Source organism: Bradyrhizobium sp. MI1.7, assembly GCF_055811795.1.
Window position 1 is genome coordinate 1 of sequence record NZ_JBVVPO010000030.1, and the last position, 91,649, is coordinate 91,649.

Annotated in this window: 92 protein-coding genes, 1 tRNA gene and 1 pseudogene; 54 read left to right on the forward strand and 40 right to left on the reverse strand. The window is 62.4% G+C overall.

The annotated features are described in order from the left end of the window. Nucleotides 1–228: 228 nt before the first annotated feature. The gene (locus tag AC0L3X_RS25010; protein ID WP_063981169.1) at nucleotides 229–1,161 is read right to left on the reverse strand and encodes a DMT family transporter; all 933 of its coding nucleotides are present in this window, start codon (nucleotides 1,159–1,161) and stop codon (nucleotides 229–231) included. Between the two features lie 366 nt (nucleotides 1,162–1,527). Here AC0L3X_RS25010 and AC0L3X_RS25015 point away from each other — a divergent pair, with 366 nt between their 5' ends. Together AC0L3X_RS25015 and AC0L3X_RS25020 are read left to right on the forward strand one after the other, a co-directional pair. Next, nucleotides 1,528–2,820, forward strand: a complete 1,293-nt coding sequence (locus AC0L3X_RS25015; protein ID WP_063981170.1) for an adenylosuccinate synthase — start codon at nucleotides 1,528–1,530, stop codon at nucleotides 2,818–2,820. Nucleotides 2,821–2,856: 36 nt separating this feature from the next. After that, a complete protein-coding gene (locus AC0L3X_RS25020; protein WP_283017549.1) occupies nucleotides 2,857–4,482 on the forward strand; it encodes a hypothetical protein in 1,626 nt (541 codons plus the stop codon). 186 nt (nucleotides 4,483–4,668) lie between these two features. On the opposite strand, the gene AC0L3X_RS25025 is transcribed toward AC0L3X_RS25020, so the two are convergent. The 3 genes from AC0L3X_RS25025 to AC0L3X_RS25035 all read right to left on the reverse strand — a co-directional run bounded on the left by AC0L3X_RS25025 (nucleotide 4,669) and on the right by AC0L3X_RS25035 (nucleotide 5,675). Next, on the reverse strand, nucleotides 4,669–4,935 hold the full coding sequence (locus AC0L3X_RS25025) for a hypothetical protein (protein WP_028151045.1): 267 nt from the start codon (nucleotides 4,933–4,935) through the stop codon (nucleotides 4,669–4,671). Between the two features lie 256 nt (nucleotides 4,936–5,191). After that, nucleotides 5,192–5,413, reverse strand: a complete 222-nt coding sequence (locus AC0L3X_RS25030) for a hypothetical protein (RefSeq protein WP_063981172.1) — start codon at nucleotides 5,411–5,413, stop codon at nucleotides 5,192–5,194. A 37-nt stretch (nucleotides 5,414–5,450) separates the two neighbouring features. Then, nucleotides 5,451–5,675, reverse strand: a complete 225-nt coding sequence (locus AC0L3X_RS25035) for a cysteine rich repeat-containing protein (protein ID WP_371498100.1) — start codon at nucleotides 5,673–5,675, stop codon at nucleotides 5,451–5,453. 170 nt (nucleotides 5,676–5,845) lie between these two features. Here AC0L3X_RS25035 and AC0L3X_RS25040 point away from each other — a divergent pair, with 170 nt between their 5' ends. After that, nucleotides 5,846–6,265, forward strand: coding sequence for a DUF5413 family protein (locus AC0L3X_RS25040; RefSeq protein WP_063981174.1), 420 nt, complete (start codon nucleotides 5,846–5,848; stop codon nucleotides 6,263–6,265). Nucleotides 6,266–6,332: 67 nt separating this feature from the next. Then, nucleotides 6,333–6,875, forward strand: coding sequence for a DUF4112 domain-containing protein (locus AC0L3X_RS25045; protein WP_084794968.1), 543 nt, complete (start codon nucleotides 6,333–6,335; stop codon nucleotides 6,873–6,875). A 132-nt stretch (nucleotides 6,876–7,007) separates the two neighbouring features. Here the strand turns inward: AC0L3X_RS25045 and AC0L3X_RS25050 are convergent, their stop codons facing one another. The 4 genes from AC0L3X_RS25050 to msrA all read right to left on the reverse strand — a co-directional run bounded on the left by AC0L3X_RS25050 (nucleotide 7,008) and on the right by msrA (nucleotide 8,957). Next, complete coding sequence (locus tag AC0L3X_RS25050) at nucleotides 7,008–7,301, reverse strand: hypothetical protein (RefSeq protein WP_063981175.1); 294 nt, start codon at nucleotides 7,299–7,301, stop codon at nucleotides 7,008–7,010. A 214-nt stretch (nucleotides 7,302–7,515) separates the two neighbouring features. Beyond that, a complete protein-coding gene (locus AC0L3X_RS25055) occupies nucleotides 7,516–7,680 on the reverse strand; it encodes a DUF3309 family protein (RefSeq protein ID WP_014492503.1) in 165 nt (54 codons plus the stop codon). Nucleotides 7,681–7,787: 107 nt separating this feature from the next. Further along, on the reverse strand, nucleotides 7,788–8,207 hold the full coding sequence (gene msrB, locus AC0L3X_RS25060; RefSeq protein ID WP_063981176.1) for a peptide-methionine (R)-S-oxide reductase MsrB: 420 nt from the start codon (nucleotides 8,205–8,207) through the stop codon (nucleotides 7,788–7,790). A gap of 45 nt (nucleotides 8,208–8,252) precedes the next feature. Beyond that, nucleotides 8,253–8,957 carry a peptide-methionine (S)-S-oxide reductase MsrA gene (gene msrA / locus AC0L3X_RS25065; RefSeq protein WP_063981177.1) on the reverse strand — a complete coding sequence of 235 codons (705 nt, stop codon included), beginning with the start codon at nucleotides 8,955–8,957 and terminating at the stop codon, nucleotides 8,253–8,255. 244 nt (nucleotides 8,958–9,201) lie between these two features. On the opposite strand from msrA, the gene AC0L3X_RS25070 reads away from it, so the two are divergent. Then, nucleotides 9,202–10,887 carry a caspase family protein gene (locus AC0L3X_RS25070; RefSeq protein ID WP_063981178.1) on the forward strand — a complete coding sequence of 562 codons (1,686 nt, stop codon included), beginning with the start codon at nucleotides 9,202–9,204 and terminating at the stop codon, nucleotides 10,885–10,887. A 239-nt stretch (nucleotides 10,888–11,126) separates the two neighbouring features. Here the strand turns inward: AC0L3X_RS25070 and AC0L3X_RS25075 are convergent, their stop codons facing one another. The 6 genes from AC0L3X_RS25075 to napE all read right to left on the reverse strand — a co-directional run bounded on the left by AC0L3X_RS25075 (nucleotide 11,127) and on the right by napE (nucleotide 16,506). Then, on the reverse strand, nucleotides 11,127–12,242 hold the full coding sequence (locus AC0L3X_RS25075) for an ATP-dependent DNA helicase (RefSeq protein ID WP_063981179.1): 1,116 nt from the start codon (nucleotides 12,240–12,242) through the stop codon (nucleotides 11,127–11,129). Nucleotides 12,243–12,331: 89 nt separating this feature from the next. Beyond that, entirely contained in the window at nucleotides 12,332–12,985 is a 654-nt protein-coding gene (locus AC0L3X_RS25080) for a NapC/NirT family cytochrome c (RefSeq protein WP_063981180.1), read from the reverse strand. Further along, complete coding sequence (locus tag AC0L3X_RS25085; RefSeq protein ID WP_028151035.1) at nucleotides 12,982–13,452, reverse strand: nitrate reductase cytochrome c-type subunit; 471 nt, start codon at nucleotides 13,450–13,452, stop codon at nucleotides 12,982–12,984. The genes AC0L3X_RS25080 and AC0L3X_RS25085 overlap by 4 nt, the downstream gene beginning before the upstream one ends. Next, nucleotides 13,449–15,962, reverse strand: a complete 2,514-nt coding sequence (gene napA, locus AC0L3X_RS25090; protein ID WP_063981181.1) for a nitrate reductase catalytic subunit NapA — start codon at nucleotides 15,960–15,962, stop codon at nucleotides 13,449–13,451. Before napA ends, AC0L3X_RS25085 begins: the two co-directional genes overlap by 4 nt. 17 nt (nucleotides 15,963–15,979) lie before the next feature. Further along, entirely contained in the window at nucleotides 15,980–16,294 is a 315-nt protein-coding gene (locus tag AC0L3X_RS25095; RefSeq protein WP_063981182.1) for a chaperone NapD, read from the reverse strand. A gap of 26 nt (nucleotides 16,295–16,320) precedes the next feature. Continuing rightward, complete coding sequence (gene napE, locus AC0L3X_RS25100; RefSeq protein WP_027532529.1) at nucleotides 16,321–16,506, reverse strand: periplasmic nitrate reductase, NapE protein; 186 nt, start codon at nucleotides 16,504–16,506, stop codon at nucleotides 16,321–16,323. 329 nt (nucleotides 16,507–16,835) lie between these two features. Here napE and AC0L3X_RS25105 point away from each other — a divergent pair, with 329 nt between their 5' ends. The 19 genes from AC0L3X_RS25105 (at nucleotide 16,836) to AC0L3X_RS25195 (ending at nucleotide 35,610) form a co-directional block, all read left to right on the forward strand. Beyond that, nucleotides 16,836–17,699, forward strand: coding sequence for a transglutaminase family protein (locus tag AC0L3X_RS25105; protein WP_063981184.1), 864 nt, complete (start codon nucleotides 16,836–16,838; stop codon nucleotides 17,697–17,699). Between the two features lie 121 nt (nucleotides 17,700–17,820). Further along, nucleotides 17,821–18,069: a hypothetical protein gene (locus AC0L3X_RS25110; RefSeq protein ID WP_063981185.1), complete on the forward strand. Its 249-nt coding sequence runs from the start codon at nucleotides 17,821–17,823 to the stop codon at nucleotides 18,067–18,069. Nucleotides 18,070–18,138: 69 nt separating this feature from the next. Further along, entirely contained in the window at nucleotides 18,139–18,801 is a 663-nt protein-coding gene (locus tag AC0L3X_RS25115; protein ID WP_283017546.1) for an SLC13 family permease, read from the forward strand. 165 nt (nucleotides 18,802–18,966) lie between these two features. Continuing rightward, on the forward strand, nucleotides 18,967–20,106 hold the full coding sequence (locus AC0L3X_RS25120; protein WP_187387925.1) for an AraC family transcriptional regulator: 1,140 nt from the start codon (nucleotides 18,967–18,969) through the stop codon (nucleotides 20,104–20,106). A gap of 86 nt (nucleotides 20,107–20,192) precedes the next feature. Next, complete coding sequence (locus AC0L3X_RS25125; protein ID WP_063986100.1) at nucleotides 20,193–21,440, forward strand: acyltransferase family protein; 1,248 nt, start codon at nucleotides 20,193–20,195, stop codon at nucleotides 21,438–21,440. A gap of 105 nt (nucleotides 21,441–21,545) precedes the next feature. Beyond that, the gene (locus tag AC0L3X_RS25130) at nucleotides 21,546–22,751 is read left to right on the forward strand and encodes an LLM class flavin-dependent oxidoreductase (RefSeq protein WP_063981188.1); all 1,206 of its coding nucleotides are present in this window, start codon (nucleotides 21,546–21,548) and stop codon (nucleotides 22,749–22,751) included. Nucleotides 22,752–23,020: 269 nt separating this feature from the next. Further along, a complete protein-coding gene (locus AC0L3X_RS25135) occupies nucleotides 23,021–23,809 on the forward strand; it encodes a helix-turn-helix transcriptional regulator (RefSeq protein WP_063981189.1) in 789 nt (262 codons plus the stop codon). Between the two features lie 332 nt (nucleotides 23,810–24,141). Beyond that, entirely contained in the window at nucleotides 24,142–24,882 is a 741-nt protein-coding gene (locus AC0L3X_RS25140; RefSeq protein ID WP_354265722.1) for a dienelactone hydrolase family protein, read from the forward strand. 346 nt (nucleotides 24,883–25,228) lie between these two features. Then, the gene (locus AC0L3X_RS25145; RefSeq protein ID WP_063981191.1) at nucleotides 25,229–26,104 is read left to right on the forward strand and encodes a L,D-transpeptidase; all 876 of its coding nucleotides are present in this window, start codon (nucleotides 25,229–25,231) and stop codon (nucleotides 26,102–26,104) included. A 337-nt stretch (nucleotides 26,105–26,441) separates the two neighbouring features. Beyond that, nucleotides 26,442–27,680, forward strand: a complete 1,239-nt coding sequence (locus tag AC0L3X_RS25150) for a hypothetical protein (RefSeq protein ID WP_063981192.1) — start codon at nucleotides 26,442–26,444, stop codon at nucleotides 27,678–27,680. A 220-nt stretch (nucleotides 27,681–27,900) separates the two neighbouring features. Continuing rightward, complete coding sequence (locus AC0L3X_RS25155; protein WP_063981193.1) at nucleotides 27,901–29,067, forward strand: cytochrome P450; 1,167 nt, start codon at nucleotides 27,901–27,903, stop codon at nucleotides 29,065–29,067. An 81-nt stretch (nucleotides 29,068–29,148) separates the two neighbouring features. Further along, a complete protein-coding gene (locus AC0L3X_RS25160; protein WP_283017543.1) occupies nucleotides 29,149–29,592 on the forward strand; it encodes a hypothetical protein in 444 nt (147 codons plus the stop codon). A gap of 377 nt (nucleotides 29,593–29,969) precedes the next feature. Next, nucleotides 29,970–30,920, forward strand: coding sequence for a sulfonate ABC transporter substrate-binding protein (locus tag AC0L3X_RS25165; protein WP_063981194.1), 951 nt, complete (start codon nucleotides 29,970–29,972; stop codon nucleotides 30,918–30,920). A gap of 38 nt (nucleotides 30,921–30,958) precedes the next feature. Next, complete coding sequence (locus AC0L3X_RS25170) at nucleotides 30,959–31,921, forward strand: sulfonate ABC transporter substrate-binding protein (RefSeq protein ID WP_063981195.1); 963 nt, start codon at nucleotides 30,959–30,961, stop codon at nucleotides 31,919–31,921. An 8-nt stretch (nucleotides 31,922–31,929) separates the two neighbouring features. Further along, nucleotides 31,930–33,096, forward strand: a complete 1,167-nt coding sequence (gene ssuD / locus AC0L3X_RS25175; RefSeq protein WP_063986101.1) for an FMNH2-dependent alkanesulfonate monooxygenase — start codon at nucleotides 31,930–31,932, stop codon at nucleotides 33,094–33,096. Continuing rightward, nucleotides 33,093–33,899: an aliphatic sulfonate ABC transporter permease SsuC gene (gene ssuC / locus AC0L3X_RS25180; RefSeq protein WP_063981196.1), complete on the forward strand. Its 807-nt coding sequence runs from the start codon at nucleotides 33,093–33,095 to the stop codon at nucleotides 33,897–33,899. Before ssuD ends, ssuC begins: the two co-directional genes overlap by 4 nt. A gap of 7 nt (nucleotides 33,900–33,906) precedes the next feature. Then, complete coding sequence (locus AC0L3X_RS25185; RefSeq protein ID WP_063981197.1) at nucleotides 33,907–34,743, forward strand: ATP-binding cassette domain-containing protein; 837 nt, start codon at nucleotides 33,907–33,909, stop codon at nucleotides 34,741–34,743. Between the two features lie 32 nt (nucleotides 34,744–34,775). Then, a complete protein-coding gene (locus AC0L3X_RS25190; protein WP_063981198.1) occupies nucleotides 34,776–35,357 on the forward strand; it encodes a flavin reductase family protein in 582 nt (193 codons plus the stop codon). A gap of 97 nt (nucleotides 35,358–35,454) precedes the next feature. After that, nucleotides 35,455–35,610, forward strand: coding sequence for a hypothetical protein (locus AC0L3X_RS25195; protein ID WP_028160973.1), 156 nt, complete (start codon nucleotides 35,455–35,457; stop codon nucleotides 35,608–35,610). A 169-nt stretch (nucleotides 35,611–35,779) separates the two neighbouring features. Here AC0L3X_RS25195 and AC0L3X_RS25200 read toward each other — a convergent pair whose 3' ends face one another. From AC0L3X_RS25200 to AC0L3X_RS25240, 9 genes are all read right to left on the reverse strand, one after another. Continuing rightward, complete coding sequence (locus AC0L3X_RS25200) at nucleotides 35,780–36,928, reverse strand: M20 family metallopeptidase (protein WP_063981199.1); 1,149 nt, start codon at nucleotides 36,926–36,928, stop codon at nucleotides 35,780–35,782. Between the two features lie 381 nt (nucleotides 36,929–37,309). Then, nucleotides 37,310–38,695: a sigma-54-dependent transcriptional regulator FlbD gene (gene flbD / locus AC0L3X_RS25205; RefSeq protein ID WP_028153246.1), complete on the reverse strand. Its 1,386-nt coding sequence runs from the start codon at nucleotides 38,693–38,695 to the stop codon at nucleotides 37,310–37,312. A 51-nt stretch (nucleotides 38,696–38,746) separates the two neighbouring features. Then, nucleotides 38,747–39,097 carry a flagellar motor switch protein FliN gene (fliN, locus tag AC0L3X_RS25210; RefSeq protein WP_018318401.1) on the reverse strand — a complete coding sequence of 117 codons (351 nt, stop codon included), beginning with the start codon at nucleotides 39,095–39,097 and terminating at the stop codon, nucleotides 38,747–38,749. 3 nt (nucleotides 39,098–39,100) lie between these two features. Next, entirely contained in the window at nucleotides 39,101–39,724 is a 624-nt protein-coding gene (locus AC0L3X_RS25215; protein WP_063981200.1) for a FliH/SctL family protein, read from the reverse strand. Continuing rightward, on the reverse strand, nucleotides 39,724–40,815 hold the full coding sequence (gene fliG, locus AC0L3X_RS25220; protein ID WP_028153248.1) for a flagellar motor switch protein FliG: 1,092 nt from the start codon (nucleotides 40,813–40,815) through the stop codon (nucleotides 39,724–39,726). The genes AC0L3X_RS25215 and fliG overlap by 1 nt, the downstream gene beginning before the upstream one ends. 17 nt (nucleotides 40,816–40,832) lie before the next feature. Next, nucleotides 40,833–42,443, reverse strand: coding sequence for a flagellar basal-body MS-ring/collar protein FliF (fliF, locus tag AC0L3X_RS25225; RefSeq protein WP_166080900.1), 1,611 nt, complete (start codon nucleotides 42,441–42,443; stop codon nucleotides 40,833–40,835). 188 nt (nucleotides 42,444–42,631) lie between these two features. Next, nucleotides 42,632–42,907, reverse strand: a complete 276-nt coding sequence (sciP, locus tag AC0L3X_RS25230; protein ID WP_002714638.1) for a CtrA inhibitor SciP — start codon at nucleotides 42,905–42,907, stop codon at nucleotides 42,632–42,634. Between the two features lie 372 nt (nucleotides 42,908–43,279). Further along, entirely contained in the window at nucleotides 43,280–43,987 is a 708-nt protein-coding gene (locus AC0L3X_RS25235; RefSeq protein ID WP_063981202.1) for a flagellar hook assembly protein FlgD, read from the reverse strand. Nucleotides 43,988–44,000: 13 nt separating this feature from the next. Further along, entirely contained in the window at nucleotides 44,001–45,563 is a 1,563-nt protein-coding gene (locus AC0L3X_RS25240; RefSeq protein ID WP_063981203.1) for a flagellar hook-length control protein FliK, read from the reverse strand. A 357-nt stretch (nucleotides 45,564–45,920) separates the two neighbouring features. Here AC0L3X_RS25240 and mnmA point away from each other — a divergent pair, with 357 nt between their 5' ends. The 5 genes from mnmA to AC0L3X_RS25265 all read left to right on the forward strand — a co-directional run bounded on the left by mnmA (nucleotide 45,921) and on the right by AC0L3X_RS25265 (nucleotide 49,192). After that, nucleotides 45,921–47,102, forward strand: coding sequence for a tRNA 2-thiouridine(34) synthase MnmA (gene mnmA, locus AC0L3X_RS25245; protein ID WP_354132284.1), 1,182 nt, complete (start codon nucleotides 45,921–45,923; stop codon nucleotides 47,100–47,102). 21 nt (nucleotides 47,103–47,123) lie between these two features. Further along, entirely contained in the window at nucleotides 47,124–47,762 is a 639-nt protein-coding gene (locus AC0L3X_RS25250; protein ID WP_063981205.1) for a class I SAM-dependent methyltransferase, read from the forward strand. A 187-nt stretch (nucleotides 47,763–47,949) separates the two neighbouring features. Then, nucleotides 47,950–48,315 (forward strand): hypothetical protein, encoded by a 366-nt coding sequence (locus tag AC0L3X_RS25255; protein ID WP_063981206.1) that lies wholly within the window; start codon nucleotides 47,950–47,952, stop codon nucleotides 48,313–48,315. Between the two features lie 244 nt (nucleotides 48,316–48,559). After that, nucleotides 48,560–48,636: transfer RNA gene (locus tag AC0L3X_RS25260), tRNA-Met, on the forward strand. Between the two features lie 238 nt (nucleotides 48,637–48,874). After that, nucleotides 48,875–49,192, forward strand: a complete 318-nt coding sequence (locus AC0L3X_RS25265; RefSeq protein ID WP_063981207.1) for a hypothetical protein — start codon at nucleotides 48,875–48,877, stop codon at nucleotides 49,190–49,192. A gap of 222 nt (nucleotides 49,193–49,414) precedes the next feature. Here the strand turns inward: AC0L3X_RS25265 and AC0L3X_RS25270 are convergent, their stop codons facing one another. After that, nucleotides 49,415–51,217: a flavin-containing monooxygenase gene (locus AC0L3X_RS25270; protein WP_283017542.1), complete on the reverse strand. Its 1,803-nt coding sequence runs from the start codon at nucleotides 51,215–51,217 to the stop codon at nucleotides 49,415–49,417. 374 nt (nucleotides 51,218–51,591) lie between these two features. On the opposite strand from AC0L3X_RS25270, the gene AC0L3X_RS25275 reads away from it, so the two are divergent. Continuing rightward, complete coding sequence (locus tag AC0L3X_RS25275) at nucleotides 51,592–51,969, forward strand: hypothetical protein (protein WP_063981209.1); 378 nt, start codon at nucleotides 51,592–51,594, stop codon at nucleotides 51,967–51,969. 551 nt (nucleotides 51,970–52,520) lie between these two features. Here AC0L3X_RS25275 and AC0L3X_RS25280 read toward each other — a convergent pair. Beyond that, the gene (locus tag AC0L3X_RS25280; RefSeq protein WP_084794970.1) at nucleotides 52,521–52,808 is read right to left on the reverse strand and encodes a PilZ domain-containing protein; all 288 of its coding nucleotides are present in this window, start codon (nucleotides 52,806–52,808) and stop codon (nucleotides 52,521–52,523) included. 191 nt (nucleotides 52,809–52,999) lie between these two features. On the opposite strand from AC0L3X_RS25280, the gene AC0L3X_RS25285 reads away from it, so the two are divergent. Beyond that, a complete protein-coding gene (locus AC0L3X_RS25285) occupies nucleotides 53,000–53,215 on the forward strand; it encodes a hypothetical protein (protein ID WP_063981210.1) in 216 nt (71 codons plus the stop codon). A gap of 701 nt (nucleotides 53,216–53,916) precedes the next feature. On the opposite strand, the gene AC0L3X_RS25290 is transcribed toward AC0L3X_RS25285, so the two are convergent. After that, nucleotides 53,917–54,339 (reverse strand): hypothetical protein, encoded by a 423-nt coding sequence (locus tag AC0L3X_RS25290; protein WP_084795334.1) that lies wholly within the window; start codon nucleotides 54,337–54,339, stop codon nucleotides 53,917–53,919. Between the two features lie 780 nt (nucleotides 54,340–55,119). Here AC0L3X_RS25290 and AC0L3X_RS25295 point away from each other — a divergent pair. Continuing rightward, nucleotides 55,120–57,690, forward strand: coding sequence for an ATP-binding protein (locus tag AC0L3X_RS25295; RefSeq protein ID WP_283017541.1), 2,571 nt, complete (start codon nucleotides 55,120–55,122; stop codon nucleotides 57,688–57,690). Here AC0L3X_RS25295 and AC0L3X_RS25300 read toward each other — a convergent pair. After that, nucleotides 57,687–57,863, reverse strand: a complete 177-nt coding sequence (locus AC0L3X_RS25300; protein ID WP_354096131.1) for a hypothetical protein — start codon at nucleotides 57,861–57,863, stop codon at nucleotides 57,687–57,689. The genes AC0L3X_RS25295 and AC0L3X_RS25300 overlap by 4 nt on opposite strands. Nucleotides 57,864–58,112: 249 nt before the next feature. Here AC0L3X_RS25300 and AC0L3X_RS25305 point away from each other — a divergent pair, with 249 nt between their 5' ends. The 14 genes from AC0L3X_RS25305 (at nucleotide 58,113) to AC0L3X_RS25370 (ending at nucleotide 69,495) form a co-directional block, all read left to right on the forward strand. Then, on the forward strand, nucleotides 58,113–59,459 hold the full coding sequence (locus AC0L3X_RS25305; protein WP_063981213.1) for an ABC transporter substrate-binding protein: 1,347 nt from the start codon (nucleotides 58,113–58,115) through the stop codon (nucleotides 59,457–59,459). A 103-nt stretch (nucleotides 59,460–59,562) separates the two neighbouring features. Then, nucleotides 59,563–60,522: a carbohydrate ABC transporter permease gene (locus AC0L3X_RS25310; protein ID WP_014492573.1), complete on the forward strand. Its 960-nt coding sequence runs from the start codon at nucleotides 59,563–59,565 to the stop codon at nucleotides 60,520–60,522. Continuing rightward, nucleotides 60,519–61,472, forward strand: coding sequence for a carbohydrate ABC transporter permease (locus AC0L3X_RS25315; RefSeq protein WP_028150087.1), 954 nt, complete (start codon nucleotides 60,519–60,521; stop codon nucleotides 61,470–61,472). Before AC0L3X_RS25310 ends, AC0L3X_RS25315 begins: the two co-directional genes overlap by 4 nt. Next, nucleotides 61,469–61,681, forward strand: a complete 213-nt coding sequence (locus AC0L3X_RS25320) for a hypothetical protein (protein WP_063981214.1) — start codon at nucleotides 61,469–61,471, stop codon at nucleotides 61,679–61,681. The genes AC0L3X_RS25315 and AC0L3X_RS25320 overlap by 4 nt, the downstream gene beginning before the upstream one ends. Before the next feature lie 6 nt (nucleotides 61,682–61,687). Continuing rightward, complete coding sequence (locus AC0L3X_RS25325) at nucleotides 61,688–62,785, forward strand: ABC transporter ATP-binding protein (protein ID WP_063981215.1); 1,098 nt, start codon at nucleotides 61,688–61,690, stop codon at nucleotides 62,783–62,785. After that, nucleotides 62,778–63,785: an ABC transporter ATP-binding protein gene (locus tag AC0L3X_RS25330; RefSeq protein ID WP_063981216.1), complete on the forward strand. Its 1,008-nt coding sequence runs from the start codon at nucleotides 62,778–62,780 to the stop codon at nucleotides 63,783–63,785. The genes AC0L3X_RS25325 and AC0L3X_RS25330 overlap by 8 nt, the downstream gene beginning before the upstream one ends. After that, complete coding sequence (gene dhaL / locus AC0L3X_RS25335) at nucleotides 63,782–64,396, forward strand: dihydroxyacetone kinase subunit DhaL (protein ID WP_063981217.1); 615 nt, start codon at nucleotides 63,782–63,784, stop codon at nucleotides 64,394–64,396. The genes AC0L3X_RS25330 and dhaL overlap by 4 nt, the downstream gene beginning before the upstream one ends. Then, nucleotides 64,393–64,794, forward strand: coding sequence for a dihydroxyacetone kinase phosphoryl donor subunit DhaM (gene dhaM / locus AC0L3X_RS25340; protein ID WP_028150082.1), 402 nt, complete (start codon nucleotides 64,393–64,395; stop codon nucleotides 64,792–64,794). Before dhaL ends, dhaM begins: the two co-directional genes overlap by 4 nt. Beyond that, on the forward strand, nucleotides 64,787–65,101 hold the full coding sequence (locus AC0L3X_RS25345) for an HPr family phosphocarrier protein (protein WP_063981218.1): 315 nt from the start codon (nucleotides 64,787–64,789) through the stop codon (nucleotides 65,099–65,101). The genes dhaM and AC0L3X_RS25345 overlap by 8 nt, the downstream gene beginning before the upstream one ends. Before the next feature lie 5 nt (nucleotides 65,102–65,106). Continuing rightward, nucleotides 65,107–66,705, forward strand: coding sequence for a phosphoenolpyruvate--protein phosphotransferase (ptsP, locus tag AC0L3X_RS25350; protein WP_063981219.1), 1,599 nt, complete (start codon nucleotides 65,107–65,109; stop codon nucleotides 66,703–66,705). Next, nucleotides 66,702–67,127: a hypothetical protein gene (locus AC0L3X_RS25355; protein ID WP_063981220.1), complete on the forward strand. Its 426-nt coding sequence runs from the start codon at nucleotides 66,702–66,704 to the stop codon at nucleotides 67,125–67,127. The genes ptsP and AC0L3X_RS25355 overlap by 4 nt, the downstream gene beginning before the upstream one ends. A 39-nt stretch (nucleotides 67,128–67,166) precedes the next feature. After that, entirely contained in the window at nucleotides 67,167–68,156 is a 990-nt protein-coding gene (gene dhaK, locus AC0L3X_RS25360; RefSeq protein WP_063981221.1) for a dihydroxyacetone kinase subunit DhaK, read from the forward strand. A 261-nt stretch (nucleotides 68,157–68,417) separates the two neighbouring features. After that, on the forward strand, nucleotides 68,418–68,948 hold the full coding sequence (locus AC0L3X_RS25365; protein ID WP_473316955.1) for a DUF1269 domain-containing protein: 531 nt from the start codon (nucleotides 68,418–68,420) through the stop codon (nucleotides 68,946–68,948). A gap of 358 nt (nucleotides 68,949–69,306) precedes the next feature. Further along, a complete protein-coding gene (locus AC0L3X_RS25370) occupies nucleotides 69,307–69,495 on the forward strand; it encodes a hypothetical protein (protein ID WP_223153873.1) in 189 nt (62 codons plus the stop codon). Between the two features lie 515 nt (nucleotides 69,496–70,010). Here the strand turns inward: AC0L3X_RS25370 and AC0L3X_RS25375 are convergent. Continuing rightward, nucleotides 70,011–70,202, reverse strand: coding sequence for a ParB N-terminal domain-containing protein (locus AC0L3X_RS25375; protein ID WP_028150075.1), 192 nt, complete (start codon nucleotides 70,200–70,202; stop codon nucleotides 70,011–70,013). Nucleotides 70,203–71,026: 824 nt separating this feature from the next. Here AC0L3X_RS25375 and AC0L3X_RS25380 point away from each other — a divergent pair. Both AC0L3X_RS25380 and AC0L3X_RS25385 read left to right on the forward strand, forming a co-directional pair. After that, nucleotides 71,027–71,278 carry a hypothetical protein gene (locus tag AC0L3X_RS25380; protein ID WP_135215647.1) on the forward strand — a complete coding sequence of 84 codons (252 nt, stop codon included), beginning with the start codon at nucleotides 71,027–71,029 and terminating at the stop codon, nucleotides 71,276–71,278. Between the two features lies 1 nt (nucleotide 71,279). After that, entirely contained in the window at nucleotides 71,280–71,465 is a 186-nt protein-coding gene (locus tag AC0L3X_RS25385) for a hypothetical protein (RefSeq protein ID WP_063981223.1), read from the forward strand. Between the two features lie 40 nt (nucleotides 71,466–71,505). Here AC0L3X_RS25385 and AC0L3X_RS25390 read toward each other — a convergent pair whose 3' ends face one another. The 3 genes from AC0L3X_RS25390 to AC0L3X_RS25400 all read right to left on the reverse strand — a co-directional run bounded on the left by AC0L3X_RS25390 (nucleotide 71,506) and on the right by AC0L3X_RS25400 (nucleotide 75,920). Next, complete coding sequence (locus AC0L3X_RS25390) at nucleotides 71,506–71,739, reverse strand: hypothetical protein (protein ID WP_187387927.1); 234 nt, start codon at nucleotides 71,737–71,739, stop codon at nucleotides 71,506–71,508. Between the two features lie 1,484 nt (nucleotides 71,740–73,223). Continuing rightward, the gene (locus AC0L3X_RS25395) at nucleotides 73,224–74,855 is read right to left on the reverse strand and encodes a winged helix-turn-helix domain-containing tetratricopeptide repeat protein (protein ID WP_187387928.1); all 1,632 of its coding nucleotides are present in this window, start codon (nucleotides 74,853–74,855) and stop codon (nucleotides 73,224–73,226) included. A 45-nt stretch (nucleotides 74,856–74,900) separates the two neighbouring features. After that, a complete protein-coding gene (locus tag AC0L3X_RS25400; RefSeq protein ID WP_187387929.1) occupies nucleotides 74,901–75,920 on the reverse strand; it encodes a hypothetical protein in 1,020 nt (339 codons plus the stop codon). On the opposite strand from AC0L3X_RS25400, the gene AC0L3X_RS25405 reads away from it, so the two are divergent. Together AC0L3X_RS25405 and AC0L3X_RS25410 are read left to right on the forward strand one after the other, a co-directional pair. Beyond that, entirely contained in the window at nucleotides 75,912–76,751 is an 840-nt protein-coding gene (locus tag AC0L3X_RS25405; RefSeq protein WP_283017540.1) for a DUF1194 domain-containing protein, read from the forward strand. The genes AC0L3X_RS25400 and AC0L3X_RS25405 overlap by 9 nt on opposite strands. 428 nt (nucleotides 76,752–77,179) lie before the next feature. Further along, nucleotides 77,180–77,356: a hypothetical protein gene (locus AC0L3X_RS25410; RefSeq protein ID WP_167768162.1), complete on the forward strand. Its 177-nt coding sequence runs from the start codon at nucleotides 77,180–77,182 to the stop codon at nucleotides 77,354–77,356. 90 nt (nucleotides 77,357–77,446) lie between these two features. Here AC0L3X_RS25410 and AC0L3X_RS25415 read toward each other — a convergent pair whose 3' ends face one another. From AC0L3X_RS25415 to AC0L3X_RS25455, 9 genes and pseudogenes are all read right to left on the reverse strand, one after another. Further along, nucleotides 77,447–78,160, reverse strand: a complete 714-nt coding sequence (locus AC0L3X_RS25415; protein ID WP_063981226.1) for a class II aldolase/adducin family protein — start codon at nucleotides 78,158–78,160, stop codon at nucleotides 77,447–77,449. Then, complete coding sequence (locus AC0L3X_RS25420; protein ID WP_283017539.1) at nucleotides 78,157–79,572, reverse strand: acetate and sugar kinases/Hsc70/actin family protein; 1,416 nt, start codon at nucleotides 79,570–79,572, stop codon at nucleotides 78,157–78,159. The genes AC0L3X_RS25415 and AC0L3X_RS25420 overlap by 4 nt, the downstream gene beginning before the upstream one ends. 6 nt (nucleotides 79,573–79,578) lie before the next feature. Beyond that, nucleotides 79,579–80,586 (reverse strand): ABC transporter permease, encoded by a 1,008-nt coding sequence (locus tag AC0L3X_RS25425; protein ID WP_063981228.1) that lies wholly within the window; start codon nucleotides 80,584–80,586, stop codon nucleotides 79,579–79,581. Further along, the gene (locus AC0L3X_RS25430; protein WP_063986103.1) at nucleotides 80,583–81,587 is read right to left on the reverse strand and encodes an ABC transporter permease; all 1,005 of its coding nucleotides are present in this window, start codon (nucleotides 81,585–81,587) and stop codon (nucleotides 80,583–80,585) included. The genes AC0L3X_RS25425 and AC0L3X_RS25430 overlap by 4 nt, the downstream gene beginning before the upstream one ends. Further along, nucleotides 81,580–83,064, reverse strand: a complete 1,485-nt coding sequence (locus AC0L3X_RS25435) for a sugar ABC transporter ATP-binding protein (protein ID WP_063981229.1) — start codon at nucleotides 83,062–83,064, stop codon at nucleotides 81,580–81,582. Before AC0L3X_RS25435 ends, AC0L3X_RS25430 begins: the two co-directional genes overlap by 8 nt. Nucleotides 83,065–83,176: 112 nt before the next feature. Next, the gene (locus tag AC0L3X_RS25440) at nucleotides 83,177–84,178 is read right to left on the reverse strand and encodes an autoinducer 2 ABC transporter substrate-binding protein (protein WP_028150067.1); all 1,002 of its coding nucleotides are present in this window, start codon (nucleotides 84,176–84,178) and stop codon (nucleotides 83,177–83,179) included. A gap of 286 nt (nucleotides 84,179–84,464) precedes the next feature. Then, nucleotides 84,465–85,065, reverse strand: a pseudogene (locus tag AC0L3X_RS25445) (transposase); the annotation flags it as partial. A gap of 137 nt (nucleotides 85,066–85,202) precedes the next feature. After that, on the reverse strand, nucleotides 85,203–85,625 hold the full coding sequence (locus AC0L3X_RS25450; protein WP_063981230.1) for an SseB family protein: 423 nt from the start codon (nucleotides 85,623–85,625) through the stop codon (nucleotides 85,203–85,205). Between the two features lie 99 nt (nucleotides 85,626–85,724). After that, on the reverse strand, nucleotides 85,725–87,602 hold the full coding sequence (locus tag AC0L3X_RS25455) for a sigma-54-dependent Fis family transcriptional regulator (RefSeq protein WP_063986104.1): 1,878 nt from the start codon (nucleotides 87,600–87,602) through the stop codon (nucleotides 85,725–85,727). A gap of 336 nt (nucleotides 87,603–87,938) precedes the next feature. On the opposite strand from AC0L3X_RS25455, the gene AC0L3X_RS25460 reads away from it, so the two are divergent. From AC0L3X_RS25460 to AC0L3X_RS25475, 4 genes are all read left to right on the forward strand, one after another. Then, nucleotides 87,939–88,982, forward strand: coding sequence for an NAD(P)-dependent alcohol dehydrogenase (locus tag AC0L3X_RS25460; RefSeq protein WP_063981231.1), 1,044 nt, complete (start codon nucleotides 87,939–87,941; stop codon nucleotides 88,980–88,982). A gap of 57 nt (nucleotides 88,983–89,039) precedes the next feature. Next, entirely contained in the window at nucleotides 89,040–89,411 is a 372-nt protein-coding gene (locus AC0L3X_RS25465) for a hypothetical protein (protein ID WP_187387930.1), read from the forward strand. Then, the gene (locus AC0L3X_RS25470) at nucleotides 89,408–89,677 is read left to right on the forward strand and encodes a hypothetical protein (protein ID WP_283017538.1); all 270 of its coding nucleotides are present in this window, start codon (nucleotides 89,408–89,410) and stop codon (nucleotides 89,675–89,677) included. The genes AC0L3X_RS25465 and AC0L3X_RS25470 overlap by 4 nt, the downstream gene beginning before the upstream one ends. A 150-nt stretch (nucleotides 89,678–89,827) precedes the next feature. Beyond that, nucleotides 89,828–91,498, forward strand: a complete 1,671-nt coding sequence (locus tag AC0L3X_RS25475; RefSeq protein WP_028156528.1) for an aromatic/alkene/methane monooxygenase hydroxylase/oxygenase subunit alpha — start codon at nucleotides 89,828–89,830, stop codon at nucleotides 91,496–91,498. The last annotated feature ends 151 nt before the right edge of the window (nucleotides 91,499–91,649 follow it).

Below are 91,649 nucleotides of genomic sequence, written 5' to 3' on the forward strand. Positions count from 1 at the left end.
TTTTTTTTTTTTTTTTTTTTATTTTTTATAAACTTGCCCCCCTATTATATCCGGCCCGCCGGGGCCCCCCCCCCCCCCCCGGTGGGGGGGGGGGGGGGGGGGGGGGGGGCGCGCCGCCACGGGTGAGGGGTCTCTCTCCGCGAGTCCGCCTCTCGATTTGAGTCTGCGGAAGCAACCCCTCATCCGGCGCTTCGCGCCACCTTCTCCCACAAGGGGAGAAGGAAGAAGCTACGTCGCCTGCTTCCTTGACGCCACGAATACGCCGGCCAGCACCAGCGCAAAGCCGATGAAATGGAACGCCTGCGGGTGTTCGCCGAGGAACGCCATCGCCATGATCGAGCCGAACACCGGCACGACGTGAAAGAACGGCGCGGCGCGGTTGGCGCCGATCAGGCGCACGCCGCGATTGAAGCAGAGATAGGCGAGCGTCGAGGGGAACACCGCGACATAGAACAGCGTCAGCAGGTTCGGCCCGTCGAGCTTCATCACCGGACGCGCTGACAGCTCCCAGATCTCCAACGGAATCAGGCAGGCGGCGCCGGCGCCGAAGGTGAAGGCGAGGAATGACAGGCCGTGCATCGGCGGCCGCTTCAGGGTCAGCACCGAATACAGCGCGAAGATGATCAGCGCGACAATGAAGATGAGGTCGCCCTTGTTGAACGCGATGTTCGACAACGTGGTGAAATCGCCATGCAGCAGGATCGTCAGCACGCCGCACATCGAGAGAGCCACGCCGAACGCCTGTGCCGCGGTGAGGCGGACGCCGAGGATCGCCAGCGACCACAGCGCCACGACCAGCGGCGCGGCCGACTGCAGCAGCAGCGTGTTGAGCGCCTGGGTATGTTCCAGCGCCCAATATTGCAGCGTGTTGAAGGCGCCGATGCCGGTGATCGACAGCACGATCATCAGGCCGAGCCTGCTGCGGATCGCGGGCCAGTCCTGGGCGAGATGTTTCCAGGCGAACGGCAGCACCAGCAGGAAGGCGAAGGTCCAGCGCAGGAACGACAGCGTCACCGGCGGGATGTGGCCGGCGGCCAGCCGCCCGACAATGGCGTTGCCGGCCCAGCACATCGCGGTGATGCTGAGCAGGAGATATGGCTGGTTGGCGATCCAGCCGTGACTGGATGATTCGGTGCTCGTGGTCTGGCCGGTGGCGGACATTGTGGTTGTTATGGCCCCCGCGTGGAGTACGCCGAGGCACCGGCCCGGCAAGCTCGGGCCGGCTGATAGCCCGGCATGCCCAAAGACACGGAAATCGAAGTGGCATCAACGGGGGGCGGACGCATCGCGACCATGCAGCGGCGGATCAGCCTCGCGCTTTGGCCGAAGCTTACGAAATGGCCATGGAAGGCTTCTGGATTTTACGGGGATATCAAAGGGTTAAAGTGCGTCTTGAGCCCCGAAAAAGCCCCGTTCTTGCTTGCCTAGAGAGGCTGCTTCCTTTATCCGGTTGGCTGCCTCGCGTGCGAACGGCTCCGGCCGTCAGCTGGGCTGGCGCATCTAAAATCTTCAGAGGATTACCCGCGAATGGCCAACGTTGTCGTCGTCGGAGCCCAGTGGGGCGACGAAGGGAAGGGCAAGATCGTCGACTGGTTGTCGGAGCAGGCGGACATCGTCGTCCGCTTCCAGGGCGGTCATAACGCCGGCCACACGCTGGTCATCAACGGCAAGACCTACAAGCTCGCGCTGCTACCCTCCGGCGTGCTGCGCGACCAGAAGCTGTCGGTGATCGGCAACGGCGTGGTGTTCGATCCGCAGGCCTTCCTCGACGAGGTCACCAAGCTGCGCTCGCAGGGCGTCGCGATCTCTCCGGACAATCTGCGCGTCGCCGAGAACGTCACCCTGATCCTGCCGCTGCACCGTGAGCTCGACGCGCACCGCGAATCCGCCAATGCGGCAACCGCGATCGGCACCACCCGCCGCGGCATCGGACCGGCCTATGAAGACAAGGTCGGCCGCCGCGCCATCCGCCTGATGGACCTCGCCGATCTCGACACCCTCCCGCACAAGATCGACCGGCTGCTGGCGCATCACAATGCGCTGCGCCGCGGCTTCAACCTGCCGGAGTTCGACGGCAAGGTGATCCTGAAGGAATTGACCGCGCTGGCGCCTGAACTGCTGCCTTATGCCGAGACGGTGTGGCGGCTGCTCGACATCAAGCGGCGCGAAGGCAAGCGCATGCTGTTCGAGGGCGCACAGGGCGCGCTGCTCGACGTCGACCACGGCACCTATCCCTACGTCACCTCGTCCAACACGGTGGCGGCGCAGGCCGCGACCGGCTCGGGCCTAGGCCCCGGTGCGGTCGGCTATGTGCTCGGCCTGTGCAAGGCCTATACGACCCGCGTCGGCCAGGGCCCGTTCCCGACCGAGCAGGACAACGAGACCGGCCGCAAGATCGGCGAGCGTGGCCGCGAGTTCGGCACCAACACCGGCCGTCCGCGCCGCTGCGGCTGGTTCGACGCCGTGCTGGTCCGCCAGGCGGTCCGGACCTGCGGCATCAACGGCCTGGCGCTGACCAAGCTCGACATCCTCGACGGCTTCGACACGATCGAGGTCTGCACCGGCTACAGACTGGACGGCAAGGAGATCGACCACTTCCCGGCCGGCGAGGGCGCCCAGGCCCGGGTCGAGCCGATCTACGAGACCATCGAGGGCTGGAAGGAGCCGACCGCCAATGCCCGTTCCTGGGCGGACCTGCCGGCCCAGGCCATCAAATATGTCCGCCGGATCGAGGAATTGGTGGGGTGCCCGGTCGCACTGCTTTCCACCAGCCCGGAACGCGAGGATACTATTCTGGTGCAAAATCCGTTTGAGGCTTAACGATATCTTACCGGGACGTGCGCTAGTTGAGTTGAAATGGCTGATTACTATCCGCTGATCGCCCGCGCTATTTCCGCCCTGGACCCCAACGCTCCCGGCGAAAGCCGTCGCGCGCTCTATGAGCGTGCGCGCACGGCCCTGATCGCGCAGCTCCGCAGCGTGCAGCCGCCGCTCTCCGAATCCGAGATCACCCGCGAACGGCTGTCGCTGGAAGAGGCCGTCCGCAAGGTCGAATCGGAGGCCGCCCAGCGCGCCCGGGAGGCCTCGCGCCCCGGTCCCGGTGGCGGCGCCCGCAGCGGCGGCAGCGGGGACGCCTTCCGCCGGGCCAGCACCCGCGCCGCCGAGGGCAACCCGCCGCCGTCTCAGCCGGCCGCTCCGCGCACCCGTCCGGCTCCGCCGCCGCCGCGTGCCGACCGACCGTCCTTCAATGTCGATGACCAGGGCGACGCCCCGCGTGCGCCGCGGGCCCCGCGTTTCGACGCGCCGCGCCAGCCGGGTCCCCCGGCAGCGCCGCCGATGCCGGAGCCGCCGGCTGCTCCCCCGGCCGGACGCGATCGCCCGCCCGGGCGCCGTCCGCCCGACATCGGGCCGCCACCGCCTCAGCCGCCGGCACCGGGCGTACGCGGTTTTCGCGACATCACCGCCGACGTGAACGATCTCGGCAGCGCTGCCGCGCAGGCCAACCGCGCCGCGCGTCGCACCTACGCCAATGTGCCCTCGCCCTCGCCGGAGTTCGACCGGCTGGAGCCGAGCCTGGAAAATCGCGCCGGCGAGCAGGACGCGCCCTATTCATACGACGAGTCGATCGAGGAGGCCGAGCGCTACACGCCGCAGCCGCCATCGTCGCGCCCGCGCGTCGCGCCCGAGCGCGAAGCCAAAAAGCGCGCCCGCACCGGCTCCGCCTTCCCGTTCAAGAGCGCGATCGCCGTCGGCATCGTGCTGATCCTGGTCGGCGCCGGGATCCTCTGGGGCAAGCCCCTGATCCAGACCGTGAGCGGCCTGTTCAAGTCCTCGCCGACCCAGGTGGTGGAGGCGCCGAAGGATCCGGCCCAGCCGCAGAGCAAGCCCAAGATTCCGGATCGCGTCGGCCAGCCTTCGGCCAGCGACCAGCCGGTCGCGCCGGTGGCGCAGAAGGTCGTGCTCTATGACGAGGATCCGTCCGACCCGAAGGGCAAGCAATATGTCGGCTCGGTGGTGTGGCGGCTCGAGCCGATCAAGGCCTCGGGCAACCAGAAGGCCGACGTCGCCGTGCGCGCCGACATCGAGATCCCCGACCGCAAGTTCAAGATGACGATGTCGTTCCGCCGCAACACCGACTCGTCGCTGCCGGCGAGCCACACCGCGGAATTGACCTTCATCCTGCCGCCGGACTTTCCGGGCGGCAGCATCTCCAACGTGCCGGGCATCCTGATGAAGTCGAACGAACAGGCGCGCGGCACGCCGCTCGCGGGCCTCGCGGTCAAGGTCACCGACGGCTTCTTCCTGGTCGGCCTCTCCAATGTCGACGCCGACCGCGCCCGCAACGTCCAGCTCCTGAAGGAGCGCTCATGGTTCGACGTGCCGCTGGTCTACGCCAACCAGCGCCGCGCCATCATCGCCATCGAGAAGGGCGCACCCGGCGAGCGCGCCTTCAACGATGCGTTCGCGCAGTGGGGCGACTAGAGCGTTTTCGAGCGAAGTGGATACCGGTTCGCGTCAAGAAAACGCGTCAAAACAAGAATCTAGAGCCCCGTTCCGATTCCATAGGAACGGGAAAGGCTCTAGGGCCGGCGCGTGACCGATCTTCACCTCTCCAGACGAGAGAGGTGAATCGAACTCTCAAACGATCCGATCGGGATTGAACCGGCGCTACTGCGCCGCCGCCTCCCGCTTGCGCGCGGCCGCGTGCTCGCGGTCCATCACGGCGCGGCAGCCAGGGCTGACCTGCGCCTTCTTCTGCACCATGCAGGCCCTGACGCGCGAGATGTCGGGAATCTCACTGGAGCACAGCCGCATCGCATCACCTGTGCACATCTGCTGTGCTTCGGACGAGAAGGCGAGGCCGGGCGATGTCTGGAGTACGATGGCGGTGGTTGCGAAAGCGAAGAGCGAAACGATGGTCGTGTAGCGTGTCATGACGAATGCGTCCCCGAGTTCCGTGGTTTGAACCACTTGGTTTTGGGGCGCCGCACGCGGCTTGATCTGCCGCATGTCACAGCCTTCACGCCGGGAACTTTGGTCCCGCATGTGGTCGCTCGATCTCTCGTGGTGTTCGAATCGAAAAGTGCTGCGCCGCCCGATTCGAGTATGCGCGATTGTCACACGGCCGCAATGGTCCGCTCGAATGAATTCGCAATTGTTGCGTGTCCGTCACGCAGCATGCGGCGCGAGATCAGATCAACCGATCGGACGACGCGTTCGCTTCTTCCGCATCGCTCGCTGCGGGGCGTTCCTCGACGGCCGTGACGCCTTTCGCAGTGAGCTCGAACAGATCGCCGTCCTTCATCACGTAGCCGTCGGCGATCAACTCGCCGATCTTGCCGTGCCGGTCGTCGGCAAAGGCGACCGACTGGCTGATGTCCCGCAGGATCGAGAGCTGTTCCTCGCGCAACATGGCTTCACTCTCCGTGCGCCGGGGATCGTTCCCGGCCTTACATGCCGTGGCTCTGAAACACCTTGCTGCAGGACTTCGACAGCTTGGCCCGGTTGGCCTGCAGGCACGCCTGCACAGCGCCGTCATTGCCGAGGTCCTTCCGGCAGAACCGCGAGGCGTCACGCGAGCAGGCGTTCTGCTCCTGCGGCGTACCCATGTGGCCCTGCGCGAGAGCAGGCGTGATCGACATGCCGCTCAGGGCTGTCAGGGCCAGCGTCGCCATAAGGACGGATTTCGGGGACATCGACAAACTCCAATCTGACTGCAGGTATGAATTTCAGTCCTGTCTGAACTCGTCGCCTTGCCGCTTGTTCCCGTCAGGACGGGCCGGCGCCCCGCTATTCAAGGTTCCCGCGTCGCTGCTATAACAGCGGCGAAGGATGAGGATACTTGATGAAACGCTATCTGGTGTTTGCGCTGGTCGGTCCGTTCGTCGGCGGGTTCCTGCTGCTGCTGACGACGACCTATCAGTCCGGTTATTGGGCCCAGACCAATCTCGGCGAGGTCGGAAAGCTGTTCGCGGTGTTCTTCAAATCGCTGCAATACAGCTATCTGTTCGGCTTCCTGCCCTCGCTGATGATCGGTGCGGTCGACGACATCCTGATCCATGTCCGCCGGATCGGCCCGGTGCTGCGGATGCTCCTGGTCGGCCTGTTCGCCTTCGTGCTGGCGTCGCTGACCTACAGCTCGCGCGGGCCGGATTCGGGCACGGTGCAATTCATCCTGTACGGCCTCGTCGGATTCGTGCCGGCGGTGCTTTCATCCTGGCTCGTGCATAGATATGTCGAGGAGCCGCAGCCGGCTGCGGCTTAGACCTGAACGCGCGACGTTCGGGCGCGGCGCGGCAACTTCCGCCACGCCAGTGCGTTCTCCAAAGGCCATGACCATGTCCGATGACGACATTCTTGCTCCGCACAGACCCCGTTCCGGGTCCCGCGCGCGCGGGAGTTTTTCGGACACCGAAGCGCGCGGGCCGATCATCGACCAGGACGGCCACGAGATCCGTCCCGAAACACTGGAGCAGGGGTTTCGCGAGTTTCGCTTCGAATTCGGCCAGGGAAACCCGTTCGGCAATCTGACGCGGGAGCAGCGGGTGGCGCGGATCGAGGCGATCGCAAAGCTGCTCGATGTCGCCTTCATCCTGCCCGGCACGAATATCCGCTATGGCATCGACGGCCTGATCGGGCTGATCCCGATCGTCGGCGACATCATCACCACCGCGATCTCGCTGTGGCTGGTGCGCGAGGCCCGCGCGCTGGGCGCGCCGTGGTATCTCACCGCGCGCATGCTCGGGAATGTCGCGGTCGACGGCGTGGTCGGCATGGTGCCGTTCGCGGGCGATGCCTTCGACGTCATGTTCCGCGCCAACATGCGCAACGTCCGCCTGCTGCGCCGCTGGCTCGACAAGCAGCCGCGGATTTAATGGGGCGCTTCTTGCGTCGCTTCTCCCCGTAAGAACGGGGAGAGGGAGGAGAGAGAGCACCGCTCCAAACGCAAAAAGCGCGACGGCCTTTCGGCCATCGCGCTTTCAGCGCAAATCGGGTTGAGCGAAAACTTACGCCGCGTCGGCGTCGGTCTCGGGGGCTGGCGCCGGCCGGGGGCGGCGCGGCAGCGGGAAGGCTTCGCTCTCGTAGAGCGAGCGGATGCCGTTCTGGTCGAAGCGCGCTTCCTCGACCTGGAGATAGGCGCCGTTCAGCGAATCCGTCGGCAACTGCTCCATCGCGAACTGCACGGCTTCGGCCGCGGTGCCGAACCGGCGATAGGTGAAGCCTGCACGCTTCTTCTTGCGGATCGCGGCGGGGAAGAGCTCGGCAGAAGTGTTGAAGTTGAACGGACGCAGTGGACGCATGGTCAAAGACCTCGTGATCTTGTCTGGGGCTTTAAGCGCGTGGGGTTTTGAAAGGCAGGGGCCACCATCGAGTGGGCCCGCCGCACATGTCATTTTCGCCCTCTAATATAGGCTGTTTTGACAGAAATGCGACCCCCGCGATGGGAGATGATGAATCCGCGCATGGCAGCTCCGCGAGCGCCGTAAACCAAATAATTTCAATATGTTAGATGGTTTACAGTTTGCCAAGCAGCAGCAGCACGACCAGGACCACCAGCACGACGCCGCCGATCCCCATGCCGGAATGGCCCATGCCATAGCCGTAACCACCGAACCGGCCGGACATGCCGCCCAGCAGATAGATGATCACCAGGATGATCAGGATGGTCCCAAGCGTCATGGCATCCTCCCTGGCGGCTGCCGGATTGCGCGCATCGGCCGCACCGCCGGAAGAGAAAAGCACATCGCGCCGCCGGGTTCCATGACGGAACCGGGCGGCGCGCAATGTTATTTGGGCTCGAGCTTCAGCGCGGCCGAGTTGATGCAGTAGCGCAGGCCGGTCGGGCCGGGCCCGTCGGGGAAGACGTGGCCGAGATGGCCGCTGCACTTGGAGCACAGCACCTCGGTGCGGACCATGCCGTGGCTGGCATCGTGCTCCTCGTCGACATGGCTCTCGACCGCGGGCTGGGTGAAGCTCGGCCACCCGCAGCCGGAATCGAACTTGGCATCGGACTCGAACAGCACATTGCCGCAGCCGGCGCAGACATAGGTGCCGGCGCGGTGGTCGTGCTCATATTCGCCGGAGAAGGGACGCTCGGTCGCCTTCTCGCGCAGCACCGCGTACTGCATCGGCGACAATTCGCTCCGCCACTGCTCTTCGCTCTTGATGACCTTGTCGTCGGTGGTTTTCGTCTTGGTGTCGGGCATGGGTCTCCCGTTTGTTTGGTGAACTTGTTTTCGGTGATCTTGCGATCAGTTGGTGGCCTTGCTGGCGCTCACCAGCGTCGGCTTTTCAATGTAGTTATCCGCGAACAGCTTTTTCAGGTTCTCGACCTTCGGAATGTCGTTGTAGGCGATGTAGGGCTGGTTCGGGTGCAGCGTCAGATAGTCCTGGTGATAGGCCTCCGCCGGGTAGAACGCTTCCAGCGCGCCGACCTTGGTCACGATCGGCTTGCTGAATACTTTGGCGCCGTTGAGCTGGGCGATATAGGCGTCCGCCACCTTCTTCTGCTCATCGGAGGTGGTGAAGATCGCCGAGCGATATTGCGTGCCGGAGTCGGGGCCCTGCCGGTTGAGCTGGGTCGGGTCGTGCGCCACCGAGAAGTAGATCTGGAGGATCTTGCCGTAGGAGATCTTCTTCGGGTCGAACTTGATCTCGACCGACTCGGCATGGCCGGTCCGGCCGCTCGAGACCGTCTGGTAATCGGCGGTCGCCTTGGTGCCGCCGGCATAGCCGGAGACTGCATTGACGACGCCGGCGGTGTGCTGGAAGACGCCCTGGACGCCCCAGAAGCAGCCGCCCGCGATGACGGCGGTCTGGATCCCGGTTGCGGGCGACGCATCCACGGTGGGCGCGGGGATCACGACGGCATCCTCCGCGGCCCTGGACGGCACGGCGAAGGCCAGCGTCAGTGCGGTGGTGGCGGCGAGCAGCGAGGCGAGGGCGGTGCGGCGCATGGCGATCCTCTTCGGAAGGTCTGACAGTGTAGGGCGGCCGGGGACGGGCGAACAGCCTGTTTGGCCGCGTTTTCGGACATCTGAGATACGGGCGCAGACGGCGATTGTTACGGGGAAACGGACACGAGTCTGTGAAAAATAGCCTCAGACGGCGCGGCTTGGCGAGGCCGGGAACTCCGGGCTAGATGAACGCGCGCGATCGCGCTCGACTCAATCATGTGGTGGCTGGAGCTGACCTGACAACATGCTGCGTGTCATTCCCCTGACCCTCGCCATCCTGATCTCAAATGCCGCGATCGCCGCGGCCGAGCCGCAAGCCGGCGAGGACCTCGCCACCTGTCGCGACCGCCAGGCGGAGGCCCAGGCCCGCGCGACGGCCTGCGACAATCTGTTGAAGGCCGATAAGCTCGGCGGCAAGGACAAGTCGCTCGCGCTCGTCGTGCGTGGCAATGCGCTGATCAACAAGCGCGACTATGACCGCGCCATCGAGGCGCTGTCGTCCGCCATCGATCTCGATCCGGACAATGTCGGCGCCATCAACCTGCGCGGGCTCTCCCATGAGCGCAAGGGCGAGGACGATCTCGCCATGGTCGACTACAATCTCGCCATCCAGAAGCGCGCGAATTTCGGCTATGCCTACAACAATCGCGGCACCATCCATCTGCGCCGGGGCGCGCTGCAAAGCGCGCTCGACGACTTCAACCTGTCAATCAAATACACGCCCACGTTCCTGCTCGGCTGGACCAATCGGGCCCGCATGCGCACGCTGAACAAGGATTTCGACGGCGCGATTGCCGACTTTGCGGCAGCCGAGAAGATCGACCCGGCCGCGCCGCAGATCGCCGGCAACCGCTGCATCACCTACGGCATGATGGGCAAGTACGACCAGGCGTTCGCCGACTGCGACGGCCTGATCCAGAAGCAGCCCAGGAATACCTTCGCGATCAACAATCGCGCCGAGGTCAACGTGATGAAGGGCGACCTCGACGCCGCGCTGAAGGACTACAACACGGTCATCCAGCTCAATCCGAACAGTGTGCGCGCCCATTCCGGCCGCGGCCAGATCTACGAGCGCAGGAAAGATCTCGCCCAGGCCCGCGCCGACTACCGCGCGGCGGCCTATTCGCTGACGAGGTTCGACGAGCCCGACGTCGCGCGCGCCCGCGCCATCGCGCAGGAGCGCTTGGCCGCACTGACGCCGCAGGCGCCGGCCGGGTCCACCGGGCGCCGCGTGGCGCTCGTGATCGGCAACGGCGCCTACAAGAACGTCCACGCCCTGCCCAATCCGCCGCGCGACGCGAAAATGATTGCAAACGTGCTGCGCGATGTCGGCTTCCAGACCGTGATCTCCGTCAGCGACCTCTCCCGCGACAAGTTCTTCGAAGCGCTGCAGACGTTTGCCACTGAGGCGGAGAATGCGGATTGGGCGGTGGTCTATTACGCCGGCCACGGTTTCGAGATCGGCGGCGTGAACTATCTCGTCCCTGTGGACGCCAAACTTGCCGCCGACAGGGACGCCGAGACCCAGGCGGTCGCGCTGGAGCAGGTGATCGCAGCGGTGGGCGCCGCGAGAAAAGTGCGTCTGGTGATGCTGGATGCCTGCCGCGACAATCCCTTTGCGCCGGCCATGCAGCGCACGCTGTCGCTCAAGCTGGTGGACAAGGGCTTTTCCAACATCGAGCCCGGCGCCGGCTTCATGGTGGTCTACGCCGCCAAGCACGGCGAGACTGCGCTGGACGGCGATGGCGGCGCCGACAGCCCCTTCGCCACCGCGCTCGCCCGCGAGATCAAGGTGCCGAAGGTCGAGATCCGGAAACTGTTCGACATCGTCCGCGATGACGTCTGGTCCGCCACCAAGCACGAGCAGCAGCCGTTTTCATACGGCTCGCCGCCGGGACGCGAGGATTTTTATTTCGTGGCGGGGAAGTGAGGGGTTGCAGAGACCGTAGCCCGGATGGAGCGCAGCGAAATCCGGGAATCGCGAGCGCGGACCCGACCCCCGGATTACGCTTCGCTCCATCCGGGCTACAACAGTGCCGTAGGGTGGGCAAAGCGACTTGTCCGCCGTAGCTCGAAGAGCGAAGGCGGAAGCGTGTCCACCATTCTTATTGAATGTGTGGAGAGATGGTGGGCACGGCGCGTTGCGCCTTTGCCCACCCTACGGCAGCGTCACACAACGATACTCAACCGCTTCGCCGCCCGCGTAATCCCCGTGTACAGCCACCGCGCCCGGCTATCCTGGAACGCGAAGCTCTCGTCGAACAGCACGACGTCGTCCCATTGCGAGCCCTGCGATTTGTGCACGGTCAGCACGTAGCCGTAGTCGAACTCGTCATACGGCTTGCGCTGCTCCCAGGCGATCGCCTCGACGCCGCCCTCGAAGCAATCGGCGCGCACCGAGACCTTTGTCACCTTGTGACCGAAGTCTTCATCCGGCGACAGCCGCATGCTGAGGATGCGGGATTTCGAGCGCGAGGTGTTGCGTGATTTCACGCGCCACAGGCCGCCGTTGAACAGGCCCTTCTTGCGGTTGTTGCGCAGGCACACCAGCTTGTCGCCGGCGACCGGGAAGACATCCTCGATGTTCTGGCGCTGGCGCACCCGCATGTTGTAGGCGCGGCGCGTGTTGTTGCGGCCGACAAGCACCTGGTCGGCGCCCATGACGCGGTCCGGATCGAGCTCTTTCCGCGACACCACCTCGCTCTCGCCGTAACGGCCGATATCGAGCTCGCGGCCCTCGCGGACATCCATCGACATCCGCACGATCGGATCGTCCTGGGCCTGGCGATGCACTTCGGTCAGCATCGCGTCGGGCTCGGTGTTGGTGAAGAAGCCGCCACCCTGGATCGGCGGCAGCTGCGCGGGATCGCCGAGCACCAGCAGCGGGCAATCGAACGACATCAGGTCGCGGCCCAACTCGGCATCGACCATCGAGCATTCGTCGATCACGATCAGCTTGGCCTTGGAGGCCGGCGCGTCGTCCCACAGCTCGAAGCTCGGCTGCTCCTCGCCGGATTCGCGGGCGCGGTAGATCAGCGAGTGGATGGTGGAGGCCTCGTCGCAACCCTTGTTGCGCATGACCAGCGCGGCCTTGCCGGTGAAGGCGGCGAACTTCACCTCGCCGTCGACGCCTTCGGCGATGTGCCGCGCCAGCGTGGTCTTGCCGGTGCCGGCAAAGCCAAACAGGCGGAACACCGGCGGCGTGCCGTTGCGGCCGGGTTTTGCCTTGAGCCAGTCGGCAACGGCTTTGAGCGCGGCATCCTGATGCGGGGTGAAAGTGGCCATGTCTGTCTTGAGGAAGGGCAGAATCGAGGCGATTCGCCATCCCTCGAAACTAACCATTCGGCCCAAGGGTTCAAGCGGCCCAGCCGCCCCTATTGCCAGCCGGGAACGCCGCGCATGTCGGGCAGGTGGTGGGCGATGCCCTTGTGGCAGTCGATGCAGGTCTTTTCCTTCGTGAACAGGAAGCGCTGGTGCGCCACCGAGGCCCGTGGCGACTGTTTCGTGATGTCCATGGAATCGGCGCTGTGGCAGTTGCGGCACTCCAGGGAATCGTTGGCCTTGAAACGCGCCCATTCGTGTGCGGCGAGCTCGAGCCGGTGGTCCAAGAATTTCTCGCGGGTGTCGATCGTGCCGAAGATCTTGCCCCAGACCTCCTTGGAGGCCTGCATCTTGCGCGCGATCTTGTCGGTCCAGTTGTGCGGGACGTGGCAGTCCGGGCAGGTCGCGCGCACGCCGGAGCGGTTGGTGAAGTGGATGGTCGACTTCAGCTCGGCGAAGACGTTTTCGCGCATCTCGTGACAGCCGGTGCAGAATTTTTCGGTGTTGGTCAGCTCCAGCGCGGTGTTGAAACCGCCCCAGAAGATCACGCCCGCCGCAAAGCCCGCGAGCACCAGCACGCCGAGCCCGAACACCGAGCTCGGCCGGATCAGCACCTGCCAGAGCTCGCGCGCGAAGTCCCAGCAGCGCAGGATAAAGCTACGCTTGGCTTCCACCTTTCCCTTGGGCTCGTCAGCAGCCGTCGTCATCGGCGGCCACCGGGGCTGGCGCGCGAGAGCAGCGTGTCGATGTCGATGAAATCGTTGCTCACCGGCGGCGTCGCGGTGTTCTGCGGCACGTGGCATTCCGTGCAGAAGAAGCGCCGCGGCGAGATCGAGGCCAGGAACTGGCCGTCGCGGTCCATGAAATGCGTGATCGAAACCATCGGCGCCTGCGATTCCGCGATGCGTGCCCGCGCATGGCAGGACAGGCATTTGTTGCCGTTGAGGTCGATCTGGTAGCCGTCGATGGTGTGCGGGATCACCGGCGGCTGCTCCGGGTAGTTGCGCACCTCTCTCTCGGACGTATTGCGGTTCGGCAGCATCGGTGGCGCCGCGCCCTCGTCATTGAGGGGGGCCGGGCCCCGCAGGCCTGACGTCACCGTCTGCGCGGTGAGAGAGCTCGCGCCCGCGGCGATCGCGACCGCGAGCAGGGCTATGCCAAATCGTTTCATCATGACAGGTTCACCCGCTCGATGCGCACGGCGCATTTCTTGTAGTCGGTCTGCAGCGAGATCGGATCGGTGGCGTCCAGCGTCACCTTGTTGATCATCTTGGATTCGTCGAACCACGGCACGAACACGAGGCCACGCGGCGGCCGGTCGCGGCCGCGCGTCTCGACGCGGGCGCGGATGAAACCGCGGCGGGATTCCACCTTCACCTCGTCGCCGCGCCGGAGTTTTGCTTCCGACGCATCGTCGGGATGCATGAAGCAGACGGCCTCGGGGAACGCCTTGTAGAGCTCGGGCACGCGGCGCGTCATGGTGCCGGAATGCCAGTGCTCCAGCACGCGGCCAGTCGAGAGCCAGAACGGATATTCGTTGTCGGGTGATTCCGCCGGCGGCTCGTAGGGCAGGGCGAAGATGCGCGCCCTGCCGTCGGGATAGCCGTAGAACTGCACGTCGGTGCCCTGCTTGACGTAGGGATCGCTGCCCTCGCGGAAACGCCATTTGGTTTCCTGGCCGTTGACGACGGGCCAGCGCAGGCCGCGCTCGCGGTGATAGGCCTCGAACGGCGCGAGGTCGTGACCGTGGCCGCGGCCGAACGAGGCGTACTCTTCAAAGAGCCCCTTCTGCACGTAGAAGCCGAACGCCTTGGATTCCGTGTTGGCGTAGCCTTCCTCTATCTCCGAGGTCGGAAACTTGTCGACCTGGCCATTCTTGTAGAGCACGTCGAACAGCGTCTTGCCGCGAACCTCCGGCTTCTTGGCGATCAACTCCTCCGGCCAGACTTCCTCGATCTTGAAGCGCTTGGAGAACTCCATCAGCTGCCAGAGATCGGACTTGGCCTCGCCGGGCGCGTTGACGAGCTGGTGCCAGAACTGCGTGCGCCGCTCGGCATTGCCGTAGGCGCCTTCCTTCTCCACCCACATTGCGGTCGGCAGGATCAGGTCGGCGGCCAGCGCCGTCACCGACGGATAGGCGTCCGAGACCACGATGAAATTGTCGGGGTTGCGGAAGCCCGGATAGGTCTCCTCGTTGGCGTTGGGACCGGCCTGGAGGTTGTTGTTGACCTGCACCCAATAGGCGTTGATCAGGCCGTCCTTCAGCATCCGGCTCTGCAGCACGGCGTGGGCGCCGTTCTTGTCGGGAATGGTGCCTTCCGGCAGCAGCCAGAGATGCTCGGCCTTGTCGCGATGCTCCTTGTTGGTGACGACCATGTCGGCGGGCAGGCGGTGCGAGAAGGTGCCGACCTCGCGCGCGGTGCCGCAGGCCGAAGGCTGGCCGGTGAGCGAGAACGGGCTGTTGCCGGGCGAGGAGATCTTTCCGGTCAGGAGATGGATGTTGTAGACGAGGTTGTTGCACCAGACACCGCGGGTGTGCTGGTTGAAGCCCATGGTCCAGAACGAGACCACCTTTGTCTTGGGATCGGCATAGAGCTCGGCGAGCGCTTCGAGCCGGTTCATCGGCACGCCGGACATCTCGGCAGCTTTCTCCAGCGTGTAGTCCGAGACGAATTTTACGAATTCGTCATAGCTCATGTCGGTGGAGTCGTTGGCCTTGGCCGCACCGGTTGCTTTTTTCTGCAGCGGATGCTCGGGCCGCAATCCATAGCCAATGTCGGTCTGCCCGCGCCGGAAGATCGTATGCGCAGCGACGAAATCCTTGTTGACGCGTCCGGTCTTGATGATGTGGTTGGCGATGGCGTTGAGGATGTAGAGATCGGTCTGCGGCTTGAACACCATGCCGATGTCGGCGAGGTCGAACGAGCGGTGCTCAAAGGTGGACAGCACGGCGACGCGGACATGCGGCGCGGACAGCCGGCGGTCGGCGAGGCGCGTCCACAAAATGGGATGCATCTCCGCCATGTTGGAGCCCCACAGCACGAAGGCGTCGGTCGCCTCGATGTCGTCATAGCAGCCGGCCGGCTCGTCGATGCCGAAGGTGCGCATCATGCCGGCGACGGCAGAGGCCATGCAGTGCCGCGCGTTGGGGTCGATGTTGTTGGTGCGGAAGCCGGCCTTGTAGAGCTTCGAGGCGGCGTAACCTTCCCAGATCGTCCACTGGCCGGAGCCGAACATGGCGAGACCGTTGGGCCCGCGCTTCTTCAGCGTTTCCTTCCACTTCACCTCCATGATGTCGAAGGCTTCGGTCCAGCTGATTGGCGTGAACTCGCCGTTCTTGTCGTACTTGCCGCCGGTCTTGCGCAGCATCGGCTGCGTCAGCCGGTCGTGGCCGTACATGATCTTGGAAAGGAAATAGCCCTTGACGCAATTGAGGCCGCGATTGACCTCGGCCTTGATGTCGCCATGGGTGGCGACGACGCGGTTGTCCTTGGTCGCGACCATCACGGAGCAGCCGGTGCCGCAGAAGCGGCAGGCGGCCTTGTCCCATTTCAATTCGCTGTTGTCGCGCTCGGAGACGAGATTGGCGGCGAGCGCCGGTGCCGGCATGCCTGCTGCGGCAGCCGCAATCGCGGCGGCCTCGAGCTTCAGCATCTGGCGGCGGTCGAGCTTTGGCGATGTCATGATGGCTCTCCCGGCCGTTAGGCGGTTTCGATGGCGTGGAAGACCAGCGCCGCGGAATAGACGTTGGGCAGCGACTGGATGGTGTTGAGCAGGGTGCCGAGGCTGCCGGCATCCGGCGCTTCGGTCACGACGACGAGTTTTCCGCGCGGGTCTCGTCCGTGAATTTCGCAGCCGGGAAGTGCTGCGATCTCGGCTTCCAGTTCGTCCAGGCGCTCGGGGCGGGCCTGCACGATGATGCTGGCGATCTCGCAACCTGGCGGCGCGACGACGCGGTCGGCGGTGAGCACCCGGCCGGTGATCAATGCGCGGCGGTTGAGTGTGGATTGGGCCATGATGCCTGTCTTTCGCTGTTCGGAGGTCAATGCGGGGAGGGTGGCGGGCCGGGAGGGCCGGCGAACATCTGGTAGATCCAGACGCCGAGCCCGTATGAGCCGACCGTTCCGACCGCGAGGACGGGCATCACGACCGCGGTCAGGAACAGGAAAGCGAAAATCTCCATGCGCTTACGGCGCACGCGCGAAGTCGTGTCGTCAGGGGCCGACATATTCGGTCTCTCTGAAATGGTGCTGGAATCGGGACGGCATCCGGGCCGTTGCCTTACTGCACTTTAGATGCAGCAGGGCCGCTGCCGCGTTGATCTGGATCAACCCGTCGACTTGACCGGATGTCGCGGCGCGGCCAACGGACCGAGCCGCGGCGCTCCGTGCGCGCGAGAGAAGCAAGCGGCAACGATCGTTACCCAAAAGCGAAGATGCTTTGCGGCTCGGGGGTCAGGCCGCATACATCTTCTCTTGCCTCGGAAATGCCCGCGACCTACTACCAGTGGTAGCGGGCGCCGCAACATCCATCGCTGCTACGTGGCGGGAGCTACATATGAGGCGAATCCGAATCATTCATAAGACCGAATATTTTTACAATCAGCCGGTCACCTTCGGCACTCATCGAGCCATGATGCGGCCTCGCGAGGGACATGACGTCCACATCGTGAGAGGGTCGATCGATATCGAGCCGAACGCGGAAGTTCGCTGGTTGCGCGACAATTACGACAATGCCATCGCAGTCGTGACCTTTTTGGAATTATCCGACACGCTCAGGATCGCAAGCGAGGTCGACGTCGACCTTTACCACGACGACCCCATTGAATGGCGGATTGCGCCATTCGCCAGTTCATTTCCCTTCCAATATCCCCCGGAGGAGCAGCTTGAGCTGACGGTGTATCGTCTCCCGAGCTATCTCTACGACGCCACCGCCCTGCTCGAATGGTTGCGCGATCTCTACAAACCCGGTCAGTTGATCGGCACGCTGGACCTTCTGAACAATTTGAATACTCACATCTACCGATCGTTCAAATACGTTTCCCGCGAGGCTCTCGGGGTTCAATCACCCAACGAAACGCTGCGGCTCGGCAGCGGGACCTGTCGCGACTATGCGGTGTTCATGATGGAAGCTGCCCGCTACTGGGGATTTGGTGCGCGCTTTGTCACCGGCTACATCCAGATGGCCGAGGGACAACACGGCGCCACGCACGCCTGGACCGAGATCTATATCCCCGGAGCCGGGTGGCGCGGCTATGATCCCACCAACAACAAGATCGTCGGCAGTGAACACATACCCGTCGCCGTGACGCGCGAACAGGAAAGGGCCTCTCCGCTTTCCGGGACGTGGGATGGTCCGGCGGATGCATTCAGCCGGATGAACGTCTCGGTGCAAGTCATATCAATTCCAGCATCGCCATGATCGTAGTCCACGGTCGATCACGGCAAGCGCGGGTTGGCGGCCAGTCGGTGTGTCCCTGATCCCTCGCCCGTCTTGTCATCATCATTTGAATTGAAGTCGGCGACTTCCATGGCAGGCATCCATGTTTGATCCGACGATTGTCTTGGTCCTTCTCGGGGCTGCGATCCTGATGTTCGCGATCAACAGGCCGCGCCTGGATGTGGTCGCACTGATCATGCTCCTTGCGCTCCCCTTCACCGGTGTCCTCACCATGAGCGAAGCATTGGCAGATTTCAGCGATCCGAACATTGTGCTAACGCCGGCAACCCGAACCTCTCGGTCTGGATCGATGAGTACAAACTCGCGGACCGCGAATAACGGCTGCGCGTGACGGAACAATCGTCTCTCGCCGGCATGACCATTGAAGCCCCGGACCTTCGCGGCTCGGCCGGAGCAAGCATTGTGGCCGTGGAACGCAGCCGCAGATTTGGTCACCATCAGCCTGCCCCGCCGAGTCCAAGCAGGTTCTCCAGGTGCCGGGCAAGGCGCCGCAGGCGGTGATTTGCCTGGCGCCCGTCGTTTGATGGTCAGCGGCCTGATCCCGAATGTGCAGGCCGCCCTGATCGAATGCATGCTGATGAGCGCACTGGGCTGTATCGACATTACCAGCGCTTACCGTTCGGTCGACTGGAAGACCATTGTCCTCATTGTTGGAATGTTGCCGTTTTCAGTCGCCCTGGAGAGAACCGGCGGGGTTGAACTTGCGGCTGATGGGCTAAGAGCCATCACCAGCGGTGCCGGCCATCACGTCATGCTCGCCACGCTCTTTGCCATGACGGCGCTGCTTGGGATGTTTATCTCGAATACCGCGACGGCAGTATTGATGGCCCCCGTCGCTATCGCTGTCGCGAAGGAAATGCATGCCTCGCCGTATCCGTTTGCAATGACGGTGGGCCTGGCTGCTTCGACTGCTTTCATGACGCCTGTGTCGTCGCCGGTTAAGACGTTGGTGGTCGCCCCCGGACATTACACGTTCGGTGACTTTGTGCGCATCGGCGTACCGTTTTCCCGGGTCGTCTTGATCGTCTGCACCTTGCTCGTGCCCTGGCTGTTGCCGCTCTGAACCGGGCAACGTCCTGAATTTGCTAAACGTGATTTGCTTCGCGATCTCGTCGGTCACCGCGGGGAGATTGGCGGGCCGGGACCACCGCCGCAATTTTGGATTGTGCCCGCGCAAGGGCGGTGCGAGAGTCTGATCTCGAACGGGGAAACGCGGATTGTGAACGCGATGGGGCTCACGGCCATCGATCTCGGGCTTCGCGGCGCGGCGAGCGGCGTGTTCCTGATGATCGTTCTCATGGTGCTGCAGCGTCGTGCCACCAATCAGCTGGCCTTGCTGGGCACGGCCATGGCCGCCGGCGGTGCGTTCTATGCGATCGTCACCGCGCCGGTCTTTCCCAAATCGTCATTGTGGTGGACGTTGCCGATCCTGTCCTCGCTGCCCGCCGTCTTCTGGTTGTGGGCGCGCGCGTCGTTCGACGACGATTTCGTGCTCCGGCGACGGCATGGCGTCCTGTGGCTGACCATCTTGGCCGTCGGATTTGCGGTGTCGCTTGGCTGGACGACCTGGCCCAACTTGGCCAGGGGTGGCAGCAAAGTCCTGTCGGCCGTGGCCGTGCTGCTGGCGCTCGCGGCCGCGGTCCAGACGGTCAAGACTTGGCGTGTCGATCTGGTCGCGCGGCGGCGCCGGCTGCGGCTGGCTGTGCTCGCGATCAATGTCGTGTTCATCGGGGTCGTGGCCGGAGCGGGCGTCGCCGCGGTCCCCGTCGCGGTTCCCGGCGAGCCCGGCAGTCTTCCGACCGCGATCAGCCTGTTCGTGTTGGCGATGCTCGCCGGCCTCGGCGTTTTGGACCTGCGGGCGATTGTCACCGTCAATGATGCCGCGGCGGCGATCAGACCCGGCGACACGGCCGGGCGACCGGTGACCGATCGTGCACCCACAGGGCGGGGCACGGCCGACCCCGTTCTGTTGCGGCGCCTCGACCATCTGATGACCGTGGAGCGAATCTACCGGCAGGAAGGTCTTGCGATCGGCGCGCTCGCGGCGCGGCTCGATGTTCCCGAGCACCGACTTCGCCAGGCCATCAACGAAGGGCTGGGTTATCGCAACTTCAACGCGTTCCTCAATCACTATCGCATCGAGGATGCCAAGCTGGCGCTGTCCGATGTGACGCAACGGGAGGTGCCGGTGCTGACCATCGCCATGGATGCAGGCTTCCAGTCGATCGGGCCTTTCAATCGCGCCTTCAAGGCCGAAACCGGCGTAACTCCGACCGAATTCCGGCGCGAGGCGCTGATCCGGCCGCAAACGGCGCCGGATGCCGACCGCCATTTCAAAATCGGCCAGCCGCGCCGAGAAATCGGCTAGCCGATTATGGGATTGGGCAAGAGAGCCCTGACATGATCGGGCAGATTGCCGGAAACAAGCCTTTCACCAGCAAGCCGAGTCCGTCCATGTCCCGATCGACCGCCATCGCCCCCGCATCGGAACGGTTGCACGCGCTCGACGCGGTCAGGGGTTTTGCCCTGCTGCTCGGCATCGTCCTGCACGCAACCCTGTCGTTCGTGCCGGCCCCGACCAGGATCTGGATCATACAGGATACCCATCAAAGCCTGGCCCTGGGCCTGCTGTTCTTCGTCATCCACGTCTTCCGGATGACGACCTTCTTCCTGATGGCGGGTTTCTTCGCTCGCATGAGCTTTCATCGCCGGGGAATCTGGGGCTTCGTCACGGACAGGTTGCAGAGGATCGGACTGCCGCTAGTGGTCGGCTGGCCGATCGTGTTTACGCCGATGGCCCTGGTGGTCATATGGGCCGCGGGCTTTCCGAACGGCGGCCCGATCCCCGGCGCACCTCGCTGGCCGCCGGTGCTGCCGAATTTCCCGCTGACCCATCTCTGGTTTCTCTATGTGCTGCTGGAGCTATATGTCGCCATGCTCCTGCTGCGCGGCGCAATTGTCTGGCTCGATGTATCAGGCACGCTGCGAACGGTTGTCGACCGCCTCTTTGCGCAGATTATGCAAAATCCGCTGGCGCCCCTGGTTCTGGCGATCCCGATCGGCATCGCTTTCTGCCTCGATCAAAGATGGATCAATGTGATGGGCGTGAGGACGCCGGATCAATCGCTCGTCACGAACCTCCAGGCGTGGGTCGGCTTCGGCACTGCCTTCGGCTTCGGTTGGTTGCTGCATCGGCAGACCGATCTACTGCGGATTTTGGAGCGACGCTGGCTGTGGAATCTCTTGCCGGCGCTCGGCCTCATTCTGATCAGTTTCGTGCTTGTCGGGGTGATGATGTCCGTGCCGGGTGCGCCGAAATTGCCGGTTAGTTTCGCCACGCTCAGGCTTGTCTCCGCCATCCTATATGCGCCGGCGATATGGATCTCGACCTTCGCTGTCCTCGGCCTCGCGCTCCGCTTCATGTCCGGCCTCAGCCCGACCCGGCGCTACCTCGCCGATGCCTCCTACTGGCTCTATCTGATCCACATGCCGATCGTGATGGCGCTGCAGGTCGCGCTGTCGCAGCTCGACTGGCCCGGGCCGGTCAAGTTCGCCATCATTCTCGTCGTCGCGATTCTCCCGATGTTGGCGAGCTATCATCTGCTGGTGCGCTTCACCTTCATCGGTGCGCTCCTGAATGGCCGCCGCGCACGGCGCGAAGCGGCGCCTGCCGCCGCGGTCACAGGCCCCGCCGTGCCATAACGCGAAGTGTCGGGTCATTCTCCCGCACGGCGGAATTGCGGCTCCATAGACAGCGCCTCCCCGCTCACTAAGATGAGTGCAACAAGAATAAGCGGGAGAGGCGTCATGAAGTTCGGCATCTTCTATGAGCTGCAGCTGCCACGGCCCTGGGTGGCCGGCGACGAGCTGAAGCTCTACCAGAACGCGCTCTCGCAGATGGAACTTGCCGACAAGCTCGGTTACGACCACGCCTGGGTCGTCGAGCATCACTTCCTCGAAGAGTACTCGCACTCGCCCTCGCCGGAATCATTCCTCGCCGCCGCGAGCCAGCGCACCAAGAACATCAGGCTCGGCCACGGCATCCTCCAGCTCACGACGAACCACCCGGCGCGCGTCGCCGAGCGCGTCGCGGTGCTCGACCTGCTCTCCAACGGCCGCTGCGAATTCGGCATGGGCGAAAGTGCCTCGATCACCGAGCTGACGCCGTTCGGCCGCGACATGGAGACCAAGAAGGAGGTCTTTGAGGAGGCGGTGCAGGCGATCTTCCCGATGTTCAAGGATGCGGGGAGCGAGCACCACGGCAAGTATTTCGACATTCCCTTGCGCAATGTCGTGCCGAAGCCGGTGCAGAAGCCGCACCCGCCGCTGTGGATGGCCTGCTCGCAGCTGCCGACCATCGAGCGCGCCGGCCGCCACGGCTTTGGCGCGCTGGGCTTCCAGTTCGTCAGCGCCGACGCGGCGCACGCCTGGGTGCACGCCTATTACAACGCGATGACCAAGCGATTGCACAAGCTCGCCGACTACGAGATCAACCCGAACATGGCGCTGGTCTCGTTCTTCATGTGCGCCAAGACGGATGAGGAGGCGCGTGCGCGCGCCGACGGCGCCACCTTCTTCCAGTTCGCGCTGCGGTTCTACGGCGCCTCGCAGAACCGCCAGCGTCCCGCGCCCTACACCGTCAACATGTGGGACGAGTACAACAAGTGGAAGCGCGACTATCCGGAAGCGCAGGAGGCGGCGCTGCGCGGCGGCCTGATCGGCTCGCCCGAGACCATCCGCAGGAAGCTGAAGCGCTTCCAGTCGTCGCATATCGACCAGGTCATCCTGCTCAACCAGGCCGGCAAGAACAGCCACGAGCACATCTGCGAATCGCTCGAGCTGTTCGGCCGCGAGGTGATGCCGGAGTTCCAGAACGATCCGGCCCAGGCGGCGTGGAAGCAGGGCGTCATGAGCGGCGAGATCAAGCTGGAAGAGATCGACACCGAGGCGTTTACGGATCGCTACGGCAAGCTCGCGATCAACGTCGCGCCGGCGAAGGCCGCCGCGGGGTAGGGGCGCTGCATCCGGCATGGGCCCCGGCTTAGCAGCGCCATAGCGCGTCGAAGACGCGCGTAAACGCGCTTATGTCACGCTGCGCTGCGTCCGGGGCACGAGACCTTTTCCGCATCGGCCAGCAAGACTCTCGTGTCCCGGACGCGCTGCAACGCGTAGCGTTGCTGCGCAGAGCCGGGACCCAGAAGCGGCATAAGCCGCCGTCTCCGACTTTCGGTCAAACCCGGCTGCTGATATCGTCCGCCAAAAGAACTTTTGCGGAGGAACCAATGCGGCCCCACGGCATGGCCTCAACTCCAGCGGCGAACGACATCGCGCCGGCGGTGCTCGCCATCGGCCGACCTGATTTCCCGAATGTCCTGATCGACACGTTGCGCCGGCAGGCCGGCGTCGGCCATTGCATGGTGTTCGCGCTGACACGCACCGGCGCGGCGAGCTGTCTGCTCGACGCCGGCAACATCCCGATCGGCAGCGATCTCGGCGCGGCCTATGCCGGTCAGTTCCACGAATCCGATCCCAATCGTGATGCGCTGTTCGAAGGCGAGGGCAGCGCGCCGATCATGCTGCCGTCGTTCGCGCCGCGCATGTATGGCGCGCGCTACCGGAAAATCTTCTTCAACGACTCTGATATCGTCGACAAATATGCGACGGCGATCTGGGTCGGCGACACCTGCTTTTATGTCAATTTCTACCGCATCACCGCCCAGGGCTGCTTTGGCGACGTCGAGCGTGCGCGGCTCCAGGTTATTGCGCCTGCGATCGGCGCCAGCGTTGCGCGTCATTTCCAGCAGGCGGCCACCGCGACGCCCGACCAGAACCTCGCCGCGTTGTTCGCAACGCGCGCGCCCCTCTCCGCACTGACGCCGCGCGAGCAGGACGTCTGCCGCCGCATCCTGCTCGGTTTCAGCTCCGAGGCGATCTCGCAAGCGCTGGGCATCAGCCTGCATTCGACCCTGACCTACCGCAAGCGCGCCTATGAGCGGCTCGGCATCTCCTCGCAGAACGAGTTGTTTGCGATCGTGCTGGGCTTGCTCTCGGGGCCGGGCCACCTGAACTAAAGGGGACTCTAGATCCGCGATATCTGCTTCCGAGAGCAAAGCCGACGCGCAGCCGGCCCTCCGGGGTCGTCGCCTTTTGACCCAAGGCCGACATCCGCGGCGCGAATCCTCTTCAAGGATACTTACGCTTTCCCAAGTCGGATATGGTGTTGACCAGAATCAAGGGGGCAAAGGTGCAATTTCCAATGAGGCAAATCATACTCTCAATAGTCGCTGTTTTGTCGTTCTCATCTGCGCGTGCTGAGATGGTCAAGATACCTTGGCATACTTCAGCGCAGTCCCTGCCTTGGATTCCCGGCAACGAATACATCGACGGCAGGTCGAAAAACTTCATGGATGGCACCGTCGAGGAAAAGGGTAAGGTAAAGGCCGAGGGCGAACTGTCGGCGGACATTATACGGCCGCAGGGCGCCAAGGGACCAGACCCCTTCGTGATCATGCTGCACGGCTGCGACGGGTTCGGCCGGGTCGAGAGGAAATGGGGGCGTGACTACGGCGGCAGATTGGTCGGAGCAGGCTATGGTGTTCTCCTGCTCGACAGCTTCGGCAGCCGGGGATTGGGACCCGACGGCGTCTGCTCGGATCCCAGCCAGTTGACTTGGGCGCGGCGCCGGGCTGACGATGCGTATGCGGCGCTGGACTGGCTAATCGGACAGAAGATCGCCGATCCCAAGCGGGTCTACGTCCTTGGCCGCAGCAACGGTGCGACCACGACCTTGATCATCATGAACCGGGCGATCGGCGACCTGCACGAGCACATGTTCGCGGGCGGCTTCGCGATGCAGCCGTCCTGTTATTTGATGAAGAACGTCGAGTTCTACGCCCCGGTCCATCTCTTCCTAGCAGAGAAGGACGAGGCGACCAGCCCCATCCTCTGCGGCCAGATGGCCGAGAGCAAGCGGTCGATTCCCGTGAAGACGGTGCTGTGGAAGGGGGCGAACCACAGCTTCGAAGATCACGAGCCAATCCACGTTTTCCATGGCTACCATGTCGGATACAATGCCGCGGCTGCGGAAGGCACCATCAAGGCAATCATTAGTGCGTTGAACGAGGCCAAGAAAGCGGAAAACTGACCGCGCGGAGTCGCACAGCCTGTAGGTATGCGACGACGGCCGAATGGCGGCGGATAGATGCGGGAAGTCCGCCTGAACGACTTCCGCTCGTGGCCCGAAGCCGCCGTCAATGAAGGAGCGGAGCGCGTTCGCTCCGCCCGGCGATTCAGACCCCGACTCGTTCCGCGATGAGAAGCGCGTCGTCCGCATCGCAACCTCAATATCAAGCGGTACGCCCAATTTTCACGTCGCCGAACAAGAGTTGGGCGTTAACCATCGCCAACGGTTCCCCTCTGAGCGACATCGCTTCGAAGTTTCTTAAATCTTGCCGGGTACCTCTTCCAGGCATGGTGACCTGGGGAAAGACATGAGTAAGCGGGCCAAACGTAAGAAGGCAGAGGCCCTCGCAATACCCATGGCCGCGAGAGTCGCAATTGGCGCCGTGGCCGTCGCCGTCGTGGGGTATAGCTTGCTGTCTAGCCCGGCGGACGTGCAACCGATACGAAAACCGTCAGCACAACAGGCCCAGGCGTCGTCAACTCCGGTTTACGTGTCGACTCCAGTTCGTGCATCAGCGCCAGCTCCGGCTGCGATTCCGGTTCCGGCTCCGATCCCGGCCCCTCTGGTCGAACCACCCAAAGCCGACGCTGGCGTTCCCGGAGCACTTGTCCGGCAGGTGGTTGACTACGCCAGCCGTCAGGCGCCGGGCACCGTGATCATCGATACCGGAAACACATTCCTCTATTTCGTTCTGAACGACAGGCAGGCGATGCGCTACGGCATCGGTGTTGGCCGCGAAGGTTTCACATGGTCCGGTGAGCAGACTGTGGCCCGCAAAGCAGAATGGCCGGATTGGCATCCGCCTGTGGAAATGGTCTCGCGTCAGCCTTATCTGCCGCGGTTCATGGCGGGCGGTCCGGGCAATCCGCTCGGCGCCCGGGCGATGTATCTCGGCGAGACCGAATATCGCATTCACGGCACCAACAATCCCGATACGATCGGGAAGAAGGTTTCGTCCGGCTGTATCCGGCTGACCAATGACGACGTCGCGGACCTTTACGAGCGGGTGAAGATCGGAGCGAAAGTGATCGTGCTTCCGGCAACCGCAGCCCGCAGGCCCTCCCAGGGAGCGCCGGCCGACGCCGCTTTCCGGCTGCCGGACCCGGCATCGCCGTCGAAGCGGCCCCTGGCGGCTAACGCGCAGATGTTGTCATCCGGACCGAAGATCGCCGAAGCTCGGTAAGTCAGTCCTCGGTCCTCGGTCTGCAACCGAGGACAAGGAGGCAATTCAAGTCGTCGCGTTTAAGTCAGTTGCGGGCACTTAACGAACGTTCGCTCATGCGCTTGCCGATGTCCGCCGTCGGGGAATCGCGAATCGACTAAAGCGAGCGGTTTATCGCTTCGATGACTTGGGATAGCATCGTATCATCCCCGCCCTATCGAGGGGTGACGGGTAAGGCCGGCATTTGAATTGGAAGACTTAGGTTTCAAATGCCTCGCTTACGGCCCTCGGAATGTGAGGCATTTCGCAGACAGATCTACGCGCGCATTGTCAACTCCTGAGAGGAGCGAGTCCCGACATGAGACGTCGCGAGTTTGTCACGCAACTAGCCGGTGCGGTGGCGGCTTTGCCAATCGCGGCGCTTGTCCTTGCCCTTGCGAATTCCAAAAGCCTTGCACAGGCAGCCAAGAACGAGCCGAGTACTGAGGCCCTTCGGCTTGAACTCGACAAGGAAAAATGGCGCGACGAACGTGAGATGCGGGTGCGCGAGCTTGCTCTAAAGGAGCGGGAGCTTTCGCTTCGGGAAGGCGAGCAAGTCAGCTCTAAATGGTTCAATCCTCTCTTTGTCGCGATTTGCGCCGCCGCTCTGGCTGCATTGGGAAACCTCTTGGTCACCTTTTTCAACGGGAGGACCCAGCTAAAGCTTGAGACAAGCAAGGCGGAGTCCACGCGCATTCTTGAAATGATCAAGACCGGCGACACGGAAGCCGCGGCCAAGAACTTGGAATTCTTGCTCGGAGCAGGCTTGGTCGTTGAGAAGGACCAGGCAATCTCTCTTCGAGAATATCTTGATCGTCGGCAGCCGGGCAAAGGTCCGTCGCTACCATCGCCGGGACGATTTGCCTTTGAGGCTACAACTGATCTGACGGCCGACATTCAAACCGAGCTACAGGGAAAACTCGAGGCATACATTGCTTACCTCGACAAGATTGGTTCGCCGCCCGACTTGGTTCAGGCGAAGATCAAGATTGGTGCGGTGCCCGGGCAGTATGCCCGGTACCAAAACAACACGCTCGAAATTGACTCCAGGATCGCCCGCGATGTTTTTGTGGCCTTGCGAGAATATAGCCATCACGCTCTAACGTCCAAAACCAACAATCCATGGACGGGAAACTTCGCCGGGATCGAGTCGGGTCTTGCCGACTACTTTCCAGCAAGCTTCTTGAACAACCCACGGGTAGGTGAAATTTCCGCTGAGATCATCCGCCCGGGTCAGCCATATCTCCGTTGCCTCGACAACAGGCTGAAGTTCAAGACGACAAAGGCTTTGAAAGATGATCCCTGGACTACCGGCGAGATTTGGGGCGGTGCGTTCTGGGAAATGCGCAATCGACTAACTGGGGATGTGATCGATCCGATTCTTATGAAGGCATGGTGGTCTTTGTTGGACCACCCGTCCAAGACCAGCGCGCCAAAGGCGTTTGCAGCGGAGGTGCTTGCCGCCGCAAAGCTGAATCAGCACGACAAGACGATCCAAACGATTCTGCGAAATCGTGGATTTTCGCTTGATCAGGCAGCGTCCGTCCCTGGCCCTTAGACGCGATCGGTAGATGCTTTGCGTGGGCTTCGCGGATGGCGGCTCGATCCCCGGCCGTGAGAAGCTGTAGGCGCAGGCCATACAGACCGTCCTTACGGCGGCCCGATTCTTTCCCGATGCTTGGCTGAATCTTTGCCGGCTTGTCCCAATCGCTGGGGACAGACAGACGCCTCCGAAAACGGTAACTTGAGGGATCGAGGAAATTACAAGGGAGCAACGCTTGAGCACCGCGCCGCGCATCGACATCGACCCTGCCGCATTCTGGGCCGACCCCTATCCGATGCTCGCAAAAATGCGCAAGGAAGCGCCGATCGCCTTCGTGCCGCAGCTCGGCTCGACGCTGCTTGCGAGCCGCGACGACATCTCGATCTCCGAGAAGCAGATCGACGTGTTCTCCTCGCACCAGCCCGCCGGCCTGATGAACCGGCTGATGGGCCACAACATGATGCGCAAGGACGGCGAGGCGCATCAAATCGAGCGGCGCGCGATGTTTCCGACGGTGTCGCCGAGGACGGTGAAGGCACACTGGACCGCGCTGTTCCAGGCCCATGCCGACCGCATCATCGGTGCGATCGAGCCGGGGCGGATCGATTTCATGCGCGACTTCGCGCTGCCGTTTTCCGGCGAATGCCTGAAGTCGATCACCGGCCTCACCAATATCGGCTTCCAGGACATGGATTCGTGGTCGCAAGGCATGATCGAGGGCATCGCGAACTATGGCGGCGATCCCGCGGTCGAGGCGCGCTGTCATGCCGCGACATCAGGGATTGATGCTGCGATCGACGACATTCTGCCTTTGATGCGCAAGCATCCCGATCAAAGTATCCTCGGCGTACTCCTCGCTGCGGGCATGCCGATGGAGAGCGTGCGCGCAAATGTAAAACTCGCGATCTCTGGCGGCCAGAACGAGCCGCGCAAGGCGATCGCCGGCACGGTGTGGGCGCTGCTGAGCCATCCTGAGCAACTCGATCTCGTGCGCAAGGGTGAGGTGACCTGGCTCGAGGCGTTCGAGGAATATGCCCGCTGGATTTCGCCGATCGGCATGTCGCCGCGGCGCATCGCAAAACCGTGGAGCATCCGTGACGTCTCTTTCGAGCTGGATGAGCGCGTGTTCCTGATGTTCGGCTCCGCCAATCGCGACGAGAAGCATTTTGAGCGCGCCGACCAGTTCGACGTGCGGCGCGACACCTCCAAGAGCGTCGCCTTCGGCGCCGGCCCGCATTTCTGCGCCGGCGCCTGGGCCTCGCGTGCGATGATTGCCGACGTCGCGCTGCCGACGGTGTTCGCGAGGGCGAGTCGTCTCGAACTTGCCGACCATGAGCCAGTGCGGATCGGCGGCTGGGCGTTTCGCGGCCTGCAGAACCTGCCGGTGAGGTGGGTGCACTGACCAGACGACGGTCGCCGTGACGGCGAACTCGTGTCGTCGGACGATTGAACCGCATCGTTCCCCGGCGACACATATGGCGTCATGTCCATCCAGTTCTGGCCCAAGCCGTGGCTTGAATCGTCTCTGGCTGCCGCATCGGCGCTGATCGCGTTGCTGGTCGTCGTACCGGCGCGCGCCGCCGGACCGTCCTCCATTTCCGGCTGCTGGACGCAGACCTCGCTTGTGCCTTACGCCCAGACGCCGCCCGGCAAGGAGTGGGGTTCGCGGACCTGGTGCTTCAGGCCAGATGGGACGATGACCAGTGTCCACATCGCATGCGGCCGCGGCGGTTGCGACGGTTGGGATCGGGACGGACGTTACCGCTGGCGACGGCCGAACGTGTGGATCTCCGACGTCGATACGTCAGACGACGGCAAACATCAGACAATGGTGTGGCGTCGATGTCGCGTCAGTTTCCGCGCCAGGGATCGCATGGTGCTCGAGAATTGCTATTTCTCGTCCGATCCCTGGGTGCGCGACCACTGACCGCGCCTTGTCGGAGGCCCCGATCCACACACTGCCATGATGCCATCATGCTCCTGTTTTGCCCGACGTGTCAAACGAATTTCGGATAATACGTAAGTCATTGATCGGACTATTGTCGGCTACTGCGCATGGGGTTGTTTTCGACATTTCATGTTCTGGTGCTGGGAGCGTCGACCAGATTCCCGCGGCTCTCACATTCGCGTGCGGAAAAGAATCCCTCTGCATGAGCGCGCCCGCTTGAAAGATTAATCATGCGCTTCGCCACACGCGCAGTGCTCGCATCGCTATTTTCCCTGGCGTCTCGACACCTCCGCTGACCCGCACCATCATTCCTGCAACGCAAGGGAATGACGGCCGCAGGCGGCCGGGAGTGTGGAATGCAACGTCGTGACTTTCTCAAGCTCTCCGTTGGAACTGCGGCCGCCGCTGCATTTGCCTCCCGAGCGAACGCGCAGGGCGCGGTGAAGGAAATTCGTATCGGCTACCAGAAGACCGGCGTGCTGGTTATCACGCGCCAGCAGGCTTCCTTGGAAAAGCATTTCAATCCGCAAGGCATCGACGTGAAATGGGTCGAGTTCTCCTCGGGCCCGCCGATGATGGAGGCGATGAACGTCGGTAGTGTCGACTTCGGTTCGGTCGGCGATTCCCCGCCGGTGTTCGCCCAGGCCGCCGGAGCGGCGATCGTCTATGCCGCGGGCCAGCCCATCACCAACGGCCAGGGCATCCTGGTGCCGAAGGATTCGCCGATCCGCTCGATCGCCAATCTGAAGGGCAAGCGTATCGGTTTCACCAAGGGGTCCAGCGCCCACAATGTCGTGGTGCAGACGCTGGAGAAGGCCGGTCTCACCTATGCCGACATCACCCCGGTCTATCTGACGCCGCCCGATGCCGGTCCCGCCTTCGCCAATGGCAGCATCGAGGCCTGGGCGATATGGGATCCCTATTTCGCGATCGGTGAGACCAAGCAGGGCGGCCGCATCCTGATCAATGCACGCGAAGTCACCAAGACCAATTCCTTCTACATCGCCAACCGTGAGTTCGCGAAGAACCACGGCTCCATCCTGCAACAGATCGTCGATGTGACGACCGCGACCGGCAAATGGGCCGAACAGCACCGCGGTGAGGTCGCCAAATCGCTCGCCGCAGTCACCGGCGTCCCCTTGGACATCCAGACCGTCGCGGCCGACCGGGCGAACTTCGTGGTCGGCCCCGTCACCGACGACATCGTCGTGACCCAGCAGGGCGTCGCCGACCGCTTCTACAAGCTCGGCCTGATCCCGAAGCCGATCGTCGTTCGCGACATCGTCTGGCGCAGCGCGGCGACCTGATCGTGCCGACCAATCTCCCCATATCAAAAGGTCTGAACATGAGGCGCATCGTTCAACGTCTGATCGCCGCCATCGTGCTGTCGATCGGCATCGTCGCCGCCGCGGTCGGCACCTCCTACGGCCAGGACAGCCAAGCCAAGGTGGTCCGCATCGGCTACCAGAAATACGGCAAGCTGGTGCTGCTCAAGAGCAAGGGCACGCTGGAGCCGAAGCTCGCCGCCGACGGCTACAAGGTGGTGTGGACCGAATTCCCGTCCGGCCCGCCGCTGCTCGAAGCGCTCAATGTCGGCGCGATTGATTTCGGCAACACCGGTGAGGCCCCGCCGATCTTCGCGCAGGCCGCGGGCGCGCCGATCCAGTATGTCGCCTACGAGCCGCCGGCGCCGAAGGGCGAGGCGATCCTGGTGCCGAAGGACAGCCCGCTGAAATCGGTCGCCGATCTCAAGGGCAAGAAGGTCGCGCTCAACAAGGGCTCCAACGTCCACTATCTCCTGGTCAAGGCGCTGGAGAAGGCGGGCGTCAAATATTCCGAGATCGAGCCGGTGTTCCTGGCGCCGGCCGATGCGCGCGCCGCCTTCGAGCGCGGCGCGGTCGATGCCTGGGTGATCTGGGATCCGTTCCAGGCCGCCGCGGAAGCCGCCACCGGCGCGCGCACGCTCGCCGACGGCACCGGCATCGTCGCCAACTACCAGTTCTATTTCGCCTCGAAGAAATTCTTCGACACCAACCCGAAGATCGTCGACGCCGTGCTTGCTGAGCTGAGTTCGGTCGACGATTGGGCCGAGGGCGACATCCACGCGGTTGCCGAGCAGCTCGCGCCGGCGATCGGCCTGTCTGTCCCGGTGGTCGAGGTGGCGCTGAAGCGGCAGGCCTACGGCATCAGGCCGATCACCGATGCCGTCATCGCCGATCAGCAGCAGGTTGCGGATGCGTTCTTCGCGCTCAACCTGATCCCCAAATCCATCAAGATTTCCGACGTGGCCCGGAAACCAGGATCGTGAGCAAGCACATGAGTAAGCAGTCCAACACCAACATCCTCTGGTTCCTGCCGACCCACGGCGACGGCCGCTATCTCGGCACCGGCATCGGCGGCCGTGAGGTCAACTTCAACTATCTGCGCCAGATCGCGCAGGCCGCCGACCAGCTCGGTTATTACGGCGTGCTGTTGCCGACCGGGCGATCTTGCGAGGATTCCTGGATCGTGGCCTCCTCGGTTGCGCCGTTCACCGAGCGGCTGCGCTACCTCGTGGCTGTCCGCCCCGGCCTGCAATCGCCGAGCGTGGCGGCGCGCATGACCGCGACGCTCGACCGCGTCACCAATGGCCGGCTCCTTGTCAATGTCGTGACCGGCGGCGATCCCGTCGAGAACAAGGGCGACGGCATTTTCCTCGGCCATGACGAGCGCTACGAGGTCACCCGCGAGTTCCTCAGTGTCTATAGCGACCTGCTCGCCGGCAGGACCGTCAATGTCGAGGGCAAGCACATCCATGTCGAGGGTGGCAAGCTGCTGTTTCCGCCGGTGCAGTCGCCGCGGCCGCCGCTCTATTTCGGCGGTTCGTCCGATGCCGGCATCGACGTCGCCGTCGACGCCGTCGACAAATATCTCACCTGGGGTGAGCCGCCGGCTCTGGTTGCCGAGAAGATCGCGAAGGTGAGGGAGGTCGCAGCTGCGCGCGGCCGCAAGCTCTCCTTCGGCATTCGTCTTCACGTGATCGTTCGCGAGACCAACGAAGAGGCCTGGCGCGCCGCGAACGAGCTGATCAGGCATGTCAGCGACGACACCATCGCGCTGGCGCAGAAGAACTTTGCCCGCATGGACTCCGTCGGCCAGCAGCGCATGGCGCAGCTCCATGGCGGCAAGCGCGACAAGCTCGAGATCGCCCCGAACCTGTGGGCCGGTGTCGGTCTCGTGCGCGGTGGCGCCGGCACGGCGCTGGTCGGCGACGCCCAGACGGTGGCGGCCCGCATCAGGGAGTATCAGGACATCGGCATCGATACCTTCATCATGTCGGGCTACCCGCATCTGGAGGAGGCGTATCGCTTTGCCGAGCTAGTATTCCCGCTGCTCTCGCTGGAGCAGCCGAGCAACGTGACCAAACTGCACTTCAATGGCGGTCCTTTTGGCGAAACGGTCGGCAGCGATTACCGTCCGCAGCAGCGAGTGTCCGAGTCATGAGCCTGATTGACAGCGTTTCACTTCCGCGCAGCTTCCGCCTGCCGCGGGTTGACGGCCTGATCCAGTGGATCGTGCCGCTCGCCATCATCGCGGTCTGGCAGGTCGCGAGCGTCACCGGCTTCGTGCCGGTGCGCGTGCTGCCGGCGCCGAGCGACGTCGTGCTCGCGGGCTGGAAGCTGCTGCTCTCCGGCGAGCTCGTCCGCAACATCTGGGTGTCGTTCTGGCGTGCCTCGATCGGCTTCCTGATCGGTGGCGGCATCGGTTTCGCGTTCGGTCTCGCCAACGGCCTGTCGCAGCTCTCGGCCAAGCTCACCGACACCACGTTGCAGATGGTGCGCAACGTGCCGCATCTGGCGCTGATCCCGCTGGTCATTCTGTGGTTCGGCATCGACGAGAGCGCAAAGCTGTTCCTGGTAGCACTCGGGGTGTTCTTCCCGATCTACCTCAACACGCTGCACGGCATCCGCACCGTCGATCCGCAGCTGATCGAGATGGGCCGCATCTACGGCATGACCGACAGCGAGCTGTTCCGCCGGGTGATCTTCCCGGGCGCGCTGCCTTCGATCTTCGTCGGCATCCGCTTTGCGCTCGGCATCATGTGGCTCACCCTGATCGTCGCCGAGACCATCGCGGCCTCCTCGGGCCTCGGTTACATGGCGATGCAGGCGCGCGAGTTCATGCTGATCGACGTCGTCGTGCTCTCGATCCTGATTTACGCTCTGCTCGGCAAGCTCGCCGACAGCGCCTCCCGTGTGCTGGAGCGCCTGACGCTCTCCTGGCACCCCGCCTTCCAGAAACGCTGAGAGTGACATGCAGACAGCTCTTCGTACGGCCCTTCCCGAAACCGAGCTCGCCAGCCGCGCCAATTTCGTGCCGCAGGCACGCGTCGTGCGCGAGGAGCGCCCGGCGCAGACGACAGGCCTGCCGCTCAGCATCCGTGGCTTGCGCAAATCCTACGGCGACAACGAGGTGCTGCGCGGCATCGACCTGCACATTCCCGCCGGCCAGTTCGTCGCCATCGTCGGCAAGAGCGGTTGCGGCAAGAGCACGCTCTTGCGGCTGATCGCCGGCCTGGAAAAGTTCGAGGCCGGCAGCATCAGCTTCGGCCAGGATGTCCAGCCCGAGGACATCCGCGTGATGTTCCAGGAGCCGCGGCTGCTGCCCTGGGCGAGGGTGCTCTCCAATGTCGAGGTCGGTCTCGGCCGTAATCGCTCATCCAGTGATGCGCATGCGCGCGCCGAGAAGGCGCTGACCGAGGTTGGGCTGACCGACAAGCGTGATCAGTGGCCGTCGGTGCTGTCGGGCGGCCAGAAGCAGCGCGTTGCGCTCGCCCGTGCGCTGGTCTCCCATCCGCGTGTGCTCGCCTTCGACGAGCCGCTCGGCGCGCTGGACGCGCTGACCCGCATCTCGATGCAGCGGCTGCTGGAGCGGGTCTGGCGCGACCAGGGCTTTACCGCGATCCTGGTGACCCACGACGTCGCCGAGGCCGTCGCGCTGGCCGACCGGGTCCTGGTGATCGACGAGGGCCGGATTGCCCACGATGTTACGGTTAACACCGCCCGGCCGCGCGAACGCGGCTCCGCCGAGCTCGCAAGCCTCGAAGGCTCGATCCTGAGCCATCTTTTGTCGGCGGACGATCGTACCTAGATACAGGGGAACCCCGCTTCGGGGACCATGCCATGAATGTAGTGCCTCGCGATCTCATGACTGAAACTGCCGTCTCGTCCGCCGATTTCCGCGGCGCCATGCGCCACCTCACCGGCGGCGTCAGCGTCATCACCGCCGGGCGGGGCAAGGACATTACCGGCATGACGGTGACCTCGGTGACCTCGCTGGCGGTCGATCCGCCGACGCTGCTGGTCAGCATCAACCGCGATGCCTCGTCCTTCCCGCTGATCCGCCGCTACGGCGCCTTCGGCGTCAACATCCTCGCGGCTGACCAGCTGGACGTCGCCGAGCGTTTTGCCGGCAAGGGCGGGCTGAAGGGGGCCGATCGCTTTGCGGGCAGCCAGTGGGTCACCGCGGTCTCGGGCGTTCCGCTGCTGGTCGGTGCATTGTCCGCGGTCGATTGCGAGGTCGAGGAGATCGTCGAGCGCCACTCGCATGGCATCGTCATCGGCCGCGTCAGCAGCGTCAGGAATTCGACCCGCAATGCTGCACTGGCCTATTGGCACGGCCAGTACGTGGCGGTCGACCAGGACGAAGACGCGGCGAGGCTCGCCGAGGTCAGCGTTCCCGCCCGCGGCCTGCGCGGCGTTTGATCGCTGCGCTAGGGTGGGCCGCAGGCTGGCCTTTTCCCCGTCATCGCTCTAGAAGCGCCCTGAGCCGCCCCGTCCGGGACGGCCATGGAGCGGAACAATGAAGCGCGTCGCCACCTGGGCCTTCTACGCCATCGGCGCGCTCGCGATCGGCTACCTCGCGCTCTACGCCTATGCGATGTTCAGCGGCCAGCCGATCGTGCCGGGCGACCCCATCCACATCTTCCGCAAGCCGGACGCGCCGAGTTATTCGTGACGGCTCTCTCGACTCGTCATTGCCGGGCTTGACCCGGCCATCCACGTGCAACCACGAATGACGAGTCTCGTAGGGTGGGCAAAGGCGCTCTTGCGCCGTGCCCACCATCTATCCGCGACGACCGAATTGGTGGGCACGCTTCGCTTTGCCCACCCTACGACAGCTTCGCTCACCCCCGCAAAATCGCCAGCGCCAGCGCCTGGGCGCGCGGCACGATGCTGTCGAGCTCGAGATATTCCTCCGGCGTGTGCGCGAGCCCGCCGACCGGCCCGAGGCCGCAGATGGTCGGCGTGCCGACTGCGGCGGTGAAGCCGGAATCGGCGCAGCCGCCTGAAAACTCGCCCTGGAGCGTGGCGAGGCCGACCTGCTTTGCGGCCGCTTGATAGCATTCGAACAGCGCCTTCGACTCCGCGCTCTGCACCACCGGCACGAACTCGCCCTTCACCGTGAGCGTCGCGCTGGTACCCGGAACGTAGGACGTCGCGATGATGGTCTCGATCGCCGCCATGATCCTCGCACGATCCGCCGGATCGACGTAGCGCAGGTCGATCTGGCCCTCGGCTGAGGGCGCCGTGGTGTTCACGGACTGCCCGCCCGAGACGAGACCGACATTCAGCGTGATGCCCTTGTCGAGATCAGTCAGCGCGTGGATATGGACGATCTTGTGCGCGAGCTCGCCGATCGCACTGATGCCCGCGGCGAAATTGGCACCGGAATGCGCGGCTTTGCCGGTGATGGCAAAGTGCATGAAGATGCCGCCCTTGCGGCCGGTGACGATGTTGCCGGTCGGCCGCCCCGGTTCGGAATTGAACACGGCGCGTGCGGCGCGTCCCTCGCGCTCGATCACCGGGCGCGAAGAGGGCGAGCCGATCTCCTCGTCCGAGGTGATCAGTACCTTGATCGGATGCGGGCTGCCGCCGAACTTGTGGAAGGCGGTCGCCACAAAGATGTTCATCACGACGCCGGACTTCATGTCGGCAACGCCGGGTCCATAGGCGCGTTTGCCCTCGATCGTGAACGGACGCCGCCCGGCCTCGCCCTTGCCGAACACGGTGTCGCGGTGGCCCATCAACAGCACCGGCTTCTCGTTGCTGCCGGGTTTGGCGACATCGGCATGGATCGCATCGCCGAAGGTGGCGTTGCTCTCGCGCCGGAACGGAATGCCGTGCTCGGCAAAATGCCGCTCGAACCGCGCACCGACCGCATCGACGCCTTCCTTGTCGTAGGATCCGGAATCGATGTTCACGACATCGCGCAGCAGATCGATCATCGCCTGCCGCTGCGACGCCAGCCAGTCCGTGATTTGAGCTTCCGACATGTGTATCCTCGCGTGGTTCTAGGGCTGTGCTTATAGGGCCTCGCGTAGGCGCGACCTAGTCGCCGGATGCGGTGCGGCCATGTGATAGGTCCCGTAACCCGGATGGAGCGAAGCGAAATCCGGGAATCCCGATCGCGGAGCTAACCCCGGATTGCGCTTCGCTCCATCCGGGCTACGAGATCTCTTACCGTCATCCTGAGGTGCCCGCGAAGCGGGCCTCGAAGGACGACGGCCCGGCTGTGGCCGTGCATCCTTCGAGGCTCCCCATGGGACGCGTTGCGTCCCATGCCTCGCACCTCAGGATGACGGAGTTAGCGTACGTCGCAAATGAAAATGCCCGGGGCTGGCCCGGGCATCTTCGTTCTCAACCAGCGTGGAGACCTACGCCCCCACCATCGGCATCCGCGGATATTCGCCCGGCGTTCCCGCCGGCGTGATCGGGATGCCGCCGTCGGAATATTCGTTGAGCTTGTTGCGCAGCGTGCGGATCGAGATGCCGAGGATGTTGGCGGCATGGGTCCGGTTGCCGAGGCAGTGCTTCAGCGTCTCCAGGATCAGGTCGCGCTCGACGTCGGCGACGGTGCGCCCCACCAGCGCCCTCGTCACCTGCTCGGCGGCCATGGTCGCATGCGCCACGGCCGGGGCGGTCTTGGCGAGGTCGAGGCGGTCGCCGTCGGGTGTGAGGATCGCGTCGGGGCCGATCTCGTCGCCCTGCGCCATCAGCACCGAGCGGTGCATGGTGTTTTCGAGCTCGCGGACGTTGCCCTGCCAGCGGTTGGTGGAGAGCACGCGGCGCGCGTCCGCGGAGATCGGGCGCACCGGCACGCCGTTGGCTTCGGCATATTTCTTCACGAAATGCTGGGCGAGCTCGAGGATGTCGAGGGGACGCTCGCGCAGCGGCGGGATCTTCAGATTGACGACGTTGAGGCGGAACAGCAGATCCTCGCGGAACGTGCCTTCGCGCACGGCTTCCGCCAGGTTGCGGTTCGAGGTCGCGATGATGCGGATGTCCACCGGCACCGGCTTGGTGCCGCCGACGCGGTCGATCACGCGCTCCTGGATCGCGCGCAGCAGCTTCGATTGCAGGCGGACGTCCATCTCCGAGATTTCGTCGAGCAGCAGCGTGCCGCCGGTCGCTTCCTCGAACTTGCCGATGCGGCGCGCGATCGCGCCGGTGAAGGCACCCTTCTCGTGGCCGAACAGTTCGGATTCCAGCAGATGCTCGGGGATCGCGGCGCAGTTGATCGAGATGAACGGCCGCTTGGCGCGGGCCGAGCGGGTGTGGACGTAGCGGGCCAGCACTTCCTTGCCGGTGCCGGATTCGCCGGTGACCATCACCGAGGCGTCGGAGCCCGCGATCTGCTGGGCGAGCTTGATCACCTTGGCCATCGCCTCGTCGCGATAGACCAGCTCGCGGGAATCGTTGGCGACGGCGGCCAGCACCGCGGCGATCAGCTCTGGATCCGGCGGCAGCGGGATGTATTCCTTGGCGCCGGCGTGGATCGCGGCGACCGCGGCGCGGGCGTCGTTGGTGATGCCGCAGGCGACGATCGGCGCGTGGATGTGCTCGGCCTCGAGCCGCATCACGAGGTCACGGATGTCGAGGGCGACGTCGACCAGCAGGAGGTCAGCGCCCTTGCCGCCGCGCAGCACGCGCATCGCCTGCTCGTGATCCTCGGCGTGGGTCACGGTGGCGCCGTTCTCCATCGCGATCTTGGTGGCGGTGGTGAGCTGGCCCTTCAATGTGCCAACGATGAGAAGCCGCATGTCAGTCTCCTGTCCGTCTGGTCGCGCTGCCGCGCGTCATTCCTTGCGCTACTAGCTGCGTTCGGTCTTGATGATTTCGGTCATGGTCACGCCGAGCTTGTCCTCGACCAGGACGACTTCACCGCGGGCGACCAGCTTGTTGTTGACGTAGATGTCGATGGCCTCGCCGACGCGGCGGTCGAGCTCGAGCACGGTGCCGGGCCCGAGCTTCAACAGCTCGCTGACGTCCATCTTGGAGCGGCCGAGCACGGCCGAGACCTGCACCGGCACGTCGAACACGGCTTCGAGGTCGGCGGCGGCGCGCGCCGCATATTCGTCCTCGTTGTAGCCGACGTCCGTACCGGTCGGCGGCATCGGGCCGTTGAGATCGGGCAGCGGGACCTGTCCGTCGGTGTCGCTCATGGCTTAGCTCCCCCTGCGGGACGCGATATAGCGTCCGACCATTTCGTCGATCTTGGCCACGATGGCGCCGCGCTCCAGCACGACGCCGCCGTCGGCCCATTCGATCCGGCAGTCGCCGGTGGCGATATCGGGTTCGGCCAGGATCACCAGCCGGCCCTCGAAGCCGCTCTGCTTGGCGAGCCGCTCCATCTTCTCGCGCGCGCTGTCGTAGAGCGCGTCGTTGATGCGCACGACGAGATGCGGCGTCGCGACCAGGTGCGAGAAGCAGTCCTTGACCAGCGCCATGATCTCGCCGAGCGGTTCGGCAGCGACCAGATCGGCGCACAGCTTGCGCGCCACCGCCACCGCCACGTCGACCGCCTCGGTCTCCATCTTGGTCTCGATGTTGCCGATGCCGGCGGCGACGCCGCGGACACCGATGTTGATCTCTTCCATGGCGAGCGCGACGCGGCGGTCGCTCTCGGCCTTGGCTTCGCGCTGGCCGGCGGCAAAGCCGTCCTGATAGGCGCGCGCCTCGGCTTCCGCGATCTTCTGGGCGATCTCGGCGGCGGTCGCAGCCTTCTCGCGCGGAGACCGCTCCGGCGCTGCGAAGTCGGTGTCGAACAGAAATTTTGCCGGGGCGCCCATCAGTACACCAGCTCGTCGTCGGCGCGGTTCTTGGTCAGCATGATCTCACCCTTGGCGGCGAGGTCTTTTGCGAGGTTGACCAGCAGCGCCTGGGCCTCGTCGACGTCGCGCAGGCGGACCGGGCCCATCGCCGCCATGTCGTCCTGGAGCATCTTGGCCGCGCGCGAGGACATGTTGCCGAAGAAGAAGTTGCGGACGTCCTCGTTGGCGCTCTTGAGCGCGACGCCGAGCTTGTCCTTGTCGACATTGCGCATCAGGGTCTGGGCCGAGCCGGAATCCAGCTTCACGAGGTCGTCGAAGGTGAACATCAGCGCCTTGATGCGCTCCGCCGATTCGCGGTTGTCCTCTTCGAGCGAGGTGATGAAGCGGGTTTCCGTCTGGCGGTCGAAATTGTTGAAGATTTCCGCCATCACCTCATGGGCGTCGCGGCGGCGGGTCTGCGACAGGTTGGACATGAATTCGGTGCGCAGCGTCTTCTCCACGCTCTCGATCACCTCCTTCTGCACCGCCTCCATCTTCAGCATGCGGTTGACGACGTCGAGCGCGAGCTCCTCGGGGAAGATGCCGAGCACGCGCGCGGCGTGTTCCGGCTTCAGCTTCGACAGCACGACCGCGATGGTCTGCGGATATTCGTTCTTGAGGTAGTTGGCGAGGACCTCTTCCTGCACGTTGGAGAGCTTTTCCCACATGTTGCGGCCGGCGGGGCCGCGGATCTCGTCCATGATGCCGTTGACGCGCTCCGGTGGCAGGTACTGCTGCAGCAGCCGCTCGGTGGCGTCGAAATTGCCCATCAGCGCGCCGGAAGCCGACATGCGCGAGACGAATTCGAGCAGCATGTCCTCGACCGTGTCGACCTCGACGGTGCCGAGCGTCGACATTTCCAGCGAGAGCTGGCGGACCTCGTCGTCGTCGAGCATCGACCAGATCTTGCCGCCATATTGCTCGCCCAGCGCCAGCATCAGGATCGCGGCGCGCTTGGGACCCGTCACCGCTTCGGTCTTGCCGCCCGCGCGGCTGCCCTGGCGGGCACCGAGCGTCGAGATCACGCTGGTGATGTCGTTGGAGTTGGCGTTTTGCAGGTTGCCGGCCATGTCAGTTCACTTCTCGATTATTTCGCGGGTTCGGTCAGCCATTGGCGGATGATGGCGACGGTTTCGTTGGGGTTGCGCTCGGCGAGCTCGCCGACGCGATGGACGGACTGGGCATGGACCTGGCCCTGAATGGTGGCGACGTCGATCGCGCTCGCGGCGCCGCCCGGCAGCAGCGCCTGCCCGGCAGGCGCGGCCTCCTCCGAAGCGGCGGGGCCGGCGAGGGCGCCGGAGATCGCGGCGGCGACCTCCTCGGAGGCGAGGATGCGCTTGACCAGCGGGCGGATCACCAGGAACAGCACGACCAGGCCGAGCAGCATCATCACGCCGAGCTCGACGAAGTACATGACGTCGTCCTTGGTGAACTGGAGCATGCCAAGGAAGCCGGAGGGCTCGGCGATCGGGGCGGTGGAGGGGGCGTCGGCAAAGCGCAGGTTGACGACCTCGACCTGGTCGCCGCGCTTCTGGTCGAAGCCGATCGCCGAGCGCACCAGGGTGGCGATGCGGTCGAGCTGTTCCTTGGTGCGGTCCGTGTAGGCGAGCTCGCCCTTGTCGTTCTTGGAATAGATGCCGTCGACCAGCACGGCGACCGAGATGCGGTTGACCCGGCCGGCCTCGGTCACCTCGGTCTTGGTGGTGCGGGAGATCTCGTAATTGTTGGTCTCTTCGGTCTTCTTGCTCTGGTCCTTCGCCGTCGGACCGCTGTTCTGCTGGCTGCCGGGCAGCTCGTTGTTGACGGTGACCTGGCCATTGTTGTCGGCGGTGAGACTGCTCTCTTCCCGGGTCTGGCTCGAGCGCAGCACGCGGCCCTCGGGATCGAACTTGTCCGAGGTCTGGGTGATCTTGTTGAAGTCGAAATCGGCGGAGAGCTGGACGCGGGCGCGGCCGGAGCCGACCACGGAGGAGACGATGTCCTCGACCTGCTTGCGGATCCGCTTCTCGAAGGCGGTGCGGCGCTCGTCGCCGACCGCCTGCTCCGGATCGGTCGCGGCGCCGTCGGCGAGCAACGAGCCGGCCTCGTCAACGATCGAGACGCGCTGCGGCTTCAGCCCGTTGACGGCGGAGGCGACGAGGTGACGGATGGCGCGGATCTGCTGGGCCTCGAGCGAGCCGCGGACCCGAACCACGATCGAGGCCGACGGCTCCGGCGCCTCGCGCGAGAACAGCGGGCGCTCGGGCAGCACGAGGTGGACGCGGGCGGCCTGGATGCGGTCGATGGCGCGGATGGTGCGGGCGAGCTCGCCTTCGAGTGCGCGGAGATGGTTGATGTTCTGGACGAAAGAGGTGGTGCCGAGCGCATCCGACTTGTCGAACACTTCGTAGCCGACGCCGCCGCCCTTGGGCAGGCCGCCCTCGGCGAGCTTCATCCGCAGGCGGGTGACCTTGTCCTTGGGCACCATGATGATGCTGCCTTCATTGCGCAGCTCGAACTGGATGCCCTGTCGCTCCAAATCCTTGATAATGCCCGAAGAATCCTCGACCGAGAGGTCGGTGAACAGCGTCGTCATCTGCGGCGTGGTCACGCGCATGATGACGAACGCGAAGAAGCCGATGAGCGCGGCGGTGACCGCGATCATCGCCCCGAACCGGGCGGCGCCGATACCCTTCAAAAAGTCCGCAAGACCTTGCAAGCAACCGCCCCGAAGCTTCGACCCGCAACCGAGCGGTCGACTGGGCAATTATTGCCTAGGTGATGGTTTCGATATGGTTAACGAAGGTTAAGAGCTGGGACAAAAGTCGCGCCAAAAGGAAACATGAAAAAAATCGGCCTCGCGGTGCGAGGCCGATTTTCGTCAAAAGCTGCAGATTTCCGGATCGCTTACTGGCGATATTGCTGGATGCGGGTGGTGCGAAGACCCGCCAGACCGTGCTGGTCGATGGAAAACTGCCAGGAGAGGAATTCGTCGACCGTCAGGGTATAACGGCTGCAGGCCTCCTCGAGGGAGAGAAGTCCGCCACGCACAGCGGCGACGACTTCGGCCTTGCGGCGGATGACCCAGCGTTTGGTGCCGGGTGCGGGCAGATCTGCGATCGTCAGCGGACTGCCGTCCGGCCCGATGACGTATTTTACCCTCGGGCGATGGGGTTCTGTCATGGCGTACTCACAAACTCTCAACCACTGAACTCACGCCGTAACCCTACGCGTGCGGGCTTAAAAATCCGCTAAGCCTAAGGCTTCAATACAATTCTCGTTGAAAATGGCTGGAACACAGCCGGCCCGGAGGGCTGGACACCATGATCCGAGCCGTCCGAGCGGGGTCTTCGTAAATACTTTACTAACGAATGGAGCCAGCGAAGCCCCAACTGTCGTCCCGGGGCGCGCGTAGCGCGAGCCCGGGACCCATAACCCCAGGGAGTAATTTGACGACGACTCGGGGTTACGGTCTCACGCGAAAACGACGTCCTGTGGTGATGGATCCCCTGAGTTCGCGGGGATCACATCTCGTGCGCGGCGAGGCGCGCGCCTTTAGTTGCTGCTGGTGGCGATGATGCTCTTCACCTGGCTCAGGGTGTAGCTGGCACCGTCGATGGTGAGCAGCGGCGGCGACTGGGTCAGGTCGACGGACGACACCACGCCCTGCACCTGCGCGGCGATGCCGACGTTGTTGTTCGCGACATCCTTACCCGTCGCCGTGATCGTGTACTTGCCGTCCGGCCATTGCGTGCCGTCATTGCCCATTCCGTTCCAGGTGAAGGGAATGTCGGTGCCGGCGGCGGCGGTATATTTGCCGGTGAACACGGTCTGGCCGGTGGAATTGGCAACGGTGATGTCGACGGTCGAGTCGCTGGGTACGTTGAGATGCCAGGTCGCCGACGACTTCGTCATGGTCGCGGTCGAGCCGTCGACCAGCGCGGTCTTGCCGACGAAGCCCAGCGCCTGGGTCGCCTGCGTGGTCTGCTGCAGGGTGACGAGCTGGGACAGCGAGTCATTCGTCTTGAGCTGCTGCTCGACGCCGGCGAACTGCACCAGCTGCTGGGTAAACTGGTTGGTGTCGAGCGGATCGAGCGGGTTCTGGTTCTGCAGCTGCGTCGTCAGCAGCGTCAGGAAGGTCTGGAAGTTGCCGGCCAGCGTCGATCCCGTGCTCGAGCTCAGCGAGTTCGACGAGGACGACTTCGGGACGTCGGTGGTCCCGGAGACGGGCGTCGGGGCGGTGGCGGCATTCGTGGTGGTCATGTTCGAATACTCCTCACACTCTGATGTCGACGCCGCTGCTCGATCCGAGCATGCGGCCGTAGCCGCGCCCGACGGGCGCCGCAGCAACGGTGTCGTCTTCGCTGATGATCAGCCGGCGGGCATTGCCGCCATTGTCGTTGTTCTGGCCGGAATTCTGGCCCGATGAATTCTGGTCGCGCAGGCTGAAGGACAGCCCGTTGCTGCCGGTCTTGAGGCCGGCATCGTCGAGCGCGCGCTGCAATTGCGGCGCGTCCTGCCGCAGCATCTGCAACGTCTCCGGCTTCTCGACGGTGAGATGCGAGGTGACCTGGCCGTTGCGGTCGACATTGATGCGGACGTCGATGCGGCCGAGGTCGATCGGATCGAGGCTGATGTCGAACCGCGTCTTGCCGGCGCGCGCGGCCGCGGCGATCTCGACCGGCACGCCGCTGATCGGCACGGGCGTGGAATTTGCCGCGGTCGCGGTGAGCGTCGCGGTCGATGCGGTGGCGGCCGACGTCGTGTTGGTCAGCGGCGCCTGGATGGTGGAGGCGGCCTGCGCGCTGGTGTCGGTCGTGGGCACTGCGGCCTGCGTGCCGGCATGCGCGTGTGTGGTTGCCGTCGCCGGCGTTGCGTCGGAGCGGTCGGAGGCGCCGGTCTTCGCGTCGGCCGGGTTCGCCTCGGCCTGCGGCTTGGCGGCTTGCCCATGCGCGGTCGTCGCCGCGGTTTGCGTGGCGTTCGCCTTGCCCGCGTCCTGGCCGATATTGGAGACGTCGCTTTCGCGTTGCGCGGTCGCGACGGCCTTGAACGAAGGCTTCGGCGTGCCCTGGTCCACTGCGGCGACCAAGCCGCCATTGGTCTTGGCATCGGTCGCGGTGCCGTCGGTCGTGCCGGTGGCGGCATCGCCCAGCGTTGTCGTCGTGTCGGTATCGACCTTGGCACCCGCGGTCTTGGCGCTCTTGTCGCTCGCCGTGGCAGTGTCGGTCTTGCCGCCTGCGATCTGCGCCGCGGTGGAGGCGCTGGCGGCGATGCCGGCTGCCGCAATCGTCAGCGGCGAGGCGGCGGCATCGCCGGCCTGGCTCGCGGCCGCGTTCGGATCGACCGGCACCACGGGCGGGGCCACCAGGATGGCGTTCGGATCGGGCACGGCGACCTGCGTCGCGTCGGGCTGCACGGCGGCATCGACGGTGGCGGCAACGGTGCCGTCGGTCTTGTCGCCCTTGGTGCCGTCGGATTTCTCCGACGATTTCGCGTCGGAGGTCTCGGACTTGTCCTTGGTCGGCTTGGCCGGATCGGCCGTCGCGTCGTTCGCGGTGGGGGCCGATGTGTCGGTGTCGTCGTTCGCCTTGCTCTGCGAGGGCTGGTCGGTCGCGGCGGTATCGCGCGGGCCCTTGTCTGGGGCGGACGACGACTCGGTCCGGCGCGGCGCGGTGTCCTGCGGCGGCGCGTTGTTGCTGATCGCCTGGGTGTTGCTGTCGACCAGCGAGCCGAAGGAGTCGTTGCTACACGTGTCCTTGGAGCTCTGCGACCGGGCAGGCTTTTGCTGCGCGCTCTGGACTTGCACGCTGGCTGCTACGTCTGACGCCCGACCGACCACGGAAAACCTCTTGGAAACATCTTCGGCATAGAGGTAGCAAGGAGCGGGCCAGCTTCCTGGAGATCTATTTTATCTAGCAAAATCAATTAATTGGGTGATTTTCGCCGCCGCCGCGAGGAACGCAAGAGCCCCGCCATTTCTGCCTCCCCGGCAAGAATTGCCCTAAGCGGCCGCCCGCGTGATTGCTTCACCGGAATGCGGCCTATATTAAAGAGCTGCTCTCAGCCGCTTTCGACCGGGCAGTCGTGCCCCCGGGGGAACCAAAGTTCCCGGGGAGCGTCGATGTCCCGCCGGAAGCCGAAGAATGTCCAAGTCATCGCGGATCGCGAACGCCGCCGTCACAACGCTTTAAGGCCCATGCTGAACAGTCTGGATCTCGAAGGCCGTCCTGAGGACACCAGGGTCGTCGTTGCCATGTCGGGCGGCGTCGATTCCTCGACGACGGCTGCGCTGCTCAAGGCCGAGGGCTATGACGTCGTCGGCATCACGCTGCAGCTCTACGACCATGGCGCGGCGACCCATCGCAAGGGCGCCTGCTGCGCCGGCCAGGACATCCACGACGCCCGCGACGTCGCCGCCAAGCTCGGCATTCCCCATTACGTGCTCGACTACGAGGATCGCTTTCGCGAGTCCGTCATCGACAATTTCGCCGACTCTTACGCGCTCGGCGAGACGCCGGTGCCGTGCATCGAGTGCAACCGCTCGGTCAAGTTCCGCGACCTCCTGAAGACCGCGCGCGAGCTCGGCGCGCAGGCGCTCGCCACCGGCCATTACGTCGCCTCGCGCCGCCGCGACGACGGCTCGCGCGCGCTGGCCTGCGCGGCCGACAGCGATCGCGACCAGAGCTACTTCCTGTTCGCGACCACGCAGGAGCAGCTCGACTTCCTGCGCTTCCCGCTCGGCGACATGACCAAGCCCGAGACGCGCGAGCTCGCGCGCCGCTTCGGTCTCGCGGTTGCCGACAAGCACGACAGCCAGGACATCTGCTTCGTGCCGACCGGCCGCTATACCGACATCATCACCCGCCTGCGTCCGAACGCGATGGACCCCGGCGACATCGTCGATCTCGACGGCCGCGTGCTCGGCCGGCACAACGGCATCGCCAATTTCACCGTCGGCCAGCGCCGCGGCCTCGGCATCGCGGCTCACGCACCGCTGTTCGTGGTGCGGCTGGATGCTCCGGGCCGCCGCGTCGTCGTCGGCCCGCGCGATGCGCTGAAGATGCACCGCATCGTGCTGCGCGACGTCAACTGGATCGGCGACGGCGACATCGACCGCGCCATCGGCGCCGGCCTCGAGATGTTCGTGCGCGTCCGCTCGACCCGCAGCCCGCAGCCGGCCTGGCTGCGCGGCGGCAACGGCCATTACGAAGTCGAGCTCGTCGCCGGCGAGGAGGGCGTCTCGCCCGGCCAGGCCTGCGTGTTCTACGACGCGCCTTCGGGCCAGGCGCGCGTGCTCGGTGGCGGCTTCATCCAGAGCGCCGCCGCGAAAGTCGCAACGAGCACTGCGAGGCCGCTGGTGGAAGCGGTACGCGGCTAGAAAATTTCCGGGGCAGGGGGCATGGCAGCAGACATCTCGCGGGCCGGGGTCGAGAAGGCCTATGGCCGCTGGGCGCCGGTCTACGATCTCGTGTTCGGCAAGGTCTTTGACGCCGGACGGCAGTCGACCATCGCGGAGGCCGACCGCATCGGCGGCCGCATCCTCGACGTCGGCGTCGGCACAGGGCTTTCGCTCTCCGACTATTCGCGCACCACGAAGATCTGCGGCGTCGACATCTCCGAGCCGATGCTGCGCAAGGCGCAGGCGCGCGTGCGTGCACTGCGGCTCAGCAATGTCGAAGTGCTCTCGGTGATGGACGCCAAGAACCTCGCCTTCCCCGAAAACTTCTTCGATGCGGTTGTGGCGCAATATGTCATCACCGCCGTGCCCGATCCCGAAGGCACGCTCGACGAGTTCGTGCGCGTGCTCAAGCCTGGCGGCGAACTGATCCTCGTCAATCACATCGGCGCCGAGAGCGGCCCGCGCAAATTGTTCGAGCTCGCCTTCGCCCCCATCGCCCGCCGCCTCGGCTGGCGGCCGGAATTCCCGTGGGACCGCCTCGTCAACTGGGCCGCCAGGCACCGCGGCGTCACGCTCGCCGAGCGCCGTCCGATGCCGCCGATGGGGCACTTTTCGCTGATCCGCTACGTCAAATCGTGAGCGTGATTTGCGGGGATCGTGCTGTCAGTCGGCACTGTCTCCGCAAAACGCGACCTCATCCCGAGGAGCCCGCCAGCGGCGGGCGCCTCGAAGGATCGGCCGCAGGGAAACCGCCAGCCAATTTCCAGCGCTTCAATTCGCCGTGCGTCGGCCGGAACCTCCGCATGGCCGGAGACGTTTCCCTCCCATGCGCACGACATCAAACATCATCCTGGCCAGCCTCCTGATCGCCGCCTCAGGCAGCGCGATCGCGCAGGCCCCGCCGCGACCTGCAACGCCGCCGCAAGCGACCGCGCCGCCATCGGCCCAGCACGCCGCCAATTGCATGCCGCAGGACCGCCCGAACCGCGCCACCGCGCCCGACGGCACCACCACCACCGGCCAATCCCGGGAACCGCTCGGCGACAAACTGGCCAAATCCGACGGCGTGCTCTGCCCGCCCTCGGGCGTGGACCCTGACATGCACGCCCCGGCCCCTTCTACGGACGGCGCCATGCCGGTCATCCCACCCCCCGGTAGTCCTGGCGGCGACCCGACGGTCAGGCCGAAATAGGCTGATTCTTCCTTCGCCTCTCCCCGCTTGCGGGGAGAGGCCGGAGCGCATCGAAGATGCGATCCGGGTGAGGGGGACTCTCCACGAGTCCGGTGCCGAAAAATTGCAGATTCTGGTGCCAAATTCGGCACAAACGGCCTTGTCCCGCCAAAAGCTTTAGCGAAGGCGGATTGACAGCCCGCCGCCCCCTTCCTTATATGCCGCGCGTTCGCGAGATCGGCCGTTCCGCCGCTCGCGACCCTGTGGCGGGGTAGCTCAGCTGGTTAGAGCACGGGAATCATAATCCTGGGGTCGGGGGTTCGAGTCCCTCTCCCGCTACCATCTTTCCCCACACCCCTTTGACTTGGTTTGGGAAAGCTTTTTCCCCCAACAGGGCGTTTAACCGGCCTGATATCTCCACCGTTACGCCACCGATGCGTGATGGATCTCGGAACATGGTGACAGTGTCGATCAGGTCTCTGATGGCTTCGGCGGCCTCTCCGTCGCCCGAACTGATACCCTTCGTTAGCGCCTCCTCGAGCCGACCTAGCTGTTCTTCATATCGCTTGAGAATAGTTGGATGCAGCGCGACCTCTTTTGCGGCCGGCGGTTCACTCCGCAACTCTTCAGATATTCGCTCGCGTTCGGCGCCGAGGGCGGTCGATCGCGGACCGAGAATGGATCGATCGCCGTGCCCTTTTGCGATCGCATCCACCAGTCGTTCGATTTCTCGATTCAACTGTCTAAGCGGTTGTTCGAGGCGCTGCCTTTTTCCATTCGATGTGATTGCGAGGCGCTTTCGCTCTTCGAGATAAGTACGCACGTACTCCGCAATAACTTTCGGCGCGCTCAATTCAGCCCGCAAACCACTGAGAACTGCGCTCTCAACCGTGTCTAAATAGAAGGTCCAATTCCACTGGCGGGGGGAATTCTCTCAGAACCGGTGACCTCCCTGTCACCAGCTTCGATGACGCCCGGAGAGTGCGAAGGCACTTGGCCTAACCATTCCCGAGCGCTTTCTGCTGCGCGCTGACAAGGCGGCCATTGCGCTGGTGAGTGTGGAGACCCGGAAATGGCATGGGGCTCGCAATCCGCGAGCCCCGCTGTGCGCTCGGCAATTTCAGGCCTTGTGATGGACAGTCTGCAGGCCGTAGACCGGCGTCGGGATGTTCTCGTAGCGCGCCTTCAACTGCAGGGAAAGGAATTGCGAGTAATGTCGCGACTGATGCAGATTGCCGCCGTGGAACCATAGGCCTTCCTGCTGCGTCGGCTTCCACATGTTGCGCTGCTCACCTTCCCATGGGCCGGGGTCCTTTGTCGTATTCGAACCGAGGCCCCAGACCTTGCCGACTTTGTCGGCCATTTCCGGACTCACGAGATCGGCGACAAAGCCGTTCATCGAGCTATAGCCGGTGGCATAGACGATCACGTCTGCTGGCAATTCCTTGCCGTTGTCGAGCCTGACGCCGTTGGGCGTGATTTCCTCGACCTGTCCAGCGAACAGCTTGATTTTGCCGTCAATGATAAGCTGTGAGGCGCCGACGTCGATGTAATAGCCCGAGCCGCGGCGCAGATATTTCATGAATAGCCCGGAATCGTCGTCACCGAAGTCGAGCCTGAAGCCGGCCTTCTCCAGCCCGGCATAGAAAGCGGCGTCGTCCTGACGGATCTTGTCGTAGACCGGCTTTTGAAACTGATTCAAGATCCGGTAGGGCAGTGAAGCGAAGATCAGATCGGCCTTTGCCGTCGTCATTCCGCCGCGGACGGCGCGTTCGGAATAAAGATCGCCGATACTCTCCATCAGCGAATCCGAGCGCACAATGTGCGTCGTTGAACGCTGCACCATCGTTACGTCGACGCCGGCCTCGTACAGCGCAGCGCAGATGTCATGGGCCGAATTGTTCGAGCCGATCACCGCCACCTTCTTGTTCTTGCCTTTGTAGCCGCCGGAGCCGGGATGGCGTGAGGAATGGTGTTGCTCGCCCTTGAACGTTTCCATGCCTTTGATTTTCGGCATGTTCGGCTTGGCCGACATGCCGGTCGCGAACACAAGTTGCCTGGGCCGCAGAGTAATCTCCTTGCCATCGCGTTCGACGATGACGGTCCATTCCTTCTTGGTGTCGTCCCAACTGGCGCGTTTGGCCGTGGTGTTCGACCAGTAGTTCAGCTCCATGACCTTGGTGTACATTTCCAGCCAATCGCCGATTTTGTCCTTGGGCGAGAACACAGGCCAGTTCTTGGGGAAATCGATGTAGGGCAAGTGATCGTACCAGACGGGGTCGTGCAGGCAGAGCGACTTGTAGCGGTTGCGCCAGGAATCGCCGGCGCGTGCGTTCTTTTCGACGATGATCGTCGGCACACCGAGCTGGCGCAGCCGCGCCCCGAGCGCAATGCCGCCCTGTCCGCCGCCGATAACAAGCACGTAGGGCTGGGTCTTGAAGCCGAGTTGCTCGACTTCCTCGTCACGCAGTTCCTTCCAGGTCTTGGCGCCGGGATTGACGCCATGCCTGGCGCCGAGCGGTCGGCTGAAGCCAGCCTTTTCCTCATGGGCCTTCAGTTCGGCCATGGTTGTCAAGAGCGTCCAGATCTGACCGTTCTGCAGGCGGATGAGTCCATATCCGCGCGCGACCTCGGTCCCGAACGTGATCCAAGATTCGGTCACGCCGCCGGCCTCGGTTGGCGTTTCACCCTCGGCGATTTTCCAGTTGCGCGGCTTCAAATGCGCGAGGCAATGCGCGAGCATGTCGCGGACCTGATCGCGGCCTTCCATGGTCTTGATGTTCCAGGTGAAGGCAACGAGGTCGCGCCAGTAGCATTCCGGAGCGAACATTCCTACGGCGGCGTCGAGATCGCCTGCCGCAAGCGCAGCTTCAAACTTGTCGAGGAAAACCTGGACGCGCGCACTAAGTGTGGTGTCGAGCATCAATTCCTCCCGGGTGTTGTTTGCAATTTTTCTACGCAGGCAGCGTAACCTTACCCCAACCATCGCGGGAATCCAGACTCGCGCGGCAGGGTTCCCGGTCGGCTTCAGCGCCTCTCAGCGCTCGCCTGCAACAACGCCGCTTCGCCCACCGGCGATGGGGTAGACTAAGAGCTCTATTTGCTGCGGTGCATGCGTCCGGAATTTGGCCCGCAGGCTCCTGTAACGGAGGGGCAGAGCATGTCCGCTCTACCCCGGACAGCTCACGACCGCCATGATCCGGCGGACTGCAACCCGATGCCAGTCCCCCACTGAAATCAACGAAACTACTGCTCACCGATTCGCGCTAAGGTGCGGCATGATCCGGGAGATCAGCGATGCGATTGTCTAGCCTTGCCACTCTGGCGCTTGTCGCGGGAGCTTCCAGCCCAACTTATGTTTCTATCGTCCTGGCGGCTTCGGAATGTTCCAGATCAATGGAATTGGCGGATTGGGGCGAGAACTCGACCGGCGACATCAGCGTCGCGTCTGGGGACAGTTGCATCTTCCCGATCACGTTGCGCGGCGCGGCAAGTAGCTCGGAAATCTCGCAAAAGCCAGCACACGGCAAACTGAAGAAGCTCAACGTTGCGACTTACGAGTACAGGACGAGGGCCAGATACAAAGGAAGTGACACCTTTGCCATCAAAGCAACGGGCAAGGGGCCGAAGGCTTCTGGCACATCGGTCATCACAGTGCACGCGACGATCAAGTAGGCGGGTCGAGCATTGGCGTGACGCCGAGTTGATGCGTGTCGCGTGAGGGCAGGGAGCAATAAGCGTGCCTCAACCCGTCCGCGACGCTCCCAGAACAGCACCCGGTGGCGGATCGTGATCAGGGCCTGGTTGAGAACGTAAGCCAACAGCATCGGCGGAAGTGATTTGAAGGCAGGATCCGGAGTGGCCTCAATGCGATTGCGGTCTCGCGCGGGGATGCTCCATCCGCAACTCCGGAGCTGCTTAAGCGGGTTGGGCCCAGACGCAAACTTGGTTTTGCCGGTATTGCAGCTAAGCTGCTCTCCGCTATGCCCAGAAAGACCCAGCCTCAGAGAGTTGGTTTTCGTTGAGCCAGAGGAGTGCCTGACGAAGACTCAATGGGACCAGTCGCTCCCTACCAAGAGGCGGTGGGGCTCCATCTGTTAGATAGAGCATAAAGCCATCTTTGCTTCGGAAAAGTGCTTCTTTTGCCTCACAACATTCAAGGGACTCTACGTCAAGAGTAGGCAAGCTGCGCTGGACGATCAGCTCCATGTTTTGCAGCATGGCGCTCACGACGCAGACTTCCTCTTATCGTGGATGAAATGCACGCCAGCGGCTGGTCCATCCAACCAGACCAACTGACAGCCGCGAAATGCGAGGCCCGTTGACGATAGAACTAGGAAGAACTCTCGCGAGGTTAGGACGTCAGTCGAGCCCTCAACCTCTAGCTTTGCCCCCGTTGCCGAAATGTCTTTGAGAACGCAGACTCGGCTCCAAGTGCCAACCACAGCCATCAAGTTGACGGCGTGCTGATGGGCAAATTGAACACGGTCCGATTTTCTTCGACCAAAGGCCATGCGCGGCAAAAAAATAGAAGTATGAAATATCTGACGTAGAGCGTGTGCCCCAATGATTAACAAGAGTTAGCGATTCGCGCTTTGTAGCTCGACTAATCGCTAGCGAAAATTGGCGAACTTCAGTGAGACAGTGCGCGCCGCCAAAAACGGTAGGAGCCATCGCATCCTCTGGCGGAGCCAGGAGGCGAACGATGCGATCAGTCATTGCCATTGTTGTAACGGTCGGGGCGTCCTCGCCTGTGCTCGCCCTGACGCAGGGGGAGATTGAGGCCAAGTTACGTGCCGCGGGCTATTCGCAGATTCAGGAGGTCCCGAGCGGCAAGATCAAGACCTACCGAGCAATCAAGGAGGGTACGGAGCGGTCGCTCATCGTCGACAGCACCGGCAACATCAAGGAGCTTCGGTAGCGCTCTCGCTGGGTGGCCAGTGTTCGGTCAGGGACGCTGCCGAATACTCGCGCCAGGCGGCCCGCCTACCGTTTGTATCGGTTCACCTGGCGCACGGTCCAGCGGCGGGTGCGGTCTAGCGAGGCCTACCGTTCCGGGAGGTGCGTCGTTGCTGGCCGTACGAGTATCGAGGTGCTCTGACGTGATTGCCGATCCAATGGCGATGGCCAGAGCGATAGCAGATAGGAGTAAAGCTGCTCGATTCGGGTCCATCATTAGACCTCCGCGAAACGGCTCCATAGTGCCGGGATAACGCCGATCTGGTGATTTGGTTCTTAGGTTCGCCCACAAAGGTATCCGAACAACACTCGCGCAATTACGTGTTGGTCGGATAGCGAGGCACAACGATAACGATTGATCAAAAGTCGGAAGCGGTTTTGTGGGTCGACCGCGCAAAAGTGTTGCCCCGATTTGGAGTTAAGCGATGAGAAACGTACCGCATCCAACAATCACGACCCGTCACTCGCTGCTTCTTTCGACCGCTGCCCTTCTCGTTACGACGGCTGACGCGCCCGCAGACGGTCATCTTCGGAGAGCGGGGAGTATTCGAGGCAGTACATCGCCATTACGAGGCCATCGCGCGCCTTCTCGCCCCACTGACCAACCGTAGGGCTGAGGAGGTCGATCCGTCTTAGACCGAACCGATCTAAGATTCCGCCGACTTAAGCCGATCGTTTGCGATGGTTCTTGCGGTGTTTGCCTTGGGGGCGCCCGTGCGATCGCTCCAGTACTTTCGGCAGAGAAGCCGCCGCTGGAGGAGCTATTGGCGAGGCTTGCTCGACCTCAACCGGCTCGGCTGGGTCGGGGGGCCGTATGGCCGGCGTTGCACCCAAGGCAGCCCCCTCGAGTTTGGCAAGGAAGTCGCGTCCTTGGTTCGTGATAGTCCAAGCGCCGCGTTCGCGAGTGATGAGGCCTTGGCTGAACGCATCAAGATCCGGCGCAAGTTCAGCGAGACGCTTCATACGCAACGTCCATTCAGGGCCGCTCGTATAGAAAACCGCGAGATGCAGCTTGATAAGCTCAAGGTTTCCCCGGCCGTCTGGCTGCCCTGCCAAAATCTTCAATATGGAAAGCTGAAAACTCACGCGCGCCACTCGAACGCAACGACTCAATCCTTACAATCTATCGGTTCTGGCCAACGGCTCATAGATCGGCCGTCAAGCTTCTCGCGGAGATGCTTGCTCGGTAAGCCTAACCGCCAAGGTTAATCGTGCCTGGAGGGTCAAAGGCAGACTTCGACAAGATAAAGGCGCTTGTAACGGAACCGATCCAGGTGGCTCCTTCCGTTACCGAAACACATCCGCCGATTCGTTGGACCATAACTCCATCACCGCCAGCTTTTCCAGGATGGTTGGGCGATGAAGTACCGGCGCTTGCCGGTTCGCTGGCGCGGTCCAGATCGGATCTGTGATCGCCTGGCATTTCATGAGCGATCATGAGCAAGGCGGTGCTTTAAGCAAAGTAGGTTTGGTCTTACCGACGCAATACTCCGACGCCGCGGCGCGATCGCGCCCGACGCATTCGAACCGTCGTTCCACAGGTCGAAGTTACATCCGAGTTGCCGTTGGTCTCGGCAGATAGATGCGCGATGCCCGCTCAAAAAAACAGTACCAAGATTGTCGATTGTGGCTGTACCACCGCGCGATGTCATGGCGCTCACGAGTAGGGCGGGATTGCAGGGGCGAACATGCAACATGTGTCATTTGAAAGCGGGTGCGGATGAAAGCTCGCGCCGCCGCGCATGTTCAACGAGCGGTCACTCGTGGTTCTCACGATCGTGATTGGAATAACGAACGCCTATAAGCGTATGGCCATTGGGATTGAAATGCACAGCAAGCTCCGGGACGATTTGAATACGGCAGAGAATGACCATCTTGTCGCGCCTGTTGGCGCTTGTCGCAGTCGCGTTATTGCCCGCTATCTCGATTCAGGCGTACAACGAAGTTAACCTTCGACGCGCGCGCCAAGTGGACGTACAGAATCAGGCGCTCGGTCTCGCTAAGCTCGCCGCCGAACAGCAGCAACAGATCGTTCAGGGCATTCGGCAGGTCCTGATTGCGCTGTCCGAACTCCCTGCGATAAAGGCGAAAGATAGCCAGGGGTGCAATGCGGCGATGGCAGGGATGAGGTCCCGGTTTCCGGCTTTCCTCACTTTCGTCGCGACCGATCTGAGTGGCCAGCCCTTCTGCGATACAAACACAGATCGCAAGCCGGTGAATGTCTCCGGGCGTCCCTACTTTGCGGACGCGTTGAAGACGGGCGCGTTTACGGTGGGACAATTCTCGATCGGTCTGTCCGTCGATCGGAAACTCATTCAGTTCGCGCTGCCTTTCTACGGAGATGATGGTCAGCCAGGGGGCGTCATCATTGCGCCTCTCGGCCTGGACTGGTTAGCGGACTACATCGCGCGCGCGGGTGTTCCGGCGGGAGACGCGCTGGCCATCACCGATCGCAACGGCACCTACCTTGCCCGCTATCCGGACAATGACCGATTTGTCGGTAAGAAATTGGTTCGCGTTGGTGATGAGAGGCAGTATGGCGACGGTCTCGCAGCCGACCTGGTTGATGTCGACGGCGTCGAGAGGATCGTGGGTTTCTCGACTCTCGGGCCCGATTCTGGGGGACTTCGCGTCAGCTTCGGCCTCGACAAGGCGAACGCCTTTGCCGAGATCCAGAGCCGGACCCGACACGACATCTTCCTCATCGCCCTCAGCGCCATGATGGTGCTGGGCCTGACGCTGCTCGGCGCCCGGCAATTCATCCATCGGCCGCTCGGACTATTAGTTGACGCCGCGAACCGATGGCGTCTCGGCGACTATGCTCGCCGTGTGAATATCCGCGGCAGTTCTGAAATCGCGGGCGTAGCCGGCGCCTTCAACACCATGGCCGATGCGCTGGATCGCCGCGAGCAGGAATTGTCCGATGCAAAAGAGAAGGCCGAGGACGCCGCGGCCCGGCTTACGATGCTCTTCGAAAGCACAACCGACAGCGTCGTGATCGTCGACCACGATTGGCGGATCAGCTTCTTCAACCAGAGGGCCTGGTCTCAGATCGCTCAGGGGCGTGATCTGATTGGAATGCACCTGCAGGCGTCGCTTCTGGATGCCGCCGATACGGGAATCGTCGAGCAGCTTCGGGAAGTCATGTCGGACCGCCGTCCGGTTTCGTTCGAAGCGCACTGTCCTCGTCGTGCCGCTTGGTATGCGATCAACGCGTTTCCTTCTGGCGAAGGGATCGCGATCTTCTTTCGAGACGTCACCGAGCAAAAGCATGCCGTGGAGGCGCGCCAGCGCATCGAGGAGCAGCTTCATCAGAGTCAGAAGATGGAGTCCGTCGGACAGCTCACGGGCGGTGTTGCCCATGACTTCAACAACCTGCTTGCCGTCGTTTCGGGAAACCTTGATCTCATCGAGCGCGCGGCAAATGACGGCAAGATCCGGCGCTTCGCCGCGACTGCGCGGCGTGCCGCCGACCGGGGGGCGAAGCTCACCGCACAGCTCCTCGCTTTCTCTCGACGGCAAAAGCTCAACCCTAAACTGATCAATGCCAACGAGCTGATCTCCAACTTCCAGGGGCTCGTCCGTCAGGCGGTCGGCGCAGAATGCGAGGTCAGGCTGAAGATCGACGAGCGATTGTGGCTCTGTCAGGTGGATCCATCCCTGCTGGAGACTGCCCTTCTCAATCTAGCGCTGAACGGCCGCGATGCGATGCCGGGCGGCGGAGTGCTCGAGATCGAGGCGCGGAACGTCGTTCTGGATCGGGAAGCCGTCGCTGGATGTCCGGCCGGATCATATGTGAGGCTGTCCGTCTCGGATACGGGGCAGGGGATGTCTCCCGAGGTGCGAGACCGGATTTTCGAGCCCTTCTTCACTACCAAGGAAGTTGGCAAGGGCACTGGCCTCGGTCTCAGCATGGTGTATGGCTTTGTCCGGCAATCCGGTGGCTATATTTCAGTCGAAAGTGCCCCTAACGCCGGCACCACGATCTCACTGTACCTGCCGAGAGCCAATCAGGAGGCTCGCGACGAGGTGGAAACTGAACAGACCCGGGCTATGCCGGGAGGCTCCGAGCGAATTCTTTTGGTCGAGGACAATGAAGATCTGTTGGAAGTCGTGTCTGCAATGCTGACGAGCTTTGGCTATCGGATTCGCCTTGCTCACAACGGTACCGAAGCCATCCGAATTCTCGACAGCGATCAGGGGTTCGATCTTCTGTTCAGCGATGTTGTCATGCCGAATGGTCCCAATGGCGTCGAGCTTGCTCGCGAAGCAAAGCGGCGGAACAGCAGGATCAAGATATTACTTACGTCGGGCTACGTGGGAGACGTGCTCGCGCGTCACGGGGCGACAGACGAGTTCCCGATTATTCACAAGCCCTTTGGCGTGGCCGAACTCGCTCAACGTCTGCATTCTCTTCTTCAGAAAGAAGATGTTTAGGCAGGCACGAAGCCAGACGGCATCGCCGTCCATAGCGACAATGCGTATTCGTCTCTAGAGCCAGCCATCTTACGGTTCTTGCGGATCAGGTCGAGGCAGCCGTGCTCGAACGCAAAGTCCCTGACGTAACTCAAGGTGGCGCAGATCGCATAGCCAGTACCGGTTGAGCGCATGGTTGCTGCCTCAATTTCGCGAGGGGCACCATGACCGAGCGACTTAAGAGCGTGCTTGCAATGTTTAGTATATAGTGTTTCACTAAACAAATCGAGCTTGGCTGAATCCCTAAGAATCCAGGCAGGCGCGAGGAAACGTCCGTTTAGTCGTTCAGCCCGTGAAGGACTGTATCGCTCTGCTCGAAGCATTCGAGCGGGTTGGAGAGTCGCGCCATGTCGATGGCCGGCCCCACTGGGAGGGAAAGCGTTATGAAACAGACAGTAAAGGCGCTTCTTACTACGTTCGGAGTTCTCGCATCCGCGCTCGGTGTCGGAGTGGGGACTACTCCTGCGCATGCGCAGGCCAAGACCATCACGCTGTGCTGGGCCGCGTGGGATCCTGCCAACGCCCTGGTCGAACTGTCGAAGGATTTCACCGCCAAGACCGGCGTCGGCATGAAGTTCGAGTTCGTGCCGTGGACCAACTATGCCGACCGCTTCCTGAACGAGCTCAATTCGCATGGCTCGCTGTGCGATCTCATCATCGGGGATTCGCAATGGATCGGGGGCGCCGCCGAGAACGGTCAGTACGTCAAGCTCAACGATTTCTTCACAAAGGAAGGAATCAGCATGGACGACTACATGCCGGCGACAGTGGTCGGCTATTCCGAGTGGCCGAAGAACAGCCCGAACTATTGGGCGCTGCCCGCCATGGGTGACGCGGTGGGCTGGACCTATCGCAAAGACTGGTTTGCGCGGCCTGAGATCCAGGCGGATTTCAAGGCCAAGTACGGCCGCGATCTCGCCGTGCCGAAGACGCTCGATGAACTGCGCGACATCGCAAAATTCTTCCAGGGCCGCGAGATCGACGGCAAGAAGGTCTATGGCGCTTCGATCTATACCGAGCGGGGCTCGGAAGGCATCACCATGGGCGTGTCGAACTACCTCTATGATTACGGCTTCCAGTATCAGGATCCGAAGAAGCCGTATTCAATGGACGGGTTCGTCAACTCGCCTGGCGCCGTGAAGGGGCTCGAGGCCTACAAGGAGCTCTACAAGTGCTGCACGCCCCCCGGCGCATCCAACTCCTACATGTCCGAAGGGCTTGATGCGTTCAAGTCGGGGCAAGTCGCGCTTCAGATGAACTTCTTCGCCTTCTTCCCGGGCCTCTACAAAGATCCGAACGTCGGTGGGGACAAGATCGGCTTCTTCAGCAATCCCGCCGGCCCCGCGACTCGGGCGACGCAGCTCGGCGGGCAGGGCATCTCGGTCGTTTCTTATTCCAAGAACCAGGCCGAGGCGCTGCAATATATCAAATGGTTCTCCGGTGGAGATGTGCAGAAGAAGTGGTGGGCGCTAGGCGGCTATTCCTGCGCCAAGTCAGTGTTGAACGATCCGGGCTTCCCGAACAGCGCGCCGTTTGCCGGCGAGTTTTTGAAGTCGATGGGAATGGTCGTCGACTTCTGGGCCGAGCCTTCCTATGCCCAACTCCTGCAAGCCGAACAGAAGCGCGTGCATGACTACGTGGTGGCGGACAAGGGCACCGCGCAGGAAGCGCTCGATGGCCTGGTCAAGGACTGGAAGGCGATCTTCAAGGAAGAAGGCAAGAAGTTCTAGGGCAAACGCCTGGAGCGCACGCCGAGCGCGCTCCAGGCTCTCTTCGGTAGAACCCGCAGGCGTCGCATAGTCGACAATCGCGACGCCAGGATTGACCAGGGCCATGAACGATTTGAGCACTTCGTCGCAGATCACCTACCGGGCCGTCCCGATCCGACCAGGCGTGATACGTCGTATCCGCGGCCTTTCGGACCAGGCGCTCGCATGGCTCTTCATCACGCCGACGATCGTGCTGCTGCTGGCGATCAATATCTTCCCGCTGGTATGGACGATCTACCTGTCATTTACCAACTACCGCGCCAATCGGCCGAACGCGCCGACGCTATGGCTGGGGACCGATTGGTACCAGTCGATCCTGACCGATCCGGATATCTGGGCGGCAATGCAGGTCACGGCGCATTTCGTGGTTTGGACCGTGCTGATCGAGACTGTGCTCGGATTCGGCCTTGCGTTCCTGATCGACAAGAAATTCCGTGGCCATGGCCTGTGGACCACGATCATTCTGTTGCCGATGATGCTCTCACCAGCGGTTGTCGGCAATTTCTGGACCTTCCTCTATCAGCCGCAGATCGGGCTGTTCAACTACGTGGTCGCCTTCTTCACGGGGCGCGGCGCTTCGTCGTTCCAGATGCTGGGAGACGTGACCCTCAGCCCGTGGGCCATCGTCATCGTCGACGCCTGGATGTGGACGCCTTACGTGATGCTGATTTGCCTGGCGGGGCTGCGGTCGATCCCGGATTACATTTATGAGGCAGCGGAGGTCGACCGCGCGTCGAATTGGCGGCAGTTCTGGTCGATCACGCTGCCGATGGCTCTGCCGTTCATCATGCTCGCGGTGCTCTTTCGCGGGATCGAGAATTTCAAGATGTTCGACATGGTCAACCTCCTGACCGGAGGAGGGCCGGGCTCGACCACGGAAGTCGCTTCGATCACACTGAAGCGCGCGGCCTTTGAGAGTTGGCGAACCGGCTATTCCTCGGCCTTCGCGATCATTCTGTTCGTGACAGTGTTTGGCCTTGCCAACATCTACGTCAAGGCGCTGAACCGGGTGAAAAGCAGATGAGCGCCTCAAATGCAGCCCACTCAGTCGTCGAACCGTCGACCGGCACTCGCCGCTTTGCCGGTCTGCTCGTCATACTCTATGCCATCATAACGATGGTTCCGCTGATATGGATCGTGCTCACCTCGTTCAAGTCGCCTGACGATGCGATCTCCTATCCGCCGAAGGTCCTCTTCAAGCCCTCCCTTGAAGGCTATTGCAATGTCTTCACAACACGCTCGCGTCAGACTCAGGAGTTTATCCAGACGCTGGGGCCGCCGCAGGGGCTTTGTGACAACATCGCGCGCAGCCGCAACATGGTTGTCGCCGGGCCGTCGAACTACGTGCCGCGCTTCATCAACTCGCTGATCATCGCCTTTGGCTCGACGGTGCTTGCCGTCGCGCTCGGTACGCTCTCGGCTTATGGTTTTTCGCGCTTCCGCGTGCCTCTCAAGGACGACCTCCTGTTCTTCATTCTGTCGACCAGAATGATGCCGCCAATCGCGGTCGCGATCCCGATCTACCTGATGTACCGGACCGTCGGGCTATCGGATACCCGTCTCGGGATGATCCTGCTCTACACTTCGGTGAACGTCTCGCTCGCTGTCTGGCTACTCAAGGGCTTCATCGACGAAATCCCGCGTGAATACGAAGAAGCGGCAATGATCGATGGCTATACGCGCTTTCAGGCGTTCGTGAAGGTGGTTCTACCGCAGGCGACGACGGGGATCGCGGCGACGGCGATTTTCTGCCTTATTTTTGCGTGGAACGAATACGCCTTTGCTGTGCTTCTGACCTCTGGCAACGCTCAGACCGCGCCCCCATTCATTCCGATCATCATTGGCGAAGGCGGCCAGGATTGGCCGGCCGTAGCCGCCGGCACGACGATCTTTCTTGTGCCGATCGTCGTGTTCACGGTGCTGCTTCGCAAGCATCTTCTGCGCGGGATTACCTTTGGGGCCGTTCGCAAATGAACCTTGATGTGAACACGTCAACGCCGAACGTTAACCTGACGAGCAGAATGTTGCGGCGCGGTCCGCTGGAGGCCATCGCGACGGCGATCATTGCCGCAGGCGTGGTCATGCTGATGCAGCCGTTTTTTCTGACGCTTTATTCCTGGTCTTTCGCGGTCACTCTCTTTGGGACGGTGATGTTCACGATCGTCTCGAAGGTCCGGGAGTAGCGCTCGATGGCACAGATCAGGGTTGAAGCGCTCAACAAATCCTTTGGAGAGTTTCACGCAGTCAAGGGCGCGAGCTTTACGGTGGATGACGGCCAGTTCCTTTGTCTGCTTGGGCCGTCCGGCTGCGGCAAAACGACAACGCTGCGGATGATTGCAGGACTGGAATTGCCGACATCCGGCACGATCAGGCTCGACGGTGAGGACGTGACGATGAACCGTGCCTCCGCGCGAGATATCGCCTTCGTCTTCCAGCTATTTGCGCTCTATCCGCACATGAATGTCCGGCGCAATATCGGCTTTCCGCTTAAATGCGAGGGCATCGGAGCCGCGGAGTGCGACCGGCGCGTGGTGGAGGCCGCTCGGATCCTGCGTATCTCCCACCTCCTTGATCGGTCGGTTTCGACCCTCACCGGCGGCGACCGTCAGCGCGTCGCGCTTGGGCGGGCGATCGTCCGCAAGCCGAAGTGCTTCCTGATGGACGAGCCGCTCGGAGCGCTCGATACCGAGATGCGCGAGGCGATGATCCAGGAATTGCGCGCGCTGCATGACCGGCTTGGCGCGACCACCGTTTACGTCACGCATGATCAACTGGAGGCCATGGCAATGGCGGACCTGATTGCGGTGATGAACAACGGCGTGGTCGAGCAGATTGCGAGTCCGCGCGACATTTATGACCGGCCTGTTTCGCTCTTCGTCGCGGACTTCATCGGTTCTCCAGCGATGAATTTCCTGCCGTTTCGCGGCAGCCTGCAAGCCGGGGCGCAGGCGATCCGGCTCGGGGATCGCGACGTTGCGATACCCACCGCACGCGAGGCTCTGGTGGAGAGCGACCTTGTCCTGGGCGTCAGACCCGAGCATGTGCGTTTTTCCGATAGCGGCATGGTGCGGGGCGAGATCTATGGGTCGGAATATCTCGGCACGACGCAGATCGTGACGGTGACGACGCCTTACGGCGCTCTCAAGGCCCGCTCGCCCGCCAGCATGCCCTTTCGGATTGGGATGAATGTCGGGCTCGATTTTCGGCCCGATACGTTGTCGCTCTTCGACCAGGGGTCGGGACGGGCAATACGCACCGCATTGCACGAGGGAGGCAAGCATGGCTGAAGTCGAGATCGGGGCGGTCTCCAAGGCGTTTGGCAAGACGCAAGCCGTCGTCGATCTGTCCCTCACCATTGGAGATGGCGAATTTGTTGCGTTGCTGGGGCCGACCGGCGCCGGCAAGACAACGACGCTGCGTCTCGTTGCCGGATTAGAGGCGCCCGACAGCGGCTCGGTCCGCATCGACGGACGCGATGTGACCAGTGATGCGCCGGCGGATCGTGACGTCGCCTTCGTATTCCAGCAATATTCGTTGTACCCGCATCTGACCGTGTTCGAGAACATGGCCTTTGCGCTACGCGCGCCGACTCGGCGCCTGCCGGAGGCCGAAATTCGCGCAAAGGTCGAACAGGTTGCGCGTCTTCTCCATATCGAGGCCAAGCTCCACAGCAAGGCGACCCAGTTGTCGGGCGGGCAGATGCAGCGCGTTGCGATTGGCCGCGCTCTGGTGCGCTCGCCCTCGATCTACCTGATGGACGAGCCGCTTTCTTCGCTCGATGCCAAGCTGCGCGGTGAAATGCGCCTGGAGCTTAAGCGCATCCAGATCGATCTCGGCGCGACGATCCTCTACGTCACCCACGATCAAACCGAGGCTATGACCATGGCATCGCGCATCGGCGTGATGGAGGCCGGGCGGCTGATGCAGATCGGCACGCCGCGCGAGATTTACGAGAACCCGGTCAACGCCTATGTCGCTGCCCGGCTCGGCCAGCCGATGATCAACCTGCTGCCGGCAACTCTGTTTGCCGGCGTTCCGCCCGGCGTTAAGACGATTGGCGCTCGTACCGAGCACCTGGCGATCGCACGCAGCGGCGGGGACGTGTCGGCCACCGTCACGCGGGTCGAACATCTCGGCGACCAGAGCCATGTCCATCTCGATCTCGGCGGCCAACCTGTCGTGACGTTGGCGGACCCTGAGGCGAGGTTAGACGTCGGCGACGTCGTGTCGCTACGCCTTAACAGGCCGCTGTTCTTCGATGCGGCCGGCGGGAGGGTCGCGGCATGAGTCTCGATCGGACCTCTAGGGAGAATCTGGTGCGGGCGCTTGCGGAATCGGTGATCCAGCACGCCGACGAACTGACCAGCCTCGACCAGGCGATCGGTGACGGCGATCATGGGCTGAACATGAAACGCGGCTTCGAGGCTGTGCTCGCGACGTTGCCCGGCCTTGCGGACAAGTCTCTGCCAGAAATGCTGAAGTCGATCGGAATGACGCTGGTCATGAAGGTTGGCGGAGCTTCTGGGCCGCTGGTTGGCACCTTCTTCATGGAGTTGGGCAAGGCGCTTCCAGAGCAGCCAACACGCGCGGAGTTTGTCGCGGCTACGGATATGGCAATCAATGCCGTAAAGGCGCGCGGACGCTCGGAGGCAGGACAGAAAACCTTGCTGGATGTCCTGGTGCCCGTGCAAGCGGTATTGGCTGCAGGCGGCGATGCGCGGGCGATTGCGTTAGAAGCGGTGCAGGCGGCCGATCGCACGACGCCGATGCTCGCTATTCGCGGCAGGGCTTCTTTTCTCGGCGAACGCTCCATTGGTCACATGGACCCCGGTTCGCGCTCAACGTCCCTGTTGATCGGGGCTGCAGTCAAAGTATTGGAATTCGAGGCAAGGTCATGAACAATCCAAATGGCGGCAATGTCGGAATCGTTATCGTTTCACATTCGCCCAAGATAGCGGAAGGCGCGGCAGATATGGTGCGCCAGATGGTGGGCAATGCGGTGCCGCTCGCCTGGACCGGCGGCGATGTCGATGGAGGGCTCGGCACGAATGTTGCTGGAATCCTGGAGGCGATCGAGGCGGCGTGGTCCGCAGCAGGTGTGGCTGTGCTCGTTGATCTCGGTGGAGCGGAGACAAATTCCGAGATGGCGGTGGAAATGTTGGCTGAAGATCGAAGGGCGCGCGTCGTCGTCTGCAATGCTCCGGTGGTCGAAGGAGCGGTGATTGCAGCGACGGAATCCTCGGGTGGCTCATCGCTCGCAGCCGTCAAGCGTAGCGCGGAGGAATTCTATGCATGATGCCCACGCCAGCCGGGCAGCTGAGACGTCGGTGCCGCTGACCGCCTCGGCGGTTCTCGTCAACAAGGTCGGACTTCATGCGCGGCCGTCGGTCAAGCTCACGCAGTGTGCGAAGAGGTTTGCCGCAAAGATCGAACTCGCCCTCTCTGGAGACGGGCCTTGGACGGATGCCAAGAGTCCGGTGAAGGTGATGCGTGTAAAAGCTCCGCAGGGGGCGACGCTGCATTTCCGGGTCGCCGGACCGGACGGAGAGGTGGCGCTTGCTGCCATGCTTGCGCTTGTGCATGACGGTTTTGGTGAGGCTTAACGGCAGTGGCAGAGATCCAACTTATCGGCCGTGCCGCATCGCCGGGCCTCGCGTTCGGGCCGGTCGCCGTGCTGACTGCGGCCGTGGCCGGGCGAATGGCGAGCGAGGATCCGGAGCAGGAGGCTGCAGCGCTGCGGGCGGCGATTGGGGGGGCGAGGGCGCAACTGGCCGAGCAGATCAAGACGATTCAGAGTGAGGCGGCAGACATTCTGGAGTTCCAGGCCGCCATGTTGGAAGACGATGCACTCACAGATACGGCATATGAACTTATCGCGATCGGGATCGCTGCCGACCATGCCTGGCGCCGGGCACTCGACCTAGAGATCGCCGGCTATCGCGCGGCTGAAGATGAATATTTCCGTGCCCGGGCCGTTGATATCGTTGACATCCGCGATCGCGTGCTTGCGCATCTGGGCGGTGTGGATGTTGTCGCCGGAATCGCGGGCGGTTCGATTGTTGCGGCTGAAGATATCACGCCTTCGACCTTTCTTGCGACTGACTGGTCGCAAGGCGGCGCGATCGCGCTGGCCAGTGGCTCACCTTCCTCGCATGTCGCCATGTTGGCGCGAGCGCGCGGGGCGCCGATGGTCGTTGGGTTAGGTCCGTTGTCGTGGCATGGACAGCCACCCGTCTTGGCGCTGGTGGACGGCGACGCCGGAAGGGTCATCTTCGATCCGGAGCCGGAGACCATCCGTCTCTTTGAGCTGCGTATGGCGGCTGCGAAGGCCGAACTGGCTGTCGCCGAGGAGACCAGCCTTGCGCCTGCCTTCGTCGCCAATGGTCGGCGGATAGCGGTTCTGCTCAATGTCGCCGGGCCTGAAGACCTTGCAAACCTTGATTCCGCAATTTGCGACGGCATCGGCCTTGTACGCACGGAATTCCTGTTCGAGGCAGCCCACGGCCTGCCGGACGAGGAAACGCAATACAGGGTCTATCGAGACATTCTCGTCTGGGCCCAAGATAAGCCGGTGACGATCCGGACCTTGGATGCAGGCGGAGACAAGCAGGTTCCCGGTTTGACGGTCGAAGGTGAGAGCAATCCGTTTCTCGGCCTCCGCGGTATCCGCCTCTCGCTCGCGCGGCCGGAGGTGTTTCGCATGCAGCTCCGCGCGCTCTGCCGTGCGGCTGTCCATGGCACGCTGAAAGTGATGTTGCCCATGGTTGCGGTCCCGTCGGAATTGGACCGCGCGAACGAAATACTTGACGCGGAGTTCACAGCCCTCCAAGCGAAAGGAGTTGCCTGCGCTCGACCGCCGCTCGGCATTATGGTCGAGGTTCCAGCGGCGGCGCTCTGTGCAGCGGATTTTGGCGCTGCATTCTATTCCATCGGTTCGAACGATCTAACCCAGTACACCATGGCGGCGGCGCGCGACATCGGCGCAGTCGCTGACCTCAATGATACCAGCAATCCGGCTGTGCTGGCACTGATAGCCGCGACCGTCGAGGCCGGGCTAAAGCGAGGCGTCGAGGTTTCGCTCTGTGGCGACGCCGCGGCCAACACTCACCTCACGGCGGCGCTGCTCGCGACCGGATTGACAACTCTCTCTGTGTCGCCGATTGCCGTCGCACGGCTCAAGGCCGCAATCGCAAAGGTGAGTTCATGAGGGACGATGTCGGCAAGGACACGCCCGGTGACAAGAATGTCGCAGAATACAAAATAATCCTGCGAAAGGTACTCGACAATCGGCCCTCGGGGACGCGCCTGAAGCTTGCGGCGGCGCTGGGCAAGAATCGTTCGTTCGTGAGTCAAATCACGAATCCGGCTTATCTGGTGCCGATCCCGGCGAAGCATGTCGCGGTCATCTTCGACGTCTGCCATCCGTCCAGCGCCGAGCGTGCGGCATTTCTCGATGCGTATGGCCGCGCGCACCCCGGAAGACTGCGCGCACCCCACCGCGAAGCGCGCACGCGTGTCATTACCGTGACCGTTCCTGAACTTGGTGACGACAAGAAGAATCGTGCGCTCGAGCAGCTCATCGTGGATTTAGCCGCGCAGCTCGCGCGCTTTGCGGAAAGCGTCGGTTAGCCATTGAATCGAACTTTAGACCGGACTGGGAGAACGCTCATGAAAAAGCTGATCAACAGCGCCGATACTGTACTCGAAGAAAGTCTTGACGGCCTCGCCGCAGCGCACGCCGATATCCTGCTTCTCGGCGCCGAGCGCAAATTTGTGCGCCGTCGCACGTTGAAACCGGGCAAGGTTGCGCTGATTTCGGGAGGCGGCTCGGGACATGAGCCGCTGCATGCGGGCTTTGTCGGCCTGGGCATGCTCGACGCGGCTTGTCCTGGCCAGGTCTTCACCTCGCCGACGCCAGATCAGATGATCGAGGCTGCGGAGGCCGTCGACACCGGCGCAGGTGTGCTGTTCATCGTCAAAAACTACGAAGGCGATGTGATGAATTTCACCATGGCAGCCGAGATGGCCGGCCGAGAAGTCGCAAGCGTGGTGACGAACGACGACGTGGCGGTCGAAAAGTCGACCTACACGACCGGTCGTCGCGGTGTCGCTGGAACGTTGATCGTGGAAAAAATGGTCGGCGCCGCTGCCGAGACCGGAATGCCGCTTGCCGCGCTCAAGGCGCTCGGCGATGAAGTCAACCGGCGTACGCGCTCGATGGGGGTAGCTCTATTGCCATGCACTGTGCCGGCCGCCGGACGGCCAAATTTCACGTTGGCCGACGATGAAATGGAAATGGGCGTCGGCATTCATGGCGAGCCTGGCCGGCGCAGGGTACCGTTGGCTTCCGCCGATGCGATCGCCGCCGAGGTGCTCGACGCGATCCTGAAGGATCTTGCGCCGAGCAAGGGCAGCGAAGTGCTGCTTCTCGTTAACGGATTTGGTGCGACGCCTCTGATCGAACTCTATCTGATGGTCAATGTCGCAAAGCGGACTCTGGATCGCGCGGGGATCACGGTGACGCGCTTCCTGACCGGTTCCTACGTCACATCCCTCGACATGGCCGGTGTCTCGATCACCGTATCGGTGCTCGATCGCAAAGCCACGACATTATGGGATGCCCCGGTGCAGACCGCAGCTCTGCGTTGGGGCGTCTGATTTCCGCGCGCGGCTCATTTTTTGCTGATATCGCAGATCTGCGTCGTGTGGGGAGAGGCGTTAGCGGTCTCCTGACTCGCACCCTGACGCCTCATCTTGTCGGTTCTCGCGAGCCGGGCCGCCCGTGCCGGGTGTGCCCGCCGCCTCCCTTTGTGCCCGGAGCCCCGTCATCCGCTATCCGTAGCGGCTTGCCTGTCCCGCGCGACCGGGCGCATCCTCTCTCGCATGGGCAGCAATCGTTCGAGTAGAGGAGCAGAACAGATGAGCGACCTTGTCGTAATTGCATTTCCAACCGAGGCGAAGGCGGAGGAAGTTCGTCAAAAATTGCTGGCCATGCAGAAGGAGTATTTGATCGAACTCGGCGATGCCGTGATCGCGGTGAAAGACAGCAACGGAAACATCAAACTAAATCAACTGATCAATACCACGGCTGCTGGTGCGGCTACTGGCGCCTTTTGGGGCACGCTGATTGGCCTGATCTTTTTGATGCCGCTTGCTGGTGCTGCCCTTGGCGTCGCGTCCGGCACACTCAGCGGATATTTAACGGATGTCGGCATCAACGACAAATGGATGAAAGAGACCGCTGCCGCCGTTCAACCCGGAACCGCAGCGCTCTTCGTACTGGTGCGCAAAGTCACGGCAGACAAGGTTCTTGAGAGGCTAAAAGGCGAAGGCGGCACGGTGCTAAAGACTTCTCTCGACCACACTAAGGAAGCCGCCTTGCAAGCGGCGCTGGCGGAGGTCAAAGCGGCGGTACCGGCGGCTTCGCCTCTTGATTTGCCGGGCGCTTGAAACGATGGCGACCGCCTGCCGACGACCGCTCCCGGCATTACCGCAGCCCTCTCTGGCCAGTGACGCCGCGCCGGGTGCGGTCATTGGTGCAGTTCCGGGTCCTTTGTGAGGGCCAGAGGCAAGTGCCGGGACCGCGCGACCGCGCCGTATGAATATATTTGCAATTCATCATACCGCGTTAAATTTAGTGAGATCCGTTCACGTGCCTGAGCCCGAGGCACAGCGTTGACCTAGATCAAACCATTGATGGCGGTGACGTTCTTCTGAACGGAGAGGGCCGCCGGGTGAGTGTTCGGCTGGGCTTGTTCTTTAATTCCCAGGATTTTGATCTATTTCGCCAAATGCGTGAGGGATGCAGATGTCGGACAATCCCATCGACGTGATCGAAGCCGCCATTCGCTCCGCCTTCACCAGTTACCCAAAGGAAGACGACCCGGATTGGAGAAGTCCGCACTGGATCAAGTCTGAAGAGTGCACGCACTTGGCACAGGGCATACTGCTGGAATTGCACGCAAACGGATTTGAAATCGTGAAGAGGCAGACCTGATAGATCGGCGGCGGGCCCGCGCAATTGGTCATTTGAAGTGACCAGATCTCGCGACGTGACACAGGCTCGACCCAGGCGGCCAAGGCGCGCCGCTCGACCGGCACCTTGCGGGCGTTACCATTCTTGCCCGTGCGCTTCCCAACTGCGGCAGATGTCGCAGTTGATTTCTTTCGCTCGAACCTTCGTTGCGGCATCGCCTCTGCGCCAGTGCCGCCGGCCGCACCGCCTCGACCGCCTCGATCACGCCAGAGGCGCGTGGGAAAGGGAGGGAGAGCTTAAATGGAGCGGGCTGATGGCAAGAGCGGTCAGACGCGAACCAACGATGCCCCTATTTGCTTTCCGGGGTCCCTCGGAGACCAGGGCCAAACGGGGGTGATCGATTGTCGCACTTGCGCCACATGGCGCGCCGCCTTTGTGTACGGGACCGCATAAAAATTAAACCAGGAATGCGCGATGGCAAAAATCCTCGTTGGCGTTGTTGCGATGCGCCGAACAATGTACGCTCGGCGAGCGGCTCAGGCTGTATGTCGAAGAGAACTTCCATAATGCTTGAAGAAGTTATCAAGCTTCACTGGTTCGCCGGTATCTCGCCAGAACAGTCTTTTACCGAGGCTGGCCGCCACTGCGAGGCGGTGGTGGCCGCCGATTAAAGTATGGTCATCGGATGCTGTTGCGATGATCTCGCCGTCTTCGTCCACGATTTTCATGTGCTGCCTCCAATCCAGCGTGCGGCCAGGCCGCCGCGATGGTGCGCAATCTATCTAACCTTATGCGGGCCCTGGGCGTTCCAACCCATGAAGATCACGGCTTCCGTATTCGACATGCGCCACATCGCCGCCCTTTATGTACCAACTGGCAAGGCCCGATTGCAGAGGGCGCGCGCCAGCACTCGACGGTCCCGGACCTGGAAGCCGCCCGGCGATGACAAATGGGCAAATTGTTTGTTGTGGATCAATTCCAAGGTGCCCAGACAGTCGTACGCTGCGCCGAAAATGAGGGAGGTTCCACATGGCATCAATCTTCTCGACGCCCCATCCAGAAAAATGCCCTCAATGTGGTTCTGGGTTGGTCCATCTAGAGTGGCGTGAGCGCGTCAATGCCCAAGAAATCCATGACCTTTGGCGCTGCTTTAACTGCAAAAGCGAGTTTGTCACCGCCGCCACTCCTGATGAGAGAGAACCCTCGGTCGTCGAGATAACCAAGCCCTTCTTTACGAGCCTAGTAGTCTAATCGACTGGCGTGGCTCGCGCTTTACTTGACGCCTTGACCGCCGACGCGCGCCGTTCGGCGGAGATCGTGCGGCGTGAAGCGCTTGAGGCCCAATAAATCACAGAGCCGGGGCGTCTTGCTCTTGTCCTCGTTCCGGCGCCAAACGCCACTCTTTGCGACGATTGAGCAAATAGGTCCTTGCCGTTACCTACTGTGAGCTTCGTCAGGCAGGATGCGAACGAGCAAGCGCATCCGGTCCTCCACTGGCCCAGGAAACAGGCTAAGGTTGCAGCCCCCATCAAGGGTCAAAAGGACAAGCTCGATGACCACAATCAAGTTCTTGGCGACTGGATTGATCGCGATCACCGTCCTTACAACGACCGCCGTGGCTCGCGAGAAATTCGCAGCCGGGCCAACGCGCATCACGGTGTACGGCAAGCCCTGTCATATATTCAATACCGGCCCCGGCGGCTGCTGGATTGTCTGGGAGGGCATTCCAATATGGTTCGGTCCGTCGGTCCGGGGCGTGCCCGGCCGCATTTGCGACAATGGCGACAATCCGAGGATATGTTGAGATGCGGACGATAAGAGGCGCGCAGCGGTATCCGAGGCAATCGCTGCGCGGTTCGGCCCTCGGCGGCGTCGGTCAGCGCGGTGGCGGCGAGAAGTACGCGCGGGTGCTTGTGCTCGCGTTTCGGCACCGTCTCGCTGAAGTGCCGGATCGCATCGGGCAACGTGATGAGCTCGGTGCCGCTGGGTAGCACGATCCGAGTGTCAAAGCGGCGTAAGCAACCATCGGATTCAGCCATGCTGACGCCAGTCCGACGGTATCCGTTCGCCGCAATCAAAGCGCGCGTATTTCTCGCGAGTCCACGCCTCATGAACGCGCGAGGCCCGGAAATTGGCCTCTGTGCTTTTGGGCAGATATTCGCTCCATGCCACCTCGAACGCCGCGCGGGAGCCGCCTCGAACGACGGCGCCGAGCCTTTGCGGTGCTTGCCGGGCTTCGAGCCGGGATAGAAGCCGCACTGCCATTGCCAAACCTCGGACGAGTCTGGGGTTTCCGACGGCTTTTGCTATGCTGCCGACGTGATGTCGTCAAAGTGGATGTGCCAGCAATCGCTGCGGTGCGGATCGCGCCGGCGGGTGAGGACGGGCATAGGCGCATTTGAGCGGGGCCGGCAAGGTGCGGCGACCCGGATTGGCCGCGCCCGCTACTGGTCGAGCGGCCCCTTCCAATCTGTAAAGTCGTATACGGCCCACCATCGATGCAGTGTCTGCCCGCACGCTTTGCAATCGAAGCGCCCGCTTGCCACGACCGGCCGCCTTATTTGGATAGCGCTGTGAAGCGTCCCGCAAAACAAGCAACTAAAAAAAACGCGCATTGGTCATCGATCCCCGGTCGAAGTGCACCCCGTGCGTTGGGCCAACTGGGTCGCCATAGTAAAAAGGGCAGTTTGTATCTTGGCAGTTCAGGCCGAATATTTGTGAGTTCGCGCCAACGAGGGTCCTCGGTCGCGATGGGCCCAGGGTGCAGTGAGTGCACATAATTCACAAAGGACAAAAGGCCCGGCTGGGCCGGGCCCCATTGCACGCCACTCGCGTCGGTGACTTGTGAGTTCAGAGGCCAAAGGACCAACCGATTGCGAGACGCTGGCTCACTGGCGAATCAGTACCGTAATTTGTCGACACAATTGAGGCCAACGACGGTCGTCCCCGAGCATCTCAAGCTCGGCACTATGCGGCAGTCACGGCCATGGCAGCGATCCTCACGGCCTATCCCTTCGGCGGCTGCAATTCCCCAGCAAACCACCTGGCGACCTCGGGCGACGTGATCGGATCGGCTTCCTCGCAATGCAAGCATGTCGGCCGGAGTGGGCCCTTGCCATCCGGTCGCGCTATCAGGACCAGCGGCTTGCCGCAACGCGCACAATTTAAGGTTTTGGATATCCCGTCCATCGCCTCATTATGGCGCGTGGAACCGGAGAGTCCAGATATTGATGGCGATCTCCGCGACTGACACGCACACAAATTCGCGAATGCCTCATCAGGCTACCGCATCGTCCAGCCACAGTTCGAGCAGCGCGCGATCTGCGTCGCATCCCCTCGGCCGCCAAGAGCACCTGGGCGCGCGTAGGCGCGGCATGCACCTGCGGCAGGCCGGTAGCGCAAGCATGGATGACGCTTATTGCCGCTGGCTTCGCCTGGGATCGAATCAACATCTATCTAGCAATGGTTGGCCTGGGCCTAGCGGCGGCGTCTTGGCTGATCGGGTACGCGCTTCGATACGTTCTCACGGGCGGAGATGATGTCATGTCGAAATTGAAGAGAGGCAGTTGAATAAAGCCCACTTCAGTTGGTAGCTTCTGGACGTCGCCTGTTGGCCCTTAGAACGAGCTGACACCGGCCTCAAACGGCAAAGCGACGCGGATCACTCCATCCGGAACAGCCTCGAAGCCGCTTCTGCGCCGAAAAAGGCCAACTTGGAATGATCACATCAGGTTCACGCGCCTGAAGCTTTACTGGGCCATTGCCGTGGTGTTGCTCTTGCGAAGTCTGTCGAGGTCCTCATCAACCGCCAGAGCCATCGGCGTATTCCGCGGCGTCATCCGGTACGTCTGCAAAGAGGGGGCGGCCGCGACCAAAGCGGGCCACGCCGCCTCCGCGTCGGCGGCATGGCCGGTACGAATAAGCGACGATAGCCAGACCGCCTTGCAGACGCCTATCGCAGGTGTTCGATCCATACATTCGCGGGCGAAACGCAGCGCATCCTCGTAATCCTGCACGGAATAGCGCAGCCTTGCCCCGTAGAGCGCGTAGTGTGCTGGGCGTACCGGGTTCCAGGAGATCGCCTTCTCGAAGGCTTCAATCGCTGCCTGGGTTCGACCGGCATAATGCAATGCACCGGCAAGGACGACCCAGTTGTCCGGATCGCCAGGGCCGAGCTCGATCGCCCGCTCGGCCGCGCTCACCGCTGACTCAGGGTCCTGACCTGCGTCGGTTACTAAGGACAGCACTCGCCACGAACTGGCACGCAGCGGGTCCAGCGCAATCGCGCGCCTGACGTCGGCGATCGCCTGCGGCAAGTCCTGACGACTGAGCCCAGGATCGTGATGGCCAAAAATCAGCATCTTCTTCACCAGTCCGAGTCCCGTCCACGCGGGCGCGTAGTTCGGATCAAGGCGGACCGCCAGTTCGAGTTCCTGCCGCGCTTGGCGGAGGCTCTCGGAACTTGGTGCCATGGTCAGCGCAAGCGTGCGCAGCACGCGCGCATGCACATCAAGCGAGGCCGGCGCGCGGCTCCGTAACGCCGCCCGGTCCGACTCGCGCACGGTTGCACCAAGCGAGGCGCTGATCCGAGAGATCAACGTTTCAGTAACGTCGGGCAGGTCCTGCGCAGTGGGCTCGAACCGGCCGCTCCAGACGATGCGGTTGTTGCCGGAATCGATCAATTGCACGTGGAGCTGCAGCCGGTCGCCGCGTCTCTCTGCGCTGCCATCCACAAGGTAGCGAGCGCGGGTCATCGCGGCGATCTGGGCCGGCGACAGGTTCTTGCCGCTAAGCTCGGCTGTGGCGAGGGTTGAGACGATGTGCAGGTCGGGGTTGCGCGCAAGTTCGGAGGCAATCATGTAGGCTAATCCGTTGCCGTCCGGACTGCCTTCCTGAGAGGTGTTGAGTACGCGCAGGGGTAGAACCGCAACGTCGGCCACCATCCTGTTGTGTACCTTGGGGGGCCCGGAGCCGGCGCCGGGCAGTAGAAGTTGCCAGACCAGCATGATCGCGACTGCCACCATCGCAAGGGCGGCGGCAAGGCGATAGAATCTTCGCACATCGCGCGGCGCCGTGTCGGCTGCGTCAACGATCAGAAGGTAACCACGTCGTGGCATCGTCCGCACGACCTGCTGCCGGCTGTCACCGAGCGCGCGCCGGATCTCGACCACGCATTGCACGAGCGAGTCGTCGGTGACCGAAACGCCCGGCCACACTCGCGCACCGAGATCGAGTTTTGTAACCAGCTCTCCGGGACGGCGCCCCAATTCAAGCAACACTGCCAGAGCCTGAGGCCGCAGCTCAACGGCCTGGCCGTGCCGGTCAAATAACTGCGCCTGATCCAAATTGAGCGTGTATCCGTTCAGCCGCAGGCAGGTCATGCGCACACCTCCCGCCATTGATCTTAGCGGAACGGAAAGTGCGTCTCAAGGCAGCGGCAGAGCCCGATTTCGTCCTTTATCGTGCCTTTTCGTACGGTTTTCCCGCAGACCTGCACTACGTTGACAACCGGAGAGCCGCTGCCCTGAGCCCGCGGTAACCGAATAACGCGATACCGAGAAAGCTGCACCGCGCTCACAGGGCGCAGAGTGTGTCCAGTGCCAGACGGTGGTCTCTTTCTTCTCGCGAGATTGCAAATGCGGAAGAGATTTTCGATAGCCATCACAGCGGGAAGGGCGCATTGCGGCGGAGCCGACCGTCATTCGCGCGCGCGCCGGGGCAGCCGTTACTTCATTGTGTCGATACTGTGCGCGGCCTGCATCGTTCAGTTCGCAACCAATCCAGCGCGGGCTCAATGCACGGCTCGCGATGTCTTGCAAAACCAGCTGAAGCTCAAGACGCGCCCCGCCGAAGTGTCCCAGCAACTCATTCAGTCCGGCCGCGATGTGGCGACATGGAAGACCATTACCATTGGTACCTTCGCTGATCCGCTTGGACTGCGCAATAAGCTGGACGGCATGGGTTGCGGTATCGGGGGGCAGGCCGCTGAAATACTTGCTCGACCGACATTCATCCTTGGCTCTCGCAAGACAGACGTGGAGCTTATCCTCGTATCGCCAGCCCAGCTTGGATTCACGTCCGATACTGTGACCTTGGCTGATGTTTACGCGCGTGCTCGACAGCTCGGCTTCGAACTCGCGGCAGCCGAAGTCGGCCCGCAATTGCGCATCCAATATCTTGACCAGCCTATCGGTGAATTTCTCATCATCGGAATGGAGCCAATCAAGACGTGGAGTGGCGAGCCGATTGTTCTGAATGTAGCAAATGGCGGCGCCGGATTGATCCTCATCGGCCAGGACGGCAAAGCCGCCTCCGAAATACATGTGACATCTCGGTTCGTCTTCGCGCGCTCGCATCAATCCGCACCCGGCACTGGACCGATCGATCAGGCAGCGGCGTTTCTGCCACCATGAAGAGGAACCAGCAGCGAGGCCACCATGCTTCATCGTGTCTCCATCGCAGCGGCATTGATCGCCGGAGTGATCGCCGGAGGTGAAGTCGCCAACACGGCCGCCCTCAATTCGGGGTACCGAGTGGTTGCCGGCAGCGAGCAGCCATCGGTTGATGTCGAACTCGTTCTTGCTGTTGATGTCTCCTATTCAATGGATCCTGGCGAGCTTTTGCTTCAGCGCGAGGGTTACGCGGAGGCCATCGTTTCCAACGAATTTCTCCAGGCGCTCAAGGCCGGGCCGAACCGAAGGTTGGCCCTGGTCTATGTGGAATGGTCTGGACCGAACGATCAGAAAATCATCGTGCCGTGGAGATTGATCGACAGCCGCGAATCTGCAGCTGCGGTGGCGGCGGAAATCGCGAAAGCGCCGGTTCGCATGGGCTCACGCACCTCGATCTCTGGCGCGATAAATTTCGCATTGCCGCTGTTCGATGCGGATCCGTATCGTGGACTGCGGCGTGTGATCGACGTTTCCGGCGATGGCGTGAACAACGACGGAAGCCCAGTTACCATCGCACGTGATGCGGCGCTGGCAAGGGGCATTACCATCAACGGATTGCCGATCATGCTCGAAGGAAGGCTTCCGTCGCAAATGGACATCGACGACCTCGATCTCTATTACGAGGATTGTGTGATTGGCGGGTCAGGCTCGTTTATGGTGACGATCAGAAGCCGTGACGGGTTCAAGGAGGCGATCCGAACAAAGCTCGTGCTCGAGGTTGCCGGCGGCGTGCCCAGGGACCGGATCGTTTCGGTGACCGAAAGGGAGCCACGAATATCCTGCCTCATTGGTGAGGCAATATGGGCGAAACGAAGCCGGTGGTGAGCGCTTCGGTACCTTTTGGAAGGCGCACAGTTCGATCCGCGTTGAACGAGCGTAGTACGTCTGCTCACGGCCCTCAGCCGACATAATTGGCGTTATGGCTGACTTCCGCTTTACCGGAGATGTCCGACTTCATCATCAAATGCGGAAACCGCTTCCGTCGACCGGAAAGGCAAGGATCGTGGATGCTGTCCCCCCCCACTCATCAGCAGGCGAGCTTGCCTAACACCCTCGCGGGCTGTGCACGAACGAAAAGAGCACGTATCCGGTGTGGTCGTCGCGCTGGGGGTAGCGAAGCTCGCTCCGTGCTGTTGTATTGGCGCGGCAGCTTCGGGCCTGGTGACCCGGAACGGACCTCGTCAAGCGAACGCGGCCGTTGCAGACGATCTGCACAGCGCGTACCGTCGCCGATGCCGATACAAGGAGCCCCAATGACTGATCGAGACAAGATTCTGATTGCCCTTGGCGAAAAGCCTCTGAAGGTTTTCGAAATCATGAAGCGCGTGAACATAAAGCATGAGGACGATTGCCAATCGCTCTTGTTGAAGATGCGTGACGACGGCGCCGTGAAGTTCGATATTCACAAGGGATATTGGCACGCTGTCTGACAATTTTCGATTGATCACCAGCGGCTGGTAGAGTTGCTTGCAAGTTTCCTTAGCGAAGAGAAGACTAGCCGCGTTCAACGACACTCTGAGTCAATGTGGCGCCAGTTTCGACTGAGGCATGGCGCGTGGAACATCACCGACGTCGTCAAGATCGGGCGCCTGGCCGTAGCCCATGCGTTTCATCTGTTCGTGGACCTGTGCCATTTCGGTCTCGCTGAGGCGCGGAGGTTCGCCGATCGCCAGCGCGTGGACATACATCTTCGCCAGGGTCTCCACCTCCACGGCAAGCCAAAGCGCCTTTTCAAATGTCTGCGCCGTTATGATCAAGCCATGATGGCCGAGCAAGCAGGCATTTCGTCCTTCGAGCGCATCGACGGCATAATCCGACAGCGCTTGTGTGCCGAAGCAGGCATAAGGCGAACAACGGATATCGTTGCCACCGGCTACCGCGACCATGTAGTGGAAGCAGGGAATGCCACGCTCGTGCACGGCGAGAATGGTGCTGAAGGTGGAATGCGTATGAAGCACGACGTTTATGTCGGCCCGCGCTCGCAGAATATCGCGATGAAAACGCCATTCTGAAGAAGGGCGATGGTTGCCCTGGTAATTCGCGGCAAAATCCATCGCGACAATGTCTTCTGACCGCATGCGCTCGTAGGGCAAGCTTGTCGGTGTGATTAGCATGCCGTTTGGAATCCGGTGCGAAAGATTGCCGGAAGTCCCTTGGTTGAGACCGTTTCGGTTCATCTCCTTGCAGGTATCGACGATGCCCTGGCGGAGATCGGCATGATTGCGGTCTGTCATGATGGGTGCTCCGAAAAAGAAATCCAGGATTGATAGGCGGCGGAAAGGGTGCGTTTGCACTCATCCTCGCCGAGCGGCGTGACAGCTTCAAGCACCACGCTCGAAACCGGAATCGTACGCGAAAATCTCCGCCACAGCAGCGCCGCGCCGAGCGCCGTTCCATCCCGAGATTGGCTCACGGAGACGCTCTGCGATGGCCGCAACGCGGCCAGAGCGCGCGCGAAGGGCAGGTTGGCGGCGAAGCCACCGTCGATGACGATGTGTTTCGAGCTGCCAAGCGCATCTAGACAGCGGTTTGCGCTGAATGCGGCGTAGAGGACTGCCAACCCCTGCCATTCGGCTGGCGTCTCGGGCCGCGGTCCGATAATGCGTCCGCGGTGAGCTGCACCGGGGAACAGTCCATCATCCCCAACGAAGGAGGGGAGTGCCAGGGTTCCAAGGGCCAGTAGACTCGGCAATGCGGTGAGGACGGCTGCATCAGAAGCGTCGTGGTCTCTGCTGATCAAGTCGTATTCGCGGCCTGTCGCGATCAGCGTGGAGGGTACGTTCTCACCGTCGACATCGATATTGAGCACCATGCCGCGTGTGGCGTCGAGCTTGTCTAGCGCGAGGCCGCGCTGAAAGCCGATCATCCAGGTGCCTGTTGATAGGATCGAGGTATCGGCCATGCCGGCGGCCTTGTAGCGGAACAGGTTGGCGTTGGAATCATGCACGCCGCAGAGGATTTCGGTCGAGCGCGCCAGGCCGGTACGCTTGGCTACGGCCTCCGAAATCCTCCCTAGCACCGCACCGGCGGATGCCCGCTCCGGCAGAAGACGGTCCCAGCCGCGCTTGCGCATCAGGGAGGAAGGCTGATGGTGGAAAAGGTCCCAGATATGGCTCTGAGCCGCGAGCTGTGAAATTTCACTTGCAGCACACCCGCCGAGCCGCAAGGCGAAATACTGCGCAGTCGTAAGATAGGTTTTCGCGCGGGCGAATTCGGTGGGATATGCGCTTTCCTGCCAGAGCAATTGCTTGCCGAGCCGCATCGCGCCGCTGATACCGCAAAACACTTCATCATAGGCAGGCGCAATCCGGGCGTAGGTCTGGTCGATCTCAGGCGGCGAGACCGCATCATAGTCCATCATCGGCAGCACTGGCTCGTCACCTTCGACAAGAACGGCGCCACACCCATGCGCGGTCGCGATCACCGCGCCGATGGTGTGGCGTTGCGTCACCACGGCCAAAGTGTCGAGGAACCACTCTTCCAGCCCGGCAAGATCATAGGCGAGGTATGGTCCTGCCGTGGTCGGCACATTCGGGATCGAAAGTGCTTCGAGCGGCCAGCCGTCCTCACTCGCGACCAGCAGTTTCAGATTCGTCTTGCCAATGTCGAGAACCGCGATCCGGGGAGAGGCTTCCGATCTTGTCATCGTTGTCTACCGGGGCGCTTTGCCGCCCAGATGGGGAACCGCAGCAACGGCAATCAGGATGCCCCCCCAGATCGCCAGAGTGAGGAACTGGCTGAGATTGAGAAGGTTGAACGCCGAGGAGATCACCTGAAGGATTATCAGCGCAAGCAGCAATCCGCCGACCTTGCCAAAGCCGCCAAATGGATCGACGCCACCGAGCACTGCTGCAAGAATGGTGACGAGCAGATAGCTCTCGCCATATGCCGCGTTGGCTGAATTGAAACGTGCCAGCATGACGACCGCTGCGACACCGGCGAGCAGGCTCGAGAGGACATATAGCTTGAGCAGGACGGCGCGGGTATCGACGCCGGAGTAGCGGGTTGCCTTCTCGTTCGAGCCGATCATGTAAACCCTTGCCCCGAAGGGCGTTGCGTTTAGCATGAGCGCGACCGGCAACGCACAGAGCGCCAGCACGATCAGGGCAAAAGGCACCCCGAGAACCGTTCCATTGCCGATGAAAACAATGGGCTCCGGAAATCCGGAGATGACATTGCCGCGCGTCAGGCCGATCGCGAGTCCCTTGCAGAGTGTCATGGTGCCGAGGGTTGCGAGGATCGGCGAAACGCCGAGATAGGCGATGACAAATCCGTTGACAAGGCCGACCAGTGCCGCGACGGCAAACCCTGCCGCAATCGCCAGCACCTGTACGCCGACCCAGGCAATGCCCTGAGTGCCCGGAATGTAGTGCGTCAGCAGGAAGGCAATGGTCAGTCCAGAGAGATTAGCGGTGGCGATGATGGAAAGGTTGAGGCCTCCAGATAACAAGGCCAGCATCATCGCAAGCGAAAGGATGCCGAGCTCCGGCATCTGGAAGGCCATCGATTGCAGCGTGTTGACGGAGAAAAACCGGTCGCCGATGGTAATGGCGAACACCAACCAGAGCGCGACCAACAACAGCATCAGGGTTGCGATCGTCCCGCTGCCGGCAAAACGGATCAGGCGTCCGCGAAGGGCGAGGGTGGACTCATTTCTCATGGCCGCGCGCTCCGGGTCCGCCGTTCTCGCTGCGACCAGGCTGTTGCCGAGACCGAGATCAGAATGACCAACCCGACAAAAAATGGCGACCAGTAGGACGAAACGCCAAGCAAAATGATTCCATTCTGCAGGATGGCGAGCAGTGCCAACCCCAGAAACGTGCCGAGAACGGTGCCGACGCCGCCCATCAGGCTGGCGCCGCCGAGCACGACGGCCGCAACCACATCGAGCTCCTTGCCCACCAGCACCGTCGGAGCGACGGACTGTGCAAGCTGCGCCTGGACCAGTGAGGCGATACCGGCCATGACCCCCATGTAGCAATAGACCAGCATGTTGAGGCCGAAGACATGGAAGCCGAGTCGCTGCGCGGCATCGGTATTGCCCCCCATGGCGTAGATTTGACGACCGATATTGCTACGATTGAGCAGGAGCCAGGTGAAGAGAAATGAGAACCCGAGCGCGAGGATCTGCAGGTTGACGCCGTAGGACGTATCTTTGCCCCAATCGAACTCGAACCAGAATATCCCGGTCGCGAACCAGTCGGGTAACGAATAGATATATTTACCGCCCGTGAAGAAAATCAGCAGCCCATAGAAAATGTTCAACGTTGCGACGGACACGATGATTGATGGTATCCGAAGCTTCTGGATGAAGATCGCGTTGAGGGCGCCGAGCGCACCGCCAATGCCGATCGCGATCGCAAAAACGCAGATCCAGTTCGCGCCGTATGCGTTCGCCACCGTAAGCGTGACATATTGCGCCACCGATGCCGTCGCCGTGAAGGAGATGTCGATTCCGCCGGCGATCAGCACCACGAGCAGCCCGAGGGCGAGGATGCCTACGAATGCGTAGGAGGTCAGCAGGTCGAACAGATTCTGCATGGTCAGGAACTGGCCGTTCGCCGCGCCCAGGCTGACGCAGAGCACGAGGATCACGATCAACAGCCAGAACTCATGGCTGCGCCGAAACCTGCCAAATGAAGCAAACCGCGATTCAGGCATTGACTGCCTGCCGAAGCGCATCTTCGGAGGTGTCTGCGGCCATCACGTCAGTAGTCAAACGCCCTTCGCGCATCACCAGCACGCGATGGCTGTGATAAAGCACCTCGGGGATTTCGTCTGATATCATCAGCACTGCGACGCCCTCGCGGGCCAGCCGCCGGATGATCTCATAAATCCCATCCTTAGCGCGGATGTCGACACCGACCGTTGGGCTATCAAGGATAAGCACTCGTGGGTTGGTCGCCATCCATTTGGCGAGCACGATCCGCTGCTGATTGCCGCCGGAGAGCGTCTTGACCGGGTTGTTGGGATCAGAGACCTTGATTCCGAGTTCGGCGACCCATCGCGCAACATGGCTTTGCCGCGCGCGTGCGCCAATCAGGCCGAACGCGCCGGCGAGACGTTCCAACACAGTCAGCGTGACGTTCGACGTGATCGACTGGTCAAGGATGAGGCCAAGCGTAAGCCTGTCTTCAGATACGTAGGCGATGCCTCGACGGATCGCGTCTGCATTCGTGTTCAGCGCGATGCGGTGGCCGTCAAGCGCCATGGTGCCTCGATCGGGTGGGTTCATGCCGAACAGCGACAGTGCGAGCTCGGTTCGGCCCGATCCAAGCAATCCGGTAAGGCCCACGACTTCTCCGGCGCGTAATTGCAAGCTCACATCGTCGTAGTCACCATCGCGGCCAAGCCCCTGGACCTCGAGAACAACCGCACCCACGGCAAGGTCGGGCACCTGTTTCTGATACTCGAAAGCCTTCCCGGTCATCAGGTGACTGAGTTTGCTGCCGTTGATGGTCGCTGCGGCAAAGGTGCCTACCTTGGCGCCGTCCCGCAACACCGTCACGCGTTCGGCAATCTCAAGCACCTCGTCGAGGCGATGGCTCACGAATACGACGCAGATACCGCTTCTTTTCAGGTCGCTGACGAGCTTGATCAAGGTGTTGACCTCGTGGCGGGTCAGCGACGCCGTCGGCTCATCCATGATGAGAAGTTTGGCATCCGCCGCCAAGGCCCGGCAGATCGCGACCAGCTGGCGTCCGGCAATGCTGAGTTCGGAGACTTTTGTTTCTGGATCGACCTCAACGCCGACCTTCGCCATTGTGGCCATGGCGATGGCCCGCATAGAGGACCAGTTCACCGTGTGGACGCCGCCAAGATGGTGCGCCATGGCGATGTTCTCGACGACGGTGAGGTTGGAGAATAGCGATAGATCCTGATAGATGACCTGAATGCCGCAATGGGTGGAGTAGACCGGGCTTAGTTTTGGGTACTCCTTGCCGGAAATGACGATCCGGCCTCCTGGTTCCGGCGCCTCGACGCCGGAAATGATCTTGATCAGCGTGGACTTGCCGGATCCGTTTTCGCCGACAAGGCAATGCACCTCTCCGACCTCCAGCGTCAGATCGACGTCGCGAAGCGCATGCACGCCGCCGAAACGTTTTGATATGCCGGACATCTTCAGGAAAGTCGTCAAGGCTTCGTCCTGTAATGGGACCGCTCGTCAAGCGATCGCCTCGACGAGGATCGCATTCCCGGTCGGAAAGCCGGGAATGCAGCGCGACGAGGCGGCTGGGACCGGTGTAGTTCTAGAGTCCTCCGGCGATCAGTCCGTCGATGGTTTCTTTGTTGATCCGCATGATCTTGTCGACCTTGATCTGCTTGCCGGCCACATCGACCGCAGCCTTGCCGAGGCCGGGAACATCGACGCCATCCGTGATTGGCTTGCCATCAAGCACGAGCTTGGCAACTGCAACCATGGCGTAACCTGCATCGGTGGGATTCCACAGGAAACCTTCGCGGATGGTATCATCCGCGATGAGCGATTTCGCCTGGCTCGGCAGCACCGTGCCGACCACGGCGATCTTCTTGCCAAGGCGTTGCTGACGCACCGCATTGCCGGCCCCGATCGGCCCATTCGAGCCGAAGCCGAGAATGCCGCGCAGGTTCGGATAGGCCTTGATCACGTCAAGCGTCGTGCGCTGGCTGGTATCGATCTCGTCGGCGCCGGGGAAACGGTCGGCGACGAGCTTCATTTTCGGGAAATTCTTCTGCTGATAGGCAATCGCGGCGTCGGCCCATTTGTTGTGAAGCGGCGTCGTCAACGTCCCGACATAAACCACGTAATCGCCTTCGCCGCCCATGTCCTTGGCGAGACGCTCCATCTGCACTTCACCGAAGCGAACGGAATCGATCAATTCGACATTCCAGTCACGGCCTTCTTGTTCGGGGCCCTCATGGGTGATGACTTTGATGCCGGCCGCCTGGGCGCGCTTGAGCACCGGCTCGCACACTTTGACGTCCAGCGGCACCAAGCCGATCACGTTGACCTTTTTGGCGATCAGGTCATCGAGCAGCTTTACCTGTTGTGCCGGATCGACGTTCGCCGGTCCAACCATGGTGGCATTGATGCTGAAGTCCTTGGCGCCCTTCTGGATTCCCTTTTCAAGAGCGTTGAACCACGGAATGCCGGCGATCTTCACGACCGTGACCATTTCCTTTTGAGCCTGCGCAAAAGCAAACCCCGGAAAACCGGTACCGGCGATCGCCGCCGCACCACCAAGCATTTTGATTGTCTGGCGTCTGTCCATTGTTCCCTCCCAGGAAGCTATTTTTGGCCTCTGCTCCTTTACCCGGCACTCGCCTGGCGGAGCAGTTGGCCTTATTCTTGATTGGCGGCGAAAATTTCGCCTCCAGCCTCAGGACTTGCCTGGGGATTAGAGACCAACGCTACGAGAGGTGTCAAGCAAGCGACGTGTCAGCTAGCCCCGCCTGTGGCGATGTCCGGGCATGGCCGATTTTGTTGCAAAAGTCGGCTGTAACCGACGGATGTCTTTCGGCCATTCGGTAAGGCCGACCGGCTTTGATCCGCCGACCCTAACGCGCGAGGCGCCTCAGATTTTGAGCGATTGCAGCAAGAACAAACTCGTCCTGGGCGCCCGTGGGCCACGAAGCCGAAGCCGACCAAGCCTCAGGATGCGCTTGAAATGCGCAAACCGCATCTCGATCTTCTTGCGCTGACGTCGCGACGTCTCGAATCCCTCGGTGCCAGCGAACGACCGGGCGACGTCCCGGGCGTGCTCATGTATGTTGCGCGGGGATCCTGCGCGATGGTTCTTTTGGACAGCACTGCGGTTTAAGCGGGCATGCGTCGCAGTCGAGCTTGCTCGCACGATACAAAAGCGTTTTGCCCCCGTGCACGGTGCCGCTCGTCCCGAGCCGCTTTCCGGCCGGGGCAGTGGTAGACGTCGCCGGTCGGATCATATCGAAAGTCGCTGCGCGAGAAGGTACCGTCATCTCGCTTCGACTTGTCGAACACGGGGATATGTGGTGCGATGCCCTTCGCCTCGACCAGCCAGTTCAGCATCGGAGCAGCCCCGTAAGCGGTATCCCCGGCAAGCCGCTCCGGCTTGAGACCAAAGCGCTCCTCTGTTCATTCGATCATTGTCCTCGCCGCTCCGACCTCGGCCTGGCGAATTCCCATCCGCCCGGCTCGCCACGAGCCTTTGCGGGCACACTTCAGGAAATCAGGCAGATGGTCTAGTGAACTAATGTCGCTGCGCCGTTTTCGAAATAATTCCGCTTGGCCGACAGCATCTGGCAGGAAGTCTGCGCCTATCGCGCGGACTTAATCGGCATGTCAAAGATCTCGCCGCTCATGAGGAGAGCGATCTCGGCGGCGGGCAGTGGCTTCTGACATTCGGACAACGGATTGAGCCAGAAATTAGAGTCAGGCAACATTTCGAACAGATTGCGCGCAGCGGCGCCAAGGCACACCTCAGGCTGCTTTATATAGTCGTAGATGCGTTTCTTTGAGGTGAAGGTGGGGTGCCATCTCATGTTCTGGAAATCGACCGTTGCAACGTTGATCTCCTCCTGAAATTTGAGCGAGCGACGGCGTCCAGGTTTCATCGGCGCTTCCGGCGTCAGAATGTAGATCTCCGTCTCGAGCAACGCGCGATAGAACGCGGGAACGACGCTGGTGTCTCTTGCGGCAGCCTGCATCAGGGCTTCGAGACTGTTTTCCGGTTCAAACATGGCGACACTCCCAATTGAACCCGACGAGGGGCTGGACTTCAACGCCTCCAGTTACAGCGCAGATCGCGCGGTCGCCGCAGAGCCTTCGCCACGATTGTGCTAATCCTTGTTGCCGCGCAGGGCACGATAGATCGTATTGCGCGACACGCCCAGGCGGCGCGCGGTCTTGCTGATGTTGTTGCCCGTTTCCGCATACGCGGTCAGCACATGCGAGCGCTGAATCTCATGCAGATTGGCCTTGAGCCCACCACCCACCGCCTTGCCGGTCAAGCGCTCGCCGCCTGAATGTGCAAGTACGGACTCGACCGATGTCTCGTCGATCAGATCTCCGGGCTCGGCCAGCGACAATCGGGAAAGCACGTTGCGCAGTTCGCGGATGTTTCCATCCCAATCGAGTTCGGCCAAACGATCGATCGCCCCTGCGGTCAAATCCATCAAGGGATCGATCTTGTGGATCAAATGGCGTGCGATCTCGGCGAAATCGGAACGCTCGCGCAAAGGCGGTAACGTCACCTCCAGCGTGTTGAGACGAAACAGCAAATCGGATCGGAACCGGCCCTTCGCAATCGAGTCGTCGAGATTGGCATTGGTGGCAGACACCAGGAGAACGTCGACCTGACGTTTGGTGCCACCGACCGGCCGGACAGTCCAATCGTCCAGAAAGCGCAGCAGCACGGCCTGCAACGTCACCGGCATGTCGCCGATCTCGTCGAGGAAGAGCGTTCCGCCGTCCGCTTCCTTGAACAGTCCCGCCGCCCCGCCCTTTTTTGCTCCCGTGAAAGCGCCTTCGGCATAGCCGAACAGCTCCGCCTCGATCAGGCTGTCAGGGAGCGCTGCGCAATTTACCGGGACGAAAGCGCCGGCCCGTCCACTGGCAGTATGAGCATGGCGGGCGAGCTGCTCCTTGCCGGTGCCGGTTTCGCCACGGATCAGGATCGGCATCTTGCGGACCGCCGCGACTCCCACCCGTTGGACAACGGAAGCGATCGCCGGATCGGCGGAGACGAACTGGGTGAGGACGTCCTTGGGCGCCGACGGCCGAGGCCGCGAGATGGCTTGCATCATCGAGAACTGGCGCGCGTTCTCGATTGTTGCGACGAACTGGCTACCGACCTCGTCCTCGAGGCGCTGGCGTTCCTTGCGCCGGCCTTCATCGACAAAGGCGTTGAATTTCGTACGAAAGACGTCGGCGAAGCGACGACCCGGTGAGGCTGGCAGACCGTGCAGCAGGACGCTTGCGGCCCTGTTGGCTGCAAGGATCCTGCCCTCGTTGTCGACGGCCAGCAGGCCCGCGCTCAACGTATGCAGATACTCGCCGCGGTTATGGAAAGCGATCAGGATGTTTCCGCGGTGATGTTCACGGAACAGACCATTCTCGATCTGGGTTGCCGCCATCACGACGAGCGCCTGGGTATGCGCCTGCCTCGACATGCAGTCCGATGACGCGTCCAGTATTCCGGCCAGTTCGCCATCGGGCGCGAAGATTGGCGCCGCGATGCAAGTAAGATTGTTGTAGCGCGAGAAAAAGTGCTCGCCCCCGTGAACGACGATAGCCCGCTTGAGATACGCAGCGGTGCCGAGGCCGTTGGTACCGCAAATGGCTTCAGTCCAGATAGTGCCGGGCCGAATGCTCGCTGCGTTCGAGGCATCACTGAAGCTCGAGTCCGAGATGATGTCGAGCAGCAAGCCGTCGGCATTTGCAAAGGCGATCATGAAATTGGAGCCGGCAATCTGCTGATGCAGCGTGTGCATCTCCGCTAGCGCCAAGCCGCGAATCAGTGAACAGCGCTGCTGCTCCTGGCGCAAAACAGCGGCGCTCACTAATTCGGGCGAAGGAGGGCGCAATGTATCGAGACCAAGCGAAATGCAGCGCATCCAGCTGTCGTAGATATCGGCCGATAGAAGCTCTGCCGGCGGCGCGCCGCGCTGATCGAGCGTCATCCAAGCATTGTCCATGCGTCGGCTGGCGGTCAGCATCATAGCTCCTCCGGGAGTCGCGGCTTGGCGATTTCCTCTTGGTCGTAGCCCGGTTCGGGTCGTTCTCGCGCGTGGCGCGGTTCTCACGATCATAGATCAAACAATCAAAAATCCAAATTTCTGCTCACCCGCTGTCGCAGCCGTCGAACTGTTCCGTCTCGGAACAGTCGCTCGCAAAATCTGCTCCGAGGCGGATCGGCGCGAGCACTCCCGAGATCGCAAGAACAATAGAAAGATCAGGCCGTTGTGCGCGTGGCACAGCCCTTGCTCAACTGTTCAGCGGGATGGCGATCGCGTCAGATCGACAGAATAAGAATTTTGCCGGGGAGGCGTTTAATGAAAGCGGCGGTGCTTCATGAGTTCGACGAGAAGCTGACGGCCAAGGAGTTCGTCAAGTTCGATGACGTAACTGACCCGAAGATCTCGCGCCCGATGGACGTGATCGTGCGCATCGGTGGTGCCGGCGTCTGTCGCACCGATCTGCACATCGTTGAGGGCATTTGGCGCAGCAAGGTCGACGTCAAGCTTCCATACATCATGGGCCACGAGAACGCCGGTTGGGTCGAAGCGATCGGCCCGGGTGTCGAAGGGATCAAGGTTGGCGACAGCGTAATTTGTCATCCGCTGGTGACCAGCGGGCATTGTCTCGCGTGCCGGCGCGGCGACGACATGCATGCGCTGGACAGCTCGTTTCCCGGCATCAACGCCAATGGCGGCTATGCGCAGTATCTGCTGACGGGACTGCGCTCCCTGATCAAGCTGCCGAAGTCGCTCGCACCGAAGGATGTTGCTCCCTACACCGATGCCGGGCTGACGGCTTATCGCGCCGCGAAGAAGGCATCCCGTCATCTGTTGCCCGGCGAATATGTCGCGGTGATCGGCGCCGGTGGGCTGGGCCATATCGGCATCCAGGTTCTCGCCGCGCTCTGCGCGGCGGAAATCATCGTCGTCGATCGCGCCGAACAGTCTCTCGAACTCGCCAAGAAGTGCGGTGCACATCATGTCGTGAAGGCAGACGGCAACGAAGTCGAGGCGGTGCTGGCGCTGACCGACGGGCGCGGCGCGGAGGCCGTGATCGATTTTGTTGGCGAGGGTGACGCTATCGCCAAGGGCCTGTCGATGACAGCGAACGCCGGCTACTACTACATCGTCGGGTACGGTGGGAAGATCGATATCCCGACCATCGACATGATCACATCGGAAAAGACCATCGTCGGCAACCTGGTCGGCACATACGCCGAGCTGGTGGAGCTGATGGCGCTCGCGGATCGCGGCCTCGTCGAACTCCACACCAAGGAATACAGGCTGAGCCAGGCCAATGACGCGCTTCATGATCTGCATCATGGACGCATTCATGGCCGTGCGGTCCTGATCCCGTAGGGCATGTGCCGCGACATGCAAAGCCTCGGTCCAGATCATCGAACGAGAGTGGCGCGAGTGACAAAGGACAGCCGATGCCGGCCACCGATCACCGCCGAGGAAGCCGCTGAATTGCAGCGCGCCCGCGATCGGATGATTGCCCGGGACAGGCTGATCGACGAGATGGTCGATAACAACGAGATGCAAGTCAAGAATGAGTACGCGCGCGGCGGAGCCGAAATCGAATTCGCGTGCGCCGTGCGTAGCGCGGCGCGCGCCGACGCCGGAAGCGACGCGCATGCTGAACTGGAGCGAGCGATCGCGCGCCTGGAGATGCTCCGGGAGGAGCATCGACGCCTGGTGGCCGAGCGTGAATGGCTCGACACGTCCCTGCTGGAGATCGACAACGGTCCTTCGTCCGGCGACCACCAACGTTCGGGGCACGCATGATGAGCAGGAACAACGCAACCATGATTGCATCAAAGCAACAGGCACAAATGCCGTCTCCGCAACCGGACATGAGCGAGGAAGCCGGGTCGAAAGACGCCTTCTTCATTCAGCTGGCCGAGATCGCGGAGGCCATGATCGCCGCGCACGGCAGGGATTTCGCTACTGGTGCGTTGGTCCTCTCGGCGAAATTCGTTGCCGAAGGCAAACCTCTCATCAAACGAGCCAACGGAGGTGACGAGACCGTCAGCGCCGAGAAATCGGGCTGACGCGAAACGACGAGTCAGCAGATCAATCAATCCATTTAACGGACTTAAAGTGTGTTTTGCGGCGGAGAATTTCAACAACGCGATCCAGGGGTTTGACCCGGAACCGAAGCGAGAATGCCGAAGATAACGCAACGTTCAAAGGAGCTGGAAATGTCTGCAAGTCTGACACTGAACAAGATCACCGCGCAGAAGGGGATCAGCATCGCTGAAGCGGCCAACCGCGTCGCGGACCTTGGTTGGACGCCAAGCTACGTGCAGGAGGCGATGACGTTCCCGACCGACTACAAGATCTCGAAGACACCGCGCGACCCGATGAAGCAGGTCCTGCGGTCATACTTCCCGATGCAGGAAGAGAAAGACAACCGCGTCTATGGCGCGCTGGATGCGGCGTTGCGCGGCGACATGTTCCGCAATGTCGAGCCGCGATGGGTCGAGTGGATGAAGCTGTTCCTGGCGATCATCCCGTTCCCGGAGATCTCGGCGGCGCGTTCGATGGCGATGGTCGGGCGGTTGGCGCCCGGCGAGGAATTGCGCACCGGATTCACCATGCAGATGGTCGACGAGTTCCGGCACTCGACGATCCAGATGAACCTCAAGAAGTGGTACATGGAGAATTACATCGATCCAGCCGGGTTCGATATCACGGAAGCCGCGTTCGGCAAATGCTATGCGACCACGATCGGCCGCCAGTTCGCCGAGGGCTTCCTGACCGGTGACGCAATCACCGCGGCCAACGTCTATCTGACGGTCGTCGCGGAAACCGCCTTCACCAATACTCTGTTCGTGGCGATGCCGTCGGAAGCGGCGCGCAACGGCGACTATGCATTGCCAACCGTGTTCCTGTCGGTCCAGTCGGACGAATCCCGTCATATCGGCAACGGTCACTCGATGCTGATGGCGATGATCAACGATCCGTCGAACCACCAGCTGCTGGAGCGCGATCTGAAATACGCCTTCTGGCAGAATCACGCGATTGTCGATGCCGCGATCGGGACGTTCATCGAGTACGGCACGACCAACCGCGACAAGAACAAGGAGTCCTACGCCGAGCTCTGGCATCGCTGGATCTACGAAGACTATTACCGGACCTACATGCTGCCGCTCGAGAAGTACGGCATCAAGATCCATCACGATGACGTCGCCGCCGCCTGGGATCGGATCGTCAAGAAGAACTATGTCCACAAGACCGCGCAGTTCTTCACGGTCGGATGGTCGGTGAACTTCTGGCGGATCGAGGCCCAGACCGAGCGTGATTTCGAGTGGTTCGAGCACAAATATCCGGGTTGGTACGCCGAATTCGGCGATTTCTGGAAATGGCACGCCAAGCTCAGCGTGCCCGGCGAGACCAACATCCTCTTCAACAGCGAGGTGGGCTATTCATACCCGCATCGCTGCTGGAGCTGCATGGTCCCTTGCCTGATCCGCGAGGACTTCGTCTGCGACGAGGTCGACGGCAAGATCTACACTTACTGCTCCGAAGGTTGCCGTTGGACCCACAAGGTGGCGTTCGCCGCGGAATACGAGGGCCGCGCGACGCCGGCAATGGGCCGCTTCAGCGGTCGCCGTGAATGGGAGGACTGCTATCACGGCTGGGACGTCGCCGACGCGATCAAGGATCTCGGTTTTGTCCGGCCCGACGGCAAGACCATGATCGCGCAACCCCATCTGCGCTTCGACTCCAAGGACATGTGGACGCTCGATCACGTGCGCGGACACACGCTTGGTAGTCCGTTGCGTGGCTTCAGAGCGCTTTCGCCGATCGAGCGCGAGGTGGCGACGGCCGAATACCGTAAGGGCTTCAAGATCAATCCCTGCCACTAAGCAGATGATGAGGGGGAGGGGGGGCGGGGGGGGGGGCCCCCGGGGGGGGGCCCCCCCCCGGGGGGGGGGGGGGGGTTTAAAAAAAAACCCCCCCCCGGCGGGGGGGATTAGGGCGGGGGGGGGTGAAAATTGTGTTTTTTGAACGAGGGGT

Bases quoted from the DNA above. Each gene is read 5' to 3' on its own strand.
- AC0L3X_RS25070 (WP_063981178.1), top strand. From the start codon at position 9,202: ATGCTGCGTGTCATTCCCCTGACCCTCGCCATCCTGATCTCAAATGCC.
- AC0L3X_RS25145 (WP_063981191.1), top strand. From the start codon at position 25,229: ATGAGTAAGCGGGCCAAACGTAAGAAGGCAGAGGCCCTCGCAATACCC.
- AC0L3X_RS25285 (WP_063981210.1), top strand. From the start codon at position 53,000: ATGCGATCAGTCATTGCCATTGTTGTAACGGTCGGGGCGTCCTCGCCT.
- AC0L3X_RS25415 (WP_063981226.1), bottom strand. From the start codon at position 78,160: ATGACAGACCGCAATCATGCCGATCTCCGCCAGGGCATCGTCGATACC.
- AC0L3X_RS25330 (WP_063981216.1), top strand. From the start codon at position 62,778: ATGGCTGAAGTCGAGATCGGGGCGGTCTCCAAGGCGTTTGGCAAGACG.
- AC0L3X_RS25390 (WP_187387927.1), bottom strand. From the start codon at position 71,739: ATGGCAGTGCGGCTTCTATCCCGGCTCGAAGCCCGGCAAGCACCGCAA.
- mnmA (WP_354132284.1), top strand. From the start codon at position 45,921: ATGCTGAACAGTCTGGATCTCGAAGGCCGTCCTGAGGACACCAGGGTC.
- AC0L3X_RS25375 (WP_028150075.1), bottom strand. From the start codon at position 70,202: ATGAAAATCGTGGACGAAGACGGCGAGATCATCGCAACAGCATCCGAT.
- AC0L3X_RS25295 (WP_283017541.1), top strand. From the start codon at position 55,120: ATGACCATCTTGTCGCGCCTGTTGGCGCTTGTCGCAGTCGCGTTATTG.
- AC0L3X_RS25020 (WP_283017549.1), top strand. From the start codon at position 2,857: ATGGCTGATTACTATCCGCTGATCGCCCGCGCTATTTCCGCCCTGGAC.
- AC0L3X_RS25380 (WP_135215647.1), top strand. From the start codon at position 71,027: ATGACCACAATCAAGTTCTTGGCGACTGGATTGATCGCGATCACCGTC.
- msrA (WP_063981177.1), bottom strand. From the start codon at position 8,957: ATGCGCCGCACCGCCCTCGCCTCGCTGCTCGCCGCCACCACCGCACTG.
- AC0L3X_RS25105 (WP_063981184.1), top strand. From the start codon at position 16,836: ATGAGGCGAATCCGAATCATTCATAAGACCGAATATTTTTACAATCAG.
- sciP (WP_002714638.1), bottom strand. From the start codon at position 42,907: ATGACAGAACCCCATCGCCCGAGGGTAAAATACGTCATCGGGCCGGAC.
- AC0L3X_RS25460 (WP_063981231.1), top strand. From the start codon at position 87,939: ATGAAAGCGGCGGTGCTTCATGAGTTCGACGAGAAGCTGACGGCCAAG.
- AC0L3X_RS25050 (WP_063981175.1), bottom strand. From the start codon at position 7,301: ATGCGTCCACTGCGTCCGTTCAACTTCAACACTTCTGCCGAGCTCTTC.
- AC0L3X_RS25275 (WP_063981209.1), top strand. From the start codon at position 51,592: ATGCGATTGTCTAGCCTTGCCACTCTGGCGCTTGTCGCGGGAGCTTCC.
- AC0L3X_RS25300 (WP_354096131.1), bottom strand. From the start codon at position 57,863: ATGCGCTCAACCGGTACTGGCTATGCGATCTGCGCCACCTTGAGTTAC.
- msrB (WP_063981176.1), bottom strand. From the start codon at position 8,207: ATGCCCGACACCAAGACGAAAACCACCGACGACAAGGTCATCAAGAGC.
- AC0L3X_RS25055 (WP_014492503.1), bottom strand. From the start codon at position 7,680: ATGACGCTTGGGACCATCCTGATCATCCTGGTGATCATCTATCTGCTG.
- AC0L3X_RS25355 (WP_063981220.1), top strand. From the start codon at position 66,702: ATGAGGGACGATGTCGGCAAGGACACGCCCGGTGACAAGAATGTCGCA.
- AC0L3X_RS25215 (WP_063981200.1), bottom strand. From the start codon at position 39,724: ATGGGCGCCCCGGCAAAATTTCTGTTCGACACCGACTTCGCAGCGCCG.
- AC0L3X_RS25255 (WP_063981206.1), top strand. From the start codon at position 47,950: ATGCGCACGACATCAAACATCATCCTGGCCAGCCTCCTGATCGCCGCC.
- AC0L3X_RS25280 (WP_084794970.1), bottom strand. From the start codon at position 52,808: ATGGCCTTTGGTCGAAGAAAATCGGACCGTGTTCAATTTGCCCATCAG.
- AC0L3X_RS25080 (WP_063981180.1), bottom strand. From the start codon at position 12,985: ATGACGACGGCTGCTGACGAGCCCAAGGGAAAGGTGGAAGCCAAGCGT.
- AC0L3X_RS25165 (WP_063981194.1), top strand. From the start codon at position 29,970: ATGCAACGTCGTGACTTTCTCAAGCTCTCCGTTGGAACTGCGGCCGCC.
- AC0L3X_RS25450 (WP_063981230.1), bottom strand. From the start codon at position 85,625: ATGTTTGAACCGGAAAACAGTCTCGAAGCCCTGATGCAGGCTGCCGCA.
- AC0L3X_RS25425 (WP_063981228.1), bottom strand. From the start codon at position 80,586: ATGAGAAATGAGTCCACCCTCGCCCTTCGCGGACGCCTGATCCGTTTT.
- AC0L3X_RS25400 (WP_187387929.1), bottom strand. From the start codon at position 75,920: ATGAAGCATGGTGGCCTCGCTGCTGGTTCCTCTTCATGGTGGCAGAAA.
- ssuC (WP_063981196.1), top strand. From the start codon at position 33,093: ATGAGCCTGATTGACAGCGTTTCACTTCCGCGCAGCTTCCGCCTGCCG.
- AC0L3X_RS25455 (WP_063986104.1), bottom strand. From the start codon at position 87,602: ATGCTGACCGCCAGCCGACGCATGGACAATGCTTGGATGACGCTCGAT.
- AC0L3X_RS25150 (WP_063981192.1), top strand. From the start codon at position 26,442: ATGAGACGTCGCGAGTTTGTCACGCAACTAGCCGGTGCGGTGGCGGCT.
- AC0L3X_RS25025 (WP_028151045.1), bottom strand. From the start codon at position 4,935: ATGACACGCTACACGACCATCGTTTCGCTCTTCGCTTTCGCAACCACC.
- AC0L3X_RS25250 (WP_063981205.1), top strand. From the start codon at position 47,124: ATGGCAGCAGACATCTCGCGGGCCGGGGTCGAGAAGGCCTATGGCCGC.
- AC0L3X_RS25320 (WP_063981214.1), top strand. From the start codon at position 61,469: ATGAACCTTGATGTGAACACGTCAACGCCGAACGTTAACCTGACGAGC.
- AC0L3X_RS25195 (WP_028160973.1), top strand. From the start codon at position 35,455: ATGAAGCGCGTCGCCACCTGGGCCTTCTACGCCATCGGCGCGCTCGCG.
- dhaL (WP_063981217.1), top strand. From the start codon at position 63,782: ATGAGTCTCGATCGGACCTCTAGGGAGAATCTGGTGCGGGCGCTTGCG.
- AC0L3X_RS25420 (WP_283017539.1), bottom strand. From the start codon at position 79,572: ATGACAAGATCGGAAGCCTCTCCCCGGATCGCGGTTCTCGACATTGGC.
- AC0L3X_RS25305 (WP_063981213.1), top strand. From the start codon at position 58,113: ATGAAACAGACAGTAAAGGCGCTTCTTACTACGTTCGGAGTTCTCGCA.
- AC0L3X_RS25325 (WP_063981215.1), top strand. From the start codon at position 61,688: ATGGCACAGATCAGGGTTGAAGCGCTCAACAAATCCTTTGGAGAGTTT.
- AC0L3X_RS25085 (WP_028151035.1), bottom strand. From the start codon at position 13,452: ATGATGAAACGATTTGGCATAGCCCTGCTCGCGGTCGCGATCGCCGCG.
- AC0L3X_RS25135 (WP_063981189.1), top strand. From the start codon at position 23,021: ATGCGGCCCCACGGCATGGCCTCAACTCCAGCGGCGAACGACATCGCG.
- AC0L3X_RS25270 (WP_283017542.1), bottom strand. From the start codon at position 51,217: ATGCTCGACACCACACTTAGTGCGCGCGTCCAGGTTTTCCTCGACAAG.
- AC0L3X_RS25075 (WP_063981179.1), bottom strand. From the start codon at position 12,242: ATGGCCACTTTCACCCCGCATCAGGATGCCGCGCTCAAAGCCGTTGCC.
- AC0L3X_RS25170 (WP_063981195.1), top strand. From the start codon at position 30,959: ATGAGGCGCATCGTTCAACGTCTGATCGCCGCCATCGTGCTGTCGATC.
- AC0L3X_RS25370 (WP_223153873.1), top strand. From the start codon at position 69,307: ATGTCGGACAATCCCATCGACGTGATCGAAGCCGCCATTCGCTCCGCC.
- AC0L3X_RS25440 (WP_028150067.1), bottom strand. From the start codon at position 84,178: ATGGACAGACGCCAGACAATCAAAATGCTTGGTGGTGCGGCGGCGATC.
- AC0L3X_RS25160 (WP_283017543.1), top strand. From the start codon at position 29,149: ATGTCCATCCAGTTCTGGCCCAAGCCGTGGCTTGAATCGTCTCTGGCT.
- dhaK (WP_063981221.1), top strand. From the start codon at position 67,167: ATGAAAAAGCTGATCAACAGCGCCGATACTGTACTCGAAGAAAGTCTT.
- dhaM (WP_028150082.1), top strand. From the start codon at position 64,393: ATGAACAATCCAAATGGCGGCAATGTCGGAATCGTTATCGTTTCACAT.
- AC0L3X_RS25345 (WP_063981218.1), top strand. From the start codon at position 64,787: ATGCATGATGCCCACGCCAGCCGGGCAGCTGAGACGTCGGTGCCGCTG.
- AC0L3X_RS25015 (WP_063981170.1), top strand. From the start codon at position 1,528: ATGGCCAACGTTGTCGTCGTCGGAGCCCAGTGGGGCGACGAAGGGAAG.
- napE (WP_027532529.1), bottom strand. From the start codon at position 16,506: ATGTCGGCCCCTGACGACACGACTTCGCGCGTGCGCCGTAAGCGCATG.
- AC0L3X_RS25315 (WP_028150087.1), top strand. From the start codon at position 60,519: ATGAGCGCCTCAAATGCAGCCCACTCAGTCGTCGAACCGTCGACCGGC.
- AC0L3X_RS25030 (WP_063981172.1), bottom strand. From the start codon at position 5,413: ATGTTGCGCGAGGAACAGCTCTCGATCCTGCGGGACATCAGCCAGTCG.
- AC0L3X_RS25095 (WP_063981182.1), bottom strand. From the start codon at position 16,294: ATGGCCCAATCCACACTCAACCGCCGCGCATTGATCACCGGCCGGGTG.
- AC0L3X_RS25040 (WP_063981174.1), top strand. From the start codon at position 5,846: ATGAAACGCTATCTGGTGTTTGCGCTGGTCGGTCCGTTCGTCGGCGGG.
- AC0L3X_RS25200 (WP_063981199.1), bottom strand. From the start codon at position 36,928: ATGTCGGAAGCTCAAATCACGGACTGGCTGGCGTCGCAGCGGCAGGCG.
- fliN (WP_018318401.1), bottom strand. From the start codon at position 39,097: ATGAGCGACACCGACGGACAGGTCCCGCTGCCCGATCTCAACGGCCCG.
- ssuD (WP_063986101.1), top strand. From the start codon at position 31,930: ATGAGTAAGCAGTCCAACACCAACATCCTCTGGTTCCTGCCGACCCAC.
- AC0L3X_RS25110 (WP_063981185.1), top strand. From the start codon at position 17,821: ATGTTTGATCCGACGATTGTCTTGGTCCTTCTCGGGGCTGCGATCCTG.
- AC0L3X_RS25125 (WP_063986100.1), top strand. From the start codon at position 20,193: ATGTCCCGATCGACCGCCATCGCCCCCGCATCGGAACGGTTGCACGCG.
- AC0L3X_RS25405 (WP_283017540.1), top strand. From the start codon at position 75,912: ATGCTTCATCGTGTCTCCATCGCAGCGGCATTGATCGCCGGAGTGATC.
- AC0L3X_RS25265 (WP_063981207.1), top strand. From the start codon at position 48,875: ATGCAGCGCGACCTCTTTTGCGGCCGGCGGTTCACTCCGCAACTCTTC.
- AC0L3X_RS25235 (WP_063981202.1), bottom strand. From the start codon at position 43,987: ATGACCACCACGAATGCCGCCACCGCCCCGACGCCCGTCTCCGGGACC.
- AC0L3X_RS25185 (WP_063981197.1), top strand. From the start codon at position 33,907: ATGCAGACAGCTCTTCGTACGGCCCTTCCCGAAACCGAGCTCGCCAGC.
- napA (WP_063981181.1), bottom strand. From the start codon at position 15,962: ATGACATCGCCAAAGCTCGACCGCCGCCAGATGCTGAAGCTCGAGGCC.
- AC0L3X_RS25395 (WP_187387928.1), bottom strand. From the start codon at position 74,855: ATGACCTGCCTGCGGCTGAACGGATACACGCTCAATTTGGATCAGGCG.
- AC0L3X_RS25010 (WP_063981169.1), bottom strand. From the start codon at position 1,161: ATGTCCGCCACCGGCCAGACCACGAGCACCGAATCATCCAGTCACGGC.
- AC0L3X_RS25120 (WP_187387925.1), top strand. From the start codon at position 18,967: ATGGGGCTCACGGCCATCGATCTCGGGCTTCGCGGCGCGGCGAGCGGC.
- AC0L3X_RS25035 (WP_371498100.1), bottom strand. From the start codon at position 5,675: ATGGCGACGCTGGCCCTGACAGCCCTGAGCGGCATGTCGATCACGCCT.
- AC0L3X_RS25045 (WP_084794968.1), top strand. From the start codon at position 6,333: ATGACCATGTCCGATGACGACATTCTTGCTCCGCACAGACCCCGTTCC.
- AC0L3X_RS25365 (WP_473316955.1), top strand. From the start codon at position 68,418: ATGAGCGACCTTGTCGTAATTGCATTTCCAACCGAGGCGAAGGCGGAG.
- AC0L3X_RS25410 (WP_167768162.1), top strand. From the start codon at position 77,180: ATGACTGATCGAGACAAGATTCTGATTGCCCTTGGCGAAAAGCCTCTG.
- AC0L3X_RS25310 (WP_014492573.1), top strand. From the start codon at position 59,563: ATGAACGATTTGAGCACTTCGTCGCAGATCACCTACCGGGCCGTCCCG.
- AC0L3X_RS25475 (WP_028156528.1), top strand. From the start codon at position 89,828: ATGTCTGCAAGTCTGACACTGAACAAGATCACCGCGCAGAAGGGGATC.
- AC0L3X_RS25140 (WP_354265722.1), top strand. From the start codon at position 24,142: ATGGATGGCACCGTCGAGGAAAAGGGTAAGGTAAAGGCCGAGGGCGAA.
- AC0L3X_RS25130 (WP_063981188.1), top strand. From the start codon at position 21,546: ATGAAGTTCGGCATCTTCTATGAGCTGCAGCTGCCACGGCCCTGGGTG.
- flbD (WP_028153246.1), bottom strand. From the start codon at position 38,695: ATGCGGCTTCTCATCGTTGGCACATTGAAGGGCCAGCTCACCACCGCC.
- AC0L3X_RS25430 (WP_063986103.1), bottom strand. From the start codon at position 81,587: ATGCCTGAATCGCGGTTTGCTTCATTTGGCAGGTTTCGGCGCAGCCAT.
- AC0L3X_RS25470 (WP_283017538.1), top strand. From the start codon at position 89,408: ATGATGAGCAGGAACAACGCAACCATGATTGCATCAAAGCAACAGGCA.
- fliG (WP_028153248.1), bottom strand. From the start codon at position 40,815: ATGGCCGGCAACCTGCAAAACGCCAACTCCAACGACATCACCAGCGTG.
- AC0L3X_RS25385 (WP_063981223.1), top strand. From the start codon at position 71,280: ATGCGGACGATAAGAGGCGCGCAGCGGTATCCGAGGCAATCGCTGCGC.
- AC0L3X_RS25190 (WP_063981198.1), top strand. From the start codon at position 34,776: ATGAATGTAGTGCCTCGCGATCTCATGACTGAAACTGCCGTCTCGTCC.